Below are 112,049 nucleotides of genomic sequence, written 5' to 3'. Positions count from 1 at the left end.
ACCGACGCCCTCGCCCCGAGCAACCTTGTCGACGCGGTCGATGCGGTCGTGCTCTCCGGGGGCAGCGCCTTCGGCCTGTCCACCGCGGACGGCGTCGTGCAGGCGCTCGCCGACGAGCAGCGGGGCTGGCCCACGGGCGGCCCGGGGCAGATCGTGCCCATCGTGCCGGCCGCGATCCTCTTCGACCTCGGGCGAGCGGGCACGTGGCGCAACCATCCCGGTTCGGCGGACGGGCGGGCAGCCTACCTCGGGGCCACGTCCGGCCCGGTGGACGAAGGGGGTGTCGGCGCCGGCACGGGAGCACGCGCCGGTGGTCTGCACGGCGGCATCGGCACCGCGAGCCTCGTCCTCGACTCCGGGGCGACCATCGGCGCCTTGGTCGCGGTCAACGCCGTGGGGTCCCCCCTTCGTCCGGACGGGCGGTTGCTCGCCGAGGACCTCCTCGTCCCCGGCGAGGTCGACGTCCCCGACCCGGACCCCGCTGCGGTACGACGCCACCGGGCTGCTCGGCAGGCCGAGGCGGCAGCCCTGCGAGCGGGGATGGCGACGACCCTGGCCGTCGTCGCCACCGACGCCACGCTCGACAAGGCGGGCTGCACCGGGCTCGCCCGCGTCAGCCACGACGGCTTCGCCCGGGCCCTGTCCCCGGTGCACACCGCCTTCGACGGGGACACCGTCTTCGCGCTGTCGACGCGGGAGCGGCCGGCGCCCTCTCCCCTCGACCTCATGGCGCTGCAGTCCGCGGCCGCCGACTGCATCAGCCGGGCCATCGTGCGGGCCGTGCTCGCGGCCGGCAGCGTCGACCGCGCAGCCGACGGCGGAGCCTCCCTGCCCGGGTACCGGGACACGATGGGGGCGTGACCACACGGCGGTGGCCACGCCCCGATCGAGGGCCGGCAGCAGGTCAGACGGAGTAGTTCGGCGCCTCGACCATGCCCTGCAGGTGGTGCGGGTGGCTCTCCTTGAGGGAGGCCGAGGTGATCCGCACGAACTTGCCCTTCGTCTGCATCTCGGGGACCGTCCCGGCACCCACGTAGAACATCGACTGCCGCAGTCCACCGACCATCTGGTGCGCGACCTGGGAGAGGGTGCCGCGGTAGGCGACCCGTCCCTCGACCCCCTCGGGCACCAGCTGGTCGTCGCTGGCGACCTCGGCCTGGAAGTAGCGGTCCTTGGAGAAGGACTTCTTGCCGCGCGAGCTCATCGCACCGAGGCTGCCCATGCCGCGGTAGGCCTTGAACTGCTTGCCGTTGACGAAGATCAGCTCGCCGGGGCTCTCCTCGCACCCGGCGAGCAGGGAGCCGACCATCACGCTCTCGGCTCCGGCGACGATCGCCTTGGCGATGTCACCGGAGTGCTGCAGGCCACCGTCGGCGATGACCGGCACGCCGGCCGGACGCGCGGCCAGGGATGCGTCGTGGACGGCGGTGACCTGCGGGGCTCCGACACCGGTGACGATGCGCGTGGTGCAGATCGATCCCGGTCCGACGCCGACCTTGATCGCGTCGACCCCGGTGTCGATGAAGGCCTGGGCGCCCTCGCGGGTGGCGACGTTGCCGCCGATGACCTGCACGTGCTTGGTCGCGGGGTCCTTCTTCAGGCGTGCGCACATCTCGAGGAGGAGCTTGACGTGCCCGTGCGCGGTGTCGGCGACGAGGACGTCCACCCCGGCATCGATGAGCGTGGTGGCCCGCTCCCAGGCGTCACCGAAGTAGCCGATCGCGGCACCGACGAGCAGGCGGCCGTGCGCGTCCTTGCTCGCATCGGGGAACTGCTCGCTCTTGACGAAGTCCTTGACGGTGATCAGACCGGCGAGGCGGCCGCTGTCGTCGACGATCGGCAGACGCTCGCGCTTGTGCTGGCGCAGTAGCAGCGTGGCGTCCTCGTGGGAGATGCCGACCGGGGCGGTGATCAAGGGCATCGGTGTCATGACCTCGTGGACCTTGGTGCTCGCCCACTCGGCCACGGGGGTGAAGCGCAGGTCACGGTTGGTGATGATGCCGATGAGGACCTCGTCATCGTCGACGACCGGTAGACCGGAGACTCGGTACTCCCCGCAGATCGTGTCGAGCTCCTCCAGGGTGGCACCCGGGCCGATGGTGATCGGGTTGGTGATCATGCCGGTCTGGGTCCGCTTGACGAGGTCGACCTGGTAGGCCTGGTCCTCGATCGACAGGTTGCGGTGCAGCACACCGATACCACCCTGCCGGGCCATGGCGATGGCCATCCGGGACTCGGTCACGGTGTCCATCGCGGCGGAGATCAGCGGCGTGCGCAGGCTGATGCCGCGAGTCAGTCGGCTGGTGGTGTCGAGGTCACCCGGGGCCAGCTCGCTGTAGCCGGGCAGCAGCAGCACGTCGTCGTAGGTCAGACCGACCTTCGCGAAGGGGTCGTGGCCCGGGGCCCCGGAATTGTCACGGTCGATCGAGTCACGCACGTCCATCTCCCTATCGTATGGCACCGTGGTTCCGCCTCCTGACGTGACCATTTCCTGACGAATCCCCATGGATCCGGAAGGAAGCCTTACTTTGTCCTCGCCCCCCGCTGGCTGAAATCTCCTTAGGTTTGTCAGCAGAAATCGTCTGGGACGTGCGGTGGACGTGCGTCCTCGCACCAGCACCAAGGGGAACAAAGCCATGGCCATTCACAGGAATCCACGAGGTCCGGTCGCCGACCTGTGGGAGTGGCAGTTCGAGGGCGCGTGCCGCGAGACCGGCAGCGAGTCGTTCTACCACCCGGACGGCGAGCGTGGAGCCGCTCGCCGGCTGCGGGATGCCGCTGCCAAGGAGGTCTGCAGCACCTGCCCCGTCATCGACGCGTGCCGCGAGCACGCCCTGGCCATCCGCGAGCCCTTCGGGGTCTGGGGTGGCATGTCCGAGGAGGAGCGCGCCGCCCTGCTCGCCGATCGGGACGTGCAGCGAGCGGGACTCGCCGGCTGAGCCCACCCCCTACGCTGGTGGTGTGACTTCCGCCGAGCCCGTCCACATCCGCGACGAGTCGATCCGCCTGGGCCAGCTCCTCAAGCTCGCCGGGCTGGTCGAGGACGGCGCGATGGCCCGTGCGGTCATCGCCAACGGCGAGGTGAGCGTCGACGGCCGACCGGAGTTGCGCCGCGGGGCCCAGGTCCGCGCCGGCAGCATCGTCGGCCATGCCGGCCAACAGATCGAGGTCGTCACCGGGGAGCCGGAGGTCGACGTCCCCTGGTGACCTCTCCCTGATGGGAGAGGGGCGCCCTGCGCGGCTGGTCCTCGATACGGGTGCGGACGAAGGGGGATCCCCCCTGCTCCCGCACACGTGGGTGGCTCAGTGGCTGCCGAGCATCCAGTCCAGGGCCTGCTCGACGTGGATCTCGGTGGTGTCGTGCATCGGTACCGGGGAGTCGTCCTCGTCGACGAGCAGGCTGATCTCGGTCCCGGCCAGGACGATGCCCTCGGCGCCGCGGCCGGCCATGCCCTGCAGGACCTGCCGGAAGGTCTTGCGGGAACCGTCCTTGATGATCCCGTGGACGAGCTCCTCGTAGATCACCCGGTCGACCTCGCCACGCTCCTCCTGGCGCGGGAGGATCACCTCGATGCCGCGCTCCTGGAAGGGACTGGTGTAGAAGTCGTGGGCCATCGTCGTCGCCGTGGCGATGAGCCCGACCTTGCGCTGGCGGGCGCCCTGTACCGCGGTGGCCGTGGCCTCGGCGATGTGCAGGAAGGGGAGATCGACGCTCGCGCTGATCTGGTCGGCGACGGCGTGCATGGTGTTGGCGGCGACCAGGATGCCCTCGGCTCCCCCGGCCTGGAGGCTGCGGGCGCCCTCGATGAGGATCTGGGCCATCGCGTCCCAGTCGCCGGCGTTCTCCGCGTCGTCGATCGGCTGGAAGTCGACGCTGTTGATGAGCACCCGGGCACTGTGCAGGCCACCGAGTCGGGCGTCGACCCCCTCGTTGAGACGGCGGTAGTACTCCGCCGTCGCCGACCAGCCCATGCCGCCGAGAACTCCCAGAAGACGCATGACCCAAGAGTAGGTCAGGCGACCTCCCAGCGGGGTGGCCGGTTCCGCATGCCGAACCGGTGCGAGGTCACCTCGGGCTCAGGCATACCCTGCACAGCGTGAAGGTACTGCTGCTCGAGAACATCCATGACGCCGCTCGCGAGGCCCTGACGGACGCCGGCTTCGACGTCGAGACACGCTCCGGCGCGCTCGACGAGCGCGAGCTGATCGCTGCCCTCGAGGGCGTGGACATGCTCGGGATCCGCTCCAAGACCCAGGTGACGCGCGCCGTCCTGCAGGCCCGACCCGAGGTGAAGGTCATCGGTGCGTTCTGCATCGGGACCAACCAGGTCGACCTCGACGCCGCGGCGCAGACCGGCACCGTCGTCTTCAACGCCCCCTTCTCCAACACGCGCAGCGTGGTCGAGCTGGCGATGGCCGAGATCATCTCGATGGCCCGCCACCTGACCGACAAGAACGCCGCGCTCCACGCCGGTGTCTGGGACAAGTCCGCCAAGGGCGCCCACGAGGTGCGCGGTCGAACCCTGGGCATCATCGGCTACGGCAACATCGGCAGCCAGCTGTCGGTCATCGCCGAGGCCTTCGGCATGCACGTCTACTACTACGACCTCGAGGACAAGCTGCCGCTCGGCAACGCCAAGCGCTGCGGCTCGCTCGAGGAGCTGCTCTCCACGTGCGAGACGGTCACGCTCCACGTGGACGGTCGCTCCGGCAACGCGGGCAACTTCGGGGCGGCCGAGTTCGCCCGGATGCGGCCGCGCAGCCTCTTCCTCAACCTCTCGCGTGGTTTCGTCGTCGACGTGGACTCCCTGCGCGACAACATCGTCTCCGGTCATCTCGCCGGGGCCGCGATCGACGTCTTCCCGACGGAGCCGAAGAGGGCGGGCGACCCCTTCGAGTCGGTCCTGCAGGGCCTGCCCAATGTCATCCTCACCCCCCACGTCGGTGGCTCCACCGAGGAGGCGCAGCTGGACATCGGTCGCTACGTCTCCGGCAAGCTGCGCGAGTGGGCCCGCTCCGGTGCCACGACGATGTCGGTCAACGTCCCGGCCGTCGCCGCCCCGCCGGCGGTCGGCGACACGCGGATCCTCCACCTGCACCAGAACGTCCCCGGCGTCCTGGCCCGCGTCAACGCGATCCTCGCCGAGGGCGGCGCCAACATCGACGGCCAGCAGCTGAGCACCAAGGGCGAGTACGGCTATGCCGTCACCGACCTCGCCGGTGCCCTGCCGGCGGACACGGAACAGCGCCTGCGCGATCTCGAGGAGACCGTGGAGGTCCGGGTCATCGTCGCCGACTGATCGACTCAGCCGAACAGCTGGAGGCGGTCGGCCGCGTCGAGGGCGAGCAGCACCCCCACGATGCCCAGCACCCAGCCGATCATCGCGTCGGAGCGGCTGGCGAACCACGCGTTGAGCCGGCCGAGCAACGGCTCGACGGTACGCGCGAGAGTGACCCGCAGGGCCAGCAGGAGCAGCGCCGGCGCGATCATGACCACGACGTACCCGACGAGCGCGGCCAGTTGCGGCGTCAGGGCCAGCCCGGAGTTGATCAGCAGGCCCATCGCCGCGAGGTAGGGCAGCATCGAGGCGGCCTCGATCACGCCGGCGACGAGCGCCAGCACGACGACCGCTCTGGTGGTTGCACCCTCACCGACGACCGTGTCCTTGAGACGTTCCACCCGCGTCCGCCCACGACCTCGGGCTTCCCTGCGCGCCCGTCTGCGGGCCGCGGGCTTCTCGTCGAAGAGGAAGCTCACGGCGAGCAGCCCGGCTCCGAGGACCAGCTGCCCCCACAGCACGACCGGGTTGTTCCCCAGGTGCCCGACGGCTCGGCCCAGGGCATCGAGACCCAGCAGCAGCGCGACCCCGAGGAGCCAGTAGAACAGCGTGATGGTCGCCAGGTACCCCAGCACCGCTCGCACGCGGATGCGCTGCCGGGCGAGCATCCACACCGGGATGCCGAGTGTGCCCGCGCTCGTGCTGTCGATGAGGGCGAGCACGACGAGCCCGCCGAGAGTGAGTTCCATTCTCCTGCCTCGCCGCTCGGACCATGACCAGGACTGACCGTACTGCACCCACGACGAAGGGGCCGCCCACCTCGCGGTGAGCGGCCCCCTTCGAGGCTCGTCGCTGGCGCTCCTCGCGCCTCAGGACATCGCCTTCGGCGGGTCAGGAGATCAGTGGGAGTGACCGTGGCCTGCGGCCTCGGGCTCCTCCTCCTTCTTGTCCACGACGAGGGTCTCGGTGGTCAGGACCATCGAGGCGATCGACGCCGCGTTGACGAGTGCCGAACGGGTCACCTTGACCGGGTCGATGATTCCGGCGGTGACGAGGTCGCCGTACTCACCGGAGGCGGCGTTGAGGCCGTTGCCCGGGGTGAGCTCCTGGACCTTCGCCACGGCGACGTAGCCCTCGAGACCGGCGTTCTCCGCGATCCAGCGCAGCGGCTCGACCGCGGCCCGACGCACGATGTTGACGCCGACGGCCTCGTCGCCCTCGAGGGTGAGACCGTCGAGGACCGACACGGCGTGGACGAGCGCGGAGCCGCCACCGGCGATGATGCCTTCCTCGATCGCGGCACGCGTCGCGGAGATCGCGTCCTCGATGCGGTGCTTCTTCTCCTTCAGCTCCACCTCGGTGTGGGCACCGACCTGGATGACGCAGACGCCACCGACGAGCTTCGCGAGGCGCTCCTGGAGCTTCTCCCGGTCCCAGTCGGAGTCGGTGCGCTCGATCTCGGCCTTGATCTGGTTGACACGGCCGTTGACCTCGTCGGCGCTGCCCTGGCCGTCGATGATCGTCGTGTCGTCCTTGGTGACGACGACGCGGCGGGCCTGGCCGAGGTCCTCGAGACCGACCTGGTCGAGCTTCAGGCCGACCTCCTCGGCGACGACCTGGCCGCCGGTGAGGATGGCCATGTCCTGCAGCATCGCCTTGCGACGGTCGCCGAAGCCGGGAGCCTTGAGCGCCACGACGTTGAAGACGCCCTTGAGCTTGTTGACCACGAGGGTGGACAGCGCCTCGCCGTCGACGTCCTCGGCGATGATCACCAGCGGCTTGCCGGACTGGACGACCTTCTCCAGCACCGGGAGGATCTCCTGGATGTTGGAGATCTTGCCCTGGTTGATCAGCACGTAGGCGTCCTCGAGGACGGCCTCCATGCGCTCCGGGTCGGTGACGAAGTACGGGCTGATGTAGCCCTTGTCGAACTGCATGCCCTCGGTGAACTCGAGAGCGGTCTCGGCGGTCGAGGACTCCTCGACGGTGATGACACCGTCCTTGCCGACCTTGTCGAAGGCGTCGGCGATCGTCGAGCCGATGACGTGGTCCTGCGCCGAGAGGGCGGCGACCTGGGCGATCTCGTCCTTGTCCTCGAGCTCGCTGGCGTTCTCCAGCAGTCGCTCGGACACAGCCTGGACGGCCTGGTCGATGCCGCGCTTGAGGCCGGAGGGAGCCGCTCCCGCCGCGACGTTGCGCAGGCCCTCGCTAACCATCGCCTGGGCGAGGACGGTCGCGGTGGTCGTACCGTCACCGGCGACGTCGTTGGTCTTGGTCGCGACCTCCTTCGCCAGCTGCGCGCCGAGGTCCTCGTAGGAGTCCTCGAGCTCGATCTCGCGGGCGATGGTCACGCCGTCGTTGGTGATGGTGGGGGCGCCCCACGCCTTGTCGATGACGACGTTGCGGCCCTTGGGGCCGAGCGTCACCTTGACGGCGTTGGCGAGCTGGTCGACGCCACGCAGGAGGGCGTCACGGGCGGAGTCGTTGAACTCCAGTTCCTTGGCCATGGGTGTCCTTTGGTCTCAGTGAGAAGGGGGGAAACAGCGACGCCCCGGTGGGACCCGGGAGGGCCCGCACCCGGGGCGTCAGCAGTTGCGACCGGTGCCCGGTCGCGGGGTCTTCAGGATCGTCAGCCGACGATCGCGAGGACGTCGCGCGCGGAGAGGATCAGGTACTCCTCGCCACCGTGCTTGACCTCGGTGCCGCCGTACTTGGAGTAGATGACACGGTCGCCGATGGAGATGTCCATCGGGACGCGCTCGTCGCCGTCGTCGTTGAAGCGGCCGGGGCCGACGGCAACGACCTCGCCCTCCTGCGGCTTCTCCTTGGCGGTGTCCGGGATGACGAGTCCGGACGCGGTGGTCTGCTCGGCCTCGACGGACTGGACGACGATGCGGTCCTCGAGCGGCTTGATGGAAACCGACACGCTGACTCCTTCTGTGAGGGTCGTGGATGATGAGTTCTCGGGTTGTGCCGGGCCGGACGCCGTCGCGGGGGTCGACCAGCCGTGGCTTTGGCACTCGCCACTGGTGAGTGCCAAGTCCAAATCTAGGCGGGCGTTGGCACTCGGTCAACCTGAGTGCCAATTTCGCCCGTCCCGAGGTCTCGATGCGGTCTCCTCCGGCCCGCCTTCCTCGCTGATCGCGCGCAGAGGGGACAATGCCCCGTGTGGATCTGACGACCGTGCGCTGGCTGGCCTCTCCGGAGGGCCTTGCCGCCCTGCACGACCTCCCGGAGTACCGGGAGGCCGACGCCGTGGGGCAGGTCAGCGCGCTACGGGCCCAGGGATGCAGCGCCGAGCAGGCCGCTGCATTGATGACCCAGAAGCGCCTGCGGGCACGGGCGCAGGAGAAGTTCGGCGAGTTCGCCGAAGGCATGCTCTTCACCCCGGACGGACTCGAGCAGGCCAGCCGCCTGGAGGTCGCCGCCACCCACGCCGGTCGATACGCCGCCGCCAGCCTGGCGACCGTCCACGACCTCGGCTGCGGCATCGGCTCCGACGCCATGGCCATGAGCGCCTTGGGCGTCACCGTGCACGCCGTCGACGCCGACCCGCTCACCGCGGCCCTGGCCGACATCAACCTGCGTCCGTGGCCGGACAGTCGCGCCCGCGCCGGCGTGGCGGAGGACTTCGACCCTCCGGTCGACCCCCTGCACGCCCGCGCCGGCGTCTGGCTCGACCCGGCCCGCCGCACGCCCGGAGTCGCCGACCGCTTCGGTCGCACCCGCCGCGTGTTCCGGCTGGACGAGATCTCTCCGTCCTGGGACTTCGTGCTGTCCGTGGCCCGGGACGTGCCCGCGACCGGCGCCAAGCTGAGCCCCTCCCTTCCCCATGACATCCCACCGCTCGGGACCGAGGCGCAGTGGCTCTCGTGGCAGGGCACCGTCCTGGAGTGCACCGTCTGGTGGGGCCCCCTGGTGAAGGAGACCGGTCGCAGTGCCCGCGTCCTGCGCCGGGGCCGACCCCCGGTCGAGGTCGACGAGCGCACCTGCGAGGAGGAGCCGCGCCGGGCGGCCTCGCTGGCCGACATCGGAGCGTGGCTCTACGAGGCCGACCGGGCCGTGGTGCGGGCGGGCCTGATCGGGACAGTCACCGGCGCCGTGTCCGGCGCGGAGCTCGAGCCCGGCCTGGGCTACGTCTCGAGTGACCTCGAGGTCACACTCGGGCACGCCCGCCGGTTCGAGGTGCTGGAGGCCATGCCCTTCTCGGTCAAGGCCCTGCGGGCCTGGTTGCGCGAGCACGGCATCACCGGCCTGACGATCAAGAAGCGCGGCATCCGGCTCGACGAGGACCAGCTGCGGCGTCAGCTGAAGATCGGGCGCGGCGCGGGTGACGGCGCGAGCGCCACCATCGTGCTCACCCGGGTCGCCGGGGCGCAGAGCGTACTCGTCGTCTCCCCCGCCGACTGACGGCCCGACGTCGGCCACGGGTGCCCCCTTGGGCCCGACGTCGGCCACGGGTGCCCCCTTGGGCCCGACGTCGGCTACGGGTGCCCCCTTCACCGTGGGCTCCCCCGCGCGTCGTCGTGGGGCCTGCGGCTGACCGTCCCTGACGACAGCGAGCCCCGGGCCGATGGCCCGGGGCTCGCTGTTGTTGCGATCTACTTCTTGTCGGTCAGCTCCGTGTCGAAAGCGTCCGGGTTCTCCTCGATCCAGGAGTCGATGGCCTCGGCTTCCTTGCCCTCACCGAACTCGTTGACGACCTTGTCCTCGAGGGAGCCGTACTGGGCGTCGTCGAGCTTGATGCCCTCGATCAGCTCGGCGGCCTCGGGGAACTCGTCGGAGAAGCCCTTGGTGCCCAGGAAGTGCAGCGCCTCGCCCTCACCGAGAGCGCCCTTCGGGTCCTTCAAGTCGCGCATGTCGTACTTGCTGTTGGCCCAGAACGGACGCCACAGGGTGACGACGATCTCCTCCTCGGCGTCCGTCGCCTTCTTCAGCGAGGACGTCATGCCCGTGGTCGAGGACGTCACCAGCTTGAAGTCCTTGGCCAGGTCGTAGTCCGGGATGACATTTTCCTTGGAGGCCTCGGTCAGGCCGGCGCCGGGCTCGATGCCGATGATCTTGCCGTCCAGCACGTCGGCGTACTCCGGCAGGTCCTCGATGGACTCGATCTCGCTGTAGTCCGGCACCGCCCAGGTGAGCTTCGCGTTGTCGTAGTAGGCACCGACGTCCTCGATGTCGTCCCCGAACTTCTCCATGTAGGACTCGTGCGTCACCTCCGGCCAGGCCGAGGGGTACATGTCGACGTCGCCCTGGGACAGCGCCGTGTAGAGCGGGCCGGCCTCGGTGAGGGTCTGCATCTCGACGTCATAGCCGGCCTTGGACAGCTGGTCGTCCAGAAGGTACGCGGTGGACAAGCCATCCGACCACGAGGGGATGTAGCCCAGGGTGATGGTGCCCTTGCTCTCGCCATCGCCGCCCCCGTCGCCGGAGTCCGAGCCACTGTCGCCACACGCCGCCAAGCCGAGCCCGAGGGCCGTGACCCCGGCCGCGGCAACGGCCTTCCTGCTGAATCGATACGTCATATCTTTGTCCTCCTTGTCGACACCGCTGAGCGGTGGCTGAATTCCGGAAAGAACCGGATGGCTGTCAGGACCGCTGGAGCCGTTTCCGGATCAGGCGGTACAGGGAACTGGGGTAGTCGCCGGAGTTGCCGAGCGCGACCGACACGCGGTCCAGGAAGATCGCCAGGACCACCACGCCGAGACCGGCCTCGACACCCTGGGGGATGTTCTGGGTCGAGATGGCGGACACGACCTCCTTGCCGAGCCCGTCAGCACCGACCATGCCGGCGATGACGGCCATCGACAGGGCCAACATGATGACCTGGGTGATCCCCGCCATGATCGTCGGGATCGCGAGCGGGATCTGGATCCCTCGCAGGATCTGGCTCTGGGTGGCGCCGAAGGCGGCTCCTGCCTCGACCGTCTCGGAGTCCACCTGGCGGATGCCGAGTTCGGTGAAGCGCACGCCGGGCGGCAGGGAGAAGATCACCGTGGCAAAGACCCCCGGGACGGCGCCGACCCCGAAGAAGATGATCGCCGGGATGAGGTAGACGAAGGCGGGCATCGTCTGCATGAAGTCCAGCAGCGGCCTGATCGCCGTGCTCACTCCGTCACTGCGGGCTGCCGCGATGCCGATCGGGACCGCGATGATGACGGCGACCACCACGGCGATGATGACCAGGGAGAGCGTCAGCATCGCGTTGTGCCACTGGTCCATGGACGCCACCAGCGCGAAGCCCAGAGCCGTGGCGATCGCGAACTGCCACGAACGCACCAGCCAAGCCAAGGCCGTCACAACGATGATCACGACGATCGGCGTCGGTGCCAGCAGTACCGAGTCGAGCGACTCCACGAGCCACCCCGTGGCCATCTTGATCGCATCGAAGAGACCGGCGGCGTTGGTCGTCAGCCAGTCCAGGATCGACTCGGCCCATTCGCCGACGTGGACCCGGGGGAAGTTCGAGTCCGCCATCACCGCACCTCCCCCAGCTCGAGATCATCGGTAGGTTCCTGCTCCGCCTTGGCCTCGATCTCCTCGGTGGTGGCCGACGCGGCGAGCAGGGTCGCGTGCGGCACGGTACCCAGGAGCCGACCCTCGTCGTCGACGACGGCCACGGGAGCACTGGCGACGGCTGCACTGCGGAACATGTCGGCCAAGTACGTGTCGGAGCTCGCCGTGGCCACCTCGCTCCGGGGGACCAGGGGCAGCGCGTCCTGCCTCGCACGCACGGCTGCGGCGACGTCGCCCTCCCAGAGCATCCCGACGAGCCGTCGGTCGCGGTCGACGACGGCAAGCCACGACACCTGCGTCTCGCGCATGAGCTTCTGCGCCGCCATCGGCCCCTGCCCCGAACCGATCACCGCCGGCGGTGTCTCCATGACGCTGTCAGCCGTGATGACCCGGCTGCGGTCGACGTCCTGGACGAACTGGGCCACGTAGTTGTTGGCCGGATCGTTGAGGATCTCCTCGGCCGTACCGATCTGCTCGATCCGTCCGTCGCGCATCATCGCGATCCGGTCGCCGAGGCGCATCGCCTCGTTGAGGTCGTGGGTGATGAAGAGGACCGTCTTGCCGAGCTCACTCTGCAATTCAACGAGCTTGTCCTGCATCTCGCGACGGATCAGGGGATCGAGCGCGCTGAAGGCCTCGTCCATGAGCATGATGTCGGACCCGGAAGCGAGCGCCCGAGCCAGACCGACGCGCTGGCGCATACCACCGGAGAGCTCGTCGGGCATCGAGTCGCCCCAGCCGCCGAGGTCGACCATCTCCAGGGCCTCCTCGGCCCGCTTACGGCGCTCCGCGCGGCCCATGCCCTGCACCTCCAAGGCATACGCGGCATTGTCCCCCACGCTCCGGTGCGGCAGGAGGGCGAAGTGCTGGAAGACCATGCTGACATGCTCGCGGCGGACGCGACGCAGGTCCTCGCCCTTTGCCTGGGTGACGTTGGTGTCCCCGATGAAGACGTCACCACTCGTCGGCTGCAGGAGCCCGTTGACCATGCGGATGAGCGTCGACTTCCCGGAGCCGGACAGGCCCATGACGACGAAGATCTCCCCGTCCTCGACCGTGAAGGACGCGTCGATCACTGCCGCCGTGACGCCCAACTCCCGCAGGTCGGCGCGCGAAGAGCCCTCCTGCAAGGCACGTACGCCTCGCTCCGGGCGTCGACCAAAGACCTTGTACAGGTTGGTGGCGGTGATCGAGCTCACGAGTCTCCTGACTGAAGGCGACACAGGAACGCCCCGCTTAGCGGCTTGGCACGCAACGCGTGTCATGCGCCTCTCGGCGGGGCGACGGTCATTGTCATCCTGCCGCACCAATCGGTGCGGCACACATACCACGGAAGCACTGATCGTGCAGGATCTCCAAATGGGTTCGCCCTTCGTGACCCGAATGCAACACGGGTCAGTGGTCGTGGTCGACCTCCACCGGGAGCCCGGTGCGCACGTCGGTGACCGGCAACGAGCTGTCCGCAGGCAGCGACGGGTCGCTGGGCGTGCGCCCCTTGAGCATCAGCTGCGCCCCGAGACTGGCGACCATCGCGCCGTTGTCCGTGCACAGGTTACGCCGTGGGACGCGAAGGGCGATCCCCGCCTTCTCGCACCGCTGCCGGGCCATCTCCCGCAGTCGGGAGTTGGCGGCGACTCCGCCACCGACCTGCAGGGCGGCGACATCGTGCTCACGGCAGGCGAGCACCGCCTTGCGGGTGAGCACGTCGGTGACCGCCTCCTGGAAGGACGCCGCGACGTCCGCGACCGGGATGTCCCGACCGGCTGCCTGCTCGGCCTCCACCCACCGGGTCACGGCGGTCTTCAGCCCGGAGAAGGAGAAGTCGAAGCGGTGGCGCTCCATGTCCTTGCGGCTGGTCAGACCCCGCGGGAAGTCGATCGTGATCTGCCCGTCGCTCGAGACGCGGTCGATGTGCGGTCCGCCGGGGAAGGGCAGCCCGAGCACGCGGGCGACCTTGTCGAAGGCCTCCCCGGCCGCGTCGTCGATCGTCGACCCGAGGCTGCGGATGTCGTGGGTGACGTCCGGGACGAGCAGGAGGGATGAGTGGCCGCCACTGACGAGCATGGCCATCGTCGGCTCCGGCAGCGGTCCGTGCTCGACGATGTCGACGGCGACGTGGCTGGCGAGGTGGTTGACCCCGTAGAGCGGGACGCCCAGGGCGACCGACAGCGCCTTGGCGGAGGCGACGCCGACCATGAGCGCGCCGGCCAGACCGGGCCCGGCGGTCACCGCGATCCCGTCGAGGTCGGACAGCGCGACCCCTGCCTCCCGGCAGGCCCGCTCGATCGTCGGCACCATGGCCTCGAGGTGGGCGCGCGAGGCGACCTCGGGCACGACCCCGCCGAAGCGCGCGTGCTCGTCGACGCTCGAGGCGATGGCGTCCACGAGCAGATCGGTGCCGCGCACGATGCCCACGCCGGTCTCGTCGCACGAGGTCTCGATGCCCAGCACCAGGGGTTGCTCGGTCGCTGCGCCGCTCATGCCGATGTCCCTTCGTGGGTCAGGTCGAGGGCGAGGACGAGGGCGTCCCGCCCGTCCGGGTAGTAGCCGCGCCGGGTCGCCAGCAGCTCGAAGCCACGGGCTGCGTAGAGCTTGCGGGCGGCCGCATTGTCCTCACGGACCTCGAGCAGGAGACGCTGCGCACCCGCCCGGACGGAGCGGTCGACGAGCTCCTCGAGGAGCCGGCGCCCCAGGCCGGTGCGGCGGGTCCGGGGCAGGACGGCGATGGTCATGACGTCGCTGACCTCGCCGCCATGGTCGAGCCCGGCGTAGCCGATCACTCCCCCTTCGTCCTCGGCGAGGAGGTACTCGCGACGGGGGCGTCCGGCGAGCTCGCTCCACCACGAGGCGAGGCTCCATGCCTCGTCGCCGAAGAGCTCGACCTCCAGGCCCGCGAGTACCTCGAGGTCCTGCCAGCGGATCTCGCGCACGGTGGTCGTCATGGTGGCGCTCACTGCTGTGCCTGCGCTTGCTGCTGGTCGCGACGGCGTCGCTGCTGCTGGCGTGGTGTGGCCGATTTCGGGGCCGCGGGCGCGGCGGCATCGGGACGGCGCAGGTAGAGGGGCTCGACCGGCATGTCCGTGCCGGTGGCGATGCGTCGGACCGCCAGTGTTGCCAGCGCCCCCGCATCGACGTCGAGCAGGTCGACGGTGTGCGGCAACAGCTCCGGGTAGAGAAGCGGCCCGCGCCCGGCGGTGGGCAGCTCGCGGACCGCCTCGGGCACCTCGGCGGGCTTGTCCACTGCGGGGTCGGTGAGGGCTTCTGCACTCCCCCCTGCGCAGCGGTAGCGGGCCCAGTAGACCTCCTTGCGACGGGCGTCCGTGGCCACGAGCAGCTCACCCTTATGGCCACCGGCCGCTGCTGCGGACGCCAGGGCATCGAGCGAACACACCCCGCGCACGGGGACACCGCGGGCGTGGGCGAACGTCTGCGCGGTGACGAGCCCGACGCGCAGGCCGGTGAAGGGTCCCGGGCCGGTACCGACGGCCACGTGGGTGACCTCATCGGGAGCAGTGCCGGCCGCCTCCATGACCTCGATGAGCAGCGGGGCCAGCAGCTCGGTGTGCCGGCGGGGGTCGACCGTGTTGCGGACGTCGAGGACCTGCTCACCGTCGTGCACGGCCACGGTGATGGCCGAGGTGGCCGTGTCCATCGCCAGGACCCTCATCCCCTGCTCCCTTCGCCGGTCGCCAGCAGCGCCTCGATCGCGATGCCGTCCCACCGGGGGCCGACGGCCTGCACCTCCATGGTGCGCTCCTCGGTCGCCGGGTCGGCGACGAGGGTGACCTCCAGGCGGTCCTCGGTCAGGCCCTCCGCCAGGCCGGCACCCCACTCGACGACCGTCACGGCGTCGTCGAGATCCATCTCGAGGTCGAGGTCGTCCAGCTCCGCGATCCCCCCGAGGCGGTAGGCGTCCGCGTGGACCAGCTCGGGGCCACCGACGAGCGAGGGGTGGATCCGGGCGATGACGAAGGTCGGCGAGGTCACCGGCCCACGCACGCCCAGACCGTCTCCCAGGCCGCGGGTGAAGGTGGTCTTGCCGGCGCCGAGACCACCGGTGAGCACGACGAGGTCACCGGCGCGCAGCAGTCCGGCGAGTCGTCGACCGACGTCGACGGTCGCGTCGGCGTCGGGCAGCACCAGCGTCATGCCGACTCCTCCCGGACGGCTCCCTTCGCCCGCTGCGCATCCCGCTCGGCGTCCTGGCCGTGCGGTCGTTCGAGCAGGCCGAAGATCGCGTCGGTGACGGCACCGGGGCGCTCCAACTGGAGTACGTGGCCCACCCCGGGGACGACGATGAGCTCCGCGGCCGGCAGCGCCTCGGCGAGCCGGTCGCTGTGCGCCGGTGGGGTCAGGATGTCGCGGGACCCGGCGACGATGAGCACCGGTGTCTCCACGAGGGCCGGCAACGCCTCGCGGATGTCGAGGGTGTCCAGCTCGGGCAGGAAGGCGCCGATGGTGTCCAGTCGGGTACCGAAGACCATCGTCGCCACCTGCCGCAACAGGTCCTTGGGCATCTGAGAGCCGAAGGCGTACTTCTGCACCGCCCATGACTCGACGCCCCGCCCCGCTGCCCGGGCGCTGCCCCACAGTCCGTCGCGGTTGGAGAGGTTGCCCAGGACGCCGGGTCCGAGTGCGGCGATGATGCGGTCGAATCGCTGACCGAGACCGAGCTGGACGAGGCTGTCCCCGCCGGCGCTCGTCGCGAGGAGCGCAGCGCCGACGACCCGGTCACGGGTCAGCCGCTGGTAGCGCCCGGCGAAGCTCATGATCGTCATGCCGCCCATGGAGTGGCCGACGAGCACGAGGTCGCCCTCCGGGCTCGTCGCGTCGACCACGGCCCGCAGGTCCTTGCCGAGCTGGTCGATGGTGCAGGCGGCGAGGTCGCCGTGCTCGGAGCGGCCGTGGTTGCGCTGGTCGTAGCTGACCACGCGGTACCCGGCGTCGACGAGCTCGCGGCGCTGGTGGGTCCAGGAGCTGAGGTTGAGCACGAAACCGTGGACGAGGACGACGGTCGGACGGCCGCTGCCGGCCCACCCCTGCGGCTCGTCGACCTCCACGTGCAGCACGACGCCGTCGTTGGCAGGCACCGCGAGGACCTTGTCGGCCTCGAAGGGGAAGACGTGCACCTTGTCGGGGGCGGTGACGGCGTGCTCGCGCGAGCGCCGCGCCGCGCTGCGGCCCGCGAGACCGGCCCCCGCGACCGCGACACCTCCGATGAGCGCGGCGGCGAGCCCCACGCCGGTGGCCGCAGCCCGGCCGGCGCTCCTGGTCGTCGGCTCCTTGCCGCTCGGGTTCGTGTCGGTCCGGCCCATCAGCGTGCTCCCAGGTAGCGGCGCGGGACGCGGGCCCCGAGCCGGGTGACGATCTCGTAGTTGATCGTGTCGATCGCGGCGGCCCAGTCCTGGGCCGTCGGCTCCCCGTCGGCCTCACGGCCGATGAGGACGACCTCGTCGCCGGCGACAGCGGTGCTGTCGGGCCCGAGGTCGAGGACGAACTGGTCCATGCACACCCGACCGGCCACCGTGAGCTGCCGGCCGTCGGCGAGCACGGGTCCGACATTGCCCGCGTGACGCGGGATGCCGTCCGCGTAGCCGAGCGGGACGAGGCCCAGACGGGTCTCCCCCTTCGTCGTGTACTGGTGGCCGTAGGAGATGCCCTGCCCGGCGGCCGAGGCCTTGACATTGATCAGGCGGGCAGTCACCCGCATCGCCTCGCGCAGCCCGAAGTGGGTGGGCCCGCCGATGTCGGGCACCGGGGACAGTCCGTAGATCGAGACACCGGGGCGCACCATGTCGAACCGTGCGGACGGGTTGGTCAGCGTGGCCGCGGAGTTGGACAGGTGGCGCAGGCCCGGACGCAGCCCGACCCGCTCGGCATCGGCGAGCACCGCCACGAAGGTCTCCTGCTGGGCCCGCACGGAGGGGTGCCCCGGGACGTCCGCGCAGGCGAAGTGGGAGAAGATCCCCTCGACGTCGACGACCCCCTCGGCCTCGAGCCGGGTCGCGTCGGCGAACATCGCCGCGAGGTCGCCCGCCCAGGCGCCCCCGCGGCCCAGACCGGTGTCGGCCTTGATGTGGATCCGAGCCGTCGAGCCGACCTCGCGGGCTGCCGCGGCGATCTCGGCCAGCGCCCACGGGGCGCCAGCGGAAAGGGTCAGGTCGGCACGGATCGCGGCCGCAAGGTCCGCCCCCGGCGGGAAGAGCCAGGTGAGCACGGGCGCGGTGACGCCCGCGGCCCGGGCGGCCAACGCCTCGGACAGCTGGGCGATCGCGAGGTACGTGGCGCCTCCGGCGAGGGCAGCGTGGGCGACCGGCACGAGCCCGTGACCATAGGCATCGCCCTTGATCACGGCCATGACGTCGGCATCGCCCGCTAGACGGGCGAGCTGGGCGACGTTGTCGCTGATCGCCGTGAGGTCGATGTCCGCCCACGCCGAGAGGCCCCGCGTGGAGGCATCGGTCGGCAGCACCGACGAGGTCGCGACGGAGGGCTGGGCTGGGTGCGGTGTCGAGGTGTCCATGGGCCGTCGGCCAGTCTAGGCCGCACACAAGGGGCAGGATGGCAGGCATGACCTACCGCACCGATGACTACCGGGCCGCGAACACCCGCTACGACGCGATGGGCTACCGCCGTTGTGGCCGATCGGGACTGGCGCTGCCGCCGATCTCCCTGGGCATGTGGCACAACTTCGGCGACGGCGAGTCGCTGGCGACACAACGCGCCGTCCTGCGGCGCGCCTTCGATCTGGGGGTGACGCACTTCGACCTGGCGAACAACTACGGACCTCCCTACGGCAGCGCCGAACGCAACTTCGGGACGATCTTCGCCGAGGACCTCCGTCCCTACCGCGACGAGCTGATCATCTCCACCAAGGCCGGCTGGGACATGTGGCCCGGCCCGTACGGGCAGGGCGGCGGGTCGCGCAAGTACCTCCTCGCCTCGCTCGACCAGTCGCTGCAGCGGATGGGGCTGGACTACGTCGACATCTTCTACAGCCACCGCTTCGACCCGGAGACCCCGCTCGAGGAGACGATGGGCGCCCTCGACGCGGCCGTGCGTGCCGGCAAGGCGCTCTACGTGGGCATCTCCTCCTACGGACCCCAGCGCACCCGTGAGGCCTACGCGATCCTGCGCGAGCTGGGCACGCCGCTGCTCATCCACCAGCCGTCGTACTCGATGATCAACCGTTGGATCGAGGACGACCTGCTCGACACGCTCGAGGATCTCGGGGTCGGTGCGATCGCCTTCTCCCCGCTGGCGCAGGGTCTGCTGACCGGCAAGTACCTCGACGGGGTCCCCGATGACTCCCGAGCCGCCAGGGACGGGACCGGGGTCGCCGACCAGCTGACCGAGGACAACCTGACGCGCATCCGCGGGCTGCACGCGATCGCGCGGGAGCGGGGTCAGTCACTCGCCCAGATGGCGCTCGCCTGGGCGCTGCGCGACCCTCGGATGACCTCCGTGCTCGTCGGCGCCCGCCACGTCGCCCAGTTGGAGAACAGTCTCAGCGCGCTGGACTCGGGCGGATTCACCGACGAGGAGCTGACCCGGATCGACCAGTACGCCGTCGACGGCGGCATCAACTGGTGGGCCGAGTCGGCGCAGGCCTGAGCGCAACGGCGCTAACCTGAACGCATGCGCACCGTCGTCGTCAGCCTGATCGCCGCGGACCGGCCCGGACTGGTCGCCGAGCTCGCCGAGACCGTCGCCGAGCAGGGCGGCAACTGGCTGGAGAGCCAGATGGGTCGGCTGGGCGGCACCTTTGCCGGCGCGGTCCTCGTCGAGCTCGAGGAGGACCGGGTCGAGGACCTGTCCGCGGCCGTGCGCGATCTGCGTGACGTCGACGTCGTGGAGGTGACGGCAGCAACCACCGCGGCACCCGGGGACGGGGACCTCACCCCGACCCGACTGGTCGCCGTCGGCCAGGACCAGCCGGGCATCGTGCGCGAGATCACCGTGGCTCTGGCCGACCGGGGACTGGGCATCCAGGAGTTCCACACCTCCACCGGTGACGCCCCGATGAGCGGCGAACGACTCTTCGAGGCCGTTGCCGTGGTCGGGGTGGCCCCGGACGTCGACCTGACCAACCTGCGCACCGCCCTGGACGAGGTGTCAGCGCAGCTGAGCCTGGACATCCGGCTCGACGACGGTGACGACAACCCTGCCTGGGGCGAGGTGCCGGAGCCGATCTAGTCCGCCTCCCGCAGGAGGGTCGCGATGCCCGACCCGATCGCGTGTGCCACGTCGAGTGCCCGCACCGGCCCACCGGGGTTGGCGTCCTGCGCGGCCTGACCGTGGACGAGCGCACCGAGGGACGCAGCCGTCATCGGGTCGAGGCCGGCAGCGAGAAGCGTCCCCACGAGCCCGGCGAGGGCGTCCCCCGAGCCGGCCGTGGCCAGCCACGCGGGCGCGTCGTCGTGTACGTGGACGGGGCCATCGGCGTCGACGACGTGGGTGACCGCGCCCTTGAGCAGGACGGTCGCGCCGGTGAGGCGGGCGAGCGTCCGGGCGTGCGCGAGTGGGTCGCCCTCGACCTCGGCCCGGGTGAGGTCGGTCGTGCGGCCGCGCAACCGGGTCAGCATCCGGGCGCACTCCCCCGCGTGCGGGGTGAGGAGGGTCGGTGCCTCACGGGGTCCGACGAGGAGGTCGAGACCACCTGCGTCGAGGAGGACCGGCAGGTCGGAGGCGAGGGCTTCCCTGGCCGCGGCCACCTGCTCCGCCGCCCCCTCGCCGGTCGCCTCCGGGTCGAGACCGGAGCCGATGCACCAGGCCTGGACCCTCCCCACGCCCGGAACCGCCTCGGGGACCGCCCGACGCACCAGATCGGTCGGCGCCTGCGGGCCGACGTAGCGGACCATCCCCGCCCCGGCCGTCACCGCTGCAGTGGTCACGAGCACCGCTGCGCCCGTGTACCGCTCGCCTCCAGCGATGATGCCGAGCACGCCGCGGGAGTACTTGTCGTCCTCGACGGTCGGGACCGGCCAGAGCGTCGGCACGTCGTCGGGGGTCAGTCGCACGACGGTCGGGGTGGCATCCGTGAGGTCGAGGCCGATGTCCAGGACGGTGAGGATCCCGCAGGTCGGCTCGGTCGACGGCAGCAGATGGACCCCCTTGGGCGCCCCGAAGGTCACCGTCTCGTCCGCGAACACCGCGTCCGCGACCATCGGCCCGCCCTCGACGGGTTGCCCACTCGGGGTGTCGACGGCGATGACCCAGGTGCGGTCGCGGATGGTGTCCACCCACGCTCGGGCGAAGGGGGGAAGCCCCGGGCGTCCACCGATGCCGGTGATGCCGTCGAGCACCACCTCGGCCCGGGCGATCGCGGTGAGTGCCTCGGCGCCCTCGCCGGTGAGGATGCGGACCCCACGTGAGCGGGCCTGCTCCGCGGCGGCGGTGACGGTCGGCGAGGACTTCGGGTCGACGCACACGGCGGTGGCGTCGAACCCGCGGCGGGCCAGTCGCGCGATCGCGTAGAGGGTGTCGGCGCCGTTGTTGCCGGGCCCGACCAGACCCGTGACCCGACGAAGGCCACGGTCGCGCATGCGGCCGCTCGTCAGCCGGGCAACGCCCTTGGCTGCGCGGCTCATCAGCTCGCCGCTCTCGAGGAGGTCGGGCAGCGCGGCCTCGGCCCGGCGGATCGTCTCGACTGAGTACCCGGTGATCACGTGTGCGACGTTACCGCCACCACGGGACGGATCCGACTGAGCATGACTTTCCCCCGGTTCGCATGAGTTTCATACTCTTGTGAGGGCGGGGTTCATCGGGTGACCCGATAATCGAGTGACTCAGGGGGCACCCTCGGACTCGGCGATGACGATCGCGGTGGCGATGCCGCCGTCGTGGCTGAGGGAGATGTGCAGGCGGGTGACGCCGAGCAGTTCGGCGCGGGCGGCGACGGCCCCGGTGACCACGAGGATCGGCTCACCGTGCTCCCCCTTCGTCACCTCGGCCTCCTGCCACGGCAGGTCACCGGGGGTGCACAGCGCCTTGCCGGTGGCCTCCTTGGCCGCGAACCGCGCTGCGAGTGAGCGCAACGGCAGGTCACGTTCGGCCTCGGTGAAGACGCGCTCGCGCAGCCCCGGTGTGCGGTCGAGCCGGGCGCCGAGGCGCGCCATGTCGACGATGTCGATCCCGAGCCCGACGATCACCGCGCGCTCCTGCCGCTCATTCGACGGTGACGGACTTGGCCAGGTTGCGCGGCTGGTCGACGTCCAGACCCTTGGCCGTGGACAGGTGCAGGGCGAAGACCTGCAGCGGCACGACCGTCAACAGCGGCTGGAGCAGCGGCGAGGTGTGCGGCACCCTGATGACCTCGTCGGCGAAGGGGGTGACCTCCTCGTCGTCCTCCTGGGCGATGACGAGCGTGCGGGCCCCGCGGGCGCGGATCTCCTGGATGTTGGAGACGACCTTCTTGTGCAGCTCGTTGGGGGTGTCCGGGCCGGGCACGACGATGAAGACCGGTTGACCGGGCTCGATGAGCGCGATCGGGCCGTGCTTGAGCTCCCCGGCGGCGAAGCCCTCGGCGTGGATGTAGGCCAGCTCCTTGAGCTTCAGTGCCCCCTCCATCGCGATCGGGAAGCCGACGTGGCGACCGAGGAAGAGCACCGCGCGGGTGTCCGACATGAAACGGGCGATCTCCTGCACGCGGTCCATCGTCGTCAGCAACGAGGCGATCTTGTCCGGGACCGTGTGCAGCTCGGCCATCACGGCCTTGGCGTCATCGGCGAAGGTCTCCCCTCGCAGCTGCGCCAGATAGAGACCCAGGACGTAGCAGGCGGTGATCTGCGCGAGGAAGGCCTTGGTCGAGGCAACCGCGATCTCCGGTCCGGCGTGGGTGTAGAGCACCGCGTCCGACTCACGCGGGATCGTCGCACCGTGGGTGTTGCAGACGGAGACCGTCAGTGCGCCGAGCGAGCGCGCGTGACGCACTGCCATCGCGGTGTCGGCCGTCTCACCGGACTGGCTGATCGAGACCACGAGGGTGCGCTCGTCGACGATCGGGTCGCAGTAGCGGAACTCGTGGGCGAGGGCGACCTCGACGGGGATCCGGGTCCAGTGCTCGATGGCGTACTTGGCCACTGTGCCGGCGTAGGCGGCGGTGCCGCAGGCGACGATCGTGATCCGGTCGACGGCCCGGAGCTTCTCCTCGTCGATGCGCAGCTCGTCGAGCACGAGGCGGCCCTGCGCGTCGGTGCGACCGAGCAGCGTGTCCCCGACCGCCTGCGGCTGGTCGTGGATCTCCTTCTCCATGAAGGTGTCGAAGCCGCCCTTCTCCGCGGCGGCCGCGTCCCAGGTCACCTCGTAGGGGCGGCCCTCTCCCTCGGTGCCGTCGAAGTTGATCACCCGGTACGTGTCCGGGGTGATCGTGACGATCTGGTCCTGCTCGAGCTCGACGGCCTGCTTGGTGTGCCCGATGAAGGCCGCCACGTCGGAGCCGAGGAAGTTCTCCCCGTCACCGAGGCCGACGACCAGGGGGCTGTTGCGACGCGCGGCGACGACGACATCGGGCTGGTCGGCGTGGATCGCCAGGAGGGTGAAGGCACCCTCGAGGCGGCCCACCACGCGGCGCATCGCCTCGGTGAGGTCACCCGTCGCGGCGAACGCAGCAGCCAGCATGTGGGCCGCGACCTCCGTGTCGGTCTCGGAGGTGAACTGCACGCCCTGCGCGAGCAGCTCGCCCTTCAGCGCGTGGAAGTTCTCGACGATGCCGTTGTGGACCACCGCGATCTTGCCGTCGTCCCCGCCCCGGTGCGGGTGGGCGTTCTCGTGGGTCGGACCGCCGTGGGTGGCCCAGCGGGTGTGGCCGATGGCCGTCGAGGACACCGGGAGCGCCTCGGACTCCAGCGCAGCGCGCAGGTTGGCCAGCTTGCCGGCCCGCTTGTCCGTGAAGACCGTGTCCCCGGCGACGAGGGCGACGCCCGCGGAGTCGTACCCGCGGTACTCGAGCCGAGAGAGGCCCTCCATCACGACGTCGAGGGAGCGTGCACTCGCGTCCGGGCCGACGTATCCAACGATTCCACACATGCGGGACAGGTTAACCGTCCGTGTACGGGGCGCAGACCACGTGAGACACAATGGGCGCGTGTCCTCCGCCATCACGGCGACGTTGCCGTCCCCCTTCGTCGAGCTCGACCGCGATGCGTGGGCCCGCTTGCGCGAGAACCATCCGCTCAATCTCGACGAGGGCGATCTGGCCCGCCTGCGGGGACTGAGCGATCCCATCGACCTCGACGAGGTCCAGGAGGTCTACCTCCCGCTCTCCCGGCTGCTGACCTTCTACGTCTCGGCCACGACACGTCTGCACCGGATCACCTCGACCTTCCTCGGGGAACGCCCGCCGAAGGCCCCCTTCGTCATCGGCGTGGCCGGGTCCGTCGCGGTCGGCAAGTCCACGACCGCCCGCATCCTGCGTGAGCTGATGCAGCGGTGGCCGGACACGCCCAAGGTCGACCTCGTGACGACCGACGGCTTCCTCCTGCCGAACGCCGAGCTGGAACGCCGTGGCCTGCTGCAGCGCAAGGGCTTCCCGGAGTCCTACGACCGTCGGGCGCTCCTGCGCTTCATCTCGGCGGTCAAGGCCGGCCAACCGGAGGTCTTCGCGCCGGTCTACTCGCACCTGACCTACGACATCGTCCCGGACGAGCAGATCGTCGTGCGCCAGCCCGACGTGCTCATCGTCGAGGGGCTGAACGTCCTGCAGCCCCCGGGGACACGCCAGGACGGACGCTCCGGTCTGGCCGTCAGCGACTTCTTCGACTTCTCGGTCTACGTCGACGCCAACGTGGGCGACATCCGTCAGTGGTACGTCAACCGCTTCCTGCGCCTACGACAGACTTCCTTCGCCGACCCCCAATCCTACTTCCACCGCTACGCCGACCTCACCGACGAGCAGGCCGAGGCCCGCGCACTGCACATCTTCGAGACGATCAACGAGCCCAACCTCGTGGACAACGTCCTGCCGACGCGGGGTCGGGCGACCCTCGTGCTGACGAAGGGGGCGGACCATCAGGTCCGCAGGATCCGGCTGCGCAAGCTCTGAGCCGGACCCGGGGCTTCGTCGTGCGCGATCAGTACCAGTGCGGGCTCTGGTTGTTCCAGAAGTTCAGGGCGCCGCAGGGGCTGCCGTAGCTGAGCTTGATGTAGTTCAGGCCCCAGTCGATCTGGGTGATCGGGTTGGTCTTCCAGTCGCTGCCGTGGGTGGCCATCTTCTCCGCGGGCAGGGCCTGCGGGATGCCGTAGGCACCGGAGGATGAGTTGGTCGCGTTCCAGTCCCAGTCGCTCTCGCCGATCCACAGCTGCTCGAGGCAGCCCCACTGACCGTCGTCCCAGCCGTACCCTCGCATCAGCTCGATGGCGTAGGGCTTGGGGTCTGCCTGGATCCCGGCGATCTGGGCGGAGGTGAAGTCACGCTCGCTGACGGGTTTGGCGGCCTCCCTCTTCTCCCGCGCAGCCTCCTTCTTCCGTGCCTCCTTCTCGGCCTTCGCCTCCTTGGCCTTCTTCTGCTTCTCGGCCTGACGGCGGGCCTCCTCACGGGACGCGCTTCGGGAGACGTTGGTCGAGCGACGGCTCTCTGCGAGTCGAGCGGTGTCCTGGTCGGTCGTGTCGGCCGACCCTGCCACCCCGCCCTGACCCCCACCGGCGTCGCTCTGCTGGGGAGCGACCAGCGCGGCTGCCGTGATGCCCTCGGCGTCCGCCGGGTCACCGATGGCGAGCGTGGCGCCGACTGAACCCAGCATCGCCACCGCGACCGCGCCACTGATGACGGGTCGGCGGGCGGCGGCTCGGATGGCCGCTGCTGCGGGATTGGGGCGCGATGGCGCCGCATGCCGTGCGCCGTGCCGTGGCGTGTAGCTCTGCGAGCCCACGTCACCAGCTCCTTCCATGACGACAGCCACTCCGCAGGAGTGGCTGTTGAGGCAGGGCCGGCCCGGTGGCGCAACCCCGCTGTTACCGAGTCGAGACCTTAGTTGACCTCCGCCCTACTGCCAACCCCTGGGTCGACACGCACGAAGGGGGCGGCCCACCGTCGGCGGGCGCCCCCTTCGGCATGAGGCGCAGATCACACGTCACTGCCCTCGAGCAGGTCCGTCACCAGGGCCGCGATCGGGCTGCGCTCACTGCGGGTGAGGGTGACGTGGGAGAAGAGCGGGTGCCCCTTGAGCGTCTCGATGACCGCCGCGACCCCGTCGTGGCGGCCGACGCGCAGGTTGTCGCGCTGGGCCACGTCGTGGGTGAGCACGACCTTGGAGTTCTGCCCGATGCGGGACATCACGGTGAGCAGGACATTGCGCTCCAGGCTCTGCGCCTCGTCGACGATGACGAAGGCGTCGTGGAGGCTGCGGCCGCGGATGTGGGTCAGCGGCAGGACCTCCAGCATGTCGCGGTCGATGATCTCCTCCACGACCTCCTTCGACACCAGGGCGCCGAGCGTGTCGTGGACGGCCTGCGCCCACGGCCCCATCTTCTCCTGCTCGCTGCCGGGCAGGTAGCCCAGCTCCTGACCGCCGACGGCGTACAGCGGCCGGAAGACGACCACCTTGCGATGCTGGCGCCGCTCCATGACCGCCTCGAGACCCGCGCACATCGCCAGCGCGCTCTTGCCCGTGCCGGCCCGCCCGCCGAGGCTGACGATGCCGACGTCGGGGTCGAGCAGGAGATCGAGGGCGATCCGCTGCTCGGCGGAGCGGCCGTGCAGGCCGAAGGCGTCCCGGTCGCCGCGCACCAGCCGCACCTGCTTGTCCGCGCCCACGCGACCCAAGGCGTTGCCGCGCTCGGAGATGATCTTCAAGCCCGTGTGGCAGGGCATCTCCGCGGCGGCGAGGTTCTCCACCCGCCCGGTCTCGTAGAGGTGGTCGACCTCCCCACCGCTCAGCTCCAGCTCGGCCATCCCGGTCCAGCCGGAGTCGGCCCGGGTCTGCTCGTGGCGGTACTCCTGCGCGTCCAGCCCCACGGCGGAGGCCTTGACCCGCATCGGCAGGTCCTTGGAGACGATCGTCACCTCGGCGCCCTCGAGGGAGAGGTTCTTGGCCACCGCGAGGATGCGGGTGTCGTTGTCCCCGAGCTGGAACCCCGATGGCAGCGAGCCGGGGTCGGTGTGGTTGAGCTCGACGCGCAGGGTCCCGCCGTCGCCACCGACGTCGACCGGCGCGTCGAGGCGTCCGGCCTTGACCCGCAGGTCGTCGAGGAGGCGCAACGCGGTGCGTGCGAAGTAGCCGAGCTCCGGGTGGTGCCGCTTGCCCTCGAGCTCGGTCACGACGACGACCGGCAGCACCACCTCGTGCTCCTTGAAGCGCAGCACCGCCCGCGGGTCGGAGAGCAGGACCGAGGTGTCGATGACGTAGGTGCGGCGCCCCTCGTCATGGGGCGGAAGGGGCACGGGGTCAGGCGCTCCGTCGGGCTGCGTGCCTGAGGGGGTGACGGTCTGGCTCATCAGGTCGTCCACGTCTTCTCTCCTCGTCGGCGCCGCGCCCGGAAGGCGCGTGCGCGCCTACTCTCGGTGCTGGTGCCGGGAGGGGACCCGAGGCATGGGCAGGGGCCGCGATCGGCTTCTCCTGCGCAGCAGCAGCCCCATGTCGGCCTTCCCGTCAGGGCCGCGGGGTGCGACCCGTCATGCCTCACGCTAGGACCGAACCGCAGCACCCTGCGGATGCGCCACGGCGTGTCCGTCGATGCCGCGAACAGTTCACGTCCCGGCAACCCCATCCGCCGCGCCTGTCACTCAGGCCCCACCGGCCCCTGCGCACGTGCCCGAGCAGGCGCGAAGGGAGAGTCAGCCCCCGAAGCGCCGGTGTCGGTCGGCGTAGGAGCGCAGGGCGCGCAGGAAGTCGACCCGACGGAACTCGGGCCAGTAGGCCTCGCAGAAGTAGTACTCGCTGTGCGCGGACTGCCACAGCAGGAAGCCGGAGAGCCGCTGCTCCCCCGACGTGCGGATGACGAGGTCGGGATCGGGCTGGCCCTTGGTGTAGAGGTGGTCGCCGATGTCCTCGGCCGTCAGCTCCGTGGCGACCTCGGCGAGGGTGGCCCCCTCCTCGGCCCGGGCGCGCAGCAGGGAGCGCACCGCGTCGGAGATCTCCTGCCGGCCCCCGTAGCCGACCGCGACGTTGACGACGAGCCCGTCGACCGCTGCCGTCTCCTCCTCGGCCCGGCGCAGCGCCCCTGCCGTCTGCACGGGAAGCAGCTCCAGTGCCCCGGCCGGGTGCAACTGCCACCGGCCCGCCGAGGCCAGGTCCGCGACGAGACCCTCGATGATCCGCAGCAGGTGGTCGAGCTCGTCGGGGGTGCGGGTCAGGTTGTCCGTCGAGAGCAGCCAGAGCGTGACGACCTCGACGCCGGCGTCCTCGCACCACTCCAGGAAGCCGGCGATGTTGGCCGCGCCGGCCCGGTGCCCGTCGTCGGCATTGCGTCCTCGCGCCTTGGCGAACCGGCGGTTGCCATCGACGATCATCCCCACGTGTCGCGGCACGGCCTCACGGTTGAGCTGCCGGACGAGGCGTCGCTCGTAGGCGCTGTAGAGCGGGTTGCGCACTCGCTGTCCTTCCTTGGCGCGATGTCGACGCAGACAACCTACCGTCGCCGTCGGTGTCCGAGCCCACACGGGACCCCTGTCTCGACCATGGCGAACCTACGCTGGCGTAAGTTACCGTGGACCGATGAAGTCCCCCCGCACCATCGAGTCGCCTCGCAGCGAGATCAAGGAGTTGGCCACCGACGTCGGTGAGCACGCCCACGCCTTCGTCGAAGCGGTCAAACCCCACCTGCGCGGCTGGCTCCACCTGGTCATGGCGCCGCTGGCGCTCATCGGCGGACTCGTCCTCACCTCGACGGCGCCCACCCAGGGTGGTCGGCTCGCGGCCATGGTCTTCACCTTCACCGCCGGGCTGCTCTTCGCGACGTCGGCGATCTACCACCGCGGCCACTGGGGCGCCCGCATGGCGGGGGCGCTGCGCCGGTGGGACCACGCGAACATCTTCCTGATCATCGCCGGCAGCTACACCCCCTTCGCGCTGATGCTCCCTCGTGAGCAGGCGATCACGTTGCTCGCCACCGTCTGGACCGGCGCGATCCTGGGCGTGGTCTTCCGGGTGTTCTGGGTCGACGCGCCCCGTTGGTTGTACGTGCCCGTCTACGTGGCGCTCGGTTTCGTCGCGGTGTTCTACATCAAGCCCCTGCTGACCCACGGCGGATGGACGATCCTCGCCTTCGTGATCGCCGGTGGAGCCCTGTACACCGCCGGCGCGATCGTCTACGGGATCAAGCGGCCCAATCCGTCACCGCGATGGTTCGGATTCCACGAGATCTTCCACGCCCTGACCGTGCTGGCCTTCATCTCACACTTCGTCGCCGCGACGCTCGCCCTCTTCGGACCCATCGCCCAGACCTGAGTCGTGCTCCGGCTCCGGCCGCTCGGTGGACTGCGCGTCCGCCCGCCCCGGATCCGCTTCGTCCCGGCCCTCCTCCTGCTCGCGCTGCTCCTGTGCCCGCTCGGCGAGGTTCATCCGCCGCATCCGCGTGAACATGCTGCGCATCAGCAGCCACAGCGCGACGGCGAGGAAGAAGAACGCGACGAAGGCCAGGAAGCCCGGCCCCACCTCGGTGCTCGGCGCGCTCATGACCACTCTTTCACGGTGGGGGCGACACGGTCGTCGCGCACCAGGTCCAGGTCGGTCCGTCCGGCCAGCGCGTCGGCCTCGGCCAGCGAGCTCGGGATGCCCGCGAAGAGGTCGTCCTCGTCGTCATCGGTCTCGACGTGGCTCATCGCCAGCTCGTACTCCTCGGTCGGCCAGATCTCCGCCTGCAGGGAGTTGGGCACGGCGAAGAAGAACCCGTCCGGGTCGACCTGCGTCGCGTGCGCGCGCAGGGCGTCGTCGCGCAGGTCGAAGTAGTCCGCGGCATGCACCCGCGTGGTCACCTTCCGCTGTGGACGCTTCCCGGCGCGTTCGAGCCAGTCGACGAAGGGGGACTCCTTCCCCTGGGCGAGCAGCGCCTCGTGGAAGGCCTCGAAGCGCGCGCGGGTGAAACCGCCGTTGTAGTAGAGCTTCAGCGGCTGCCAGGGCCGACCGGCATGCGGGAAACGGTCCGGGTCACCGGCCGCCTCGAAGGCCGCGACGGAGACCCGGTGGGTCATCACGTGGTCCGGGTGGGGATAGCCGCCGTTCTCGTCGTACGTGGTGACCACGTGCGGGCGGAAGCGGCGGATCTCGCGCACAAGCGCCTCCGTCGCGACGTCCAACGGCTCCTGGTAGAAGCAGCCACGCGGCAACGGCGGCAGTGGGTCCCCCTCGGGCAGGCCCGAGTCGACGAAGCCCAGCCAGGACTGCTCGACGCCGAGCGCCCGACGAGCCGCCTCCATCTCGTCACGACGCACCTGGGAGATGTCGCGCAGGATGTGCGGGTCGTCCTTGAGCTTGGGGTTGAGGACGTCGCCGCGTTCGCCGCCGGTACACGTGACGACGAGGACCTCCGCGCCCTCGCGGACGTACTTGGCCGTCGTCGCCGCCCCCTTGCTCGACTCGTCGTCGGGGTGGGCGTGCACGGCCATGAGCCTGAGTGCTTCCACAGGTGGTGTCCTCCCGGACAGGTGTCTGCCGCGCGGGCCGGTGTGCCGTCGCGGTCTGGTGTCACGGACAATGGAGGCATTGTCTCACCGAGCACCCGGCGCCCTCCACACGACCGGCGACCGGCCCCCTTCGCCCCGCAGGAGAAGCATGAGCACCGACGCGCAGGAACCCCACCACTGGGATCCCGAGCGCGAGGAGGCCGCGGCGGAGGCCGACCCCGATCGCGGCAGTCGACGGTGGTGGGTGATCGGCACCGCCCTCGTCGCCGTGGCCGTCGCGCTGACGGTGTGGTTCGCCGTCTCGAGCACGCAGGACGCAGTGACCGCGACCGATGTCGGATTCGAGCACACGGGCGAACGTGAGATCACGATGGTCTTCGACCTGACCCGGGAGCCGGGCACGACCGTCTCGTGCACGATCACCGCCATGGACGCCAGCTACGGACGGGTCGGCACGGCCCAGCACGAGGTCCCGGCGAGCCAGGAGCGCACGACCCGCGTCAGGGCAGCCGTGCGCACCACGACGCAGGCCGTCACCGCGACCGTCAAGCAGTGCTCGGCTGTTGATTGATACCTGCATCCGGCGGTTTTGGCGTTAGACTGGTGTCACACGCAACCGTGGGTCTGGGCCGATTGGGTCCAGACCTTTGTGCATCATCGCTCACCTCGATGGTGCGCCACGGTGACCACCCGCAGGATGTGCAACCAGCGTCGCTGCGGCCCAAGGCAAGGAGTATCCCGTGACCCAGACCGCGTCCAACGCGACCTACCTGACCCAGGAGGCCTTCGACCGACTGCAGACCGAGCTGCGCGAGCTCTCCGGTCCCGGTCGTGTGGAGATCGCCAAGCGCATCGAGGCCGCCCGGGAAGAAGGCGACCTCAAGGAGAACGGCGGATACCACGCGGCCAAGGAGGAGCAGGGCAAGATGGAGGCCCGCATCCGCCAGCTGACCCAGATCCTGCAGAACGCGTCGGTGGGCGAGGCGCCGCCGGACGACGGTGTCGTCGAGCCGGGCATGGTCGTGACCGTCGAGCTCTTCGGTGAGGAGGAGACCTTCCTCCTGGGCTCCCGCGAGATCGCTGACGGCGACGACCAGCTCGACGTGTACTCGGAGCAGTCCCCGATGGGAAAGGCCATCAACGGCCAGAAGGTCGGCGGGACCCACTCCTACCTCGCACCCACCGGCAAGACGATCGAGGTCAAGATCCTCAAGGCGAAGCCCTACTCGTCTTCCTGAGCCACCTGACGAAGGGGAGGGACCGCCGCCGAGCCGGTCCCTCCCCTTCGTCGTGCTCGGCTCCCCCGGCCGGGCCCGGGCCTTGCGCCACCTGAGAGAATGGGGACATGTTCGGTCGCCAGCTGCCACCCATGCCCACCGCCGAGACGGCGCTGCCCGGTCGCACCGAGCGGGCCTTCACCGTGCCGGAGCGCCACCTCGTCCTCGACACTCCGCTCGAGGGCCCGTGGCCGGAGGGCACCGAGGTCCTGTACGTCGCGATGGGCTGCTTCTGGGGAGCCGAGCGGATCTTCTGGCAGACCCCGGGAGTCGTCACGACGGCGGTCGGGTACATGGGCGGGTTCACCACCCACCCGACCTATGCGGAGACGTGCAGCGGGCAGACCGGACACACCGAAAGCGTCCTGATCGCCTACGACCCGGAGCGCACCAGTCCGGAGCTGCTGCTCAAGGCCTTCTGGGAGAACCATGACCCCACGACGCCCAACCGGCAGGGCAACGACGTCGGCACCCAGTACCGCTCGGCGATCTACTGGACGAATCAGGCGCAGCGCGAGGCGGTCGAGGCGACGGCGGCGGCCTTCGGGCAGGAGCTGGCGCGGCACGACCTGCCGCCGGTCAGCACCGAGATGCGCCCTGCGAGCGAGGTGGGACAGTTCTGGTACGCCGAGGACTACCAGCAGCAGTACCTCCACCGCAATCCGGGCGGCTACTGCAACCACGGACCCAACGGCCTGACCTGCCAGGTCGGGATCCTGCGTCAGGACGAGTTGCCCGCCCAGCAGGACATCGCCCCGCCGGCATAGCGGTCAGCGGCGCAGCAGGCGCCGCCACCACGACCGGCGCGAAGGGGGTGTGACCGGCTCGGTCGGCGCGGTCACCCCATCCGTGACGTCCTGCTCGACCCCCTGCACACGCAGCTCTCGCCACCGGGCGACCATCTCCTCGACGTCCACGGTCGCAACGACCGGCGGGGAGTGCCTACCGAACACCGGTCGTCGACGCTCGTCGAGCACCCGCGCGTTGAAGTCCCGTAACAGCTCGCGGACGTTGTCCTCGCGGGCCTCGTCCACGAGGGACTCCGGGTAGCCGGCCACCTCACGGCGCAGTTGCATCACCGGCGGGAGCGCGTCGGCGGCATCCAGGCCCTCACGGGCCATCATCTTCTTCACCCACCAGTCGGGGTCGCGGTCCGCCAGGCCACGCAGGGGCTGACCGGCGCCGGGGAGATTGTCGAACTCCCCGCGCTCGGTCGCCTCCCGGATCTGCTTCTCGACCCGGTCCCCGTGTGACGGCACGCTCATGACACTCCAGTGTGGCACTGCCGCGTGAAGTCAGAGAGCCGCGGCCAGCTCGGTTCCTTGGCGGATCGCCCGCTTCGCGTCCAACTCGGCGGCGACGTCGGCGCCACCGATGACGTGCGCGTCGACCCCCTTCGCCCGCAGTGGCTCGACGAGGTCGCGCACGGACTCCTGTCCGGTGCACACGACGACGGTGTCGACCGCGAGGGTCTTCGGCTTGCCGTCGACGGTCAGGTGCAGGCCCTCGTCGTCGATGCGCTCGTACGAGGCGCCGGTGATCTGGTGGACGCCCTTTGCCCGGATCGCCATGCGGTGCACCCAGCCGGTGGTCTTGCCCAGGCCCGCGCCGATCTTGCTCTCCTTGCGCTGGACGAGGTGGACGGTGCGCGGCGAAGCCTGGGGGTGGGGCTCCTTCAGCCCGCCCCGCTGGGCGGACGAGGGGTCCACGCCCCACTCGTCCTGCCACTCCTTGATGTCCAGCGTCGGCGACTCGATCGTCGTCAGCAGCTCGGTGACGTCGACACCGATGCCACCGGCCCCGATGACCGCGACCCGCTCCCCCACCTCGCGGGTGCCCAGGACGGCCTGGGGGTAGGACACGACCATCGGGTGGTCGATCCCCTCGATCTGCGGGATGCGTGGCGTGACACCGGTAGCGACGACGACCTCGTCGAAGCCCTCGAGGTCTCCCACATCCGCCCGGCGGCCCAGGTGGACGGTGACGCCGCGACGCTCGAGCTCACCCTTGAAGTAGCGGATCGTCTCGGCGAACTCCTCCTTGCCGGGGATGCGCATCGCGAGCGCGAACTGCCCGCCGATCTCCTCCCCCGCCTCGAAGAGCTCGACCTCGTGCCCACGCTCGGCGGCGGCGGTCGCCGCGGACAGCCCGGCGGGGCCGCCACCGACGACGGCGACGCGCTTGCGCCGGGCCGTCGGGGAGAGCACCAGCTCGGTCTCGTGGCCGGCGCGCGGGTTGACCAGGCAGGAGGCCACCTTGCGCTGGAAGGTGTGGTCGAGGCATGCCTGGTTGCAGGCGATGCAGGTGTTGATCTCCTCGCCACGACCCTGAAGCGCCTTGGTGCCCCACTGTGGGTCGGCCAGCCATGGACGCGCCATCTGCACCAGGTCGGCCTGCCCCGCGGCGAGCGCCTGCTCGGCCTGGTCGGGCATGTTGATGCGGTTGCTCGTGACGACGGGGACGTCCACGTGCGGGCGCAGCCGCTCGGCGACCTCGGTGAAGGCCATGCGTGGCACCGAGGTGACGATGGTGGGCACGCGCGCCTCGTGCCAGCCGATACCCGTGGAGATGATCGTCGCGCCGGCGGCCTCGATCTCGGTGGCCAGCGCCTGGATCTCCTCCCAGGTCTGGCCGCCCTCGACGAGGTCGAGGATCGACAGGCGGTAGACGAGGATGAAGTCCTCGCCGACCGCGGCCCGCACCGCGCGCACGATCTCGGTGGCGACGCGTCGCCGGTTCGCGGATGTCCCGCCCCACCCGTCGGTGCGCTGATTGGTCCGGGGCGCGAGGAACTGGTTGATGAAGTAGCCCTCGGAGCCCATGACCTCGACGCCGTCGTAGCCGGCCTCTCGGGCCAACTCGGCTGCCCGGGCGAAGGCACGGATCTGGCGACGGACCCCCTTCTCGCTGAGGGCCCGCGCGGTGAAGGGGTTGATCGGTGCCTTCGTCCGGGACGCCGAGACGGACCAGGGGTGGTAGCTGTACCGACCGGCGTGCAGGAGCTGCAGAGCGATCGTCCCGCCCTCACGGTGGACGGCGTCGGTGACCTGCCGGTGGCGTCGCGCCTCGTGGCTGGTGGTCATCTTCGAGGCGAAGGGGTAGAGCGTCCCCTCGACGTTCGGGGCGAAGCCACCGGTGATGATCAGCCCGGCGCCGCCCTTCGCCCGCTCTGCGTAGAAGGCCGCGAGCCGCTCGAAGTCCTTCGCCTTGTCCTCCAGCCCGGTGTGCATCGACCCCATGATCGTGCGGTTGCGCAGGGTGGTGAAGCCCAGGTCGAGCGGGGCGAAGAGGTGTGGGTACTCGGTCATGTCGTCCTCGGGTCCGGCAGCGGGTCTGTCTGCACCGAAGGATGCCAGATGCAGGCTTCTCCTCCGCCTTTCGTTGGCAATGTCACGTGGGGATGACAAGGTTGGCCACGGGACAACCGTGACGACGAGGAGAGCCATGGCAGTGCTGGGCAGGATCGCCGGACGGGCACTCATCGGCGCGGCGGGTACTGCCGTCGCCGGGGCCGCGGCGGCGGGACTCGGCTACGGGCTGATCCAGGCCGAGGCCAAGATCACCCGTCGGGTCGTCGGCAACCCCTTCGACGGCGCCCCCGACGACGACGGGGTCTACGGCGCGGCACCCGGGGAGCCCGTGCGGTTGCTCGTCCTCGGCGACTCCAGCGCCGCTGGGATGGGCGCAGACAGCCGCTACCACACGATCGGCGCGATCCTGTCGACCGGGCTCGCGGCGATCATGGGGCGCCCGGTGGAGTTGACCAACGAGGCGGTCGTCGGGGCGCAGTCCTCGGATCTGAGCGCCCAGCTCTCCCGAGGCCTGGCCCGCATCGACCAGGCTGACGTCGCCGTCGTCCTCATCGGCGCCAACGACGTCACCCACCGCATCGACCGGTCGGTGTCGGTCCAGCACCTGCAGCGGACGGTGCGCTACCTGCGCACCCTCGACATCCCCGTCGTGGTCGGCACCTGCCCGGATCTGGGCACGGTCGAGCCGGTGCCCTTCCCGCTGAACAAGCTGCTGCGCCAGTGGAGCCGGGAGCTCGCTGCCGCCCAGACAGTGGCAGCCGTCGAGGCCGGCGCCCGCACGGTTTCCCTGGCCGACCTGCTCGGGAAAGAGTTCGAGGCGAGCCCGGCGGTGATGTTCAGCCAGGACCGCTTCCACCCCTCGGCCGCCGGCTACGCGCGCGTCGCGTCGGCGCTGCTGCCGACCGTTGCCGCCGAGGTCGACGCCTGGCCGGAGAACGCGCTGGGCGACACCGCGCCCGAGCCGAGCCGTGGTGAGGGCATCGGCGCCCTCGACGACGCCGCCGAGCGAGCCGCCTCCTCCCCCGGCACCGAGGTCGGCCCTGCGGAGGTCAGCGGCAAGCGCGCCGGCCCCCGTGGCCCGTGGGCGATGCTGCGACGACGGGGCGGCCACGAGGTCACCGACCTCTAGGGCCAGGCCCCTCCTCGACCACGGTGACGGGGAAGGCCGGACGGACGGGGCAGTTTCGCTCAGCGAGCCATCAGACCCCGCGAGCGGTACAGGAACGCCGCCATCGCCTCGCGGGTGATCTTGCTCTTCGGGCGGAACGTCCCGTCGGCGTGGCCCGTGGTCAGGCCCTGATCCGCGATCCAGGCGATGTGGTCCTCGAACTGGGTCCCGGCGACGTCACTGAACTCGTAGGGGGCGGTGGCGTCGGGCACCCTCCCCTCGAGGAGGAACCTCGTCATGAAGGCCGCCATCGCCTCCCGGGTGATCCTCTTCGTGGGACCGAACGTGCCGTCGGCAAAGCCCGTGGTGATCCGCTCATCCTGCAGCCAGGCGATCTCCTTGGCGAACTTGCTCGACGAGTCGACATCCGTGAAGTCGGGCGCACTCTTCACGGCGGGCCTGCCCGCCGCCCGGTAGAGGAACGCCGCCATGGCCTCACGCGAGATGTTGTGCTTCGGGCCGAAGGTCCCGTCGGCGTACCCCGTCGTGATCCCCTCGTCCTTGAGCCAGGCGATGGCCCTGGTGAAGTCGGTCGTCGCCGGAGTCACATCCGGGAACGGCGGTGGGTCCAGCTTGAGCTGGCGGTCATGGGCATCCTGCCGGATCCCCGACAGCTGGGCGTAGAGCGCGTCCCCCGGGCAGAGCGTGTTGAAGCCGTCGCGGTGTCCGCTGATCGCGTGGAACGGCTCATCGTGGAGTCTGACCATCGAGGCGGCGTCCACCCCGTTGCGAGCAAGCTTCCACGCGAACACCTCGGCGAGCGAGTCCCGCACCGCGGCGTTCGCCCTGATGTTCTGGTGGTTGCCGATCACGCTCATCCCGAAGGACTGCGAGTTGTACCCGAGGGTGTGGGCGCCGACGACCGGCTTGCCGACCCCGCCGTAGCGTCCCTCGAAGACGCGTCCGAACTTGTCGACGAGGAAGTTGTAGCCGATGTCGTTCCAGCCACGACCCTGCACGTGATACGTGTAGATCGCGCGGATCTGTGCGGCGACCTCGCTGCGGGTGTAGTTGTTCGTGCCGGCCGTGTGGTGGACGAACCCGCCGCGGACGGTCTCGTACTCCGGCTCCTCCCGGCGGAGGGACTCGTCCGCTCCCCACTGGGCACGCGTGATGACCTTCGGCCGGGCCCCGTTGCCGCTCGCGGGGAGCGCCTTCTGCTGGACCTGTGCGTCCTGACCGGCGGGCGCCGGGTCGATGAGGTTGACCTTCATCCCCCGCGGCGCAGTGCCGTCCTCCGCCTCGACGCGCACCTGCACGCCCTCCGACTCGGGGACGATCAACGGGTCCGTGCCTGCCCGGGTCCCGTCACTCGCCTCCCCTGAGCCGGGGTCGGGCGCGTGGTCATCGCCCGAGGGCACGTACTCCCAGTCGGACCACGTCTGCGGCGCGGTCTTCGTGCGCACCCACACCGTGACCGGCTCCTGCTCGCTCTCCCACGTCAGCCCGAGCGCGGAGAAGCCCTTGGTGTCCTGCTTGCCCGTCATGGCGACCAGGTCGTCGTCGTCGGGCTCGACCGGCTCATGACCCTGCCCGGAGCGGGCGGTGCTGAGCCGGGACTTCTGCTGAGTCACCGGGGTGTTGTACTCGACGTCGGCCGTGTCGGCGACGGCCGTGTCATCGATGCCGTCGACCGCCAGTGTCTCCATCGACGTGGTGATCTGCCCGGTGTCGTCACCACTGGCGTCCGGGACGGCCATCGGGCCGACGACCAGGACGGGGGAGATCGTGGCGGCCAGGAGGAGGCGGAGGGTGGAGCTGCGGGTGGACGACATCCGCGCGTGCGCATTGCTCATGAGTGATGTGCCTTTGAACAGGGAGGATTCCCGGTACGGTACATCGCCCATCCGCGGCTCCGTGGGACGGGCCTGCGTCACGGCGTGTACCGCACCGCCTCCCGGTCAGCAGGCGGTGCGCTCCAGCCGAGGCGAAGGGAGGCGAGCCGCTCCGCGAGCCCGGCACCGCCCCCTTCGCTCGCGCAGGCATCGAAGGCCACGACGCGCAGCTGGTCCATGACCACGGCCGGTCCGAGGTCGGGCAACTCCTCCCCCGCCACCTCCGCGAGGAAGGCATGCACCCCCGGGAGCGCGTCCGCCGCCCGGTCCAGCGGCAGCTGACGCCACCTGCGGACCGCGCGGCCGAGCTCGCTCTCGACGTCCTGCGGGAGCACGAGGTGTCAGTCGGAGCGCAGGCGACCCAGCAGACGCAGGATCTCCAGGTACAGCCACACCAGGGTGATGAGCAGGCCAATGGCCAGGGTCCAGGCGAAGGTGGACGGGAGGCCGGCGTTGATCGCCTTGTCGATGTTGTCGAAGTCGAGCGTGAGCATCACGGCAGCCAGGCCGATCGCGAAGAGCGAGATGCCGATGCCCATCCAGCCGGTGCCACCGAAGCCGAACGGCGAGCCACCGAAGAAGAGCATGTAGCCCAGATTGATCAGCGAGAAGACGAAGTAGCCCATGACCATCATCGAGACGATCGAGCGGAACTTGTCGGTCACCTTGATCACGCCGGTCTTGTACAGCAGCAGCATCGACCCGAAGACGCACAGGGTCGCCAGGATCGCCTGCGTGACGATCGACTCGAAGATGCTGCCACCGGTGGCATCGAACATCGCGTGGTAGGTCTGGCTGATCGCGCCGACGAAGACACCCTCGACGACCGCGTAGACCATCGCCAGGGTCGCGCTGACCGGCTTGCGCCGGAAGCCGATGTACAGGCCCAGGCCGAGGGTGCCCACCAGGCCGACCATGAAGAGCACCCCGCCGACGGCGGGAGACATGGCCGAGGCGGTCCACGCGACGGCGGCCACGGCCACGAGCACCGCAAAGAGGGCACCGGTGCGCGTGATCACGTCGTCGATCGTGATGGCGCGGCCGCCACCACCGTCGCCCCCGAGCCCGGGGCCCGCCCCGGGCTCGCCGAAGCCGGGCTGCGGCCGGCCGAGACCCGGTTGGCCGTACTGGCCCGGCTGCTGGGGCGCGTAGCCCTGCTGACCGGCGCCCTGCTGACTGCGCACACCGGACTCGCGGAAGCCCGCGTAGCCGCGCTGCGCGTCATTGCTGACCCGGTTGAGAAGCGGGTTGCTCATGGGTGGGCCCTCCTGGGGACTCTGCGCGACCGGCGGCCGCAGTGTCTGTCGGGAACAGCCTACGGTGCCGCGGCCGCGGCAGCGCAGGGACCGTCCACAGGGTCAGGCGCGCAGGCCGTCGAGGGCCTGCTCGAGGTCGGCGAGCAGGTCGCCGGCGTCCTCGATACCGACGGACAGGCGCACGAGGTCGTCGGGAACCTCGAGCATCGACCCAGCGGTGGAGGCGTGGGTCATCGCACCGGGGTGCTCGATGAGCGACTCGATGCCGCCGAGCGACTCGGCGAGGGTGAAGACCTCCACGCGCGAGCACAGCTGCTTGGCGGCCTCGACGCCTCCGGCCATGCGCACGGAGAGCATCCCGCCGAAGCGACTCATCTGCTTCGTCGCCGCCGCGTACCCGGGGTGCCCGGGCAGGCCCGGGTAGAGGACCGAGCTGATCTCGGGGCGGCTGGAGAGCCGGTCCACGACCGCTTCGGCGTTGTCGCAGTGCCGCTCCATGCGCACCCCGAGCGTCTTGATGCCACGCATCGTCAGGTACGCGTCGAAGGGGCCGGGGACACCGCCTGAGCCGTTCTGCAGGAAGGCGATGTCTGCGTCCAGCTGCTCGTCGTCGGTGACCAGGAGGCCGCCGACGACGTCGCTGTGCCCACCGAGGTACTTCGTGCTCGAGTGCAGCACGACGTCCGCGCCGAGGGCGAGCGGCTGCTGCAGGTAGGGGCTGGCGAAGGTGTTGTCGACGACGAGCTTGGCGCCGGCGACGTGGGCGACGTCGGCAATGGCCGCGATGTCACCGACGTTCAGCAGTGGGTTGGTCGGCGTCTCCAGCCACACCAGCTTGGTGTTGGGCCGGATGGCCGCGCGGATCGCGTCGACATCGACGACGGGCGCCGGCGTGTACTCGATCCCCCAGTGGGTGAAGACCTTGTCGATGAGACGAAAGGTCCCACCGTAGGCGTCGTCCGGGATGACCAGATGGTCACCGGGGCGAAGGGCAGCGCGCAGCATCGCGTCCGTCGCTGCCATCCCGGAGGCGAAGGCCCGACCGTAGGAGCCGCCCTCGATCGAGGCTGCGTTGGCCTCGAGCACCTGCCGGGTCGGGTTTCCCGTGCGGGCGTACTCGAAGCCGCCCCGCATGCCTCCGACGCCGTCCTGGGCGAAGGTGGAGCTGGCATAGATCGGGACGTTGACCGCGCCCGTCAGCGGGTCCGGCTCGTAGCCGGCGTGGATCGCCCGGGTGGAGAACCCCTGGCTCGCGCGCGCATCCGCAGCGCTCTTCTGCTCGCCCATGGTCAGCCCTTCGCTCGGTGGGACAGGTGCCCCAGCAGGTCGTGCCGGGTGATGACGCCGGCCGGGTTGCCGCCCTCGACGACGAGCAGCGCGTCGGAGTGCTCCAGCGCCTGGGTCGCCGCGGAGACCGGCTCGTTGGCGCCGATCTGCGGCAGCGTGGCACCCATGTGCTTGCTCACCGGGTCGGCGAGGGAGGCGTGCCCCTCGAAGACGGCGGTGAGCAGGTCACGCTCGGTGACGGCACCGGCGACCTCGCCGATGACGACGGGCGGCTCTGCGCCGACGACCGGCATCTGGGAGACGCCGTACTCACGCAGGATGTCGATCGCCTCCCGGATCGTCTCGTTGGGGTGCGTGTGGACCAGGGCCGGCAGCTCGCCACCCTTGCCCCGCAGCACGTCACCGACGCTGCTCTCGGTGGCGTCGTCGCCGGGGAGGAAGCCATAGGAGGCCATCCACTCGTCGTCGAAGATCTTGCCGAGGTAGCCGCGGCCACCGTCGGGCAGGAGGACGACGATCTTGGCGTCCGGCTCACGCTCGGCGACCCGCAGGGCCGCCACGACGGCCATTCCGCTCGAACCGCCGACGAGCAGGCCCTCCTCGCGCGCGAGTCGACGCGTCATCGCGAATGACTCGTCGTCGGTGACGGCGATGACCTCGTCCGGCACCGACGGGTCGTAGGCGCCGGGCCACATGTCCTCGCCGACGCCCTCGACGAGGTAGGGCCGTCCGGTTCCGCCGGAGTAGACCGAGCCCTCGGGGTCGGCGCCGATGATGGTGACCCGGCCCTCGGAGATCTCCTTGAGGTAGCGACCGGTACCGGTGATCGTGCCACCGGTACCGATGCCCGCGACGAGGTGGGTGATTTCGCCCTCGGTCTGGGCCCAGATCTCGGGGCCGGTGCTCTCGTAGTGGGCCTGCGGGCCGTCGAGGTTGAAGAACTGGTTCGGCTTCCAGGCCCCGTCGATCTCCTGGGTGAGGCGGTCGCTCACGGAGTAGTAGCTGTCGGGGTGGTCGGGCGCCACCGAGCTCGGGACGATCTGCACCTGCGCACCGTAGGCGCGCAGCACGTCGATCTTGTCCTTGCCGACCTTGTCGGGGCAGACGAAGATGCAGCGGTAGCCACGCTCCTGCGCGACCAACGCCAGACCCACCCCGGTGTTCCCGGAGGTCGGCTCCACGATGGTGCCGCCTGCTCGCAGCTCACCGGAGGCCTCCGCCGCGTCGATCAGCTTGCGAGCGATGCGGTCCTTCACGCTGCCGCCGGGATTGAGGTACTCGATCTTGGCGGCCACGAGGCCGGAGCCTTCGGGGACGACGGACGAGAGCCTGACGAGCGGAGTGTCGCCGATCAGGTCGGTGATGTGGTCTGCGATCTGCATGTCCAGCATCGTGGCACGGATCGCCGGCACGAGGACACCGACCCCGGCCCCGGACGCGCACCGACCCCGATTCGGATCGCTGGTCAGGCAAGGCTAACCTGACTTCAGAGTCAACTTCGTCGTCGACGGCGACGAGGACCCGTCAGAGATCGGAGATCCACATGGCCGCTCCCGCACGCAAGCCCCGCCCCCAGCACGTCCTGACCGTCGACTCGACGCAGCAGCTCGGACCGCACCTCGTGCGGGTCGTCCTCACCGGCGACTCCCTCGCCGACTTCGGTGCCGCTGAGCACACCGACGCCTACGTCAAGCTGATCTTCGTCGACCCGGCGCTCGGACTCGAGCCCCCCTACGATCTCGCCGCCCTGCGCGAGAGCCTGCCCGCCGCCCAGCAGCCGGTCACCCGCACCTACACCGTCCGTGCGATCGACCGTGCTGCCCGCCGCCTGACCCTCGACTTCGTCACCCACGGCGACACCGGCTACGCCGGTCCGTGGGCGATGACCGCGCAGCCGGGCGACTCAGCGGTCGTCCGGGGACCGGGCGGGGCGTACTCCCCCCGACCGGACGTGGACTGGCACCTGATGGCCGGCGACCTCTCGGCGATGCCGGCCATCGCCGCCGCCCTGGAGTCCCTCCCTTCGTCGGCGAAGGGAGTCGTCCTGCTGGAGGTCGAGGCAGGCGCTGACGCACTCGACATCACCGCCCCGGAAGGTGTCGAGGTCTCGTGGCTGGTCAACCCCGACACCGGCGACGCCGACTTCCTCGCCCGCGCCATCGACGCGGCACCATGGCCGACCGACGTCTCCGAGGGCGCGGTGCAGGTCTTCGCGCACGGAGAGCGCGAGTCGATCAAGGCCGTGCGCCGGGTCCTCAAGCAGCGCGAGGTGCCCCGTGGCTCGATCTCGATCTCCGGCTACTGGGCGCGTGGGCGCACCGAGGACGTCTTCCAGGCGGAGAAGAAGACGCCGGTCGGGATGATCGAGGACTGACCTCAGGCGTTCGAACCGCCCTCCTGCTCGAGGAGCTGACGGTGCTTCTCCCGGCGGATTGCCTGCTCCTGCGGATCCGGCACCGGCAACGAGGCGATCAACCGCTGGGTGTAGGGATCCTGCGGATCCTGCAGGACCTGTGTCCCGATGCCCTGCTCGACGAGCTCACCGCGGTAGAGCACGCCGATGCGGTGGGCGAGTATGTCGACGACCGCGAGGTCGTGGCTGATGAAGAGGCAGGCGAATCCGAACCGGTCCTGCAGTTCCTTGAACAGCTCGAGCACCGCCGCCTGCACGGAAACGTCGAGCGCACTGGTCGGTTCGTCGGCGACGAGCAGTCGGGGGTCCAGGGCCAGCGCCCTGGCCAGGCTGGCGCGCTGTCGCTGTCCACCCGACAACTCGTGCGGGTACCGGTCGGCGTGCGCACGGGGCAGCTGGACCGCCTCCAACAGCTCCTCCACCCGCGCGCGCCGCTGCGAGGACTTCTGGTCACTTCGGTGCACCGCGAGGGGCTCGGCGACACACTCCCCCACCGTCAGGTGCGGGTTGAACGAGGCCGCCGGGTCCTGGAAGACGAAGCCGATCTGCTCCCGCAACGGCATGAAGGCCCGTTCACGGAAGTTGAGCATCTCGTGGTCGAGGACGCTCAGCGACCCCCGGGAGATCCGGTTCAGCCCGGCGATGGCACGACCGATGGTCGTCTTGCCGGACCCGGACTCGCCGACCAGTCCGAGCACCTCACCCTGGTGGATCTCGAAGGAGACACCGTCGACAGCACGGAACGCCTTCTGCCCCAGTCGTCCCGGGTACTCGATCACCAGATCCTTGGCCCGCACCACGACCGGCTCGCGCAGCTGCGCAGCCAGCTCGTCCTTGGTCAGGGACGCCGACACGGAGGAGCGGCCCAGGTGCGGGACCGCTGCCAGCAGCTTCTTGGTGTAGTCCTCCCGGGGGTGGGCGAAGAGCTCGGCCGCAGGTGCCTCCTCGACCAGCTCGCCTTGGTACATGACGGCAACACGGTCGGCGAGGTCGGCCACCACACCCATGTTGTGGGTGATCAGGACGATGGAGGAGCCGAATCGGTCCCGCAGATCTCGCAGCAGCTCGAGGATCTCCGCCTGCACGGTGACGTCCAGCGCGGTCGTCGGCTCGTCGGCGATGATCAGGCCGGGGTTGAGGGCCAGGGCCATGGCGATCATGATGCGCTGCTTCTGCCCGCCGGAGAACTGGTGCGGGTAGTAGTCGATGCGGCTCTCGGCGTCGGGGATACCGACGTCCGTCAGGGCCTTGATCGTCCGATCGCGCGCCTCCTGCTTGCTCAGCTTGCGGTCGTGTGCCCGCAGTCCCTCGATGATCTGCCAACCGATCTTGTACACGGGGTTCAGCGCCGTCGACGGCTCCTGGAAGATCATCGCGACATCGGTGCCACGCAGTCGTCGCATCTCGGGCTGGGAGATGCTCAGCACGTCGTGCCGGCCCACGAGGACCGCGCCCTCGCTGCTGGCCGTCTCGGCGAGAAGCCCGAGCACCGTGCGCGCCGTCACCGTCTTGCCCGAGCCCGACTCGCCGACGATCGCCAGCACCTCGCCGGGGGCCACCTCGAGGTTGACGTCCTTGACCGCCTCGACCGGCCCCTGGTCGGTCGCGAAGGTGACCTGCAGGTCCTGGATGCTCAGCACCGACTCATCAGTGCCGGTGCTTGCAGGTGACGTGGCGCTCATGCGGTGACCTTCTCGGAGGGCTCGGACTTCTTGCGGATCTTGGCGCGTCGGCGGCCACGCAGACGCGGGTCGTTCAGATCGTTCATGCTCTCGCCGACGAGGGTCACCCCCAGGACGGTCCAGACGATGGCCAGACCGGGGAAGACACCGGTCCACCAGATTCCACTCGTGGTGTCGGACAGTGCCTTGTTCAGGTCGTATCCCCACTCGGAGGCAGCAGTGGGCTCGATGCCGAAGCCGAGGAAGCCCAGGCCGGCGAGCGTGAGGATCGCCTCCGAGGAGTTCAGCGTGAAGATCAGCGGAAGCGTCCGGGTGGCGTTGCGGTAGATGTGACGGAACATCACCCGCGGAGCCGGGGTCCCGATGACCCTCGCCGCATCGACGAAGGCCTCACCCTTCAAGCGAGTCGTCTCGGCGCGGATCACCCGGAAGTACTGCGGGATGAACACGACCGTGATCGAGCCTGCCGCTGCGAAGATACCTCCCCAACGACTGGACTGGCCCTGGCTGATCGTGATCGCCAGAACGATGGCCAGCAGTAGCGCCGGGAGTGCATAGATCGCGTCGGCGACGACGACGAGCACGCGGTCGACCCAGCCGCCGATGTACCCGGAGATCAGCCCCAGTGCCACCCCGATGAAGAGCGAGAGGATCACCGCGATGATGATCACCTCGACGGCTGTCTGGGCCCCCCAGATGGTCCGGGAGAGCACGTCGTATCCGCCGACGGTCGTACCCCAGGGGTGCTCGGCCGAGGGCGGCTGCTGGGCGCCGAAGGCACGGCCGTCCGCCTTCATCTGGGAGAAGCCGTAGGGCGCGATCAACGGCGCGAAGATGGCGCAGACGAGGGTCACGAAGCTCATGACGAGGCCGGCGATGAGCATGCCCCGCTGCAGGCCGACGCTCTTCTTCAGATGGGACAGGATGGGCAGGCGCCACAGCAGCGGGGGACGCGAGGGCGCGGTGATGGGTGCGCTCACGATCAGTACCTCACTCTCGGGTCGACCAGCGCGGCGACGACGTCGACGATGAAGTTCGTCACGGCGACGATGACGGCGAGCATGACGACGATGCCCTGGACGGCCACGAAGTCACGGGCCTGCAGGTACTCGGCCAGCTTGAAGCCCAGCCCCTTCCAGCCGAAGGTCGTCTCGGTCAGGATCGCCCCGCCCAGCATGAGCGCGATCTGCATGCCCATGACGGTGATGATCGGGACCAACGCCGGGCGGTAGGCGTGCTTGGTGACCAGTCGCCGCTCGCTGACGCCCCGCGAGCGACCGGACTCGATGTAGTCCTGTCCCAGGGTGCCGATCATGTTGGTGCGGACCAGCCGAAGGAAGACGCCGCCGACGAGCAGACCCAACGCGATCGCCGGCAGGACCGCGTGGGTGAGCACGTCGATGACGATGTCGATGTTGCCGAGCCGGAGCGCGTCGATGAGGTAGATGTGGGTGGGGGCGCTCACGCCCTGCAGGATCAACTGGTTGCCGGAGGTGACTCGTCCGGAGACGGGCAGCCAGTCCAGCCACACCGAGAAGACGAGCTTGAGCAGCAGGCCGGCGAAGAAGACCGGGGTGGCGTAGCCCAGGATCGCCAGCACGCGCAGGGTCGCATCCGTGCCGTGGTCCCGACGGTAGGCGGCGAGCATCCCCAGCGGGATGCCGAGGACGAAGGCCACGATCAGTGCGTAGAAGACCAGCTCAAGCGTCGCCGTGCCGTACCGCGCCAGCAGCTCGGTGACCTGGATGTTGTCACTGATCGTCGTGCCGAAGTCACCCTGCAGGATGTTGCCGAGGTACTCGAAATACTGGACGATCAGCGGTCGGTCGTACCCGGCCGCTGAAATGCGCTCCGCCAGCTGCTCCGGAGGGAGCCGTCCTCCGACCGAGGCGGTGACCGGGTCGCCGGTCAGCCGCATCAGGATGAACACGGTCGTGACGAGGATGAAGACCGTCGGGATGATCAGCAGGGCGCGGATCACGATGTACTTGCCGAGACCGATGCCGGACTTCTTGGCCTTGGTCCCGCCGGTCGGTGGCGAGGGTTCACCCCGGGCCTCGGCCTCGTTGGATGCTGACGTCATACCTGCCTGTTTCGGTGTGCTGGAGGGGGACGGCGCTCAAATGCCCCGGGACATGCTGAAGGGAGAAGACGCCTCTTCGGGTGGCGGCCCTGTTGTGCCGCCACCCGGAAGAGGTCGTGTCCTACTTCTCGATGGTGGACATGTGCAGCTTGAAGGACGGGTCGAGGATGATGCCCTTGACGTCCTTGCCCGCCACCGCGACCTGCGCGCCCTGGAGGAAGGGCAGCGTCGGCAGCTTCTCCGCGACCTTGGTCTGCAGCTCACCGAGCAACTCGTTGCGCTTGTCCTCGTCCGGCTCCGAACGCTGCTCCTTGATGAGCTCGTTGATCTCCTCGTCGTTGAAGTGCTGGGCGAGGAAGCTGCCCGGGTTGAGGAAGAACGGCGTGAGGAAGTTGTCCGCGTCCGAGTAGTCGGGGTACCAGCCCAGCTGGTACACGGGGTACTCGTCGTTGGTCCGGTCCTTCCCGTACTGGACCCACTCGGTCGACTGCAGATCCACCTTGAACAGGTCGGTCCCCTCCAGCTGCGACTTGATCATCGCGTACTCCTCACCGGAGGACGAGCCGTAGTGGTCGGTGTTGTACTGAAGGTGGATCGTCACCGGGGTCTCGACCCCGGCGTCCTTCAGGCGCTCGGCGGCGCGCTCTGCGTCCGGGCCACCGTCACCGTCCCCGTACATCTTCTTCAGCGGCTGGGTCTGCCCCTCGAAACCTTCCGGCACGAACGAGTAGACCGGCTCGAAAGTGCCCTTGTAGACCTGCTTGGAGAGTGCCTCGCGGTCGAGCGAGTCGGCCATGGCCTGTCGCACGGCCAGAGCCTTCTCCGGGTCCGCGTCCTTCGTCTTCGCGCCGAACGGCATGGTGTTGAAGTTGTAGACCATGTACCGCAGCTCGCCGCCGGGACCCTTGTGGATCTTCACGTCGTCGTTCTTCGACAGGTCCTCGATGTCCGTGGGGCCGAGTGTGCGGTAGGCCATGTCGATGTTGCCGTTGCCGATGTCCAACTTGAGGTTGTTTGCGTCGGCGTAGTACTTGACGTTGACGGTGTTGGTCTTCGCCGCCGGCAGGATGCCGTCGTAATCGTCGAAGGCCTTGTACGACACGAGGCTGTTCTTGTCGTAGCTGTCGATCTGGTAAGGCCCTGCGAAGGGGTTGCCGTCCACGATGTCGTTGTCCGACATGACCTCGGTCGGCGAGAAGACGTCCTCGTCAACGATGGGCGCCACCACGGATGTGAGCACCCCCGGCCAAGTCTGGTCGTTGCCGCTCTTCAGGTGGAAGACGACGGTCTGGTCGTCGGGTGCGGTCGTCTTGTCCAGGTTGCCCAGCAGCGAGGACGGGCCCTCGGGATCGGCGATCTTGGTCTGTCGATCGAAGGTGAACTTCACGTCGGAGGAGGTCAGCTCGTTACCATTGGCGAAGGTCAACCCCTCCTTGAGCTTGACGGTGAATTCCTTCGGCGAGGTGAACTCGGCAGAGGCGGCGATGTCCGGCTCGGGAACGGCCTCACCGGGTGCAGAGTTCATCAGGAAGGGGTACACCTGCTGCATCACGCCCGAGGAGCCGTTGTCGTAGGCACCCGCGGGGTCCAGGGAGACGACCTTGTCAGTGGTGCCGATCGTCAGGGGACCACCCGAGTCGCCGTCACCACCTGAATCACCGTCGCCACCCGTCGAGGATGTGGTGCAGGCACTGATCGTCATGGCTGAAGCCGTGAGGGTGGCCGCGGCAATACGCCACGTGCGTGTGGACATGGTGAGCCTTTCTGTTCTCTCGCTGACGGTGAGTGCGCCGTTGCGCCCGGTGCCGGAAGGGGAACCCGTCTGTCAGCGGGGCTGACCCTACTCCCGAGGAGAGGCAGATGTGGGGGAAGTCACCAAGAATGTTCAAGGTGTTATCTCGCAGTACCCCCGGCGGGACTCGAGGCCGCCGTATCGGCATCGACCTCCTTGGCACAGGTGATCCGACGTCTGGGGCTGCGGGTGGCGGGCGGAAATTACAGCACGGTCCGCCGAGCCATCGAAGAGGCTGCGCTCGACACCACTCACTTCCGCGGCCAAGCCTGGAACAAGGGACTCGAGATGGGTCCAGCACGATCTCTGGACGACTACTATCCAATCGCTGCCCGACAAGCTCCTACCGCCTGGAGGTCCGGCTGATCCGCGAAGGGGTCTTCGACTGGAGGTGCAACAGGTGCGGCGGGACCGAGTGGCTGGGCCAGCCCGTCCCGCTCGAGCTCGAACACCGGGATGGGAACCCCGGCAACAATCTGCTCGAGAACCTGGAGCTACTCTGTCCCAACTGCCATGCTCATACTCCGACGTATCGCAGTCGCAACCGCAAGCGGGCGTAGGCCAACTGGCGAGCCGGGGAACTTAAAATTCCTGTCGAACGTGTGGGTTCGAATCCCACCGCCCGCACCACGGTCCTCCCAAGATCTCGGCACCGCGGACTGCGCCCGGGATGCAAGAGCCTGAGCGGTTGCGCACAATGGGTCCGACGGGGTGCCAGCAGCCTCGTGCCCCGCCAAGTTGAGTCGGGTCGGTAACCGTGTCGCTCTTGCTCTGCCAGCGCTCGGTCTCGAGACCGGTGGTGGAGGTGATCGATCCGATGGCGAGGAAGCCGGAAGTGTTCGTACGGGAGCTGTCCGATCAGGAGGGGCAGCGGCTGGCGCGGACGACGAGGACGTCGAAGAACGCGGTGCGGTTGCGGCGGGCGACGATCGTGATGGCCTCGGCCCAGGGCCAGTCGGTGCCGGACATCGCGGTGATGTTCGCGACCACCGAGGGGTACGTGCGCCGCGTGATCCACGATTTCAACGAGCGGGGGTTCGCGGCGTTGAACCCAAAAGTGAGCAGCGGGCGGCCGAAGAGGATCGATGAGGCCACCCGCGAGCAGATCTGCCGGATCGCCCGCTGCCACCCACAGGACCTGGGACTTCCCTTCACCTGCTGGAGCCTGACCAAGCTGGTCGAGCACCTGCTCCAGCAGAAAGTCGTGGACGCGATCAGTACCGAGACCGTGCGCCAGATCCTCAAGGACGGCGGGATCAGCTGGCAGGCGAGCAAGACGTGGAAGGGCTCGAAGGACCCGGACTTCACGGACAAGAAAGCTCGGGTACTGGCGCTGTACGACGACCCACCGGCCGACGCGCACGTGGTGTGTGTCGATGAGTTCGGGCCGCTGAACCTCCAGCCCCGGCCCGGCCGGGGCTGTTTCCCCACTCGGCGCCCGTCCCGGCTACGCGCGACCTACCACCGCTACGGCGGGGTACGGCACATGTTCGGCGCGCTGGACCTGGCCACCGGGAAGATGATCTACCGCTTCCGCGACCGCAAACGCTGGCAAGAGTTCCTCGACTTCCTGCGCCAGCTACGTCGTCGCTGCGCCGGGACGTTGTACGTCATCTGCGACAACTTCTCCCCACACAAGAAGACCGAGGTCCTCACCTGGTGCGCGGCCCACGACGTGGAACTGGTCTTCACTCCCTCCAACGCCTCCTGGCTGAACTGGATCGAGTCCGAGTTCGCCGCCCTGCGGTACTTCACCCTCGATGGCAGCGACTACCCCGAACACGCCACCCAAGAGGCCGCCATCGGTGGCTACCTGAGATGGAAGAACAAGCAGGCGCTGCCCAAGACCAACTTCGCCACCGGCCCCACGATCCGACGCCCCGACTACCTACCCATCGCATCTTGATGCGGCACTAGCCAGTCGACTGCTCGTCCTCGGCTTCCGGCTCGTCCGGTGCGACGATCGACAGGGCGATGCCGTCGAGGATGTCCCGCTCGGAGGTCGTGACGACCAGGTCGGGGCCGTTGGCGCCACGAGCCCGCTCGATGAGCTCGTACCAGATGAGCGCCCCGGCGCCGATGACGTCGACGCGACCGGGGTGCATGAAGGGCTGCGCGGCCCGCTCGGCCCGGGTGCTGAGGATGAGGCGCTCACAGGCCTCCATGTACTGCTCGACCGTCAGGTCGGCCAGGTGGATGGCCGACGGGTCGTAGGAGGTCAGACCGAGGGCCTGCGCGGTGACGGTGGTGACCGAGCCGGCCAGTCCGATGACGGTGTTGACACCACCGAGCCCGACCTCGGCCTCCGCGGTATCCAGTGCCTCCGCGATGTCGAAGCGGGCGGCGTCGATGACTTCCTGCGTCGGCGGGTCGGTGCGGTGGTGGCGCTCGGTCAGGCGCACGCTGCCGATGTCCAGGGAGGTGCCGGCGACGACGTCGCGGGTCCCGCGCACGACTTCGGTGGAGCCACCGCCGATATCGACGACGAGGTAGGGCCCCTCGAAGCCCTCGTCGGCCAGGGCACCCGTCGCGCCGATGAAGCCCAGCCGCGCCTCCTCCGCACCGACGATGACCTCGGGCGTCACGTCGAGCTCGCCGAAGGCCGCCCGCACGCCCTGCACGAAGTCCTCGGAGTTGCTCGCGTCGCGCGTTGCCGACGTCGCTACGAAGCGCACGTTGCCCGCAGGAACCTGCTCGTGGCGGCACTGCTCCGCGTACTCGCGGCACATGTCGAGGGTACGGCTCAGTGCCTCGTCATCCAGACGGCCCGTGGTGTCGACCCCCTGCCCGAGGCGGACCACCTCGACCCGACGGGCCACGTCGGTCAGGACATTGCGCCCCGTGTCGTGGTCGGCGATCAGCAGGCGGATCGAGTTGGTCCCACAGTCGATTGCTGCGACTCTCATCAGTCGCTCCCTTCGTCCGTGCTGATGCACGGGCCGGCGCGCCACCACTCGGGCAGCAGGTCAAGTGCCTCGTCTCCGAGGGGGTTGACCCCGGGACCGGCAGCCAAAGAGTGTGCCACGAGAACATGGAGACACTTCACCCGCGTGGGCATGCCACCGGCGGAGGTCCCTTCGATCTCGGGCACATCACCGAGCTCGGCCCGACGTGCCAGGTAGTCCTCGTGGGCGGCGCGGTAGCGCGCGGCCAGGTCCTCGTCCTCGACCAGACGCTGCGACATCTGCGCCATGAGCCCACTGGACTCGAGCGTCGAGACCGCCCCGGTCAACCGCGGGCACGTGGCATAGAAGCTCGTGGGGAAGGGGGTCCCGCCGGGGAGGCGCGGAGCCGTGCGGACGACGGTGGGCCCCCCACACGGGCACCGGTGGGCGATGTCGACAGCACTGCGTGCCGGTCGCCCGAGCTGCTGATGGATGGTGGCCAGATCCTCGGAGGTGACCCGGGACAGGTCGTTACCCTGCTCGTCGGTCGTCACTTGTCGTCCTCCGCCCTGTCGGCCGTGCTCGCCGAGTCGGCCATCTTCTCGTACCAGGGCTGGGTGTTGGACGATTGGACCGTCCCGGTCTCGGGGTCGACGTCCGCGATCGGCGCCTCGGGGTCGACCACGGTGTAGGTCCGCTCGCCCGGGCGCACGAACTTCAGCCGCTTGCGGGCCTGGGCCTCGACGTAGGCGTCCGTCTGCCACAGATCACGCTCACGCTTCAGCTCGTCGAGGTGAGCCTCCTGCGCCGTGACCTGCGAGTGCAGCTCGTCGAGACGTTGCTGCTGGTCGTACCAGGACTTGCCGGTGGGCACGAGCATGAGGGCCAGCAAGGTCATCAACGACCCGAGGACCACCCATCGGCGAGTGGTCATCACGGGCCCGCCGCGGGGCTTGCGGGGAGTGGGCGTGGCTCCGGAGCCACCGATGGGTCCACGGGCGGTGTACCGGCGCGGACGGTTGCGCGCCGGGGGTCGCCTCGTCGCGCTCTGCACGCCGACGCGTGCAGAGCGGCGCCGTGGAGTCCCGGCCATCATCAGCGGGTCAGCCCGTGAAGCGCGGGAAGGCACCCACGCCTGCGTAGATGGCTGCGTCGTCGAGCTCCTCCTCGATGCGCAGCAACTGGTTGTACTTCGCGACGCGCTCAGAGCGGGCGGGGGCACCGGTCTTGATCTGACCGCAGTTGGTGGCGACGGCCAGGTCAGCGATCGTCACGTCCTCGGTCTCGCCGGAGCGGTGGCTCATCATCGAGCGGAATCCGTTGCGGTGGGCCAGGTCGACCGCGTCCATCGTCTCGGTGAGCGAGCCGATCTGGTTGACCTTGACGAGCAGGGCGTTCGCGGAGGACTCGGTGATGCCGCGCTGCAACCGCTCGGGGTTGGTGACGAAGAGGTCGTCCCCGACCAGCTGGACGCGGTCGCCGAGGTGGGCGGTCAGCTCCTGCCACCCGGCCCAGTCGTCCTCGTTGAGCGGATCCTCGATGGACACCAGTGGGTAGGCGTCGACGAGTTCGCCGTAGTAGTCGGCCATCTGCGTCGCCGTGCGCTGCTCTCCCTCGAAGGTGTAGGCGCCGTCCGCGAAGAACTCGCTGGCCGCCACGTCGAGTGCGAGCGCGATTTCCTTGCCGGGCGTGTAGCCGGCCTTCTTGACCGCGTCGATGATCAGGTCGAGAGCCTCTCGGTTGCTGCCGAGGTCCGGCGCGAAGCCACCCTCGTCCCCGAGACCGGTCGACAGGCCCTTGTCCTTCAGGACGGCCTTGAGCGCGTGGTAGACCTCGGTGCCCCAGCGCAGCGCCTCGCGGAACGAGGGGGCGCCGATCGGGGCGATCATGAACTCCTGGATGTCGACATTGGAGTCGGCATGGGAGCCACCGTTGAGGATGTTCATCATCGGCACGGGCAGGACGTGGGCGTTCGGTCCGCCGACGTAGCGGAAGAGCGGCAGGCCGGCGGACTCCGCAGCCGCCTTCGCGACGGCGAGGGAGACGCCGAGGATGGCGTTGGCGCCGATCGAACCCTTGTTGTCAGTGCCGTCGGCGGCGATCATCTCGGCATCGATGAGGCGCTGCTCGCTGGCTTCGAAGCCGATGACACGTGGCATCAGGTCGTCCTCGACGGCCCGCACGGCATCCTCAACGCCCTTGCCCAGGTACCGCTTCGTGTCGCCATCACGACGCTCGACGGCCTCGAAGGCGCCGGTGGACGCGCCGCTGGGGACTGCAGCACGGGCGATGGTGCCGTCGTCGAGGGCCACCTCGACCTCGACCGTCGGGTTGCCGCGGGAGTCGAGGATCTCGCGCGCGCCTACTGCGTCAATGCTGGCCACTACCGGCTCCTTGGTGCGTGATGACTGTTCCCCCGAGGATATCCGCTCACCCGGAGGGCCCGGATGAGCGACCCACCCGCGCGTTCACGTCACACCAGAGCGAACGGGAGCATCGTCCCGGTCGGCCAACGCAGCTGATCCGCGGGTCCATGGTTCCCATCAGTCCTGGTGGTGACGGGCATCGTCACCCGCCACGGGTCCGGACTGCCTTCTCGCGCTTCCATCGGCGAACCCGGCGTCGCACGCCATCCCTGAGGGCAGCCCCCGGCGGTCGTTGCCTCTCGCGGAGCTCATCGATCTGCTGCTGCAGGGACTCGCGCGACGTCGCCGTCTCCTTGGCTCTGGCCGCCAGGTTCTGCTTCAGCCGTCGGCTCTCCTGCGCCAGCGCCCCGATCTGCTGTGTCAGGTCCTCCACTTCCCGTGCTTGCTCCGCGGCGTCGAGGGACAGGCGCTGTCTGGTCCTGTTGAGTGCGTCGTGGACGCCCTTGAAGGCCGAAAAGGACTCCCGATCCGCTCGCGTCCCCCAGTCGTACGTCGGGAGAGTCGGCAGGTCGTCCTTCATCACCCCTCCGGAACGACGGATCCTGTCGGCGATCCCGTCCCACCACGCGGTTTGGTAGCGCACGGCTGCGGTACCGACGTCCGCCAGATGGCCCGTCAGCTCCTCACGGTCCGCGGCCAGGGCCTCGATGATCTTGGGGCCGAAGAGGTCCCACCCCTCGAACGGGACGGCGAACGTGCCCAGTCCGAAGTTCTCCAGGACACCGTGCATACGAGTCATCGTGTAGTGGCTCGTCACGAGGCCGATGGCCGGAGTCCCGACCGCCGGACCGAACACGACCGGGTGGTACCGCGTGGACACCGTGAAGTCCGCTCCGGCCGTCACCGACACGGTCTGGGCGGCGGAGAGCACCGGGAGCTGGTGCACCCGTGGGCTCGTCATGAACCCCGCGATCCGGGCATGGCCCGCGCAGTCCCGGCCCTTCGTCTCGCCGACGCCGAGGTGGCCCATGTGCGGGAGCAGGACGATGTCGACATCACAGGTGGACACGATCTGGTCCAGCGCCGAGGCGATCGTGCGGTAGTAGTCCTTGCCCGTCAGCTCGGTGGTCCCCACGTGGTAGGTGAAGCTGCCCACGACGTAGCGGTCCGGTAGGTCGAGGTCCACCGTCGGCACGCTCGACCCGGCCATGTGTGGGACGAGGACCGCATCGTCGAACGTGAGCACGATCTTCTTGGGGTTCCTGACGAGGTCCTTCATCAAGCGGGCGGACGACTGTTCCCGAACGCCGACCACCGTCGCGTACCTGGCGATCTCCTTCACGACCTCCTTGTCACGCGTCGACAACTTCGGCCCGACGGTCTGGCTGGACAGGAAGAGGGGAACGCCGAAGAACTCTGCCATTCGCTTCAACGCCAGACGCTCGAACAGGTGGTGCTCGCCATTCGAGTTGAGGTTCCCGCCGCCGGCTATGACCACTGCGTCCGCCACGCGCACCGCATCCACTGCCGGTGCCATCGACTTCGGGACGTCGGCCTCCCCGGAGAGTGCGGAATCGAGCTCGGACAGCATCCTCAGCTTCCTGGGCCTGGCCACCTGGCGGAAGCCCAGCCTGCGGATGGTGCGCACCTGGTAGTACTCGGCCGACAGCTCGGGGTCTCCGGCGATCAGAGTTACGTCGGCCCCGTGCCGCTTCAGCTGGGCGATCGCAGCCTCTGTCATGGCCTCGTCCCCCAAGTGGTACTGCCCACCCAGGCTGATATCACCGACAACGACGACCTTCATCATGAACCCCCGCATTCAGGAACTGGTTGGGCTTTGCTCGGGCGAGCCTAGTCAGTGTGGGCCATCGCGAGCCGACCGGTCACGCCGCCGGGCCGTCTGTGCGAGCCGCCTTCTCCTGCGCCTTGATCGCCTGCCACTGCGCCTCGATCTCCTCGAGGGTCTCGGCGGTCGCGTCCCCGAAGACGTGCGGGTTGCGACGCACGAGCTTGTCGACGAGTGCGGCAGCCACGTCGTCGACGTCGAAGGGCTCCTGCGCGTGGTCGGCAGCGACCCGGGCGTGGAAGAGCACCTGGAAGAGCAGGTCACCGAGCTCGTCGGTCAGCTCCTCGCGCACGCTCGGGTCGTCGGGGTCGGCGATGACCGCCCCGATGGCCTCGTGGACCTCCTGCGCTTCCTCCAGGACGAAGGGGGCCAAGCTCGCGTGGTCCTGCGCCGCCACCCAGGCGCACCCTCCGGGCGCGCGCAGCCGGTCCATGACCGCGACGGCGTCGAGGAGGCGGCCCCCCTCGACGTCCCACGACCCCACGAGGACCTCGACCTCGGGCCCGTCGTCGAGCCGGGAGACCTCGGTGGCGATCGCGTCGCTGAGCCCGGGGTCCCCGTCGGGCGAGCCGATCCAGATCGTCTCCTGAGTCCAAGCGGACTCCACGAGCATGCGGGCCCGCTCGGTCGCCCGCTCGTGGCCGATCGGCGTGACCGCGACCCCGTCGTCGGCAAGAGCCAGCGGAAGGTCCTCCTCGACGTCCGCCGCCAGGACGAGGTCGGCGGCGTCGAGGGCGCGCCACGCGTCCCGACTGAGCAGTCCCGCCGGGACCCGCGGACTCGTGGCCAGCAGGATCAGGGACGGCACCGTCAGGGCATCTCCGGGGTCGTTGTCGGGGGCTTCAGCCAGCTGGGGCTCTGGCTGTCCGGGCGGTAGCGCGGGCTGATCGTGACGTCGAGATCCCGGACCTGCTGGGCAACCTCCTGCTGCTGCTTCTGATCCAGCTGCGAGTACACGGCGTTGGCCCGGAAGAAATCCACCGTCGTCTCGGACGGCGCGTGGACGGCCTCGCCGAGCTGCTTCTCGATCGTCGCCCCGGACGGGACGTCGATGCCGTGCTCCTGACCGAAGGCGATCAGCGTCGGCACCTGGATCAGGCTGCCGATCAACTGGTCGGGGCCCACCTCCTGCGGCGGCTGCCCACCTGACTCGGCCTGAGCGGCGACGACCTCCCCCACCTCGCGGCTGCTCTGCTGGGCCTGACCGACGGTGATCTCGTGGCCCTCGACGATCGCGGCGGTCGCGGTCGAGCCACTGTCCTTCTCCTGGCCCTCGTCGGCGCCACAGGCTCCGAGGGTCAGGGCACCGCCGAGAACGAGTGCTGCGATCGAGGCGGAACGTCGTTGTCTGCTGCCGGGCACGGGCTGTCCTTTCATCACGTCCTCAACGGGAGCGCGAGGTGTCGCGGGGCGTGTTCGCCCCAGTGTCCACGATGACATTGTCGAGCATGACCTGATCGACCAGGTCGGTGGCCCACTGCAGCACCTCGGTGTCGCGGAGGGGGCTGCCCCCGATCCGCGCGGTCATCGGCTTCGGGACGAGCACCGTCCGGGTACCTTCCTTGTAGCTCGACTTCGGGTACAGCCTGGCCAGGCGCAGCTGCTGGCTCTCCTTGAGCTCTGCCGGAGCGAAGCGCACGTTCTTGCCCTGCACCACGACGTCGGTCAGGCCGGCGGTGCGCACGACGATGCGCAGCCGCGCGACGGCGACGAGGTTGCGCACCGGCTCCGGCGGCTCGCCGTAGCGGTCGGTGAGTTCCTCCACGATCTCGGTGAGGTCCTCCTCGGTCTCCGCGGAGGCGAGCTTCTTGTAGGCCTCGAGGCGCAACCGCTCCCCCGGCACGTACTCGTGCGGCAGGTGGGCGTCCACGGGCAGCTCGATCTTGACCTCGGCCGGCGCGGCCTCCCCTTCGCCCTTGAAGTCGGCGACGGCCTCACCGACCATCCGCACGTACAGGTCGAAACCGACCCCGGCGATGTGTCCGGACTGCTCACCGCCGAGCAGGTTGCCGGCACCGCGGATCTCGAGGTCCTTCATCGCGACCTGCATGCCGGAGCCGAGGTCGGTGTTGCTCGCGATCGTGGTCAGCCGGTCGTGTGCGGTCTCGGTCAGCGGCTTCTCCGGCGGGTAGAGGAAGTAGGCGTAGGCACGCTCACGGCCACGCCCGACCCGGCCGCGCAGCTGGTGCAGCTGGCTCAGGCCGAACTTGTCCGCCCGGTCGAGGATGAGGGTGTTGGCGTTGGAGATGTCCAGGCCCGTCTCGACGATCGTCGTGCACACCAGCACGTCGAACCTCCGCTCCCAGAAGTCCAGGACGACCTGCTCCAGCCGGTGCTCGCCCATCTTGCCGTGGGCGGTCTCGACCCGGGCGTCGGGGACGAGCTCGCGGATGCGGGCGGCGGTGCGCTCGATCGTGCTGACGTTGTTGTGCACGAAGAACACCTGGCCCTCGCGCATCAGCTCGCGGTGGATGGCCGCGGAGACCTGCTTCTCCTCGTAACCACCGACGAAGGTGAGGACGGGATGGCGCTCCTCCGGCGGCGTGGCGAGGGTGGACATCTCCCGGATGCCGGTGACCGCCATCTCGAGGGTGCGCGGGATCGGCGTCGCGGACATGGCCAGGACGTCGACGTTGGTACGCAGGGCCTTCAGCTGTTCCTTGTGCTCGACACCGAAGCGCTGCTCCTCGTCGATGATGACCATCCCGAGGTCCTTGAACTTCACCTCGTTGCCCAGGATGCGGTGGGTACCGATGACGAGATCGACGGACCCGTCCGCAAGGCCCGCCAGGACCGCCTTGGCCTCCGTGTCGGTCTGGAAGCGGCTGAGTGCCCTGACCGTCACGGGGTAGCCGGCGTACCGCTCGGAGAAGGTGTTGAGGTGCTGTTGGACCAGCAGCGTCGTCGGCACGAGCGCGGCGACCTGCTTGCCGTCCTGGATGGCTTTGAAGGCCGCCCGGACGGCGATCTCGGTCTTGCCGTAGCCGACGTCACCACAGATCAGCCGGTCCATGGGGAAGGACTTCTCCATGTCGGCCTTGACCTCGTCGATGGTGCTCAGCTGGTCCGGCGTCTCGATGTGCGCGAAGGCGTCCTCGAGCTCGCGCTGCCACGGGGTGTCCGGTCCGAAGGGGTGCCCCGGCGTGGCCATCCGGGCGCTGTACAGGCGGATCAGCTCACCCGCGATCTGGCGGACGTGCCGCTTGGCCTTCGACTTCGTCTTCTGCCAGTCACTGCCGCCCATCTTGTTCAACGCCGGCGCGTCGCCGCCGACGTAGCGGGTGACCTGATCGAGCTGGTCGGACGGGACGAAGAGCCGGTCGCCGGGGTGCCCACGGCGGGAGGGCGCGTACTCGATGACGAGGTACTCGCGAGTGGCGCCGCCGATGGTCCGCTGGATCATCTCGACGAAGGACCCGACGCCGTGCTGCTCGTGGACGACGTGGTCCCCCGGGCGCAGCTGGAGCGGGTCGACCTGCTTGCGCCGGCGCGAGGGCATCCGGCGCATGTCGCGCGTGCTGGCGCCGGCGCCGCTCGAGCCCAGGAGGTCGGCCTCGGTGAGGACCGCGAGCCGGTCGTCGGCGGCGACGAAGCCGGTGCCCAGGCTCGCGCGGGTGACGGTGACGACTCCCTGGGAGAGCTCTGTGGGCTCGACCGGGTCGCCCTCGTCGACGACCCGGGTGGGGACGTCGGCGCCGCGCAGCACCTCGGCGACGCGGGTGACGAGTCCGGCGCCGTCGGTGGCAACGAGCACTCGCCAGCCCGCGGTGGTCCACTCGGCGAGCTGGGCGACCGCGGCCTCGGTGTTGCCGCGGAACTTCGGCGGCTCGGCCGCCGGGACCCGCAGCGCGACGTGGTCGTGGGCGACGCGGTCGTCCATCTCCGCCGCGAGCGCGTCCAACTCCTCGTCCACGGCGAAGGGGGTGATGCTCCACCACGGCAGGCCGAGCTCGAGCGTGTGCTCGCTGGCCTGCGCGAGCGTCCAGTGGGAGGCGGTGCCCAGGACGCCCTCGAGGTCGATCGGCACGACGTTGCCGGCGGCGGCGTTGGCCCAACTGGCCTGGAGGAACTCCTCGCTCGTCGAGACGAGGTCGTGGGCACGGGCCCGGACCTTCTCGTGGTCGAGGACGAGGACCAAGGCCTCCTTCGGCAGCACGTCGAGGATCGACTCCATGCCGTCGACGAGTGCGGGTGCCAGGGACTCCATGCCCTCGACGGCGATGCCCTCGGCGACCTTGTGGAGCATGTCGGCGACGCCGGGCAGGTCCTGCGCGAGCGCCGCAGCCCGCTCGCGGACGGAGTCGGTGAGCAGGACCTCGCGGCACGGCGGGGCCCAGAGGACCTCGGTCACGTCGAGGCTGCGCTGGTCGGCGACCTTGAACCAGCGGATCTCGTCGACCGTGTCGCCGAAGAACTCCACCCGAATCGGGTGCTCCTCGGTCGGCGGGAAGACGTCGAGGATCCCGCCGCGCACGGCGAACTCCCCCCGGCGGTCGACGAGGTCGGTGCGCACGTAGGCGGCGTCGGTCAGGGCCTGCGCGATCTCGGTCAGTGGCCGTTCGTCCCCGACGCGCAGGGTCACCGGCTCGAGGTCGCCGAGCCCCTTGGCGATCGGCTGGAGGACCGCGCGCACGGAGGCGATGACGTAGCCGAGCGGACCGTGGCCCGCACCCTGCTCCTGCGGGTGGGACAGGCGGCGCAGCACGGCCAGACGGCGGCCGACGGTGTCGCTGCGCGGGCTGAGGCGCTCGTGCGGCAGGGTCTCCCAGCTGGGGAAGGTCGCGATGAGGTCGGGGTCGACGAGCTCGCCGAGCGCGGTCGACAGGTCGTCGGCCTCACGCGCGGTCGAGGTGATGATCAGCTGCGGCGCGTCACCGGGGACGGCACCACCGATCGTGGCGACCGTGGGCGCCCGCAGCCCCGTCGGCGCGACGATGTCGAGCTGATCGGTGGTGGCGCGGTGTCGGGGGATGTCCGCGAGGCCGGGCAGACCGGCGATCGCGCTCTTCAGCGGGGCGAGGGAGGAAGGCATGCTGGGGTCGATTCTGCCGCATGCAGGTGCCCACCCGTGACGGACCACCCTCCTCGTGCTCTGCTGGGAGCGAGACGGTAGACCTCCGGATCACTCACCTCGGGGCGTGCACGACTTGTTGTGCGTCCGTCAAGCCTTTCTCCACGACGAGTTCCACCGCATCGGCGGCGTCGTCGAGCAGGAACGGCAGTTCCTTGCGCTCGGCGGACGAGAAGTCCTTGAGCACGTATGCAGCCGCGTCCATCCGACCCGGCGGCCGGTCGATCCCGACGCGCACCCGTACGTAGTCCTTCGTGCCGAAGGAGGCGGTGATCGACCGCAGACCGTTGTGGCCCCCTTCGCCCCCACCCTGCTTGAGGCGCACCTGGCCGAAGGGGATGTCCAGCTCGTCGTGGATGACGATCGTGCGCTCCGGAGGGATGGAGAAGAAGGTCGCCAGGCCCTTGGTCGCACCGCCGGAGAGGTTCATGTACGAGTGCGGGATGCCGATGACCGTGCGGGTGCCGGGCATCGGTCCCAGACGCAGGGACTCCGCGCTGGCACCGGCCTTGTGCGCCCGCAGGCGAGCCCCGGCCCGCTGCGCCAACAGCTCGACGACCATGGCTCCCACGTTGTGGCGGTTGCCCGCGTACTTCGGTCCCGGGTTGCCCAGGCCCACCACCAGCCACGTCTCGTCACTCACGGGATCACTCTAGGCAATGACGAAGGGGCGGGACCCCTGGTGTGGGGTCCCGCCCCTTCGAGACGGTTGCTGCGCAACCTCCGCCCACGCAGAACGTGGGACCCAAGGACAGCGCCTTCGTGACGGCTGGGTGGGTCACTCCTTGTCGGAGGACTCCTCGCCACCCTCGGCCGGGGCCTCGACGGCCGGGGCGTCGGTCTCGGGCTCGTCGTGCTCGACGCCGGCCTCCTCCTCGGCCTCGGCGAGCTCGGCCTCGAGCGCCTCCGCGGTGATCTGCTGGGTGATGTTGACGACCAGGGTCTCCGGGTCGGAGACGAGGGTCACGCCTGCGGGCATGGTGACGTCGCTCGCGTGGATGAGGGTGCCCATCTCGGCACCCTCGACCGAGACGACGAGGTTGTCCGGCAGGCTCATCGGGTCGGCCTCGATCTCGAGGGTCTGGGCGTCGACGGTGACGACGGTCTCCGGGGCGGCCTCGCCCTCCAGGTGCACCGGGACCTCGACGACGACCTTCTGGCCCTTCTTGACGATGACGAGGTCGACGTGCTCGATGATCGGCTTGATCGGGTCGCGCTGGATGTCCTTGGCCAGGGCGAGCTGGTCGTCCTCGCCCTCGACGGCGATCGTCAGCAGGGCGTTGGGGTTCTTCAGCGCCTGGAAGGTGTCGTGGAAGGGCAGCGCGAGGTGCGCGGGGGCCTCGCCGAAGCCGTAGAGGACGGCCGGGACCTTGTCTGCGCGACGCAGCTTGCGGGCCGCACCCTTGCCGAACTCGGTGCGCTTGTCGGTGGCGAGACGGATCTCGTCGTGCTTGGGGGCCATGGTGGAACTCCTTGTGGGGGCGAATGCCCGCGCAGGGAGCGGGCGTGTCTCGTGAAGCGATGGCCTCGACGCGGGACGCGGCGCGGACGGATGTCGACGCGCGGGCGGACCCACGGGGCGGCACCGCGTCGATCACGGACTGCTGCGACCGTGCAGCGTCCCTCGCCGAGGCAACCCGTTGATCCTAGTGGACCCGAGCAGAGTCAGCCAAACCCGTCCCGACGCCGGCACGGGACTCCCCGTCGTCGGAGCTCGGCACAGCCTGCACGGCGATGTCGACGTCCTCGGCGGGCAGGGTCCGGGTCGCCCTCTCGGCGTCACCCAGCTTGACCATGACGACGCCGGCGAGGATCGCCACCCCGCCGAGCATCTGGGCGACCCCCATCGCCTCACCGACGAGCACCCACGCGAATCCGACGGCGATGAGCACCTCACTCAGGCCGACGAAGGAGGCCACCGTCGAGCCGAGGATGCGAGTGGCCGCGATACCCGTGGCATAGGCGATGGCACCGGCCACGAGAGCCAGCTCGACGACCGCGACCCACCACGGCAGGGCCCACCCGGCGAGGGTGACGTCCGCCGCGCTGGACGCCCAGGGGAGCAGCCCGACGGCCGTAGCGCCGACGAGGCTCGCCGCACCCACGGCCAGACCGCCCCCGGCCAGGGCGATGGGCGGCAGTGGCTGCGCTCCCTCGTGTGCCGCGACGAGGAAGAAGACGACAAGACCGACTGCAGCAAGCAGGCCCCACAGGACGCCGACGAGGTCGACCTCGGCGCCGGAGGCCACGTCGAGGACGAGCACGAGACCGACGATCGCGGCCCCGACTCCCGCGAGCGTCAGGCGGCTCGGCCGGCGACCGTGATGCGCCCACATCCACCCGACGATGAGCACGGGTGCGAGGTACTCCAGCAGGAGTGCGACCCCGACGGAGAGGTGGTCGACCGCCATGAAGTACGCGAATTGGCAGGCCGCGACGGCCACGAAGCCGTACGCGAGGACCGAGATGAGGTTGCCGCGGAAGAGATACCACCGCCCGCGCATCGAGATGACTGTCGGGACGGCCATCAGGAGCGCGGCCCCGACGATCCGCAGGGTCACGACCGCTCCGGGGCTCCAGCCCTCCGCCATGAGTGACGTACCGAAGGTGCCGGACGAACCGAAGGAGACTGCGGACAGGAGCGCGATGCCCAGCCCCACGACGAAGGGCATCTGCCTCGAGACGGACGGGGTGGATGGCACGGACGGTCCTTGAGTCATGGGTGAAGTAGCCTGTTGCCCATGACGCTAGACCTTCGGTGCATCAGGAGTCAACATGATCTTTGCTCATGACACTGACGTCGCGCTCCGCACCGCGGCCGCTCTGGTCAACACAGCTCTGGAGCCCGACGACACCCTGACGACGACACAGGACGTACGTGCCTTCTACGACGTCTGGGGCTGGACCGGCCGCCATGACGGGGACGATTCCGAGGTGACCCAGGTCCGCTCGCTGCGTCGCCGTCTCCATGCGGTCTGGCTCGCGGCCGATGACGTCAACGCGACGGTGGAGCTGGTCAACGAGCTGCTGCGCACCGGCCGTGCCCTCCCCCAGCTGGTCGAGCACGGCGACTTCGGCTGGCACATCCACGCCACGCACGCGGATGCGACGCTCGCACAACGCATGCAGGTGGAGGCGGCGATGGCCTTCGTCGACATCATCCGCGCCGGCGAGCTGTCCCGCCTGCGGGTCTGCGCTGCCGACGACTGCGAGCGCGTGCTGGTCGACCTCTCCCGCAACCGGTCACGGCGATACTGCGAGGGCGGCTGCGGCAACCGGCTCGCCGCCGCGGCCTATCGCTCCCGGCGCGACGGCTGAGCAGGCTCTTGCAAGGTCCGCAGCCAGCGCGATGGCGCCGGGACTTGGCGCACCGCCCGGACTCCTCAGTCGTGATTGGCGCCTGGTCGTGACGGTCCGGGCGGAGGCCTGAGTCGTCCCGACCCCACCGCGCCGTCCGCTCCCTCGCCCCGCGGGCGCTTCGGGGGGACTCGGGGGCGCAGGTCGCCCAGCGACCGTGAGCCCCCGAGCGATCAGGTGAAGAGGCTGGTGACGGATCCGTCCTCGAAGACCTCACGGATGGCACGGGAGACGAGCGGGGCGATCGAGAGCTCGGTCAGGCCCTCGAACCGCCGCTCCTGCGTCAGCGGGAGGGTGTCTGTGACGATGATCTCCTCGGCCGCGCAGGCCTCCATCCGCTCGACGGCCGGGCCGGAGAAGATCGCGTGGGTAGCGGCGATGATGACACCCGCGGCACCGTCGGCCATGAGCGCGTCGGCTGCCTTGGTGATCGTGCCTGCGGTGTCGATCATGTCGTCGACGAGCACGCACCAGCGACCCTCGACCTCACCGACGACGCGGTTGGCAACGCTCTCGTTGGGGCGGTCGATGTCCCGGGTCTTGTGGATGAAGGCCAACGGCACACCACCCAGCTTGCGCGCCCACTGCTCGGCGACCTTGATGCGACCGGCATCCGGAGAGACGACGGCGAGCTTGCGGTCGCCGTACTTCTCCTGGACGTACCTGGCCAGGATCGGACGGGCCATGAGGTGGTCGACCGGCCCGTCGAAGAAGCCCTGGATCTGGTCGGTGTGCAGGTCGACGGAGATCAACCGATCGGCGCCTGCTGTCTTGAACATGTCCGCCATCAGGCGCGCGGAGATCGGCTCGCGACCCCGGTGCTTCTTGTCCTGGCGGGCATACCCGTAGAAGGGCATGACCGCAGTGACCCGCTTGGCGCTGGCGCGCTTGAGGGCGTCGACCATGAGCAGCTGCTCCATGATCGCCTCGTTGATGGGCGTGGAGTGGCTCTGCAGCACGAAGGCGTCACACCCGCGCACCGACTCCTCGTACCGGACGTAGATCTCGCCGTTGGCGAAGTCGTAGGCGCTGGTGGGCACCAGATCGATGTCGAGCTCCGCGGCGACGGCGTCCGCCAGTGCCGGGTGGGTTCGTCCGGTGAAGACCATGAGGTTCTTCTCCGGGGTCTTGTGGATGCCGGTCACGGGAGGTCCTCGCTGCTGTCGGGGGTGGGTTCGGGCGAAGGGGGCTGGGCTGCGGCCTGTGCAGCGGCCGCGGTGGGGGTGTCGGGCCACTGCTTGGCGACCCACCCGTCGATGTTGCGCTGACGCCCACGGGCCACACCGAGCTGACCGGCGCCGACCGTGTCGGTGATGGCGGAGCCGGCGGCGACGTAGGCACCGTCGGCGATCTCGACCGGTGCGACGAGAACGGAGTTGGACCCGACGAAGGAGTGTCGGCCGACGACCGTGCGGTGCTTGTTGACGCCGTCGTAGTTGGCGAAGATCGTGCCGGCGCCGATGTTGGCGCCCTCCTTGATCTCGACGTCACCCGCGTAGGTCAGGTGGGGAACCTTCGCACCCGCGCGGATCGTCGTGTTCTTCGTCTCGACGAAGCCGCCGATCTTCCCCTTCGCCCCCAGGACGGTGCCGGGGCGCAGGTAGGAGTAGGGGCCGACGGTGGCGCCGGCACCGATGACGGCGAGGTTGCCCTCGGCGCGCTTGACCTCGGCACCGGCCCCGACCTCGCAGTCGGTGAGGGTGACGTCCGGGCCGATGGTGGCCTCGGCGCCGATCGACGTGGCACCCAGCAGCTGGCTGCCGGGTAGGACACGCGTGTCCTGGCCGATGCTCACGTCGACGTCGATCCACGTGGTGGCCGGGTCGACGATGGTCACGCCGGCGCGCATGTGGCGCTCACAGGTGCGGCGGTTGAGCTCTTTGCCCAAGGTGGCCAGCTGGACGCGGTCGTTGACGCCCTCGGTCTGGTCGAGGTCGGTCAGGACGTGGGCGGAGACGGTGCCGCCCGCGGCGCGAGCGAGCTGGAGGACGTCGGTGAGGTACTTCTCACCCTGGGCGTTGTCGCTGGTCAGGTTGGCCAGCTCGCGGCGCAGGACCGCGGCGTCGAAGGCGTAGATCCCCGAGTTGATCTCGGTGATCGCCCGCTCGTCCTGCGTCGCGTCCTTGAACTCGACGATCCGCTCGACGGCGCCGTCTGCGTCGCGCACGATCCGGCCGTAGGCCTTGGCGTCCGCCAGGACCGAGGTGACGACCGTGACGGCGGCAGCGGCCTCGACGTGGGCCCGGGTCAGGTCGCTGATGGTCTCGGCGGACAGCAGCGGCACGTCGCCCATGGTGACGACGACGGTGCCGGTGATGTCAGCGGGCAGGACGGCCAGGCCGCACTCGACCGCGCGGCCGGTGCCCTTGACCTCGTCCTGATCGGCGAGCGTGCACGACTGGCCGTCCCGGGAGGCGAACTCCTCGACGAAGGCGGCGACCCGGTCGCGCTGGTGGCGGATGACGACCACGGTCTCGGCGGCCCCGGCGCCCGAGGCCGCGCGCATCGCATGACCCAGGAGCGGCGCCCCGCCAATGGGATGGAGGACCTTCGGGAGGGTCGACTTCATCCGGGTTCCCTCGCCCGCGGCGAGGATGATGACTGCGTCGGGGCGGACGTCGTTCACGCGATGTTCTCCGGAAGGTCGGGTGGGCGGCTGGACGTCTGGGCCGCTCCGCCACTCTATCCACCTCCGGGCAGGTGGTGCGTCACGGGAGGTCTGCAGGGAGGATGAGGAGGTGATCCTCACCGCAGACAGCCTCATCACGCCGGGTCAGGCCTCTGCCACAGCATGGGTACGCGTCGATGGCGACCGCATCACCGACGTGGGCGAAGGGACCCCTCCCTCCCCTGCCGACCGCCACCTGTCAGGGACGCTCGTCCCCGGATTCGTCGACGTGCACTGTCACGGTGGTGGCGGCGCGTCATTCACCGAGGGGGACCCTGCCCAGGCACAGCAGGTCGCAGCGGCCCACCTTCGGCACGGTACGACGAGCCTCGTTGCCAGCCTGGTGACCGACGGGATCGACGAGCTGGATCGTTCGGTGCGAGCCCTCGGGGAGCTCGTCACGGACGGGCTCCTCTCCGGCATCCACCTCGAGGGTCCGTGGTTGTCCGGTGACTACTGCGGCGCCCACGATCCGACGCTGTTGCGGCCGCCTTCGGCCGAGGACGTCGATCGGCTGCTGACCGCAGGTGACGGCACGGTGCGGATGGTCACGCTCGCGCCCGAGCTCGACGGGGCCATCGCCGCGGCGCGGCGATTCGTCGATGCCGGTGTCGTCGTCGGGCTGGGACACAGCAACGCGACGTGGGAGCAGGCGCGCGAGGCGATCGACGCCGGAGCCACCGTCGCCACGCACCTCTTCAACCAGATCCGCCCCCTGCACCACCGGCACCCCGGACCGATCGCCGCTCTCCTGGAGGACGAACGGGTGTGGGTGGAGCTGATCTCCGACGGCGTGCACGTGCACCCGGCCATGCTGCGGCTGGCGCGGACCGCCGCATCCGGTCGGATCATGCTCGTCACGGATGCGATGGGCGGCGCCGCCGCCGAGGACGGCGACTACCGCCTCGGGCCGATCCACGTGCAAGTCCTCGACGGCGTCGCTCGTACTCCCACGGGAGCGATCGCCGGATCCACACTGACCATGGCGGGAGCAGTGCGGCACAGCGTGGCCAGCGGGTTCGACCTTGCCGATGCCGTGGATGCCGCCACCCGCGCTCCGGCTGCCGCGCTGGGCCTGACCGACGTCGGGGAGGTCCGCCGCGGGGGCCGTGCTGACCTGGTCGTGCTGGATGACGACCTCGAGGTCGCGGACGTGATGCGCTCCGGCGCCTGGGTGGCGCCCACCGGTTGACACGCTCGCTGGTGACCCCGGCGGCTGCGAGCCCTGTCCGCAGCTGCTGCTTCTCGCGGATTTCGTAGAGACCGGCGAGGCGGACATCGAGTCCGCGTGGTCCGTACCTCGTCGCAAACGTTCGGACATTGCCGATTCCACCCATCGCGACGACCTCGATGCCCTCGCTCGGCAGGTCCCGGCCGAGGCGCCGGGCGAGGGCGTTCAGGGCCGCACGGTCACTGTTGCCCTCAACGAGGACGACGGTCTGCGGTGCGCTCACCGCACCATTGGGCGCCGTGACTTGTCGGTGTCAATCAGTCGACAATGCCCGCCTCGCAGAGGAAGCAAGCTGGTGGCCCTTCTCGATAGGATCCGCCCATGGCCCGTCGTCGCGCACGAATCTGCAGGATCGCGGCCCACCCGTGTACCTGACCCACGTCCGCGGCACGCCCCGGACGCCGGAATCTGCGGCGAGTCGGATCAGTGCCTACGTCTACGGCAACATTCTTGTGCTGGCCGCCTTGGTGCCCGTCACTCTTTCACGCACCTACTGGGGAATAGCGATCGTCGCGGGTGTTGCGCTCTCGACCTATATCGCGCACATCTTCGCGCACGCTCTCGTGCAGAACGTACACGCGGGCAGGGAACTGACCCGATCCGAGCGCCTGACCCTGCTGCCGGATGCCATGCCGATCGTCACCTCCGCTGCGCTGCCCTGCGCCATCCTTGCCACCGCGGGTCTCCATTGGACGGATCCTCGCAATGTGCAGCTGCTCGCTGAGGTCGTGATCCTGATCCGCATCGCGCTGATCGTCTTTGTTGTGGAGCGATTTCAGGGCAACAAGCCCTCCGGCGGCACACTGGTGTTCTCCGTCGTCATCGCCTTGTTGGCTGCGGTCATCGTCGTGATCAAGGTGTTCCTCACCCACTGACTGCAGCGACGGGCCACACCCGTCCTCGGATCTGCTCCCCGGGTAGGAGTCGAACCTACGTCGCTAATCCTGATTCAAAGTCAGGCGGGCCCTGCCGACAGACCAACCGGGGAACGCCGCCCATCGGCGGCACGGGACAGGGTAGTCCACGCGTGTGCTGCGCCCATCACGGACAATGGATGCATGACTGATCACGAGGACGTCGAGCGCCCACGGCGAGCGCGCATGACCGGTGCGGCCCGTCGCGAGCAGCTCGTGGCCGTGGGTCGTCGAGCCTTCGCGGCGAAGGGGGTGGACGGCATCTCCGTCGAGGAGGTGGCGGCTGCAGCAGAGGTGTCCAAGCCGGTCGTGTACGAGCACTTCGGCGGCAAGGAGGGCCTCTACGCCGTCGTCGTCGACCGTGAGCTGCGGGCCCTGACCGAGGCAGTCACCGCGACCCTGACCGAGGGCGGCACCGACCGCGAGACGCTGGAGCGGGCCGCGCTCGCCCTCCTGGACTACATCGAGGCCTCCCCCGACGGCTTCCGCATCCTCGTGCGAGATGTCTCCGGCACCGCACCGACCGGCACGTACGCGTCACTGCTGTCGGACGTCGCCGGCCAGGTCTCGCACATCCTGACGGAGGCCTTCGTGCGCCGCTCGATCGAGCCGACCCATGCACCCATGTACGCGCAGATGCTCGTCGGGATGATGTCGCTGACCGGTCAGTGGTGGCTCGAGACGCGCACGCCGGCCAAGGAGGAGGTCGCCGCACACGTGGTCAACCTCGCGTGGAACGGACTCGCCGGCCTCGAGGAACCGCCCCGGCTCCGCAGCCGACCCGACAACGAGTCGAGGTGATCCTGCGGGTCGGAGCGCGCCGGAATACATCAACCCAGGCCGCTCACGACTTGCGGCCCACCGCGAAGACCCGACGGAAGGGCAGCAGCACCCCCGCTGGGGTGCGCGGGTAGGCCTTGTGGACCTTCTCGGCGTAGGTGGCGATGAACTCGTCCCGCTCCTCGCCCTCGTCGAGGACGTCGAGCATCGGCTTCAGGCCCGTACCCGTCACCCAGTCGAGGACCGGGTTGTCGCTCTTGCCGTCCGGATCGAGGACGTGCGTGTAGGTCGTCTCCCACGCGTCGACGGCCAGACCGTGCGCGCTGATGATCTGCAGGTAGGTCGTCGGGTCACCGGCGCCGTACCGGGTACTCGCCGCCTCGAGCTCGCCGCTGCGCGCGTGCGCGACAGCCGTCTCGCGCATGAGCGCGTGCGTCGGGGCGTCGAAGTTGCCCGGCACCTGCATCGCGAACCAGCCACCGGGCGCGAGTACGTCGAGCCACCCCTCGATCAGCGGCAGGTGACGCGGGACCCATTGCAGTGCAGCGTTGGTCACGATGACGTCAGGCGCGGCCCCGGTACTGGTGATGTCCCACTCGGCCAGGTCGGCCTCGATCCACTCGACGCGGCCCTCGGTGTCGAGCTCACGGGCGGACGCGAGCATCTCGGCGCTGTTGTCGACACCCACGACCCGGGCGTCGGGCCAGCGCTGCGCGAGGGAGAGCGTCGTCGGCCCGTGTCCGCAGCCGAGGTCGATGACGAGCCGGGGGTCCTCGGCGCCCACCTGGGCCATCAGGTCCGCAAATGGACGGGTCCGCTCGCTCGAGAACTGCCCGTACCGACTGGGGTCCCACGTCACTGCCATGCCGCCTCCTCGTTGCTGGTGCCCGCGAGCCTAGCCGTCGACACCTCGTCCCCGGCGGCTGAGCGCCCATGTACTTTGATATCAAGATTCACGATGGCGGGTACAGTTTGGGGATGACCAGCCGCCACGACCCCGCCGACGACGTCGACGCCATCGTCCAGGCCTGGCGTCGCGAGCGTCCCGATCTCGACACCGAACCGCTGCACGTCTTCTCACGCGTCTCCCGGCTGGCGCGCCTGCTCGACCTCGACCGGATGAGCGCCTTCGCGCAGCACTCGCTCGAGGGCTGGGAGTTCGACGTCCTCTCCGCGCTGCGTCGCGCCGGCGACCCGTACCAGCTCTCTCCCGGTCGCCTCGTGCAGGAGACACTCGTGACCTCCGGGACGATGACCAACCGCATCGACCGCCTCGCGACGAAGGGCTGGGTCGCTCGCCTGCCCTCCCCGACCGACCGACGCGGGGTCATCGTGCAGCTGACCGATGACGGCCAGGCGCGCGTCGATGCTGCGATGGCCGACCTGCTCATGCGCGAGCGCGAGCTGCTCGCCTCGATGCCGCAGGACGAGCGTCTCGCCCTCACCGGCGCCCTGCGGCGACTGCTCGCCCCCTTCGAGGACTGACTCAGCCGACGAGCTCGGCAGCCTCCAGCCACTCCAGCTCGAGCATCTCCTTCTCCTGGGACAGATCCCCGAGCGTGACGTTGAGGTCGGCCAGCCTCTCGTGGTCGTGCACCGCGTCGGCCATCGCGTGGTGCAGCTTCTCCTCGCGCTCGCTCAGCTTGGTCAACTGCTTCTCCACGCGCGCCATCGTCTTGCGTGCCTCGCGCTGTGCGGCGGGGTCGATCTCCGGCTCCGCCGGCGCGGACGAAGGGGTTGCTGCTTCCCCCTTCGTCGTGGTCGCCACAGGCATCTGCGAGCGCAGCCGGAGGTACTGCTCCACTCCCCCGGGCAGGTCTCGGATGCGCCCGTCTCCCAGGAGGGCCACCTGGCGGTCGGAGAGTCGCTCCAGAAGGTAGCGGTCGTGGCTGACGACGAGCAGGGTGCCGGCCCAGCCGTCGAGGACGTCCTCGAGCTGGGTCAGGGTCTCGATGTCGAGGTCGTTCGTCGGCTCGTCCAGGAGCAGGACGTTGGGCTCGTCCATGAGCAGACGCAGGATCTGCAGCCGGCGTCGCTCACCACCGGAGAGCTCACGGACCCGGGTCTGCTGGCGGCCGCCGGAAAAGCCGAGCCGCTTGGCCAGGTGGGAGGCGCTGACCTCCTTGTTGCCGAGCATCGTCACCTTGCGCACGTCCTCGACGGCCTCGATGACGGTGCGGTCGAGGAAGCGCTCGAGCTCGCCGACCTCCTGGGTGAGGTGGCCGATGCGCACGGTCAGGCCCTGCTTGCGCTTGCCCGAGGTCAGCGGGACCTCCCCGGAGAGGACGCGCAGGAGCGTGGACTTGCCCGCACCGTTGACGCCGACGATCCCGATGCGCTCGCCCGGGCCGAGGTGCCACGTGATCCGGGAGAGCAGCTCGCGTTCCCCGAACTCCAGAGAGGCGTCGAGCAGGTCGATGACGTCCTTGCCCAGGCGCGTCGTGGCGAATCGGACGAGCTCGACCCCGTCGCGTGGCGGCGGCTCGTCCTCGATGAGGGCGTTGGCGGCGTCGATCCGGAACTTCGGCTTGCTCGTCCGCGCGGGAGGACCACGCCGCAGCCAGGCCAGCTCCTTGCGCAGGAGGTTGTTGCGTCGCTCTGCGGTGACGCGGGCGATCCGCTCGCGCTCGGCCTTGGCGAGCACGTAGGCCGCGTAGCCGCCGTCGTACTGCTCGACCCGGCCCTCGACGACCTCCCAGGTGCGCTCGGCGACGGCGTCGAGGAACCAGCGGTCGTGGGTGATGGTCGCCAACGACCGATCCGGGCGCGCCCAGCGGCTCACGAGGTGCTCGGCCAGCCACGCCACGCCCTCGACGTCGAGGTGGTTGGTCGGCTCGTCGAGCAGGAGGACCTCCGGGTCGTCGACGAGGATCTTGGCCAGGGCGAGACGGCGGCGCTCGCCACCGGACATCGGGCCGACGCGGGCGTCGAGCCCACCCAGGGCCGGTGCCCCGAGGCCACCGAGGAGACCGGTGATGACGTCACGGATGCGGGCGTCGCCGGCCCACTCGTGCTCGGCACGCTCCCCCAGCACGACCTGCGCGACCGTGGCCCGCGGGTCGAGCGTGTCGGCCTGGGTGAGCATCCCGACGCGGACGTGCCCACCGAAGGTCACCCGCCCGTCGTCGACCTCGCGCTCCCCGGCGAGGACCGACAGCAGGGTGGACTTGCCGCCACCGTTGCGGCCGACGATGCCGACCCGGTCGCCCTCACCGAGGCCGAGCGAGACGTCGTCAAGGATGTGTGCGGTGCCGAGCGTCAGGCGGGCGCGCTCGACGGAGATCAGGTTGGCCATCAGACTCGTGTCGTCGGGATGATGTGGGCCCCGGCCACCGGGCCGGTCGCGCGCAGGATGTCGCCGGCCACGCCGGAGGCGGTCAACGAGACGGCGAGGTCGATCGCGCCCTCGGTCGACTCGGCGAGGACGGCGACGGTCGGGCCTGACCCGGAGACGATCGCGGCGAGCGCGCCGAAGCCCATCGCGGCCTCGATGACCTCACCGATGTCAGGGCGAAGGGCGATCGCATCAGGTTGCAGGTCGTTGTCCAGCACCGGCGCCAACGCCATCGGGTCACCGGCGCGCAGGGCGCTCATCAGCGTGGCGCTCGGGGTCGGGTCCTCGATGGCCATGCCGGCCATCCGCTCGTCGAAGGCGCGGTATACGGCGGGAGTGGACAACCCCGTGTCGAGCGACGGGACGAAGACCCAGTGGTAGGTCCCCTTCGCCAGCACGGCCGTGATCACCTCGCCGCGGCCCGAGCCGACGGCAGTGCCACCGTGGAGCAGGAAGGGGACGTCGCTGCCGATCTCGGCAGCCACCTCGTCGAGGTCGTCCTTGGACAGCCCGGTCTCCCACAGCGCGTCGCAGGCGAGCAGCGCCGCGGCGGCGTCGGCCGACCCACCGGCCATCCCGCCGGCGACGGGGATCTCCTTGCGGATCGACAGGTGCACGGGATCCTGGCCGCCGGTGCGCTCCGCGAGTGTCCGGGCAGCCTTGAGGGCGAGGTTGCTCTCGTCGGTCGGCACGCGGTCGGCATCGCGCCCGGAGACCGAGCAGCCCCACTCGTTGTGGTACGCCGCGGTGACCTCGTCGTGGATCCCCACGGCCTGGTAGACCGTCGCCAGCGAGTGGTAGCCGTCCTCACCGCGCGGGCCGACGAAGAGCTCGAGGTTGATCTTCGCCGGAACGCGCACGGTCACGGCCATGGGCGACTCGAGCGGAGAGGTCATGCCGTCACCCTAGCCATGAGCTCGGTGGCGATCCGGGCGAACCCGGCGACGTCGACCTGCTCACCGCGGGTGCGCGGGTCGAACCCGGCGGCCAGGAGGGCCTCCTGCGCGACCTCGCCGGAGCCGGCGATGCCGCGCAGTGCAGCCCGCAGCGTCTTGCGTCGCTGGGCGAAGGCGGCGTCGATCACGGCGAAGACCTCCTCGCGGGTGGCGCTGCACTCCGGGGGCGCGTGCCGCACCAGCTCCACGAGGCCGGAGTCGACGTTGGGCACCGGCCAGAAGACGCTGCGCGGGACCTTGCCGGCCAGCCGCACCTGCGCCCACCACTCGGCCTTGACACTCGGCACCCCGTAGACCTTGCTCCCGGGGGCGGCAGCGAGTCGCTCCGCCACCTCGAGCTGGACCATGACCAGCACGCGCTCGATCGAGGGGAAGAGCTCGAGGAAGCGCAGCACGACCGGCACGGAGACGTTGTAGGGCAGGTTGGCCACGAGCGCAGTCGGTGGCGGCCCCGGCAGGTCGCTCACCCGCATCGCGTCCGCGTGGACGACCTCGAGGCGGTCGGCGGCATCCGGCGCGAACTGCGCGACCGTGCCCGGGAGGGCCTCGGCCAGCACCGGGTCGACCTCGAGCGCCGTGACCCGTCCGGCGGTCTCGAGCAGCGCCAGCGTCAGCGACCCCAGCCCGGGACCGATCTCGACGACGTGGTCCTGCTGCGTCACCCGGCCGGCGCGCACGATGCGGCGCACGGTGTTGGCGTCGACGACGAAGTTCTGTCCCCACTTCTTCGTCGGGCGCACCCCGAGCCGGTCGGCCAGCTCACGCACGGCACCCGCCCCGAGCAGGCCACGAGCGCCCCCTTCGCCGGGGGTGGTGAGGTCGGTCATGGGATGGACTCTATGCGTGCCGAAGGCGCCCGGCGTACACATGACACCGGACCCCCGGACCACATCGAGTGGTTCCGGGGGTCCGGTGCTGGCGAAGGGGGCGGCTGACCTCTTACGCGCAGCCCCAGGGCGACGTACCGCGGCTGGCATAGACACGGTTGGCGACGGTGATCTGCTCCGCACGCGAGGCCAGGTCGGCACGCGGGGCGAAGTCGCCACCGCCGGCGCCGAGCCAGGTGCCGCTGTCGAACTGCAAGCCGCCGTAGTAGCCGTTGCCGGTGTTGATCGACCAGTTGCCCGTCGACTCGCACTGGGCGATCCGGTCCCACATCCCGGCGCGGGCCAGATTCAGTCCGGCGCCGGACGAGCTGGAGTTGCTGCTGGAGGAGCTCGACGGCGAACTGCTGGAGGAGCTCGACGGGGAGCTGCTGGAGGATGAGGAGGAGGTGCTGGAGGATGAGGAGGAGGTGCTGGAGGAGCTGCTGCTCGAGGAGGTCGGCTCCGGCTTCGGCGCGGGCTTGGCCTTGGTACCGACGACGACGATCTTCGAGACCGGCTTCGCGGTGACCTTGCTGCCGGTCTCCTTGGTCTTGACCTCATCGCCGTTCTTGTAGGTGACCTTGAGGGTGACGGACTCGCTGCCGTTCTTGCCCTCGCGCTCGACCTTCTCGGTTCCCTCGGTCAGCGAGGAGTCCTTCTTGGTCTCGGTCGTGAAGGGAATCGACTGCTTCTTCGTCGTGGTCTTGCGCTCGATGCGGTCGAGCGTGATCTTCATGTCGTCGCGCAGGCGTGCGTCCGCGCCGGGCTTGATCTTGTCGTTCGAGTCGAACTTGATCTTCGCCTCCTTCAGCGCGTCCTCGACGGTTCCCGCGGTGACGGTCTCGGTCGACTTCTTGCCGGCGACGACGAAGGTGATGTCCTTGGGGGTGTTGACCTTGAGCTCGAGCCCCTGGCGGCCGATCGTCTGGCTGCGCGAGGCGGACAGCTTCGCGTCCTCGCCGCCCCGGATTCCCAGTTCCTTCAGCGCCTGGCCGACGGTCGTGGCCGTGGTCCAGTAGGTGCGCTCCTGGCCGTCCACCGTCAGGGTCAGCTTGCGGCCGTACCGCACGACGATCGTCTGGTCGTTCTCGATGGGGGTGTCCACCGAGGGCGTGACGACATCGTGCTTCTTGATGTCGATGCCCTGCTTGTCCAGGACGTCACCGACGCTGCCGCCGAAGGCGTGCACGGTCGAGGTGTCTCCGTCGACGGACAGGGCCACGGACTTGTCCATGACGACGACGCCGGAAACGCCGATCGCCAGGGCTCCGACGACGCCGGCCTGGGTGAGGCGGCGGATGGCGAGTGAACTCACTGTGCTCCGATTGATAGCTCTTTCCGGGCTCCGGTGTGCTCGCGCAGGATCCCCCCGGGAAATGGCGGGTCCGGTGTCGGCGAGCGCTTCAGGGGAACCGTTCCCGGCCAACGGCGCACCACAATGCCTGAAAAGAAACGCTCAGGTCAATTTTTGGTAACGGAACCCTCGGGAGCTCACGATCGCTGGACGACCTGCGCCCCCGAGAACCCCCGGAAATCAAGGTGCGCCAGGGCGTCCTGTGCCGTTCACCACGGTCCGTACACTCGCGCGGCGTTGTCCGAGACCGCTTCGCACATGGTCGCCACGTCCACTCCCCGGGTCTGCGCCATGCCACGGACGGTGTGCGGCAACAGATACGGCGCATTCGCGTTGCCCCGCTCGGGGGTCGGGGTGAGGTAGGGCGCGTCGGTCTCGGCAAGCACCTGGTCCATCGGGGTGATCGCGAGCGCCTCGCGCAGGTCACGAGCACTCTTGAAGGTCACGGTGCCGGCGAAGGAGAGCAGGTAGCCCCGCTCGATGCACTCACGCGCCATCGCGACGTCACCGCTGAAGCAGTGCAGGACGGTCACCTCGGGGGCACCCTCCTGCGCCAGGATGCGCAGCACGTCGTCGTGGCTGTCCCGGTCGTGGATCTGCAGTGGCCTGCCGGTGCGCTTGGCCAGGTCGATGTGCCAGCGGAAGGACTCCTCCTGCACCGCGTGGCCCTCCGGCCCGGTGCGGAAGTGGTCGAGACCGCTCTCGCCGATCGCGCGGATGCGTGGGTGCACGGACAACCGCTCGATCTCGTCCCAGGCGGCCTGCAGCCGCCCGGCGTCGGCGAGCGCGGGGACCTCGTTGGGGTGCAACGCGATCGCGCCGAGCATGCCCGGGTGTCGATCGACCTGCTCGACGGTGAAGCGGGCGCTGACGAGGTCACAACCGACCTGGACGACCCGGTCGACGCCGACGCTCGCGGCGTCGGCCAGCGCCGCCGCCACGTCCTGGGTCGTGGGCTCGTCCGGACCATCGGGGGCGATCGCGTCCGGCACGTCCCGGCGCCGGACGTCCAAGTGGGTGTGGTTGTCGACCACGGCGATGGGAAGGGGGTCCGGCATGGCCGGCACGACGCCTCGCCCACCCATCAGGCGTCCTGCGACATGGCCGCGCGCTCGGTCTCGACGACGACGTCGGGGTCGAGCTTGGTGAAGACCGGCTTCGGCTTGGCGATGGTCGTCCCGACGGTCACGGGGGTGCTCTCCCAGGCGGGGAAACCGGCGTAGTCACCGGTGATGATCTCGTACCCGGGGCCACCGTCGAGGTCCTCCACGGCGTCGACCCTCGGCATCGGCACGAGCTCACCGGCACCACCGAGCACGGTGTCGACCCGGTTGGCCGCGTGCGGGAGGAAGGGGGCCAGCAGCAGGTTGCAGTCGCTGACGCACTGGAGCAGCGTGTGCAGCACCGTCGCGAGTCGCTCACGCTGGTCATCGCCCTTCAGACGGAAGGGCTCGGTGTCGGTGACGTACTTGTTGACGTCACCGACGACGCGCATCGTCTCGGCCAGGGCCGCCTTCTGGCGGTGCCGACCGAGCAGGCCACCCACCTCGTCGAAGGCATCGCGCACTCGCGCGAGGACGGCCTCGTCGACCTCCTCGAGCTGCCCCGGCTGCGGGATCTCGCCGAAGTTCTTGGCGACCATCGACGCCGTGCGGTTGACGAGGTTGCCCCAGCCTCCGACGAGCTCGGAGTTGTTGCGCTGGACGAAGTCCGGCCAGGTGAAGTCGGCGTCGTGGCTCTCCGGTCCGGCTGCGCAGATGTAGTAGCGCAGCGCATCCGGTCCGTAGTCCCGGAGCACGTGCCGCACGTGGATCACGTGCCCACGGCTGGAGGAGAAGGCCCTGCTCTCCATCGTGAGGAACTCGCTCGAGACCACCTCGGTGGGCAGGTTCAGCTCCCCGTACTCACCGGGGGTTCCCCCCTTCTCCCCCTTGCCGGCGTAGGCGAGCAGCTCCGCCGGCCAGATCTGGGAGTGGAAGGTGATGTTGTCCTTGCCCATGAAGTAGTAGGACAGGGCCTGCGGATCGTTCCACCACTGGCGCCACAGGTCGGGGTCGCCCTGGCGACGGGCCCACTCGATGGATGCCGAGAGGTAGCCGATGACCGCGTCGAACCATACGTAGAAGCGCTTCGTCGGGTACTTCTCCCCGAGCTCGCCGGGCAGCGGGATGCCCCAGTCGATGTCGCGGGTCATCGCCCGCGCACGGATGTCGTCGAGGATGTTCATGCTGAATCGGATGACGTTGGGCCGCCACGTCCCGGTCGCCTCGCGACCCTCGAGGTACTCGCGCAGGGCACCGGCCAGGGAGGGCAGATCGAGGAAGAAGTGCTCGGTCTCGCCGAACTGCGGAGTGGAGCCGTCGATCTTGCTGTGCGGCTCCTTCAGGTCGCTCGGCTCGAGCTGGTTGCCGCAGTTGTCGCACTGGTCGCCACGGGCCTCGTCGTACCCGCAGATCGGGCAGGTGCCCTCGATGTAGCGGTCGGGCAGCGTGCGGCCGGTGCGCGGGTCGATCGCGACCTGCTGCGTCTGCTCGATGAAGTAGCCGTTGGCCCGGCACTGCTCGAACATGTGCTGCGCCACCCGGTAGTGGTTGCGTGCCGTCGTGCGCGTGTAGAGGTCGTAGGAGCAGCCCAGGTCCGCGAGCTCGTGGGAGATCGTCGAGTGGTGCATGTCGACGAGCTCGCGCGCGGTGGTTCCCTGCTTGTCGGCGAGGACGAGGATGGGGGTGCCGTGCTCGTCCGACCCGCTGACCATGAGGACGTCGTGGCCCGCCATGCGCATGTACCGGCTGAAGACGTCCGAGGGCACCCCGAATCCGGCGACGTGACCGAGGTGGCGGGGGCCGTTCGCGTACGGCCAGGCGACGCAGGAGAGAACCTTCATGGTTGCTCATCCTAGGTTCCCGGCACTCGCGGCCTCTCCCCAGCCGCCCCTGGGGCCGACGGTGGCTGGCGAAGGGGGTCGACCACCCCGGTGGGAGCCGATCAGTCCTGCGGGATGAAGGCGGTGATGATGCGGTGACCGATACCGCGCACGAACTCCTCGCGCTCGGCCTCCGGACGCTGGAGAGCCGCGCCCAGCACACCCTCCATCGCGGCGATGATCGCCTGCGCGGAGGTCTGGACATCAGCGACCTCGGCGCGGGTGAGGATCTGGCCGACGATCCCCTCGATGCGCTCGCGAGCCGGCTCCATCGCCGCAGCGATCTCGGGCTCACGGGCCACCTCGTGGGCGAGCTCGGCCTTGGCGATCAACGCGTCGGGCTCACGCAACCAGCCGGCGAAGAGGTCCAGGGCGCTCTCGATGAGCGCCTCGTCGGACTCGCCCGCCTGCTGCCGGCCGGCCAGGACCTCGACGTTGTCGATGAGTCCGGCCGCGATGAACTCCGTCAGGGCGGTCACGAGAGCCATGCGGGTGCGCAGGTAGCCGGAGGTGCTCCCCTGGGGCAGTCCCGCCTCGGCGTCCACGGCGCGATGCGTCAGCCCGCGCATGCCTCTCGCGGCCACGACCCGCGTCGCGGCCTCGAGGATCAGCTGCATCCTCGGCGACAGGACCGAGGTCTCCTTCTCGCTCATTGCGGTCACGGTACCCGCCCACACCCGCTGCGCCGGCCCGGGCGTGGGCGGTCCGACACGACTTGACGCCGGCTTTCTACACGCGTAGATTCATTTGCGTCTTCAACAGATGTAGAAAGGTTGATCATGAGCATCGCCTCCGTCACCACGTTCCTCACCGCCTCGCTGATCCTGGCCGGGATCGCACTGGCCTTCCTCGTCCTGTCCGTCGCGGTCGTCGCCGTGCCGTACTTCGTCACCAACCACCGCACCCGGGTGGCACGTCGAGAGCCCCTCCTCGGGTACTACCGGCGTCAGATCGTCCTGGGCTGACCGGGCCGCAGGCCGACCCCCTTCGCGCCCACGGTCGTGCGACGCAGTCCGGGACCGGGTCCTTAGAGTGGGGACATGCCAGCAGCCACTGCGCCCGTCGGGCCACGGGGACACCTCGCCCCCCGCACTGCGCTGACCGAGTCCGTGCTCGTCCTCGGGGTCTCCCTCGGCGCGTCGGCCATCTGGTCGCTGCTGTCACTCGTTCGCAAGTTCACTGCCCAGGAGTCCCTCTCCAGCCAGGTGACCGCGATGAACCAGTCGGTCACACCCGAGCGGCCATGGCTCGACCTGACCCACCAACTGATCGGTATCGGTCTGGCCCTGGTCCCGGTCGTCCTGGCCCTGCACCTGCTGGCCCGCCAGCACCCCCACCCGTACCGACTCATCGGGCTGGACCGCCGGGCTCCCCTGCGCGACCTCGGCCAGGGCCTGGGCCTCGCCGCCCTGATCGGTATCCCCGGGTTGGGCCTCTACCTCGCCGCCCGCGCCCTGGACCTGAACACCACGGTCGCTGCGGCCGATCTGACCACGGTGTGGTGGACCATCCCCGTCCTCGTCCTCGCTGCCGGCCAGAACGCGGTTCTGGAGGAAGTGATCATGCTCGGCTACCTCTTCACCCGGTGGCGCGAGGCGGGCTGGTCCCCCGTGGCCATCGTCGTCGTCAGCGCCCTCGTCCGCGGCAGCTACCACCTCTACCAAGGACTGGGCGGCTTCGTCGGGAACATCGCGATGGGCCTGCTGCTCGGCGCCGTCTATCTCAGGGTCCGACGTGTGGCCCCCATGATCATCGCCCACTGGGTCATCGACATCGTCGCCTTCGTCGGCTACGCGCTGCTGGTCAGCCGGGTCGGCTGGCTCGGCTGAGCCCTGCGGCCCGGGACTCGGGCCCGGGCACGCTCTCTGCCCCCGAGGTCCGGGTCGGCCTGGCTGCGCCGGGCCCAGAAGGCGAAGGGCCCGCACCGACGAATCGGTGCGGGCCCTTCGTCTGTGACGCTCAGCGGCTGCTGCGGGCCGCGTTGCGCATGTCGGCGTTGAGCTGACCGATGACGTCCAGCGGGATCTCCTTCGGGCAGGCGAAGCTGCACTCACCGATGTTGGTGCAACCTCCGAAGCCTTCGGCGTCGTGCTGGTCGACCATCGAGGTCACGCGCGCAGACCGCTCCGCCTGACCCTGCGGGAGCTCACCGAGGTGGGTGATCTTCGCACCGAGGAAGAGGGCGGCCGAGCCGTTCGGGCATGCAGCCACGCACGCACCGCAACCGATGCACTCGGCTGCCATGAACGCGCGGTCGGCGTTCTGCTTCGGAACCGGAGTCGCGTGGGCGTCCGGGGCGGCACCGGTGTTGACCGAGATGTAGCCGCCGGACTCGATGATCCGGTCGAAGGAACCGCGGTCGACCACCAGGTCCTTGATGATCGGGAAGGCACTGGCGCGCCAGGGCTCGACGGTGATGACCTCGCCATCGGTGAACGTGCGCATGTGCAGCTGGCACGTGGTCGTGTGATCGGGGCCGTGCGCCTCACCGGAGATCATCAGTCCGCACATGCCGCAGATGCCTTCACGGCAGTCGCTGTCGAAGGCGATGGGCTCCTCGCTCTCCGCCACCAGCCGCTCGTTGAGGACGTCGAGCATCTCCAGGAAGGACATGTCCGGGGAGACATCGGTCATCTCGTAGGTCACGAGGCCACCCTTCGCAGCGGGTCCCTCCTGACGCCAAACCTTCAGGGTCAGATTCATTCCACTCACTTGTAGCTCCGCTGCTTGAGTTCGATGGCCTCGAACGTGAGGTCCTCCTTGTGCAGGACAGGTTTGCCGGGAAGGCCAGCCTCGTCGGGCTGGAACTCCCAGGCGGCGACGTAGGCGAAGTCCTCGTCGTCGCGCAGCGCCTCGCCGTCCTCGGTCTGGGACTCGGACCGGAAGTGGCACCCACAGGACTCGCTGCGGTGGAGCGCGTCGATGCACATGAGCTCGCCGAGCTCGAGGAAGTCCGCGACGCGGCCCGCCTTCTCCAGGCTCTGGTTCAGGGTGTCGGCCGAGCCGGGCACCTTGACGTTGCGCCAGAACTCCTCACGCAGGCTGCGAATGAGGTCGATGGCCTTCAACAGGCCCTCCTCGTTGCGCTCCATCCCGCAGTACTCCCACATGATGTGCCCGAGCTCCTTGTGGAAGGAGTCCACGGTCCGCTCACCGTTGATGGACAACAACTTCTCGGTGCGGTCGGCGACGGCCGCCTTGACCTCGGCCACCGCCGGGGAGTTCTCGTCCACCTGCGGGTACGGGCCCTTGGACAGGTAGTCGCGGATGGTGTTGGGCAGGACGAAGTAGCCGTCCGCCAGACCCTGCATCAGGGCCGAGGCACCGAGGCGGTTGGCGCCGTGGTCGGAGAAGTTCGCCTCGCCGGCCACGAAGAGCCCGGGGATGGAGCTCTGCAGGTCGTAGTCGACCCACAGGCCACCCATGACGTAGTGGACGGCGGGGTAGATGCGCATCGGGCCCTTGTACGGGTCCTCGCCGGTGATGCGCATGTACATGTCGAAGAGGTTGCCGTACTTGTTCCGGATGGCGTCCTCACCCAGACGTTCGATCGCCGATGCGAAGTCGAGGTAGACGCCACGGCGGAAGTCACCGACCTTGGGTCCGACGCCACGCCCCTCGTCACAGACGACCTTGGCCTGACGCGAGGCGATGTCGCGGGGCACGAGGTTGCCGAACGCGGGGTACTTGCGCTCCAGGTAGTAGTCGCGGTCCTCCTCGGCGATGTCCTGCGGATCCTTGTCGCAGTCCTCGGCGCGCTTGGGCACCCAGATGCGACCGTCGTTGCGCAGCGACTCCGACATCAGGGTCAGCTTCGACTGGTAGTCGCCGGCAACCGGGATGCACGTCGGGTGGATCTGCGTGTAGCAGGGGTTGGCCATGTAGGCACCCTTGCGGTGCGCGCGCCAGCTGGCCGTGACGTTGGAGCCCATCGCGTTGGTCGAGAGGTAGAAGACGTTGCCGTAGCCGCCGCTGGCCAGCACGACCGCGTCGGCGATGTGCGTCTCCAGCTCACCGGTGACCAGGTCACGCGCGACGATGCCGCGGGCGCGGCCGTCCTCGATGATCAGCTCAAGCATCTCGTGGCGGGTGTACTCGTCGACGGTGCCGGCTGCGATCTGCCGCTCGAGGGCCTGGTAGGCACCGATGAGCAGCTGCTGACCGGTCTGGCCACGGGCGTAGAACGTCCTGGAGACCTGGACGCCACCGAAGGACCGGTTGTCCAGCAGGCCCCCGTACTCACGGGCGAAGGGAACACCCTGGGCGACGCACTGGTCGATGATGTTCGCGCTGACCTCGGCCAGCCGGTACGTGTTGGTCTCGCGCGAGCGGTAGTCGCCGCCCTTCTCCGTGTCGTAGAAGAGGCGGTAGGTCGAGTCCCCGTCCTCCTTGTAGTTCTTCGCGGCGTTGATCCCGCCCTGGGCGGCGATGGAGTGGGCGCGGCGCGGGGAGTCCTGGTAGCAGAAGGACTTCACGTGGTACCCGGCCTCGCCGAGCGTGGCTGCGGCGGCACCTCCGGCCAGGCCGGTGCCGACGACGATCACCGACAACTTTCCCCGGTTGGTCGGCTGGACGAGGCCGGCGTCGAACTGGCGCTGCGTCCACATCTTGTCGATCGGCACCTTGGGCGCCTGGGTGTCGGCGATCGGTTCACCCTCGGTGAAGAACTCGCTGAGCGTGTCGGTCATGTGTGTCAGTGCTCCAGAATCAGGCGATGAGGTTGAAGAGGATCGCGAACGGCGGGATGAGGAAGCCGACGACGATGACGATCCCCACGATCGCGCCGAGCGTCTTGGCCCGCTTGCGCGTGGTCGCGGTCGTCGTCAGACCCATGGTCTGGGCGGCGCTCCAGACGCCGTGGTACAGGTGCATGCCCAGGGCGATCATGGCCAGTGCGTAGATCAGGACCATCCACCACAGCTCGAAGCTCGCCTGGACCATGACGAAGGGGGATGCCTCGATCTTCGCAGCGTCCACCGAGCTGTTGATGGCCGGCTTGACGAGCGTGAAGTGGATCAGGTGCCAGATGACGAAGACCAGGATGGCCAGCCCACCCCAGCGCATCGTGCGGGAGGCGAGGGTGGAGCCGAGGTTCTTCTTCACCGCGTACTTCTGCGGGCGCGCCGAACTGGCCCTGGACCACAACTTCATCCCGGCGTAGACGTGCGCGATGATCGACACGATCAGCACGACCCGCACGATCCACAGCATCCCGCCGTAGGGGAGCATCGGCTCACCGAAGGTGCGCAGGTGGTGGGCGTAGGTGTCGAACGCCTCCTGACCACCCAGTGCCATGAGGTTGCCGTACATGTGCAGGAGCACGTACAGAAGGAAGATGACGCCGGAGCCCGCCATGAGGAATTTCAGCCCGATGGAGGACGACGCCACACCCTTCTTCTTCGCAGGGAGAGTCGTAGTAGCCACGGGCTCAAGGTACCCCCTCGTGACCGGGAACACCTTGGTGCCCCCGCCGTTCGGAATGTGACTTTTACCCGGTTACCGTGACGTAATAGACAACAGACATGTCGCAGAAATCCCGCTCCGACCGGAAGCAGGTCATGAACAACACGCCCGAGACGATCGCCGTCGCCACGACACCCCGAGGTGAAGTCTCCCTGCGCGAGCGCAGCGACGATGACGGCAGCGTGGTCCACGAGCTGGTCGTGGCCGGGGTCTTCGCGATGGACTCGGCGGACACCTCGACCGAGACGGCACTGGCGCAACGCTCCCTGGAGAGGGTGGCAGCACCCACGCGGGTCCTCATCGGGGGCCTGGGTCTGGGCTTCACCGCCTGGCAGACACTCAAGGACCGGCGGGTGCGCGACCTGCACGTCGTCGAGCTCGAGGAGGACCTCGTCCAGTGGGCGCGTCTGGGCCTGACCCCGACGCTCGGTGTGCTCGCCCGCCACCCACGGGTGACCCTGCACGTGCAGGACGCGGTCTCCGCCGTCACCGGCGACGACGAGCCGGCCGGGCCGTGGGACCTCGTCCTGCTGGACGTGGACAACGGGCCGAGCTTCCTGGTGCACGAGGACAACGAGCGCCTCTACTGCGCCGCCACGCTGTCCCGGCTCCTGTCACAGGTGACGAAGGGGGGCGCCCTGACGATCTGGGCCGCCCAGCGCGAGCCGGCCCTGCTCGCCACGCTGGCGGGTCTGGCCCCCACCGAGGAGGTCGTCCTGCCCGTGGAGCGCCAGGGGCGTCCCTTCGAGTACGCGCTCTACATCGCCCGCCCCTGACAACCCGGGACGGAGGACGTGAGCGGGTCGGCCCGCCTCAAGCCGAAGTCCGGCACGGCACCATGCGGCGCACGAGAAGGAAGGGACTTCGGCAAGGGCCGAGTCGCCACGTCGTCCAGCCGCGAAACGATCAGGCGGAGGCCGCCTTCGCGGCTGCGGGCAACGCGTCCAGAATCGTCTCGAGCGCCTCTTCATCGTGCGCCCCGGAGACGAACCACGCCTCGAAGGCACTCGGCGGCAGGTGCACCCCACCCTCGAGCATCGCCTGGAAGAAGCGGCCGTAGGCGGCCGTGTCCTGCTGCTGGGCGTCGTCGAAGGAACGCACCTGCCCCTCGCGGAAGAAGACCGAGAACATCGAGCCGGCCCACTGCACGCGGTGCGCGACCCCCTCGGCGGACAGAGCGGCCGAGGCGGCGTCGGCGATACGTGTGGCCGTCGCCTCCAGCCGCGGGTAGAGCTGCGGGGTGCAGGCGCGCAGCGTCGCGAGCCCGGCAGCCGTCGCGACGGGGTTACCGGACAGGGTCCCGGCCTGGTAGACCGGCCCCTCCGGAGCGAGCCGGGCCATGAGATCGGCGCGCCCACCGAAGGCCGCAGCCGGGAAGCCACCGCCCATGACCTTGCCGAAGGTGAACAGGTCGGGCGCTCCCCCTTCGTAGCCGCCGGGGTGCGCCCCGTCGGGACCGGTCTCGTGGCCGTACCACCCCGAACGGCTGGACCGGAATCCGGTCATGACCTCGTCGCTGATGAGCAGCGCGCCGTGGGCGGCGGTCACCCGGCGCAGCCCCTCGGTGAATCCGGGCCCGGGCGGGACGATGCCCATGTTGCCGGGCGAGGCCTCGGTGATGACCGCGGCGATCTCCTGGCCACGCGCGGCGAAGAGCTCCTCGACGGCGGCGAGGTCGTTGTACGGCAACACGACCGTCTCCCCCGCGGCCGAGGCGGGAACTCCGGCGGAGTCAGGGAGCGCGAAGGTCGCAACGCCCGAGCCGGCCTGTGCGAGAAGGGCGTCCACGTGGCCGTGGTAACAGCCGGCGAACTTCACGATGACCGAGCGGCCGGTCACCCCCCGCGCCAGACGAAGGGCGGACATCGTCGCCTCGGTCCCGGAGGAGACCAGACGAACCTGCTCGAGCGGCTCGACTCGGTCGACGACCTCGGCGGCAAGGGCCACCTCGCCCTCGCTCGGCGTGCCGAAGGAGAAACCACGACGCGCAGCGTCGGTCACCGCGGCGAGCACGTCCGGGTGGGCGTGGCCGAGGATCATCGGCCCCCACGAGCAGATCAGGTCGACGTAACGGTTGCCGTCGACGTCGGTCAGCCAAGGGCCTTCGGCCCGCTCGATGAACCGGGGAACCCCACCGACCCCGCCGAAGGCGCGCACCGGGGAGTTCACTCCCCCGGGCGTCACGGCGCGGGCGCGGTCGAACAGGGCCTCAGATCGGGTCGTCGATTGCGTCATGCCCCCAGTCTCCCAAACAAGAACAGGTGGCTGGTCCGGGGGAACTCGGGGCGCAGGTCGCCCCGCGACCGTGAGCCCCCGAGCGACCTAGTCGTCGAGCCCGATCTCGTGGTGCTCGGGCGCGAGCCGGTCACGCACAGCGGCCATCGCCTCACCCAGCGCGGTGAACTGCTCGGGGGTGAGGATGTCCACGAGGTGCTCGCGCACCGACTCCACGTGCCTGCTGGCGAGCTCGTCGAGGATCCTGCGGCCGTCGTCGGTGAGCACGAGCTCGACGCCACGGCCGTCGTCGGTGGCCCGGCAGCGCTCGACCCAGCCGCGCTTCTCCAGCCGCGCGGCGGTGTGCGTCACCCGAGAGCGTGACTGCACGATGTCGTCGGCAAGGCGGGACATGCGCGTGCGCTGGCCGGGCGACTCGGAGAGCATCGACAGCAGCTCGTACTCGGTCAGCTGCATCTTGTGGGGCGCCAGGTCGTCGCCGAGCGCCTTGTCGAGCAGGCGCGTCCCGCGCAGGAAGGCGCGCCAGTGCTTCTGCTGCTGTGCATCCAGCCACTTGGGGCCGCTCACAGTCGTCCCGCCACCTCGAGTGCGAAGTACGTGAGAATCATCTGCGCTCCCGCCCGCCTGATGTGGATGAGCGACTCGAGCACCGCTGCGTCGCGGTCGATCCAGCCGCGGTCCGCGGTGGCGACGATCTGCGCGTACTCGCCGGAGATCTGGTAGGCCGCGACGGGCACGGTCGAGATCTGTGCCGTGGCGGCGATGATGTCCAGGTGCGGCTGGGCCGGCTTGACCATGATGATGTCAGCGCCCTCGGCGAGATCCAGCTCGACCTCGCGCAGGGCCTCGACGGCGTTGGCCGGGTCCTGCTGGTAGGTCGCCCGGTCGCCGGTGAGAGATGACTGCACGGCCTCGCGGAAGGGGCCGTACAGCGCCGAGGTGTACTTCGCGGCGTAGGCCAGCACGAGCGTGTCGGTGTGGCCGGCGGTGTCCAGGGCCGCGCGCACACGGGCGACCTGGCCGTCCATCATCCCGGAGAGCCCGAGTACGTGGGCCCCTGCGGCCGCCTGCGCGAGCGCCATGTCGGCGTACCGCGCCAGGGTGGCGTCGTTGTCGACGACCGTCCGGCCGGCGGGGTCGGTCGTGAGCACCCCGCAGTGGCCGTGGTCGGTGAACTCGTCGAGGCACAGGTCGGTCATGACGACCAGCTCGTCACCAACCGCGTCGACGACGGCCCGGGTGGCCACGTTGAGGATCCCCTCGGGGTCGTCCGCGCCGGAGCCGCGCGCGTCCTTGGTCTGCGGCACCCCGAAGAGCATGACTCCACCGATGCCGGCGGCGACGCAGGCGCGAGCCTCCTCGACCAGCGAGTCGATGGTGTGCTGCACCGCTCCCGGCATGGAGGAGATCTCCACCGGCGCGTCGATACCCTCACGGACGAAGACGGGCAGGACCAGATCAGCCGGGTGCAGCCGGGTCTCCGCGACGAGACGGCGAAGGGGGCCACTGCCCCGAAGTCGCCGCGGACGCACCTGCGGTCCGGTCGGGACGGACGTCGCGGGAGTCACCCCTTCGCCTTCTTGCGGCGGGTCGTCGCCTTCTTGCGGCGGGCACTCGGACGCTGGGGCTCCTCCCCTGCCTCGATGGCTGCAGCGGCCAGCTTGCGACCGTGGTCGGCCAGCGCCTCGACGAGGCTCGCTCCGGTGGCCTCGGGGGCCATGACGTCGACGCGCAGACCCGCCTCCTCGGCCGTCTTGACCGTGGCCGGCCCGATGCAGGCGATGACAGTGGCCGGGTGCGGCTTTCCGGCGATGCCGACGAGGTTGCGCACCGTGGAGGACGAGGTGAAGACGACCGCGTCGAAGGCCCCCTGCTTGATCGCGTCGCGAGTCGGCGCCGGAGGCGGCGTGGCGCGCACCGTGCGGTACGCGGTGACGTCGTCGACCTGCCAGCCCATCTCCTGCAGACCGGCCACGAGCGTGTCGGTCGCGATGTCGGCTCGAGGCAGGAAAACACGGTCGATCGGGTCGAGAACCTCGTCGTAGGGCGGCCACTCCTCGAGCAGGCCGCGGGCGGACATCTCCCCGGTCGGCACGAGGTCGGGCTCGATCCCCCAGTCGCGCAGCGCATCGGCAGTGACGCCACCGACCGCAGCGATCTTCAGCCCCGAGAACGCGCGGGCGTCGAGACCGAACTCCTCGAACTTCTCCCGGATCGCCTTGACGGCGTTGACCGAGGTGAAGCCGATCCACTGGTAGCGGCCGGTGACGAGGCCGCGCACGGCGCGCTCGACGGCCTGCGGCGTGCGGGGCGGCTCGACGCTGATCGTCGGGACGACCTCGCTCGTGGCGCCGTGGCCGAGCAGCTGCTTGGCGGTCGGGCCGGCCTGGTCCTTCGTCCGCGGGATCAGGACGTTCCAGCCGTAGAGCGGCTTGGTCTCGAACCAGGACAGCGTGCTGCGCATGGCGACGGTCGGACCGACGATCGCCAGGGTCGGGACCTCCAGCCCGACGACGGCGTCGGCGGCCTCGGCCAGGGTGGTCCCGTGGGTGACCTGCGAGGTGGTCGTCCCGCCCTGGGTGAGGGCGACGGCGGTCTCGCCGTCACGGCCGTTGGCCAGCAGGTTGGCGAAGGCCGGGACGAGGTGCTCGGGCAGCCCGAGCAGCACGAGCGTGACGTCGTCATCGACCGAGGCCGACAGGTCCGGGCGCTTGGACCCGGAGACGCTGACGACGTGGAGGGCGCCGGTCGAGCGGTTGGTCAGCGGGACACCGGCGTAGGACGGCACGGCGCTCACGGCGGAGACCCCCGGGACGACGTCGAAGTCGATGTCCGCCTTGACCAGGGCGGACGCCTCCTCGGCGAGGCCGTTGAAGGTCGCTGGATCGCCGTCCATGAGACGTACGACGAGCCCGCCCTTGTGCGCCTTGGCCGTCTTGACGACGAGCTTGGCACGCGAGGCGTGGGTGAGCTGCTGGCCGTGCTCACCGTGGCTGGCATCGACGATCTCGACGCCCTCCCCGGTCATCGAGGCGACGATCTCCTCGTTGGTCAGCTGGTCGGTGATGACGGCGTCGGCCTGCGACAGCAACTCGACGGAGGCGACGGTCATCAGTGATGCGTCACCCGGTCCGGCGCCGACGAAGGCGACTCGGGCCGGTCGGCGTGCTGCGGCGTTGGCGGATGCGGTCGAGCGCTGGGGGGTCACTGGGCATGCTCCGAAGCGGTCGTGGGGTGGGTGGCGGACAAGTCGGCGAGCGCGGGCGCGCCGTCGGCGATGAGGGTCCGGGCGAGGCGGCGACCGAGGTCCTCCGCCTCCCCGAGTGGGCCGGTGATGGACCGGCGCAGCTCCCCGGAGCCGTCCGTCGCGGCGACGACGGCTCGCAGGGAGAGGATCGGGCCGTCGAGGTCGTCGACGACCTCGGCGAGGGCACCGACCGGGGCAGCACAGCCGGCCCCGAGCTCGGCGAGGACACCGCGCTCGGCGGTGACGGCAGCCCGGGTGTCGGCGTCGTCGATGGGACGAAGGGCGGCGAGCACCTGCTCGTCCCCCTCGCGGCACTCAACGCCCAGGGCTCCCTGCCCGGGGGCGGAGAGCATCTGGATCGGCTCGAGCACCTCGGTGACCCGCTCCTGCAGGCCGGACCGGGTCAGGCCGGCGTGCGCCAGGACGATCGCGTCGAGCTGGCCCTCGCCGGGGCCGACCAGGTCGAGTCGGGTGCCGAGGTTGCCGCGGATGTCGCGGAACTCCAGCCCGAGCCCGAGGCAGGCCAGCTGGGCGCGGCGTCGTGGTGAGCCGGTCCCGACGACCGCCCCCTCACCGAGCTCACCGAGGGTGAGTCCGTCACGGGCGCACAGCGCGTCGCGAGGGTCGACCCGGGCCGGTATGGCGGCGACGACCAGACCGGGCTCCGGCGTGGTCGGCAGGTCCTTCAGGGAGTGCACGGCGATGTCGATCTCGCCGGACAGAAGGGCTTCGCGCAGGGCGCTGGCGAAGACGCCGTGCCCGCCCATGCTGGCCAGCGACGCGCGACTGGTGTCGCCCTCGGTGACGATCTCGACGACGTCGACGTCGTGCCCCCGGGCCCGCAACGCGTCTGCGACGTGTCCGGACTGGGTCATGGCGAGCTTCGATCGGCGGGTGCCGAGACGGAGCGTGGTCACAGCGATCCTCCTTCGGCGTGCAGGTCGAACAACTGGCGCAGGGCGTCCTCGTACTCACCCAAGCGCCCGTCGACCGCCAGCTCCTTGGCCCGCACGGTGGGCTGGTGCAGCAACTTGTCGACGATGCGGTGCACGGCTCGGCCGACCTCCTCGCGGTGGGCGGCGGACATGTCCGGGGCGCGCTGGTCCATCCGGTCCAGCTCGCTCTCGACGACCTGCTGTGCGGCGCTGCGCAGGGCGCGCACGGTGGGCGCGGCGATGCTCGCGGCCCGGACGCCGAGGTGGCGGGTCACGGCATCGCCCACGATGGAGCGGGCCTGCTCGACCTCCGGCACGGTCCCGTCGGCACCGAGCATGTCGCCGAGATCGCCCAGGCCGAGCAGGACGATCCCGCTCAGCTCAGCGACCTCGTGGGCGATGTCGTGCGGCAGCGCAAGGTCGATGAAGGCCTGTTTGCGTCCGGACCGCTCGACCTGCGCGTCGGCGGCGTCGGCGAGGGTGACGGCCAGCCCGGTCGACCCGGTGCAGGAGATGACGACATCGGCGGCCGCGAGGGCTCCACCGATCTCGTCGGTGGGCAGAGCACGACCGCCGAGCCGCTCGGCCAGGGCGACGCCGCGCTCGTGGGTGCGGTTGACGACGGTGAGGCGGGCGACGCCGCGGCGCACTGCCGTCGTCGCCGCCAGCGCGCTCATGGACCCGGCGCCGATGACGAGGACGTGGGCGTCGGCGAGCGAGCCGACGTGCTGCTCTGCGCAGTCCAGGCCGGCGGTCACCAGTGAGCGCGAGACCTCGTCCAAACCGGTCTCGGAGTGCACCTGCTTGCCGGTGCGCAGCGCCTGCTGGACGAGGGAGTTCAGGTGGCTGCCCACGTGTCCCTCGCTCTGACCGCGAGCGAGCGCGTCGCGCAGCTGGCCGAGGATCTGCGATTCCCCGACCGCCATCGAGTCCAGACCCGCGGCGACGTTGAATACGTGCGCGACGGCAGCATCGCCGTAGTGCAGGTCGAGGTGCTCCTTGAGGTCCTCGTGGGTGATCGACGTGCTCGACGTCAGCGCGTCGGTGAGGTCGGCGACGGCGCCGTGGAAGGCCGAGACCTCGGCGTAGACCTCGGTGCGGTTGCAGGTGGCGATGACCAGGTGCTCGGAGATGTCCGGGCTGGCCTGCGCCGTGGCGATGATGGCCCCGAGGCTGAGCTCGTCCAGTGCGGCCCGCTCGAGGACGGAGATGGGAGTGCGGCGATGGTTGAAGCCGAAGCTGAGCAAACTCATCGACCAGCTCCCTCCAACAGCTCGTCGGGGTCGATACCGACTCGTTGTTGCTCGTGGAAGGCCAGGATCTGCAGCTCGGTGGACAGATCGACCTTGCGCATGTGCACCCCTTCGGGGACCTGGATGGCGGTGGCGGCGAAATTGAGGATGGAACTGACCCCGGCCGTGACGAGCAGGTCGGCGACCTGCTGGGCGGACTCGGCGGGGGTGGCGATGACGCCGATGCAGGCCTCCCCCGGGGTGACGAGCACGTCAAGTGCGCCCATGGGCTGGATGACGAGGTCATCGAGCATGTGTCCCACCACGGCCGGGTCCCGGTCGAGGAGTGCGACGACCTGGAATCCCTTGGTCGCGAAGCCGCGGTAGGAGGCCAGGGCGCGGCCGAGGTTGCCCATGCCGACGATGACCACCGGCCAGTCGTGGGTCAGACCCAGGGCCCGGGATATCTGGTAGCTCAGGTGGGCGACGTCGTAGCCGACTCCGCGCACCCCGTAGGAGCCGAGGTGACTGAGGTCCTTGCGCAGCTTGGCCGAGCTGACACCAGCACTGTGGGCGAGCTCCTCCGAGGAGACGGAGAGCACGTCGACGGCGGCGAGCTGACCGAGCGCACGCAGGTATCCCGGGAGCCGCGCAACCGTCGCATCAGGGATCTCCCGCTTGGCGGAATGCTCGACGGACACGGTTGCGCACGGCTCCTCTCCACGGTCTCCGGCAGGCGGCGCCGAAGAACCGAACACATCGAGATTACGCTCTTGTGAACAAATGCACAAAGTCGCGGCCCATCGGTCGGGAAGGCCTTGCACCGCGTGGCTCAGCGGCCCAGAGCGGTCCGCAGGCGTCCTTCGTCCACGCGCCAGTAGTCGTGCTGGCGCCCGTCGACGAAGGTCACCGGGATCTCCTCCGTGTACCGGGCGAACGCCGTGTCGGAGTCCAGGAAGACCTCCTCGAAGGAGTCCCCGGTCGCCGCGACAACCCGCTCGATGACCGAGCGGGCCTGGTCACACAGGTGGCAGCCGGGTTTGCCGATCATCACCACGCGAGCGGACGGAAGTGGCACAGCGGCTCCTAGAAGAAGACCGAGCGGCGAGTCACCAGGGCGGAGTACAGCGTCTGCTGAATCGTCTCGCGCACCTGGTCGGTCATCTCGAAGACGAGCATCGGGTCGTCCGCCGCAGCCGTCCCCAAGGAAGCGGTGTCGATGGGCTCACCGAACTCGATGATCCACTTGCTCGGCAGCGGGATCAGGCCCAGCGGACCCAGCAGCGGGAAGAACGGCGTGATCGGCGCGTACGGCGCACCGACGAGGCGCGCCACCGTCTTCATGTTGCCGATCATCGGGTAGACCTCTTCGGCTCCGACGACCGCGCACGGGATGATCGGCACCTCGGAGCGGATCGCTGCGGAGACGAACCCGCCCCGGCCGAAGCGCTGCAGCTTGTACCGCTCCCGGAAGGGCTTGCCGACGCCCTTGAACCCCTCCGGCCAGACGCCGACGAGCTCGCCGCCCCGGAGCAGACGCTCGGCATCGGCGTTGGAGGCCAGGGTCGCGCCGGTCTTGCGGGCGACGTCCCCGACGATGGGCAGCTGGAAGACCAGATCGGCACCGAGCATCCGTAGGGAGCGCTTCCTCGGGTGGGAGTCGTGGATGGCCAGCTGGGTCATGATCGCGTCGATCGCGATCGTGCCCGAGTGGTTCGAGACGAGGAGTGCACCCCCCTCGTCCGGGATGTTCTCGATGCCGCGCACCTCGACGCGGAACCACTTGTCCTTCAGCAGTCGCAGGACCGGGAAGATGGTGTGGACCGCGAAGTCCTCGTCGTACCCGAAATCATCGACGTCGTAGTCACCGCGCACCCGACGCTGCAGGAACTCGATCGTGTCGGCGAAGCGGCGCTCCCAGTCCTCTCCGGCAGCCGCTCCGGCAGCCTGGCCCAGGGTCCGCGAGGTCAGCTGCCCCGCCGACAGCAGCACCGAGAGCAGCTCGGCCAGACCCGGCACGACGGCCTGGCCGGAGTCAGAGGCCCCGCTCGAGCCCTCGGACGCGGCGGTTGATCTGGCCGGCCCCGCCGGCACGGACCGACCGGCAGTCGACGTCGAGCGCCGCGCCGGGGGCTTGCGCCGACCCGTGGGGCGGGGCGTCGAGGCGCGCTGGACCGCGGGTGGGGAGCCGTCGGCTCCCTTGACGACGCGCAGCGTCGGCTTGCGGGTGGTCGCCGTCGACGAGGAGTCGCTGATCAGCGGTGTGCTGCGCCGGCGTGCGCGCTCGCCCCCGGCACGCTCGGCTGCGGCGGCCACGGCACTGGGCTGCTGCGTCGCCTTCTTCGCCGAGGACGTGCTGGTCACCCTTTTACCGGTCGCCTTCTTCGCCGGCGCAGCCTTCTTCGTGGGCGCAGCCTTCTTCGTGGGCGCAGCCTTCTTCGTGGGTGTGGCCTTCGCCCTCGACGCGGGCGTGGCCTTCTTCGTGGCGGTCTTCCTGGTGGACGTGGAGGACGTCGCCTTCTTCGAGGGCGACCGTCGGGTGTTGTCGGCCATCACTTCTCGCTCTCGCTGGTGGGCGTCACCGCGCGAATGGCGGCCTCGGCCGCCTGCACGGCAGTCCACCCGGGCTGGGCGAAGGGCAGTCGGTCCATGATCCGACCCTTCGTCGCCCGGGCAAAGTCCTCGTAGGCAGCGCGGGTGGAGTACCCCGGCTCGAAGCCGAGGGCGTCGCGCATCCGTCCGGTGTCCAGACCGCGACCGAAGGTCAGCATGTCCAGCTGGTCGGAGCCGATGTCCACGAGCCCGAAGCGCTTCGCGAGGTCGGTGATCGTGCCGGTGGCCGTCCGCGGCACGAGCACGAAGGGCCGCCCTGCGATGGTGGCCGCCTGGGAAGCGGTGATGATCCCGTCCCCGGCGACGTTGACCGGACCGAGGCCCGGAGCGTGCACGGCATGGGTCATCGCGGCGACGCAGTCGTCCTCGTGCACGAACTGCAGCCTCGCGTCGTAACCGAAGGGGATCGGGATGACCGGTAGGGAGAAGTGGTCGGTGAAGGCGGTGCGGACCCGCGGGCCGATGACGTTGGCGAAGCGCAGCGTCGTGACCTCGATGTCCGGACGGCGCCGGGAGAGACCACGCACGTAACCCTCCACCTCGACGCTGTCCCGCGCCCAGCCGGAGCGGGGCATCTTCATCGCGGACATGTCCTCGGTGAACATCGCGGGGTCACGAGGGCTGGAGCCGTAGACACCCGCCGTCGACTTCACCACGAGCCTGGTCACCGACTCGGCACGCTGGCACGCGGCGAGCAGCTGCATCGTGCCGATGACGTTGATCTCCTTCTGCGTCGCGCGCCCACCGCCCGCACGGGGGGTCGCGATGACGCCCATGTGCACGACCGTGTCGACGTCGTTGCCGGAGATGATCCTGCTGACCAGGGGGCTGCGGATGTCGGCGCGCATGAACTCGGCACGTCCGATGCCGTGCCGCGGGGGCACGACGTCGACGCCGATGATGCGCTCGACGGTCTCGTCACGGCTGAGGCGTCGGACGAAGGCGCCACCGAGGTGGCGGGAGACACCCACCACGAGCACGGTCCTGGGCACGGAACACCTCCTGTCAGCGACGGCCGGATTGCCGCGTTGTCCGCAGCCTAACGAGCAGGGGAACCCGTGGCGGCGGGAACGGCCCCATCGAGATGGGGATCACCCGGATACCCCCGGGGACGGCGAAGGGGGCCGCACCGGATCCCCGGTGTGGCCCCCTTCGAGGCTCGTCGCTAGAGCTCCTCACGCCTCAGGACAGCGCCCTTCGCGCTGGGTCACTTCTTGTTGCGACGCTGGTGGCGCGTCTTGCGCAGCAGTTTGCGGTGCTTCTTCTTCGCCATGCGCTTGCGTCGCTTCTTGATGACAGAACCCATGCGGTCTTCCTTCGTGTCGTCTTCGGGACCTCGGTGACGGCTCGAGCGATGCCGGCCCTGCGGCAGGCCCCACCGAATGCGAGTCAGGCCGGAAGTCTAACGCCTCACCGACGGTGCTCCTACACACGTGCAGGCGCGGGCGGCGTCAGTCGCCCGGACCATGCACGGGCAGGTGCCTCGTGCGTCCTGGAGGGCGGCTCAGGCCGTCTCGACGAAGGAGGTCTCGAGGTACGTGTGGACCGCGTCCTCGGGCACGCGGAAACTGCGCCCGACGCGGACGGCCGGCAGGTCACCGTTGTGCACCATCCGGTAGACCGTCATCTTCGAGACACGCATGATCGACGCGACCTCAGCCACGGTGAGGAAGCGCACCTCACCCAGAAGATCGTTCGACATGACCACCTCGATCTCTGCAGGGTCGCACCGCCGACCGATATCGGCAGTCCTGAACGAGCCCTTGCAGGTGTCCACCATAGGGGCAGATGTGGCGGCTGTGAAGACGAAGTTGGAGATCGATCACCTAATGTCCATCCGACACGCCGCCTGGCGGGAGAAAATCGGTTTCAGTCGTACCAGACGTCGAGACCGTGCAGGGGGAAGATCGCCTCGCGCGCGGCCATGATCGCCCGATCGACACCGTGGTGGGGGTTGTATCCCATGGCCCACGGCTGCACCCAGATCGGCAGGTCCTTCTCGGACAGGTCCCCCATCGTGGCCGGCCCAGGCTGCCCCGCCACGAGCTCGCAGTGGTCACGCCACTCCTGCGGGATCTCGGTCGCCGCAGGCACGGGGCGGTGGGCAGCGATCGCGGTGAGGTGGGTCCAGGCCCGCGGGACGGCGCTGATGATGTCGTAGCCGCCACCACCCACGGCCACCCACCGACCGTCGGCGACCTCGTGGGCGAGACGGTGGAGGTTGACCGCAGCCTGACGTTGCGCATCGAGGGATATCGACATGTGGGCCAATGGGTCCTCGCGGTAGGTGTCGCACCCGTGCTGGGTCACCAGCACCTGGGGCTCGAAGGCACGCACCACGGGCAGTGCGACCGAGGTGATGGCACGCAACCACGGGCCGTCGACGACACCGGGAGGCAGGGCGACGTTGACCGCAGTGCCCTCCGCGCCGGGGCCTCCCGTGTCCCCGGGCCAACCGGTGCCGGGGAAGAGCGTGCGGCCGGACTCGTGGACCGAGACCGTGAGCACGCGGGGGTCGTCGTAGAACATCGCCTCGACGCCATCGCCGTGGTGCACGTCCACGTCGACGTAGGCGACTCGCTCGGCACCGTTGTCCAGCAACCACTGGATCGCGGCCCCGATGTCGTTGTAGACGCAGAAGCCGGCAGCCCGATCCGGCATGGCGTGGTGCATGCCGCCGGTGAAGTTCACACCGTGCTCGGCCTGACCGGTCCACACCCGACGCGCGACCTCGACCGAGCCGGAGACGATGCGGGCACTCGCCTCGTGGACCCCGGCGAAGGCGGGCACGTCGTCCGTACCGATCCCCCACTGCCCGTCGGCGATCGTCGGGTCGGCCGAGATCGCCTTGACGGCGTCGATGTAGTCGCAGTCGTGGACGGCGCCCAGGACGTCGTCACCGGCGACGCCGACGTCGATGACGTCGACTTGGTCGAACACCCCGAGGGCCCGACACAATCGCGCGGTGAGGTCCAGACGGACCGGCGCCATCGGGTGTCCGACACCGAAGTCGTACTTCGTGAAGTCCTCGCCCCAGATGGCGCACGCCTGTGTGCTCATGCGAGTGACCGTACCCCGGCTAGGGTCGTGTCTGACGAAGACCCGACGACCGGAGGAGTGCTCGTGGCTCGAACCCGCCTGCACAACGAGGACGTGCTCGTGATCGGCCTGGGACGCTTTGGCGGCGCCGTGGCGACCGAGCTGCACCGTCTCGGCAACCGCGTGACCGCACTGGAGCTCGATCCGATGCTCGCCGAGACCTATCTGGGAAGGGTCGGCCGGATCGTCCAGGGCGACGCGACCTCGGTCACGATGATCGAGGAGCTGAAGCCGCACACCTTCTCCGCGAGCGTGCTCGGGGTCGGCTCGTCCATCGAGGCCTCGGTGCTCGCCGCCGTCAACCTCATCGACAACGAGTCACCCAAGGTGTGGGCCAAGGCGGTCTCGCCGGCCCATGCGCGCATCCTCAACCGCATCGGCGTGCACCACGTCCTCTCCCCCGAGATCGAGTCGGGCAAGCGGCTCGCGCACCTCATCGGCAGTCGGCTGATGGACTACATCGAGTTCGACGACGGCTTCGCCATCGTGAAGATGACCCCGCCCCAGGAGGCAGTCGGGTTCACCCTCGAGCAGACCCAGATCCGCCAGAAGTACGGCGTGACCGTCGTGGGTGTGAAGTCCCCCGGCCAGGACTTCACCTACGCCAAGCCGGAGACGAAGGTGCGCAGTGGCGACTTGATCATCGTCAGCGGACCGACCACGCTCATCGAGCGGATGGCTGCCCGGCCCTGACCTCCCGCGGGTGAGGCAGAGCGACCCGGGACGCGAAAATCGAGTCAGGACACAGGTATGACTATGTCCTGACTCGATTTCTGAGTCCGGGGCCGAAGGTGGCCGTGCGTCAGGAGGCGCGGTCCTCGCCGAGGGCGAGCACGAGCGCGATCTCCTCCTCCGGGCCACTCTCGCCGACGACGCGCATCGGGCGACGCTGGTCGGTGGGGCGGAAGCCGAAGCTCGAGGCGAAGGCCACCGCGCGACCGTTGTCCGAGCCGACCCAGTAGAACAGGCGGGCGAAGCCCTGGTCCTCGGCGATCTTGGCGCTCTGGCTGACGAGGCTCGCCGCGACGCCGGCCCCGCGCCACGTCGGGTTGACCCAGAGGCCGAAGAGCTGACCGCCGTCCTCCGACTCGCTCTCGGTCGCGTCACCGATGCTGGCGACACCTACGTACTCCCCGTCGGCCTCGCCGACGAGCCGCACGCTGCGACGCATGCGCGCCCGCCAGAAGTCCTCCGGCTGGTCGGCCTCGTCGGCGTGGTCGGCCACGAAGGCCTCAGGAGCGTCCTGCAACGCTTCCAGCCGAAGGGTGCGGTAGATCTCCCACTCGTCCTCGGTCAGCGCGCGCACAGTGATCTCACTCATGGCAGCACTCTCTCATCCCCGCGGCCGGACGTGGGCCCGGGCCGCAGACTCGTGGTGACAATTCACGGTATCTTCCCCGTCATCGTCGCGGATTCGTCGCTCGGACGCCAGTGCACGAACGCGCACCCGTCCGCGTCCAGGAGCATCGCCGGGCACACTTGCGCGCAGGACCTGCCAGGCATCCGCCGTGAGGAGGCGGACCGACCAACCGCTCACCGGCCGGCGGACCGGTCCGTGCAGGCCTTCACGGCATCGGCCAGGGCATGACGCATCCCGTGTGCCTCGAGCCGGGCGAGGGCGGCCGCCGTCGAGCCTCCCGGGGAGGTGACGTGCGTGCGCAGCACGGCCGGGTCCTCGCCGGTCTCGGCGAGCATCGCACCGGCTCCTCGCACGGCCTGGGTAGCCATGGCCAGGGCCTGCGGGCGGGTCAGTCCCTGGGCGACACCGGCATCGACGAGCCCCTCGACGAAGAGGTAGACGTAGGCGGGCGCCGACCCGGACACCGCCGTGGCGGCGTCCTGCTGCGACTCCGGCAGCACGATCGTGCGACCGGTCGGGGCCAACAGCTCGCGCACCCGGGTGAGCTGCTCGTCGGAGACGTCGTCGGAAGGGCTGAGGACGGTCATGCCCTGACCGACCTTGGCCGGGGTGTTGGGCATCGCCCGGATCGCCGCCGTCCCCGCGGACAGGTGGCCGGCCAGGTCGGCGAGGGAGACGCCGAGGGCCATGGAGACGACGATCGCGTCGGGACGAAGGGAGGGCGAGATCGCCTCGAGCAGGTCCGCCACGCCGTAGGGCTTGACGAGGAGGAGGTGGACGTCGGCACGGGCGGCCGCATCCTCCGGCTCGACGACCTCGACCCCGGGATGCTCGGCGTACTGCTCGCGCAGCCGGTCGGCCTGCTCCGACCGCCGCACCACCGCGAGGACCTGTGCACCACCACCGGCCACGAGCCCGTCGAGGACGGCCCCGCCCATCGAACCGACTCCGTAGATCGCCGTCGTCATCGCACACGCTCCTCGTCCTGGGGTATTGGTGGTCCAGCGTAGTCAGCCGCGCCCGGCGAGCATCGTGGCCAACCGGCGCATGCCGGAGGGGCGACGGGCCAGATCGTGCAGGTACTCCAGCCACTGCGGCCCGTACGGCACGAGCACGCGCACCCGGTGCCCCGCATCGGCCGTGCGCATCTGCAGCTCGGGCTGCGCTCCGAGGAAGAACTGGTACTCCAGGCCCTCGGGACCGCGACCGGACTGGTCGGCCAGGCCGTCTGCGAGGTCGAGGAGCAGCGGCTCGTGCGTGGCCACGACGGTGTGCACGCCCGACCCGAGGAGGTCGGCGAGGCAGCGCACGAAGGCCAGGTCCGCCTCGTGGGGGTCCTGCCAGGCCTCGGAGGCGGGATCGCCCACTCCGCCGCGCACGAGGCGGACGCGCGTGCCAGTGGCCGTCAGTCGCGCGACATCGCCCTCGCTGCGGTGGCGCCGGGCGACAACAGAGGCGGTCAGGCGCGGGTAGCGCTCACGGGTGGACTCCACGAGGTCCAGGGTCGCCTCGGCCGCCGGTGCGGTCCCTGAGCGCAGCGTGATGTCGACGCGGTGCTCGTCACCGGCAGCGCAGACCTCGGCAAGAGCCCGTGCGGCGCGGCCGGTGTCGGTAGCGATGCCCAGCTGCTCGGGCGCCAGGTAGATCTCGGGCCGGTAGTCGCCTCCTGCGGCGACCGGGGCGAGGCGCTCGATGGCAGTGACTGCGTCGGTGATCGTCGCGTCGACCCCTGCGGCGTCCTCCGCGGGCGGCAGGAGGGGGTGGATGGCCGCCAGCCGATTGGTCCGTCGTAGTCGCTGCACCTGAGCCACGGCGTCGTCGGTGCCCTCACCGGCGACGAAGCGTGCCCGCGCGCTCGTGACGGCACGGGAGGCCGCGACGCGGTCACGGCTGTCGGGGGCGAGGAGCGCATCCAGCGTGCGTGCGCGGAGTCGGTCGGCGCTCATCGGGCCCATGGGACTCACGCGGTGGCCTCGGGAGAGTGCAGGCGATAGGCGCCGGGGACGACCTGCCAGGTGCGCTCACGGGCCGGCTCGAGTGTCTCCCCGTCGGCATTGGCAGCGAAGTCGTGGTTCACACCGGTGACAGTCACCGTCTGCGCCCGCAGGGAGACGACGTCGTCGAGGTCGGTGTGGCGGCCCCTGTTGACGGTTGCGGCATAGAGCAGGCGCCGCTTGGCGGAGATCGTCCTGGAGACGACGACCTCCGCCTTGCCGTCGCCTGGGTTCGCGTCGGGAGCGATCCGGGTGCCGCCGCCGACGCTCTGACCGATCGTCACGACGACCTGGAGGATGCGGTGCGAACCGTCGGCGACGACCTCGCCGTCCGCCACGACCTTCAGGTGCCGACCCACCTGGCCGAACCCCGCGGCGAATCCGCCGATGACGTAGCCGATCGGCCCGAGCCGCTCCTTCCAGGGGGCGGCGATTCGACCGGCCTCCTCCCCCACGCCGATGTGGACGGCATTGGCGACGAGCCGGTCCTCGTCGTCGATGAGCACGTCCACGGGACGTGGCGGGCTGTCGATGACGATCCGGGCAGCCTCGGCGGGGTCGGTCGGCAGCTCGACGGTGCGGGCGAAGTCGTTGCCCGTCCCCATCGGCAGCAGCCCGACGGTGGGTGGGTCCTGGCCGAGATGACCCGCACGGCACAGGGCCGTGACGAACGCGTTGAGCGACCCGTCGCCGCCCGCGACGATGATCTCGCGTCCGTCCCGTCCCGCGAGCGCCTCGGTCAGCTCCGTGATGGTACCCGTGGTGACGACGTCGACGTCGCCGTGCTCGCGCAGCACTGCCAGGGCAGCGTCGGTGCGCGCCCGGTCGCTGCTGCCCGCGGAGGAGTTGGCGATGAAGAGGAACCGTCTCACGTCGTCAGCCTACGGCTGCCGTCACGGCGTGCGACGCCGGAGGGTGAGGCTTCCCAGGACGAGCGCGACGGCGATCCAGATCGCGATGACGAGCAGCGGGAGCCCCAGGTCCCCCGCCGGCTCGGCACTGCCCGCGACGGCATTCGCGGCGTCCACGACATAGGACAGGGGCAGCACGTCGGAGACGAGCTCGAGCGTCCGCGGCAGCTGGTCACGGGGCACGAGCAGACCGCACAGCAGGAACTGCGGCAGGACCGTCGCGGGCATCAGCTGCACGGCCTGGAACTCCGTGCTGGCGAAGGCCGAGGCGAAGAGCCCCAGGACCGTCCCGAGCACCCCGCTGCCGACGACGACGAGGACGAGCCAGGCCAGCGCGCCGGCGACCTCGAGCCCGAAGAACCACACCGTGATCGTGGTGACGACGGTGCCCTGGACGACGGCGAGGAGGCCGAAGGCCAGGGCATAGCCCACGACGAGGTCGCCCTTGCCCAGGGGCGTGGTCAGCAACCGCTCGAGGGTGCCGCTCGTGCGCTCGCGCAGGGTGGCGACGCTCGTGACGACGAACATGATGACGAAGGGGAAGATCGTCACCAGGACGGGGCCGACGCGATCGAAGAGCGGGCTGTCGACGTAGATCCACGCGAGCAGGCCCATGAGCACGATCGGCATGACGATCAGCAGCGCGAGGGTGCGGCGGTCCCGACGCACCTGTCGCAGCACTCGGGCGGCGGTGGCAAGGGTCAGACGAGGGTTCATGCCGCCACCTCGTCCACGAGCGCCAGGAAGGCGCCCTCCGCGTCCGCGGCCCCGGTGCGCTCGAGGAGGTGGGCAGGGGTGTCATCGGCGAGTACCGCGCCTTCGCGCAGCAGCACCAGGCGGTCACACCGGCTGGCCTCGTCCATGACGTGGCTGGAGACGAGCAGCGTGACCCCGTCGTCCGCGAGTCGGCGGAAGAGGGCCCACAGGTCGCGTCGCAGCACCGGGTCGAGGCCAACGGTCGGCTCATCGAGGACGAGGAGCTCGGGGTCGCCGACGAGGGCGGCGGCCAGCGATGCCCGACCGCGTTGTCCGCCCGACAGTGCGTCGGTGCGCTCGTCGGCGTGACCGGCCAGATCCACGCGGGAGACCACCGCGTCCGCGGCAGCCTGCGGGTCGGCGACCCCGAGCAGCCGGGCGAAGTGGGTGGCGTTCTCCCTGACGGTCAGGTCGCCGTAGACGCTCGGCGCTTGTGTGACGTACCCGACCCGCTTGCGCAGTCGGCGGTGGCCGGCCGGCAGTCCGAGCACCTGCACGTCGCCGGAGTCGGTCTGCTGCACGCCGACGATCGCGCGCATCACCGTCGACTTGCCGCCGCCGCTGGGTCCGAGCAGCCCGACCACTTGTCCGGTGGGGACCCGCAGGTCCAGGTCTGGGATGACGAGCCGATCACCCCGGGTGACCGTCAGCCCGGTGATCTCGATCGCGCAATTCACCATGCGGTGAATTCTCCTCCTGCGTCGCGCCCCCGCGCAACTGCCTTCGCCCTCCGTGCGCCGAGCGGTCGCGTGAAGGGGTGGGGCGCGTCAGGGAACGAGCAGACGCTGGATGGGCGGGGCCAGCACGGCGACGATCTCCTCCGGGTCGGCCTCGACCATCGGCGGCACCTCGACCACGTAGCGCAGCAGCCCCATCCCCACGAGCTGGGCGCCGACGGCCGCGACCGTCAGCTCCGGGAGGACGTCGTCATCGCCGAAGATGTGCGCCAGGCTCGTCAGGACGCTGCGGGAGACGAAGTCGCGCAGCAGGTGCGCCGCCTCCTCGTGGGAGGCCACGGCGCCGACCATCGCCTGGAACCGGGCGCGACCCTCGGGGCTGTCCCAGACCCGCAGGAAGGTGCGCACGATCCGCTCCCCCGCGCCCTCGGGCGGACCGGCCACGGCCGCCGCGATCTGGCCCTCGATCCCGGCAGGCACGCCGATGACCTCGGCGAAGAGACCGGACTTGCCGTCGAAGTAGTGGTGCACCAGGGCCGGGTCCACCCCGGCCTCGCGGGCGATGCCACGGACCGAGGTGCCGTCGTACCCCTTCGCCGCGAAGCACCCACGGGCCACGTCGAGGATCTCCGTGCGGGTATCCCCGCCCCCGGACCGACGGCCGCGGGTGGTCATGACGATGCGGCGTCGGGGACGTGCACTGCCTGACCGAGGTACTGGCGCGCGAAGTCGAGGGACTCGCGCAGGTCGAGCTCGCGCTCCTTGGGACGTCGGCGGGTCCCGACCTCGAGGACGACGGCTCCCGCGTACCCGCTGCCGGCGACGTGCTCGAGGACCTGCGCGCACGGCTGGGTGCCACGACCCGGGACGAGATGGTCGTCCTTGAGCGTGGTCAGCATCCCGTCCGCGAGGTGGATGTGGGCAAGCCGGTCACCCAGGTCCAGAACCATCTGCATCGCGTCGCTGCGCGCCGTCGCGGTGTGCGACAGGTCGATGGTCACGTGGTCGTAGGGCTGGGGCACCGGGTCCCAGTGCGGCAGGTAGGCCTGCACCGACTGCCCGCGGGCCGCCCACGGGAACATGTTCTCCACCGCGATGACGATGTCCGCGTCGTTCTCGCGCTCGGCGACGCCGTCGGCGAAGGCTCGGGCGTACTCCTTCTGCCAGCGGAACGGTGGGTGCAGCACGACGGTCGGTGCGCCCACCGCATGGGCCAGCTCGATCGAGCGGTCGACCTTGCCCCACGGGTCCGTCCCCATCACGCGCTGGGTCAGCAGCAGCGTCGGCGCGTGGATCGAGACGATGTCCAGACCGTGGTGCTCCGCGAGCGCGTTGAGCGCCGGGGCGTTCTGCGAGACCGGGTCGTTCCAGACCATGACCTCGACGCCGTCGTAGCCGAGATCGGCCGCGTACTCGAAGGCCGCCGCCGTCCCCGCGGGGTACACGGATGCCGTGGACAGGGCCACCGGGATCGGACGCGCTTCAGCCATACCTCGAGCGTAGACCTCGGGAAGGTCGACCGGTCACCCCATCAGGTCGAGATAGCGCAGCAGCACGCCCTCGCGCATCGCCCAGGGGCAGATGCTCAGCTCCTGGACGCCCAGCAGGTCCATCGACGCCTCGGCGATGATCCCGCCGGCGAGGATCTGTCGGGCGCGGGCGGCGGAGACCCCGGCGAGGCCGGCGCGCTGCGCTGCCGTCATCGCAGCGACCCTGGCGATCGTCTCGCGCACGTCGTCCACGTGCAGCGTGCGCAGGACGTAGGGACCCTCCCCGCTGGGGGCCGCTCCGGCGATGCGGGCCAGCGAGCGCACCGTCTTGCTGGTGCCGACGACGCTGTCCGGGGTGGCCGCCTTGGCGTAGGGACGGATCTCCCTGGCCAGGGACGCGCGGACCGTGCGGCGGGCGGCCCTGATGTCCTCGGCGCTCGGCGGGTCCCCCGGCAGGTGGTCCTGGGTCACCCGACCGGCCCCGAGCAGGAGGGACTTGGCGACGTCCGGCTCCTCGTCGTCGCCGAGAGTGAGCTCGAGCGAGCCGCCGCCGATGTCGATGACGAGCAGCCGCCCGGCGGACCACCCGACCCAGCGGCGCGCCGCGAGGAAGGTCAGCCGCGCCTCGTCGGTGCCCTGGAGGACCTGCAGGTCCACGCCGGTCTCGCTGCGCACGCGCTCCAGGACGGCGTCGCCGTTGGGTGCCTCGCGGATGGCGCTGGTGGCGAAGGCGAGGATCTCCTCCACGCCCTGGTCCTCGGCGATCCCGAGGCACTCGTGGACGAAGCGGGCGAGGTCCGCGGCCCCGGACTCGTCGATGGCGCCCTCGGCGTCGACGTGCTCGGCGAGCCGCAGCACCATCTTGTGCTTGGTCGCCGGGATCGGCGCGGCACCGTGATGGGCGTCCACGACGAGCAGGTGGACGGTGTTCGATCCGATGTCGATGACCCCAAGACGCACGGGGGCCACAGTAGACCCGAAGGAGACGGAGCGGTCGCGCGGCTGCGTCCCCACTAGGGTGTCGCCCGTGGAGCAGGACAGCGAACGGCACCCCGGCGAGACCGACCTGGCGACGGCACGGACGTGGGTCGAGTTCGACGACCCGGCGCAGGAGGGGCAGCGCTTCCGCTGCGACCTGACGTGGTTGACCTCGTCGTGGACGTGCATCTTCGGCAACGGCTGCCACGGGATCGACTCCGACCAGCCGGACTTCGGGTGCTGCGTGCTCGGGGCGCACTTCACCGACTTCGACGACGTCAAGCGGGTCAAGGCGATCGCTGACGAGCTCGGCGAGGACGAGTGGCAGCTGCACCCGGGCACGACCCGCCGCTCGGCGTGGACGGAGAAGGAGGACGGCGAGCTGAAGACGAAGGTCGTCGACGGCGCCTGCATCTTCTTCAACCGGCCCGGCTTCCCCGCGGGGGCGGGCTGCGCGCTGCACCAGCACGCGATCCTCACCGGCGTGGAGCCGCACACGACCAAGCCGGACGTGTGCTGGCAGCTGCCGATCCGACGCACCTACCGCGACGTCGAGCTGCCCGACGGGACCAGCTACCTCGAGGTCAGCATCGGCGAGTACGACCGGCGCGGGTGGGGCGCCGGCGGGCACGAGCTCGACTGGTACTGCTCCGGCAGCCCTGACGCCCACACCGCACCCGACCCGGTCTACGTCAGCGAGCGCGCCGGCCTCATCGAGCTCATGGGCGCGGACGGGTACGAGCAACTCGCCGAGCGCTGCGAGGCGCACCTGGCCCTCGTGGCCACGGCGACCGGGACGAAGGGGGCAGCGGGACCCCCTTCGCCCGCCGGCCGGGACCTGCTGCCACTGCTCGTCCACCCCGCGACCCTGGCCGCCCGGGAGAGGTGATGGATCCGGCGGCCCTGCGCGACCTCGTCCGTGGCGAGCTGGCCGCCCGGGTGGGCGAGGGGGTGGTCACCATCGACCCCGACGTGGTCGCCGCGCACTCCAGCGACGAGGCGCTGTTCTGCCCGGACGACGGCGCCGTGGCCCTGGTGCGGGCGCGAACGGTGGCGGACGTGCAGGCGACGATGCGCTTCGCCTCCCGCCACGGCGTCCCGGTCGTCCCCCAAGGAGCGCGCACCGGCCTGTCCGGCGGCGCGAACGCCGTGCCCGGCTGCCTGCTGCTGTCCGTCGCATCGATGACGCAGGTGCTCGGCCTCGACCCCGGCGAGCGCACCGTCACCGTCGAACCGGGGATCATCAACGCCGACCTCAAGGACGTCGTCGCCGAGCACGGTCTGTCCTACCCACCCGACCCGGGCTCGGTCGCGATCTCCTCCATCGGCGGCAACGTCGCCACCAACGCCGGCGGCCTGTGCTGCGTGAAGTACGGCGTCACCCGCGACTACGTGCGGGCGCTGCAGGTGGTCCTGGCCGACGGCTCCCTGACGACGATCGGGGCGACGACGGCGAAGGGGGTGTCCGGGCTCGACCTGCGCTCTCTCTTCGTCGGGTCGGAGGGGACGCTCGGCATCATCGTCGGGATCACCTTGCGTCTGGTGCCGCTCCTGCCGCCACCGCTGACCGCGGTGGCGACCTTCGCCGACGAGCGGGCCGGTGCGGCAACGGTGTCGGCCTTCATGGCCTCCGGTGCGCAGCCGTCGATGCTCGAGTCGCTGGACCGCACGAGCCTGGCCATCCTCAACGCCTACGGCGACTTCGGGCTGGACACGCACGCCGGCGCGATGCTGCTCATGCAGTCGGACGGCGGGGGCAGCCGGGATGCGGCGATGACGGAGATCGGCGCCTTCACCCGGCAGGCCGAGGCACAGGGCGCGCTCGACGTCGCCTTCTCCGATGACGCCGCCGACAACGAGGCCCTCGTCGCTGCCCGACGACTGGCGCAGCCGTCCTTCGAGCACTACGCCCACTCCCACGGCGGTGGGCAGCTGCTCGACGACGTGTGCGTGCCGCGGCAGCAGCTGCCGTCCTTCTACGAGCGGCTCGGCACCATCCGGGACGCGAGCGGCCTGACGATCGCGACCGTGGCGCACGCCGGCGATGGCAACCTGCACCCGTCGGTCTTCTTCTCCACCGCCGACCCGGACGAGGTCGCGCGGGCGCACAGGGCCTTTGACGAGATCATGGCCCTGGGTCTGGAGCTCGGCGGCACGATCACCGGCGAGCACGGCGTCGGTCATCTCAAGCGCGAGTGGCTCGCCCGCGAGCTCGACGAGGGCAACCGAGGCATCCACCGCGCGGTCAAGACCGCACTCGATCCGCTCGGGATCCTCAACCCGGGCAAGATGTTCGCCCACCTGTGAGGTCGTCCGGCGCTGTTGTCACCGTGGCCGCGTAGGTTCTGACCCATGGCGAGCAAGAAGACACCCGTCCACCGGTGCAGCGAGTGCGGCTGGACGAGCGTGAAGTGGGTCGGCCGGTGCGGCGAGTGCCAGGCCTGGGGCACGGTCGAGGAGGTCGGTGGCGCGACGACGCGGACCTTCGCCGCTGCACGCGTGGAGCGCCCGGCCGTACCGATCCGTCAGGTCGACGGCGACCACGCCGCCCACCGCAGCTGCGGTGTCCCCGAGTTCGACCGCGTTCTGGGGGGTGGGCTCGTGCCGGGGTCGGTGGTCCTCGTGGCCGGCGAGCCGGGCATCGGCAAGTCGACACTGCTGCTCGACGTGGCCGCCCGCGTGGGCGAGGGGCGGCGTGTGCTCTACATCAGTGGCGAGGAGTCCGCGGCGCAGGTGCGCGGCCGGGCCGAGCGGATCGGCGCGATCACCGACGGGCTCTACCTCGCTTCCGAGACGGATCTGGCGACGGTGCTGGCCCAGATCGACCAGGTCAAGCCGGATCTCGTCGTCATCGACTCGGTGCAGACCGTGGCCTCGGGCGAGGTGGACGGCGCCGCCGGCAACGTCGGCCAGGTCCGCGAGGTCGCCGGCTCGCTCATCCAGGCGGCCAAGTCGGCCGGCTTCGCGATGCTCCTCGTCGGCCACGTGACCAAGGACGGGTCCATCGCCGGCCCGCGGGTGCTCGAGCACCTCGTCGACGTCGTCGTGCAGTTCGACGGCGACCGTCACTCCCGGCTGCGGCTGGTCCGCGCCGTGAAGAACCGGTATGGCCCCACGGACGAGGTCGGCTGCTTCGACCTGCACGACACCGGCATCGTCGGGTTGAGCGACCCGAGTGGCCTCTTCCTGTCCAGCCGGCACATCACCGTCCCGGGCACCTGCGCGACCGTCACCCTCGAGGGTCGTCGGCCGCTCGTCGTCGAGATCCAGGCCCTGGTCACCCCCTCGCAGATCCCCACACCGCGCCGGGCCAACGTCGGTCTGGACTCCGGTCGCGTGGCGATGATCATCGCCGTGCTCGACAAGCGCGCGGGTGCACCGATCGTCAATGCCGACACCTACGTCTCGACCGTCGGCGGGGTGAAGATCACCGAGCCGTCGAGCGACCTGGCCGTCGCTGTGGCCATCGCCAGCGCCGTCCTCGAGCAACCGGTCGCCCACGACCTGCTCGCGCTCGGCGAGGTGGGGCTCAGCGGCGAGGTGCGCCCGGCCGTCGGGGTGGCCCGCCGACTGACCGAGGCCGCCCGGCTCGGCTTCCGCACCGCGCTGGTGCCCAAGGGCGCGCTGGCCGATGCCGCCGCTCCGTCCGGCATGGAGGTCGTCGAGGTCGTGGACGTCGCCTCCGCGATCGAGCAGGTCCGGGCCCGTCCGCCCTCGAGCCGCCCACGCTCCGTCGCACGACCTAGACTCACCCCGTGACCGAACCCGACGAGGACCTCTTCCGGGCGACCCTTGCCGCGGTCGCGCCCGGTACGCCGCTGCGCGACGGACTCTCCCGCATCATGCGCGGGAACACGGGCGCCCTCATCGTCATGGGCTATGACACGAGGGTCGACGCGCTGTGCACCGGCGGCTTCGACGTCAACATCGAGTTCTCCGCGACGCGACTGCGTGAGCTGGCGAAGATGGACGGCGCGATCATCATCGACGCCAACGTCAGCCGGATCCACAAGGCTGCCGTACAGCTCGTACCCGACCCCATGATCGAGACGACCGAGAGCGGCACCCGCCACCGCACCGCGGAGCGGGTCGCACGGCAGACCGGCAACCCCGTGCTGTCGGTGAGCCAGTCGATGCACATCATCGCCCTCTACGTCGACGGTCGTCGGCACGTGCTGCGCACCGCCTCCGATTTGCTCTCCCAGGCCAACCAGGCGATGCAGACTCTCGAGCGGTACACGACCCGACTGACTGAGGTGACCGGGGCACTGTCCGCCCTGGAGATCGAGGACCTGGTCACCGTCCGCGACGTCGCCATCGTGCTCCAGCGCCTCGAGATGGTCCGGCGAATCCACACCGAGATCGCCGAGTACGTCCTCGAGCTCGGCGTCGACGGGCGACTGCTGAGCCTGCAGCTGGAGGAGCTGACGGCCGGCCTCGACGCCAACATGCGCACGGTGATCCTCGACTACCTCGAGCCCGACGGCGCGGTCGAGACGCACACCGACGTCCTGGACAACCTCTCGCAGCTCGATGCCGCCGAGCTGCTCGACCTCGGCCACGTGGCCAAGTCGCTCGGCTTCCCCATCGTCGGCGAGTCCCTCGACGCGACCGTCGGTCCCCGTGGCCTGCGCATCCTGAGCAAGATCCCGCGACTTCCGGGCGCGATCACCGAGCGGCTGGTCGAGCACTTCGGCTCGTTGCAGCCCCTCCTGGCAGCCGGTCTCGACGACCTCATGGCGGTCGAGGGCGTCGGGGAGCTACGTGCCCGCATGGTCCGGGAGGGCCTCTCACGCCTCGCCGAGTCATCGATCCTCGAGCGCTACGTCTAGATGGGGCGGTTCCTCGCCTCCTACCTCGCCGGCATCGTCGTGGTCGTCGGTGGCTGGTTCGGGTGGACGAGCGCCGACCGCGTCGACGAGGCCGTCAGCGCCTCGGCCGACCTGGTCGTGCCGCGCCCGTCGGGGGACGCACACTCACAGGACCGCGCGGTCTCACCTGCACCCAGCGACCCCGACCGCACGCTCTCGACCGTGGGCACCGAGCCGAGCCCACTCTGCCGGATCCGCACGCCGTCGAGCGCCCCCGGCATGAACCGCGTCATGACGCGCCTCGACGACCAGCCCACCCTCCGGGGCGGTGACCACGGAGGCAGTGTGAAGCTCGCCGATGGTCGCCGGATGCTCTTCTACGGCGACACCATCCGGGACCCGACGACCGTCTCGCCCTTCATGGTCCGCAACTCGGTGCTCGTCCTCGACCACGGTTGCCTTCGGCCGATGGACGGTCAGGACGGGGAAGCCGTCATCCCGGACGATCCGGACGACACCGGGTACTGGCCGATGTCGATGCGTGCCGTCCAGGTCCCCGGCGGTACCCGCGTCCAGGTGATCACCAACCGGGTGCGGGCGGTTGGGCCTCTCGAGGACGGCACCACACCCGACTCGCCGGACGGCTTCCGCACGCTGGGGTCGTCCCTGGCCACCTTCGAGGTCCCGACGGGCCGCACCCCACACTTCGTCGGGCAGACCCAGTTGACGCCCGACACGACCGACCCGCGGGTGCCCACGTGGGGTGCCGCGATGTGGGAGCACGACGGCATGCTCTACGTCTTCGGCACCGCCAGCAACGTCACGAAGACGACCGCCGGGTGGTCCCTCCACGTCGCCCGCACGCGCCCCGACGAGCTGTCCGATACAGGCGCGTGGGAGTACTGGGACGGGAGCCGCTGAGGGCCCGGCGCTGCGAAGGCCACCCCGCCCGCGGCCGCACAGCTGGTCCCCGCGGAGAAGGGGGTCTCGCACGTGCTGTCGGTCTTCGAGCGCGAGGGCGCCTGGTACGCCGTGAGCAAGGAGGGCGACTTCCACGGCACCTCCATGGCGGTGTGGAAGGCGCCCGAGGTGACCGGCCCCTGGACCAAGCATCTGGTCCGGCCGCTGGAGACCTCCGATGGAATCCGGCGATACACGCCCTTGGCACACCCGGACTTCGCCCTGCCGTCGGGCCGGCTGCTCGTCTCGTGGAGTGAGTCGCCCACCGACAGCGGCCTG

The 112,049-nt window shown here is 69.9% G+C and carries 110 protein-coding genes, 2 tRNA genes and 1 pseudogene (2 of these 113 only partly in view); 32 read left to right on the top strand and 81 right to left on the bottom strand.

Translation table 11 applies throughout. The features are described 5' to 3' along the window. Positions 1-861 carry the 3' portion of a P1 family peptidase gene (locus BJY20_RS11855; RefSeq protein ID WP_185991724.1) on the top strand. 165 nt of this gene lie to the left of the window's left edge, so the window shows 861 of its 1,026 coding nt (coding positions 166-1,026); the start codon falls outside the window, past its left edge; the stop codon is at positions 859-861. A 43-nt stretch (positions 862-904) separates the two neighbouring features. Here the strand turns inward: BJY20_RS11855 and guaB are convergent, their stop codons facing one another. Beyond that, a complete protein-coding gene (guaB, locus tag BJY20_RS11850) occupies positions 905-2,443 on the bottom strand; it encodes an IMP dehydrogenase (protein ID WP_185991723.1) in 1,539 nt (512 codons plus the stop codon). A gap of 193 nt (positions 2,444-2,636) precedes the next feature. On the opposite strand from guaB, the gene BJY20_RS11845 reads away from it, so the two are divergent. Both BJY20_RS11845 and BJY20_RS11840 read left to right on the top strand, forming a co-directional pair. Continuing rightward, entirely contained in the window at positions 2,637-2,939 is a 303-nt protein-coding gene (locus tag BJY20_RS11845; RefSeq protein ID WP_185991722.1) for a WhiB family transcriptional regulator, read from the top strand. A 22-nt stretch (positions 2,940-2,961) separates the two neighbouring features. Next, positions 2,962-3,207 carry an RNA-binding S4 domain-containing protein gene (locus BJY20_RS11840; protein ID WP_185991721.1) on the top strand — a complete coding sequence of 82 codons (246 nt, stop codon included), beginning with the start codon at positions 2,962-2,964 and terminating at the stop codon, positions 3,205-3,207. Positions 3,208-3,303: 96 nt separating this feature from the next. Here BJY20_RS11840 and BJY20_RS11835 read toward each other — a convergent pair whose 3' ends face one another. Beyond that, positions 3,304-3,999 carry an aspartate/glutamate racemase family protein gene (locus BJY20_RS11835; RefSeq protein WP_185991720.1) on the bottom strand — a complete coding sequence of 232 codons (696 nt, stop codon included), beginning with the start codon at positions 3,997-3,999 and terminating at the stop codon, positions 3,304-3,306. A 98-nt stretch (positions 4,000-4,097) separates the two neighbouring features. On the opposite strand from BJY20_RS11835, the gene serA reads away from it, so the two are divergent. Next, positions 4,098-5,300: a phosphoglycerate dehydrogenase gene (serA, locus tag BJY20_RS11830; protein ID WP_185991719.1), complete on the top strand. Its 1,203-nt coding sequence runs from the start codon at positions 4,098-4,100 to the stop codon at positions 5,298-5,300. A 5-nt stretch (positions 5,301-5,305) separates the two neighbouring features. Here serA and BJY20_RS11825 read toward each other — a convergent pair whose 3' ends face one another. The 3 genes from BJY20_RS11825 to groES form a co-directional block, all read right to left on the bottom strand. Next, the gene (locus BJY20_RS11825; RefSeq protein WP_185991718.1) at positions 5,306-6,028 is read right to left on the bottom strand and encodes a GAP family protein; all 723 of its coding nucleotides are present in this window, start codon (positions 6,026-6,028) and stop codon (positions 5,306-5,308) included. Between the two features lie 150 nt (positions 6,029-6,178). Continuing rightward, positions 6,179-7,786 (bottom strand): chaperonin GroEL, encoded by a 1,608-nt coding sequence (gene groL / locus BJY20_RS11820; protein ID WP_185991717.1) that lies wholly within the window; start codon positions 7,784-7,786, stop codon positions 6,179-6,181. 122 nt (positions 7,787-7,908) lie between these two features. Beyond that, the gene (gene groES / locus BJY20_RS11815; protein ID WP_185991716.1) at positions 7,909-8,205 is read right to left on the bottom strand and encodes a co-chaperone GroES; all 297 of its coding nucleotides are present in this window, start codon (positions 8,203-8,205) and stop codon (positions 7,909-7,911) included. Positions 8,206-8,447: 242 nt separating this feature from the next. Between groES and BJY20_RS11810 the strand changes: the two genes are divergently transcribed. Next, on the top strand, positions 8,448-9,689 hold the full coding sequence (locus BJY20_RS11810; protein WP_185991715.1) for a THUMP-like domain-containing protein: 1,242 nt from the start codon (positions 8,448-8,450) through the stop codon (positions 9,687-9,689). 191 nt (positions 9,690-9,880) lie between these two features. On the opposite strand, the gene BJY20_RS11805 is transcribed toward BJY20_RS11810, so the two are convergent. The 9 genes from BJY20_RS11805 to alr form a co-directional block, all read right to left on the bottom strand. Continuing rightward, positions 9,881-10,804: a glycine betaine ABC transporter substrate-binding protein gene (locus BJY20_RS11805; RefSeq protein WP_185991714.1), complete on the bottom strand. Its 924-nt coding sequence runs from the start codon at positions 10,802-10,804 to the stop codon at positions 9,881-9,883. Between the two features lie 64 nt (positions 10,805-10,868). Next, positions 10,869-11,756 (bottom strand): ABC transporter permease, encoded by an 888-nt coding sequence (locus tag BJY20_RS11800; RefSeq protein ID WP_185991713.1) that lies wholly within the window; start codon positions 11,754-11,756, stop codon positions 10,869-10,871. Next, positions 11,756-12,994: a quaternary amine ABC transporter ATP-binding protein gene (locus BJY20_RS11795; protein WP_343062870.1), complete on the bottom strand. Its 1,239-nt coding sequence runs from the start codon at positions 12,992-12,994 to the stop codon at positions 11,756-11,758. The genes BJY20_RS11800 and BJY20_RS11795 overlap by 1 nt, the downstream gene beginning before the upstream one ends. Positions 12,995-13,190: 196 nt before the next feature. After that, the gene (gene tsaD, locus BJY20_RS11790; RefSeq protein WP_185991711.1) at positions 13,191-14,276 is read right to left on the bottom strand and encodes a tRNA (adenosine(37)-N6)-threonylcarbamoyltransferase complex transferase subunit TsaD; all 1,086 of its coding nucleotides are present in this window, start codon (positions 14,274-14,276) and stop codon (positions 13,191-13,193) included. Then, positions 14,273-14,737, bottom strand: a complete 465-nt coding sequence (gene rimI, locus BJY20_RS11785; RefSeq protein WP_185991710.1) for a ribosomal protein S18-alanine N-acetyltransferase — start codon at positions 14,735-14,737, stop codon at positions 14,273-14,275. The genes tsaD and rimI overlap by 4 nt, the downstream gene beginning before the upstream one ends. Before the next feature lie 8 nt (positions 14,738-14,745). After that, on the bottom strand, positions 14,746-15,462 hold the full coding sequence (gene tsaB / locus BJY20_RS11780) for a tRNA (adenosine(37)-N6)-threonylcarbamoyltransferase complex dimerization subunit type 1 TsaB (RefSeq protein WP_185991709.1): 717 nt from the start codon (positions 15,460-15,462) through the stop codon (positions 14,746-14,748). Next, positions 15,459-15,944, bottom strand: a complete 486-nt coding sequence (gene tsaE, locus BJY20_RS11775; protein ID WP_185991708.1) for a tRNA (adenosine(37)-N6)-threonylcarbamoyltransferase complex ATPase subunit type 1 TsaE — start codon at positions 15,942-15,944, stop codon at positions 15,459-15,461. Before tsaE ends, tsaB begins: the two co-directional genes overlap by 4 nt. Continuing rightward, on the bottom strand, positions 15,941-17,110 hold the full coding sequence (locus BJY20_RS11770) for an alpha/beta fold hydrolase (RefSeq protein ID WP_185991707.1): 1,170 nt from the start codon (positions 17,108-17,110) through the stop codon (positions 15,941-15,943). Before BJY20_RS11770 ends, tsaE begins: the two co-directional genes overlap by 4 nt. Then, the gene (gene alr, locus BJY20_RS11765; protein ID WP_185991706.1) at positions 17,110-18,318 is read right to left on the bottom strand and encodes an alanine racemase; all 1,209 of its coding nucleotides are present in this window, start codon (positions 18,316-18,318) and stop codon (positions 17,110-17,112) included. The genes BJY20_RS11770 and alr overlap by 1 nt, the downstream gene beginning before the upstream one ends. Before the next feature lie 47 nt (positions 18,319-18,365). Between alr and mgrA the strand changes: the two genes are divergently transcribed. Together mgrA and BJY20_RS11755 are read left to right on the top strand one after the other, a co-directional pair. Then, the gene (gene mgrA, locus BJY20_RS11760) at positions 18,366-19,409 is read left to right on the top strand and encodes an L-glyceraldehyde 3-phosphate reductase (protein ID WP_185991705.1); all 1,044 of its coding nucleotides are present in this window, start codon (positions 18,366-18,368) and stop codon (positions 19,407-19,409) included. Between the two features lie 24 nt (positions 19,410-19,433). After that, the gene (locus tag BJY20_RS11755; RefSeq protein ID WP_185991704.1) at positions 19,434-19,991 is read left to right on the top strand and encodes a glycine cleavage system transcriptional repressor; all 558 of its coding nucleotides are present in this window, start codon (positions 19,434-19,436) and stop codon (positions 19,989-19,991) included. Here the strand turns inward: BJY20_RS11755 and BJY20_RS11750 are convergent. The 3 genes from BJY20_RS11750 to glmS all read right to left on the bottom strand — a co-directional run bounded on the left by BJY20_RS11750 (position 19,988) and on the right by glmS (position 23,822). After that, positions 19,988-21,463 (bottom strand): NAD(P)H-hydrate dehydratase, encoded by a 1,476-nt coding sequence (locus tag BJY20_RS11750; RefSeq protein ID WP_185991703.1) that lies wholly within the window; start codon positions 21,461-21,463, stop codon positions 19,988-19,990. The genes BJY20_RS11755 and BJY20_RS11750 overlap by 4 nt on opposite strands. Before the next feature lie 120 nt (positions 21,464-21,583). Then, positions 21,584-21,946, bottom strand: a complete 363-nt coding sequence (locus tag BJY20_RS11745) for a holo-ACP synthase (protein WP_185991702.1) — start codon at positions 21,944-21,946, stop codon at positions 21,584-21,586. Positions 21,947-21,962: 16 nt separating this feature from the next. Next, on the bottom strand, positions 21,963-23,822 hold the full coding sequence (glmS, locus tag BJY20_RS11740; protein WP_185991701.1) for a glutamine--fructose-6-phosphate transaminase (isomerizing): 1,860 nt from the start codon (positions 23,820-23,822) through the stop codon (positions 21,963-21,965). A 58-nt stretch (positions 23,823-23,880) separates the two neighbouring features. Here glmS and coaA point away from each other — a divergent pair, with 58 nt between their 5' ends. Further along, complete coding sequence (gene coaA, locus BJY20_RS11735) at positions 23,881-24,837, top strand: type I pantothenate kinase (RefSeq protein WP_185991700.1); 957 nt, start codon at positions 23,881-23,883, stop codon at positions 24,835-24,837. Positions 24,838-24,865: 28 nt separating this feature from the next. On the opposite strand, the gene BJY20_RS11730 is transcribed toward coaA, so the two are convergent. The 3 genes from BJY20_RS11730 to BJY20_RS11720 all read right to left on the bottom strand — a co-directional run bounded on the left by BJY20_RS11730 (position 24,866) and on the right by BJY20_RS11720 (position 28,323). Beyond that, positions 24,866-25,663 (bottom strand): aggregation-promoting factor C-terminal-like domain-containing protein, encoded by a 798-nt coding sequence (locus tag BJY20_RS11730; RefSeq protein ID WP_185991699.1) that lies wholly within the window; start codon positions 25,661-25,663, stop codon positions 24,866-24,868. 194 nt (positions 25,664-25,857) lie between these two features. Further along, positions 25,858-27,228: an RNA 5'-3' helicase PhoH2 gene (gene phoH2, locus BJY20_RS11725; RefSeq protein WP_221935642.1), complete on the bottom strand. Its 1,371-nt coding sequence runs from the start codon at positions 27,226-27,228 to the stop codon at positions 25,858-25,860. A 339-nt stretch (positions 27,229-27,567) separates the two neighbouring features. Further along, positions 27,568-28,323 (bottom strand): isoprenyl transferase, encoded by a 756-nt coding sequence (locus BJY20_RS11720; RefSeq protein WP_185991698.1) that lies wholly within the window; start codon positions 28,321-28,323, stop codon positions 27,568-27,570. A gap of 124 nt (positions 28,324-28,447) precedes the next feature. On the opposite strand from BJY20_RS11720, the gene trhA reads away from it, so the two are divergent. Next, positions 28,448-29,179: a PAQR family membrane homeostasis protein TrhA gene (gene trhA / locus BJY20_RS11715; protein WP_185991697.1), complete on the top strand. Its 732-nt coding sequence runs from the start codon at positions 28,448-28,450 to the stop codon at positions 29,177-29,179. Here trhA and BJY20_RS11710 read toward each other — a convergent pair. Continuing rightward, on the bottom strand, positions 29,126-29,407 hold the full coding sequence (locus tag BJY20_RS11710; protein ID WP_185991696.1) for a hypothetical protein: 282 nt from the start codon (positions 29,405-29,407) through the stop codon (positions 29,126-29,128). The genes trhA and BJY20_RS11710 overlap by 54 nt on opposite strands. Beyond that, the gene (mca, locus tag BJY20_RS11705) at positions 29,404-30,336 is read right to left on the bottom strand and encodes a mycothiol conjugate amidase Mca (protein ID WP_185991695.1); all 933 of its coding nucleotides are present in this window, start codon (positions 30,334-30,336) and stop codon (positions 29,404-29,406) included. The genes BJY20_RS11710 and mca overlap by 4 nt, the downstream gene beginning before the upstream one ends. A gap of 166 nt (positions 30,337-30,502) precedes the next feature. Between mca and BJY20_RS11700 the strand changes: the two genes are divergently transcribed. The 3 genes from BJY20_RS11700 (at position 30,503) to msrA (ending at position 32,398) form a co-directional block, all read left to right on the top strand. After that, the gene (locus tag BJY20_RS11700; protein WP_185991694.1) at positions 30,503-30,925 is read left to right on the top strand and encodes a DUF4307 domain-containing protein; all 423 of its coding nucleotides are present in this window, start codon (positions 30,503-30,505) and stop codon (positions 30,923-30,925) included. Positions 30,926-31,094: 169 nt separating this feature from the next. Then, positions 31,095-31,592, top strand: coding sequence for a transcription elongation factor GreA (gene greA, locus BJY20_RS11695; RefSeq protein WP_185991693.1), 498 nt, complete (start codon positions 31,095-31,097; stop codon positions 31,590-31,592). 107 nt (positions 31,593-31,699) lie between these two features. Continuing rightward, the gene (gene msrA, locus BJY20_RS11690) at positions 31,700-32,398 is read left to right on the top strand and encodes a peptide-methionine (S)-S-oxide reductase MsrA (RefSeq protein ID WP_185991692.1); all 699 of its coding nucleotides are present in this window, start codon (positions 31,700-31,702) and stop codon (positions 32,396-32,398) included. Positions 32,399-32,401: 3 nt separating this feature from the next. Here msrA and BJY20_RS11685 read toward each other — a convergent pair whose 3' ends face one another. Continuing rightward, positions 32,402-32,896 carry a DnaJ family domain-containing protein gene (locus BJY20_RS11685; RefSeq protein ID WP_185991691.1) on the bottom strand — a complete coding sequence of 165 codons (495 nt, stop codon included), beginning with the start codon at positions 32,894-32,896 and terminating at the stop codon, positions 32,402-32,404. Between the two features lie 30 nt (positions 32,897-32,926). Further along, a complete protein-coding gene (locus BJY20_RS11680; protein ID WP_185991690.1) occupies positions 32,927-34,939 on the bottom strand; it encodes an NADPH-dependent 2,4-dienoyl-CoA reductase in 2,013 nt (670 codons plus the stop codon). A gap of 136 nt (positions 34,940-35,075) precedes the next feature. Here BJY20_RS11680 and BJY20_RS11675 point away from each other — a divergent pair, with 136 nt between their 5' ends. After that, complete coding sequence (locus BJY20_RS11675) at positions 35,076-36,071, top strand: SGNH/GDSL hydrolase family protein (RefSeq protein WP_185991689.1); 996 nt, start codon at positions 35,076-35,078, stop codon at positions 36,069-36,071. Between the two features lie 59 nt (positions 36,072-36,130). On the opposite strand, the gene BJY20_RS11670 is transcribed toward BJY20_RS11675, so the two are convergent. From BJY20_RS11670 to BJY20_RS11650, 5 genes are all read right to left on the bottom strand, one after another. After that, complete coding sequence (locus BJY20_RS11670; RefSeq protein WP_185991688.1) at positions 36,131-37,906, bottom strand: S-layer homology domain-containing protein; 1,776 nt, start codon at positions 37,904-37,906, stop codon at positions 36,131-36,133. Positions 37,907-37,983: 77 nt separating this feature from the next. After that, positions 37,984-38,280, bottom strand: coding sequence for a hypothetical protein (locus tag BJY20_RS11665; RefSeq protein ID WP_185991687.1), 297 nt, complete (start codon positions 38,278-38,280; stop codon positions 37,984-37,986). A 6-nt stretch (positions 38,281-38,286) separates the two neighbouring features. Beyond that, entirely contained in the window at positions 38,287-39,201 is a 915-nt protein-coding gene (locus BJY20_RS11660) for a Bax inhibitor-1/YccA family protein (RefSeq protein WP_185991686.1), read from the bottom strand. 102 nt (positions 39,202-39,303) lie between these two features. After that, complete coding sequence (locus tag BJY20_RS11655; protein WP_185991685.1) at positions 39,304-40,488, bottom strand: cystathionine gamma-synthase; 1,185 nt, start codon at positions 40,486-40,488, stop codon at positions 39,304-39,306. 2 nt (positions 40,489-40,490) lie between these two features. Then, positions 40,491-41,870, bottom strand: a complete 1,380-nt coding sequence (locus tag BJY20_RS11650) for a cystathionine beta-synthase (RefSeq protein ID WP_185991684.1) — start codon at positions 41,868-41,870, stop codon at positions 40,491-40,493. 161 nt (positions 41,871-42,031) lie between these two features. Between BJY20_RS11650 and BJY20_RS11645 the strand changes: the two genes are divergently transcribed. Beyond that, on the top strand, positions 42,032-42,862 hold the full coding sequence (locus tag BJY20_RS11645; protein ID WP_185991683.1) for a siderophore-interacting protein: 831 nt from the start codon (positions 42,032-42,034) through the stop codon (positions 42,860-42,862). Between the two features lie 2 nt (positions 42,863-42,864). Here the strand turns inward: BJY20_RS11645 and BJY20_RS11640 are convergent, their stop codons facing one another. The 4 genes from BJY20_RS11640 to BJY20_RS11625 all read right to left on the bottom strand — a co-directional run bounded on the left by BJY20_RS11640 (position 42,865) and on the right by BJY20_RS11625 (position 48,419). Continuing rightward, entirely contained in the window at positions 42,865-44,583 is a 1,719-nt protein-coding gene (locus BJY20_RS11640) for an ABC transporter ATP-binding protein (RefSeq protein WP_185991682.1), read from the bottom strand. Next, the gene (locus tag BJY20_RS11635; RefSeq protein ID WP_185992580.1) at positions 44,580-45,566 is read right to left on the bottom strand and encodes an ABC transporter permease subunit; all 987 of its coding nucleotides are present in this window, start codon (positions 45,564-45,566) and stop codon (positions 44,580-44,582) included. Before BJY20_RS11635 ends, BJY20_RS11640 begins: the two co-directional genes overlap by 4 nt. Then, positions 45,566-46,666 carry an ABC transporter permease gene (locus tag BJY20_RS11630; RefSeq protein ID WP_185991681.1) on the bottom strand — a complete coding sequence of 367 codons (1,101 nt, stop codon included), beginning with the start codon at positions 46,664-46,666 and terminating at the stop codon, positions 45,566-45,568. Before BJY20_RS11630 ends, BJY20_RS11635 begins: the two co-directional genes overlap by 1 nt. Before the next feature lie 121 nt (positions 46,667-46,787). Then, a complete protein-coding gene (locus tag BJY20_RS11625) occupies positions 46,788-48,419 on the bottom strand; it encodes an ABC transporter substrate-binding protein (RefSeq protein WP_185991680.1) in 1,632 nt (543 codons plus the stop codon). Positions 48,420-49,008: 589 nt separating this feature from the next. On the opposite strand from BJY20_RS11625, the gene BJY20_RS11620 reads away from it, so the two are divergent. Then, a tRNA-Leu gene (locus BJY20_RS11620) sits at positions 49,009-49,088 on the top strand. Positions 49,089-49,275: 187 nt separating this feature from the next. Beyond that, positions 49,276-50,364, top strand: coding sequence for an IS630 family transposase (locus tag BJY20_RS11615; RefSeq protein ID WP_185991679.1), 1,089 nt, complete (start codon positions 49,276-49,278; stop codon positions 50,362-50,364). Positions 50,365-50,371: 7 nt separating this feature from the next. On the opposite strand, the gene BJY20_RS11610 is transcribed toward BJY20_RS11615, so the two are convergent. The 10 genes from BJY20_RS11610 to BJY20_RS11565 form a co-directional block, all read right to left on the bottom strand. Beyond that, the gene (locus BJY20_RS11610) at positions 50,372-51,364 is read right to left on the bottom strand and encodes a Ppx/GppA phosphatase family protein (protein WP_185991678.1); all 993 of its coding nucleotides are present in this window, start codon (positions 51,362-51,364) and stop codon (positions 50,372-50,374) included. After that, positions 51,364-51,897, bottom strand: a complete 534-nt coding sequence (locus tag BJY20_RS11605) for a DUF501 domain-containing protein (RefSeq protein ID WP_185991677.1) — start codon at positions 51,895-51,897, stop codon at positions 51,364-51,366. The genes BJY20_RS11610 and BJY20_RS11605 overlap by 1 nt, the downstream gene beginning before the upstream one ends. After that, positions 51,894-52,277 (bottom strand): FtsB family cell division protein, encoded by a 384-nt coding sequence (locus tag BJY20_RS11600; protein WP_185991676.1) that lies wholly within the window; start codon positions 52,275-52,277, stop codon positions 51,894-51,896. Before BJY20_RS11600 ends, BJY20_RS11605 begins: the two co-directional genes overlap by 4 nt. Positions 52,278-52,446: 169 nt before the next feature. Next, the gene (gene eno / locus BJY20_RS11595) at positions 52,447-53,727 is read right to left on the bottom strand and encodes a phosphopyruvate hydratase (RefSeq protein ID WP_185991675.1); all 1,281 of its coding nucleotides are present in this window, start codon (positions 53,725-53,727) and stop codon (positions 52,447-52,449) included. Positions 53,728-53,911: 184 nt separating this feature from the next. Next, positions 53,912-55,513 carry a polysaccharide pyruvyl transferase family protein gene (locus BJY20_RS11590; protein ID WP_281366039.1) on the bottom strand — a complete coding sequence of 534 codons (1,602 nt, stop codon included), beginning with the start codon at positions 55,511-55,513 and terminating at the stop codon, positions 53,912-53,914. Positions 55,514-55,592: 79 nt separating this feature from the next. Further along, on the bottom strand, positions 55,593-56,363 hold the full coding sequence (locus tag BJY20_RS11585; RefSeq protein ID WP_185991673.1) for a MazG nucleotide pyrophosphohydrolase domain-containing protein: 771 nt from the start codon (positions 56,361-56,363) through the stop codon (positions 55,593-55,595). 2 nt (positions 56,364-56,365) lie between these two features. Beyond that, a complete protein-coding gene (locus tag BJY20_RS11580; protein WP_185991672.1) occupies positions 56,366-56,917 on the bottom strand; it encodes a hypothetical protein in 552 nt (183 codons plus the stop codon). Between the two features lie 22 nt (positions 56,918-56,939). After that, positions 56,940-60,587, bottom strand: a complete 3,648-nt coding sequence (gene mfd, locus BJY20_RS11575; protein ID WP_185991671.1) for a transcription-repair coupling factor — start codon at positions 60,585-60,587, stop codon at positions 56,940-56,942. Between the two features lie 94 nt (positions 60,588-60,681). After that, entirely contained in the window at positions 60,682-61,269 is a 588-nt protein-coding gene (pth, locus tag BJY20_RS11570) for an aminoacyl-tRNA hydrolase (RefSeq protein WP_185991670.1), read from the bottom strand. Positions 61,270-61,404: 135 nt separating this feature from the next. Then, entirely contained in the window at positions 61,405-62,088 is a 684-nt protein-coding gene (locus tag BJY20_RS11565; protein ID WP_185991669.1) for a 50S ribosomal protein L25/general stress protein Ctc, read from the bottom strand. A gap of 44 nt (positions 62,089-62,132) precedes the next feature. Between BJY20_RS11565 and BJY20_RS11560 the strand changes: the two genes are divergently transcribed. Continuing rightward, on the top strand, positions 62,133-62,270 hold the full coding sequence (locus tag BJY20_RS11560) for a hypothetical protein (RefSeq protein ID WP_185991668.1): 138 nt from the start codon (positions 62,133-62,135) through the stop codon (positions 62,268-62,270). A 2-nt stretch (positions 62,271-62,272) separates the two neighbouring features. Here the strand turns inward: BJY20_RS11560 and BJY20_RS11555 are convergent, their stop codons facing one another. Next, complete coding sequence (locus tag BJY20_RS11555; protein ID WP_343062867.1) at positions 62,273-63,328, bottom strand: EamA family transporter; 1,056 nt, start codon at positions 63,326-63,328, stop codon at positions 62,273-62,275. A gap of 73 nt (positions 63,329-63,401) precedes the next feature. On the opposite strand from BJY20_RS11555, the gene BJY20_RS11550 reads away from it, so the two are divergent. Next, a complete protein-coding gene (locus BJY20_RS11550; RefSeq protein ID WP_185991666.1) occupies positions 63,402-63,944 on the top strand; it encodes a CGNR zinc finger domain-containing protein in 543 nt (180 codons plus the stop codon). 212 nt (positions 63,945-64,156) lie between these two features. Here BJY20_RS11550 and BJY20_RS11545 read toward each other — a convergent pair whose 3' ends face one another. Beyond that, a complete protein-coding gene (locus BJY20_RS11545) occupies positions 64,157-65,128 on the bottom strand; it encodes a ribose-phosphate diphosphokinase (RefSeq protein ID WP_185991665.1) in 972 nt (323 codons plus the stop codon). Further along, positions 65,125-66,609, bottom strand: coding sequence for a bifunctional UDP-N-acetylglucosamine diphosphorylase/glucosamine-1-phosphate N-acetyltransferase GlmU (gene glmU, locus BJY20_RS11540; RefSeq protein WP_185991664.1), 1,485 nt, complete (start codon positions 66,607-66,609; stop codon positions 65,125-65,127). Before glmU ends, BJY20_RS11545 begins: the two co-directional genes overlap by 4 nt. A gap of 112 nt (positions 66,610-66,721) precedes the next feature. Between glmU and nagA the strand changes: the two genes are divergently transcribed. Beyond that, positions 66,722-67,843, top strand: a complete 1,122-nt coding sequence (nagA, locus tag BJY20_RS11535; RefSeq protein WP_343062866.1) for an N-acetylglucosamine-6-phosphate deacetylase — start codon at positions 66,722-66,724, stop codon at positions 67,841-67,843. A gap of 124 nt (positions 67,844-67,967) precedes the next feature. On the opposite strand, the pseudogene BJY20_RS16485 reads toward nagA, so the two are convergent. Then, positions 67,968-68,105, bottom strand: a pseudogene (locus BJY20_RS16485) (TOPRIM nucleotidyl transferase/hydrolase domain-containing protein); the annotation flags it as partial. 142 nt (positions 68,106-68,247) lie between these two features. Between BJY20_RS16485 and BJY20_RS11530 the strand changes: the two are divergent. Next, the gene (locus BJY20_RS11530; protein WP_185991662.1) at positions 68,248-68,757 is read left to right on the top strand and encodes a hypothetical protein; all 510 of its coding nucleotides are present in this window, start codon (positions 68,248-68,250) and stop codon (positions 68,755-68,757) included. Between the two features lie 34 nt (positions 68,758-68,791). Here the strand turns inward: BJY20_RS11530 and BJY20_RS11525 are convergent. Beyond that, a tRNA-Gln gene (locus BJY20_RS11525) sits at positions 68,792-68,870 on the bottom strand. Positions 68,871-68,940: 70 nt separating this feature from the next. Here BJY20_RS11525 and BJY20_RS11520 point away from each other — a divergent pair. Then, complete coding sequence (locus tag BJY20_RS11520; RefSeq protein ID WP_185991661.1) at positions 68,941-69,597, top strand: TetR/AcrR family transcriptional regulator; 657 nt, start codon at positions 68,941-68,943, stop codon at positions 69,595-69,597. A gap of 43 nt (positions 69,598-69,640) precedes the next feature. Here BJY20_RS11520 and BJY20_RS11515 read toward each other — a convergent pair whose 3' ends face one another. Beyond that, on the bottom strand, positions 69,641-70,441 hold the full coding sequence (locus BJY20_RS11515; RefSeq protein WP_185991660.1) for a methyltransferase domain-containing protein: 801 nt from the start codon (positions 70,439-70,441) through the stop codon (positions 69,641-69,643). Between the two features lie 113 nt (positions 70,442-70,554). Here BJY20_RS11515 and BJY20_RS11510 point away from each other — a divergent pair, with 113 nt between their 5' ends. Beyond that, positions 70,555-71,061 carry a MarR family winged helix-turn-helix transcriptional regulator gene (locus BJY20_RS11510; protein ID WP_185991659.1) on the top strand — a complete coding sequence of 169 codons (507 nt, stop codon included), beginning with the start codon at positions 70,555-70,557 and terminating at the stop codon, positions 71,059-71,061. Between the two features lies 1 nt (position 71,062). Here BJY20_RS11510 and BJY20_RS11505 read toward each other — a convergent pair whose 3' ends face one another. The 7 genes from BJY20_RS11505 to BJY20_RS11475 all read right to left on the bottom strand — a co-directional run bounded on the left by BJY20_RS11505 (position 71,063) and on the right by BJY20_RS11475 (position 79,662). Further along, complete coding sequence (locus BJY20_RS11505; RefSeq protein ID WP_185991658.1) at positions 71,063-72,871, bottom strand: ABC-F family ATP-binding cassette domain-containing protein; 1,809 nt, start codon at positions 72,869-72,871, stop codon at positions 71,063-71,065. Beyond that, positions 72,871-73,806: a 4-(cytidine 5'-diphospho)-2-C-methyl-D-erythritol kinase gene (locus BJY20_RS11500; RefSeq protein ID WP_185991657.1), complete on the bottom strand. Its 936-nt coding sequence runs from the start codon at positions 73,804-73,806 to the stop codon at positions 72,871-72,873. The genes BJY20_RS11505 and BJY20_RS11500 overlap by 1 nt, the downstream gene beginning before the upstream one ends. Further along, complete coding sequence (gene rsmA, locus BJY20_RS11495) at positions 73,803-74,693, bottom strand: 16S rRNA (adenine(1518)-N(6)/adenine(1519)-N(6))-dimethyltransferase RsmA (protein ID WP_185991656.1); 891 nt, start codon at positions 74,691-74,693, stop codon at positions 73,803-73,805. The genes BJY20_RS11500 and rsmA overlap by 4 nt, the downstream gene beginning before the upstream one ends. A 112-nt stretch (positions 74,694-74,805) precedes the next feature. Beyond that, the gene (locus BJY20_RS16320; protein WP_343062865.1) at positions 74,806-76,047 is read right to left on the bottom strand and encodes a resuscitation-promoting factor; all 1,242 of its coding nucleotides are present in this window, start codon (positions 76,045-76,047) and stop codon (positions 74,806-74,808) included. 248 nt (positions 76,048-76,295) lie between these two features. Continuing rightward, a complete protein-coding gene (locus BJY20_RS11485) occupies positions 76,296-77,171 on the bottom strand; it encodes a TatD family hydrolase (RefSeq protein ID WP_185991655.1) in 876 nt (291 codons plus the stop codon). Continuing rightward, positions 77,171-78,970 (bottom strand): methionine--tRNA ligase, encoded by a 1,800-nt coding sequence (metG, locus tag BJY20_RS11480; protein WP_185991654.1) that lies wholly within the window; start codon positions 78,968-78,970, stop codon positions 77,171-77,173. The genes BJY20_RS11485 and metG overlap by 1 nt, the downstream gene beginning before the upstream one ends. Positions 78,971-79,071: 101 nt before the next feature. Continuing rightward, on the bottom strand, positions 79,072-79,662 hold the full coding sequence (locus tag BJY20_RS11475; RefSeq protein ID WP_221935313.1) for a TetR/AcrR family transcriptional regulator: 591 nt from the start codon (positions 79,660-79,662) through the stop codon (positions 79,072-79,074). 126 nt (positions 79,663-79,788) lie between these two features. Between BJY20_RS11475 and BJY20_RS11470 the strand changes: the two genes are divergently transcribed. Together BJY20_RS11470 and BJY20_RS11465 are read left to right on the top strand one after the other, a co-directional pair. After that, positions 79,789-79,974, top strand: coding sequence for a hypothetical protein (locus BJY20_RS11470; RefSeq protein ID WP_185991653.1), 186 nt, complete (start codon positions 79,789-79,791; stop codon positions 79,972-79,974). Between the two features lie 75 nt (positions 79,975-80,049). Beyond that, on the top strand, positions 80,050-80,838 hold the full coding sequence (locus BJY20_RS11465; RefSeq protein WP_185991652.1) for a CPBP family intramembrane glutamic endopeptidase: 789 nt from the start codon (positions 80,050-80,052) through the stop codon (positions 80,836-80,838). A 130-nt stretch (positions 80,839-80,968) separates the two neighbouring features. Here BJY20_RS11465 and BJY20_RS11460 read toward each other — a convergent pair whose 3' ends face one another. Genes BJY20_RS11460 through BJY20_RS11450 form a run of 3 tightly spaced genes read right to left on the bottom strand, consistent with a single transcriptional unit; the run spans position 80,969 to position 84,433 of the window. Further along, positions 80,969-81,712, bottom strand: a complete 744-nt coding sequence (locus BJY20_RS11460; RefSeq protein ID WP_185991651.1) for a succinate dehydrogenase/fumarate reductase iron-sulfur subunit — start codon at positions 81,710-81,712, stop codon at positions 80,969-80,971. A gap of 5 nt (positions 81,713-81,717) precedes the next feature. Then, positions 81,718-83,697, bottom strand: coding sequence for a fumarate reductase/succinate dehydrogenase flavoprotein subunit (locus BJY20_RS11455; RefSeq protein ID WP_185991650.1), 1,980 nt, complete (start codon positions 83,695-83,697; stop codon positions 81,718-81,720). Between the two features lie 19 nt (positions 83,698-83,716). Then, complete coding sequence (locus BJY20_RS11450) at positions 83,717-84,433, bottom strand: succinate dehydrogenase/fumarate reductase transmembrane subunit (protein ID WP_185991649.1); 717 nt, start codon at positions 84,431-84,433, stop codon at positions 83,717-83,719. A gap of 98 nt (positions 84,434-84,531) precedes the next feature. On the opposite strand from BJY20_RS11450, the gene BJY20_RS11445 reads away from it, so the two are divergent. Then, complete coding sequence (locus tag BJY20_RS11445) at positions 84,532-85,248, top strand: spermidine synthase family protein (protein ID WP_185991648.1); 717 nt, start codon at positions 84,532-84,534, stop codon at positions 85,246-85,248. Between the two features lie 130 nt (positions 85,249-85,378). Here the strand turns inward: BJY20_RS11445 and hemL are convergent, their stop codons facing one another. From hemL to BJY20_RS11380, 13 genes are all read right to left on the bottom strand, one after another. Then, positions 85,379-86,707 carry a glutamate-1-semialdehyde 2,1-aminomutase gene (hemL, locus tag BJY20_RS11440; RefSeq protein ID WP_185991647.1) on the bottom strand — a complete coding sequence of 443 codons (1,329 nt, stop codon included), beginning with the start codon at positions 86,705-86,707 and terminating at the stop codon, positions 85,379-85,381. 87 nt (positions 86,708-86,794) lie between these two features. After that, positions 86,795-87,274, bottom strand: coding sequence for a MarR family transcriptional regulator (locus tag BJY20_RS11435; RefSeq protein ID WP_185991646.1), 480 nt, complete (start codon positions 87,272-87,274; stop codon positions 86,795-86,797). Further along, a complete protein-coding gene (gene hemB, locus BJY20_RS11430; RefSeq protein ID WP_185991645.1) occupies positions 87,271-88,275 on the bottom strand; it encodes a porphobilinogen synthase in 1,005 nt (334 codons plus the stop codon). The genes BJY20_RS11435 and hemB overlap by 4 nt, the downstream gene beginning before the upstream one ends. Then, complete coding sequence (locus tag BJY20_RS11425; RefSeq protein ID WP_185991644.1) at positions 88,272-89,915, bottom strand: uroporphyrinogen-III synthase; 1,644 nt, start codon at positions 89,913-89,915, stop codon at positions 88,272-88,274. Before BJY20_RS11425 ends, hemB begins: the two co-directional genes overlap by 4 nt. Then, positions 89,912-90,871: a hydroxymethylbilane synthase gene (gene hemC / locus BJY20_RS11420; protein WP_185991643.1), complete on the bottom strand. Its 960-nt coding sequence runs from the start codon at positions 90,869-90,871 to the stop codon at positions 89,912-89,914. The genes BJY20_RS11425 and hemC overlap by 4 nt, the downstream gene beginning before the upstream one ends. Then, positions 90,868-92,142, bottom strand: a complete 1,275-nt coding sequence (locus BJY20_RS11415; RefSeq protein ID WP_185991642.1) for a glutamyl-tRNA reductase — start codon at positions 92,140-92,142, stop codon at positions 90,868-90,870. The genes hemC and BJY20_RS11415 overlap by 4 nt, the downstream gene beginning before the upstream one ends. Further along, on the bottom strand, positions 92,139-92,822 hold the full coding sequence (locus BJY20_RS11410; protein WP_185991641.1) for a redox-sensing transcriptional repressor Rex: 684 nt from the start codon (positions 92,820-92,822) through the stop codon (positions 92,139-92,141). The genes BJY20_RS11415 and BJY20_RS11410 overlap by 4 nt, the downstream gene beginning before the upstream one ends. A gap of 131 nt (positions 92,823-92,953) precedes the next feature. Beyond that, positions 92,954-93,199, bottom strand: a complete 246-nt coding sequence (locus tag BJY20_RS11405; RefSeq protein ID WP_343062864.1) for a glutaredoxin family protein — start codon at positions 93,197-93,199, stop codon at positions 92,954-92,956. An 8-nt stretch (positions 93,200-93,207) separates the two neighbouring features. Then, a complete protein-coding gene (locus tag BJY20_RS11400; RefSeq protein WP_185991640.1) occupies positions 93,208-94,674 on the bottom strand; it encodes a lysophospholipid acyltransferase family protein in 1,467 nt (488 codons plus the stop codon). Next, positions 94,674-95,726 carry an NAD-dependent epimerase/dehydratase family protein gene (locus tag BJY20_RS11395; RefSeq protein WP_185991639.1) on the bottom strand — a complete coding sequence of 351 codons (1,053 nt, stop codon included), beginning with the start codon at positions 95,724-95,726 and terminating at the stop codon, positions 94,674-94,676. Before BJY20_RS11395 ends, BJY20_RS11400 begins: the two co-directional genes overlap by 1 nt. A 215-nt stretch (positions 95,727-95,941) precedes the next feature. Continuing rightward, entirely contained in the window at positions 95,942-96,040 is a 99-nt protein-coding gene (locus tag BJY20_RS11390) for a 30S ribosomal protein bS22 (RefSeq protein WP_003792170.1), read from the bottom strand. A 198-nt stretch (positions 96,041-96,238) separates the two neighbouring features. Then, the gene (locus BJY20_RS11385) at positions 96,239-96,436 is read right to left on the bottom strand and encodes a helix-turn-helix domain-containing protein (protein ID WP_185991638.1); all 198 of its coding nucleotides are present in this window, start codon (positions 96,434-96,436) and stop codon (positions 96,239-96,241) included. Between the two features lie 167 nt (positions 96,437-96,603). Then, positions 96,604-97,794, bottom strand: a complete 1,191-nt coding sequence (locus BJY20_RS11380) for an acetoin utilization protein AcuC (protein ID WP_185991637.1) — start codon at positions 97,792-97,794, stop codon at positions 96,604-96,606. Between the two features lie 63 nt (positions 97,795-97,857). On the opposite strand from BJY20_RS11380, the gene BJY20_RS11375 reads away from it, so the two are divergent. Then, positions 97,858-98,526, top strand: a complete 669-nt coding sequence (locus BJY20_RS11375) for an NAD-binding protein (RefSeq protein ID WP_185991636.1) — start codon at positions 97,858-97,860, stop codon at positions 98,524-98,526. 109 nt (positions 98,527-98,635) lie between these two features. Here the strand turns inward: BJY20_RS11375 and BJY20_RS11370 are convergent, their stop codons facing one another. From BJY20_RS11370 to BJY20_RS11330, 9 genes are all read right to left on the bottom strand, one after another. Continuing rightward, positions 98,636-99,154 carry a GNAT family N-acetyltransferase gene (locus tag BJY20_RS11370; RefSeq protein ID WP_185991635.1) on the bottom strand — a complete coding sequence of 173 codons (519 nt, stop codon included), beginning with the start codon at positions 99,152-99,154 and terminating at the stop codon, positions 98,636-98,638. A 212-nt stretch (positions 99,155-99,366) separates the two neighbouring features. Continuing rightward, positions 99,367-100,161 carry a pyrroline-5-carboxylate reductase gene (gene proC / locus BJY20_RS11365; RefSeq protein WP_185991634.1) on the bottom strand — a complete coding sequence of 265 codons (795 nt, stop codon included), beginning with the start codon at positions 100,159-100,161 and terminating at the stop codon, positions 99,367-99,369. A gap of 42 nt (positions 100,162-100,203) precedes the next feature. After that, on the bottom strand, positions 100,204-101,139 hold the full coding sequence (locus BJY20_RS11360) for a proline dehydrogenase family protein (RefSeq protein ID WP_185991633.1): 936 nt from the start codon (positions 101,137-101,139) through the stop codon (positions 100,204-100,206). Positions 101,140-101,153: 14 nt separating this feature from the next. Next, the gene (locus BJY20_RS11355; RefSeq protein WP_185991632.1) at positions 101,154-102,059 is read right to left on the bottom strand and encodes a diacylglycerol kinase family protein; all 906 of its coding nucleotides are present in this window, start codon (positions 102,057-102,059) and stop codon (positions 101,154-101,156) included. 21 nt (positions 102,060-102,080) lie between these two features. Beyond that, entirely contained in the window at positions 102,081-102,815 is a 735-nt protein-coding gene (locus BJY20_RS11350; RefSeq protein WP_185991631.1) for an ABC transporter permease, read from the bottom strand. Next, positions 102,812-103,534 (bottom strand): ABC transporter ATP-binding protein, encoded by a 723-nt coding sequence (locus BJY20_RS11345; RefSeq protein ID WP_185991630.1) that lies wholly within the window; start codon positions 103,532-103,534, stop codon positions 102,812-102,814. Before BJY20_RS11345 ends, BJY20_RS11350 begins: the two co-directional genes overlap by 4 nt. Before the next feature lie 87 nt (positions 103,535-103,621). Beyond that, positions 103,622-104,206: a TetR/AcrR family transcriptional regulator gene (locus BJY20_RS11340; RefSeq protein WP_185991629.1), complete on the bottom strand. Its 585-nt coding sequence runs from the start codon at positions 104,204-104,206 to the stop codon at positions 103,622-103,624. Continuing rightward, positions 104,203-105,021 (bottom strand): sugar phosphate isomerase/epimerase family protein, encoded by an 819-nt coding sequence (locus tag BJY20_RS11335; RefSeq protein WP_185991628.1) that lies wholly within the window; start codon positions 105,019-105,021, stop codon positions 104,203-104,205. The genes BJY20_RS11340 and BJY20_RS11335 overlap by 4 nt, the downstream gene beginning before the upstream one ends. A gap of 33 nt (positions 105,022-105,054) precedes the next feature. Beyond that, entirely contained in the window at positions 105,055-105,981 is a 927-nt protein-coding gene (locus BJY20_RS11330) for a Ppx/GppA phosphatase family protein (protein ID WP_185991627.1), read from the bottom strand. Positions 105,982-106,048: 67 nt separating this feature from the next. On the opposite strand from BJY20_RS11330, the gene BJY20_RS11325 reads away from it, so the two are divergent. The 6 genes from BJY20_RS11325 to BJY20_RS11300 form a co-directional block, all read left to right on the top strand. After that, positions 106,049-106,888, top strand: a complete 840-nt coding sequence (locus BJY20_RS11325; protein WP_185991626.1) for a DUF3109 family protein — start codon at positions 106,049-106,051, stop codon at positions 106,886-106,888. Then, the gene (locus BJY20_RS11320; protein ID WP_185991625.1) at positions 106,888-108,306 is read left to right on the top strand and encodes an FAD-binding oxidoreductase; all 1,419 of its coding nucleotides are present in this window, start codon (positions 106,888-106,890) and stop codon (positions 108,304-108,306) included. The genes BJY20_RS11325 and BJY20_RS11320 overlap by 1 nt, the downstream gene beginning before the upstream one ends. 45 nt (positions 108,307-108,351) lie before the next feature. Further along, entirely contained in the window at positions 108,352-109,758 is a 1,407-nt protein-coding gene (gene radA / locus BJY20_RS11315) for a DNA repair protein RadA (protein ID WP_185991624.1), read from the top strand. After that, positions 109,755-110,831, top strand: coding sequence for a DNA integrity scanning diadenylate cyclase DisA (gene disA, locus BJY20_RS11310; RefSeq protein ID WP_185991623.1), 1,077 nt, complete (start codon positions 109,755-109,757; stop codon positions 110,829-110,831). The genes radA and disA overlap by 4 nt, the downstream gene beginning before the upstream one ends. Then, positions 110,832-111,731: a hypothetical protein gene (locus BJY20_RS11305; RefSeq protein ID WP_185991622.1), complete on the top strand. Its 900-nt coding sequence runs from the start codon at positions 110,832-110,834 to the stop codon at positions 111,729-111,731. Between the two features lie 72 nt (positions 111,732-111,803). Beyond that, on the top strand, positions 111,804-112,049 hold the 5' portion of the coding sequence (locus BJY20_RS11300; RefSeq protein WP_185991621.1) for a hypothetical protein. Its footprint extends 57 nt past the window's final position; the window shows 246 of its 303 coding nt (coding positions 1-246); it begins with the start codon at positions 111,804-111,806; the stop codon falls past the right edge of the window.

Source organism: Janibacter cremeus, from assembly GCF_013409205.1.
GTDB lineage: Bacteria > Actinomycetota > Actinomycetes > Actinomycetales > Dermatophilaceae > Janibacter > Janibacter cremeus.
Note: the sequence above shows the minus strand (reverse complement) of the source record. Positions and strands in the feature narration are given on the sequence as shown.

What these genes read in the sequence shown, in the direction of transcription:
- proC (WP_185991634.1), bottom strand. Translation starts at nt 100,161, where the DNA reads ATGACGACGGCGATCTACGGAGTCGGTTCGATGGGCGGGGCCGTCCTC.
- BJY20_RS11465 (WP_185991652.1), top strand. Translation starts at nt 80,050, where the DNA reads ATGCCAGCAGCCACTGCGCCCGTCGGGCCACGGGGACACCTCGCCCCC.
- BJY20_RS11340 (WP_185991629.1), bottom strand. Translation starts at nt 104,206, where the DNA reads ATGACCACCCGCGGCCGTCGGTCCGGGGGCGGGGATACCCGCACGGAG.
- BJY20_RS11500 (WP_185991657.1), bottom strand. Translation starts at nt 73,806, where the DNA reads ATGACCTCTCCGCTCGAGTCGCCCATGGCCGTGACCGTGCGCGTTCCG.
- BJY20_RS11445 (WP_185991648.1), top strand. Translation starts at nt 84,532, where the DNA reads ATGTCGCAGAAATCCCGCTCCGACCGGAAGCAGGTCATGAACAACACG.
- BJY20_RS11390 (WP_003792170.1), bottom strand. Translation starts at nt 96,040, where the DNA reads ATGGGTTCTGTCATCAAGAAGCGACGCAAGCGCATGGCGAAGAAGAAG.
- BJY20_RS11470 (WP_185991653.1), top strand. Translation starts at nt 79,789, where the DNA reads ATGAGCATCGCCTCCGTCACCACGTTCCTCACCGCCTCGCTGATCCTG.
- BJY20_RS11475 (WP_221935313.1), bottom strand. Translation starts at nt 79,662, where the DNA reads ATGAGCGAGAAGGAGACCTCGGTCCTGTCGCCGAGGATGCAGCTGATC.
- mfd (WP_185991671.1), bottom strand. Translation starts at nt 60,587, where the DNA reads ATGCCTTCCTCCCTCGCCCCGCTGAAGAGCGCGATCGCCGGTCTGCCC.
- hemL (WP_185991647.1), bottom strand. Translation starts at nt 86,707, where the DNA reads ATGACGCAATCGACGACCCGATCTGAGGCCCTGTTCGACCGCGCCCGC.
- msrA (WP_185991692.1), top strand. Translation starts at nt 31,700, where the DNA reads ATGTTCGGTCGCCAGCTGCCACCCATGCCCACCGCCGAGACGGCGCTG.
- BJY20_RS11400 (WP_185991640.1), bottom strand. Translation starts at nt 94,674, where the DNA reads ATGGCCGACAACACCCGACGGTCGCCCTCGAAGAAGGCGACGTCCTCC.
- BJY20_RS11685 (WP_185991691.1), bottom strand. Translation starts at nt 32,896, where the DNA reads ATGAGCGTGCCGTCACACGGGGACCGGGTCGAGAAGCAGATCCGGGAG.
- BJY20_RS11835 (WP_185991720.1), bottom strand. Translation starts at nt 3,999, where the DNA reads ATGCGTCTTCTGGGAGTTCTCGGCGGCATGGGCTGGTCGGCGACGGCG.
- BJY20_RS11380 (WP_185991637.1), bottom strand. Translation starts at nt 97,794, where the DNA reads ATGAGCACACAGGCGTGCGCCATCTGGGGCGAGGACTTCACGAAGTAC.
- guaB (WP_185991723.1), bottom strand. Translation starts at nt 2,443, where the DNA reads ATGGACGTGCGTGACTCGATCGACCGTGACAATTCCGGGGCCCCGGGC.
- BJY20_RS11770 (WP_185991707.1), bottom strand. Translation starts at nt 17,110, where the DNA reads ATGGGCCGGACCGACACGAACCCGAGCGGCAAGGAGCCGACGACCAGG.
- BJY20_RS11625 (WP_185991680.1), bottom strand. Translation starts at nt 48,419, where the DNA reads ATGTCCACACGCACGTGGCGTATTGCCGCGGCCACCCTCACGGCTTCA.
- BJY20_RS11660 (WP_185991686.1), bottom strand. Translation starts at nt 39,201, where the DNA reads ATGAGCAACCCGCTTCTCAACCGGGTCAGCAATGACGCGCAGCGCGGC.
- BJY20_RS11360 (WP_185991633.1), bottom strand. Translation starts at nt 101,139, where the DNA reads ATGAGCGCCGACCGACTCCGCGCACGCACGCTGGATGCGCTCCTCGCC.
- tsaE (WP_185991708.1), bottom strand. Translation starts at nt 15,944, where the DNA reads ATGACGCTGGTGCTGCCCGACGCCGACGCGACCGTCGACGTCGGTCGA.
- BJY20_RS11320 (WP_185991625.1), top strand. Translation starts at nt 106,888, where the DNA reads ATGGATCCGGCGGCCCTGCGCGACCTCGTCCGTGGCGAGCTGGCCGCC.
- BJY20_RS11415 (WP_185991642.1), bottom strand. Translation starts at nt 92,142, where the DNA reads ATGAGTTTGCTCAGCTTCGGCTTCAACCATCGCCGCACTCCCATCTCC.
- BJY20_RS11550 (WP_185991666.1), top strand. Translation starts at nt 63,402, where the DNA reads ATGATCTTTGCTCATGACACTGACGTCGCGCTCCGCACCGCGGCCGCT.
- BJY20_RS11650 (WP_185991684.1), bottom strand. Translation starts at nt 41,870, where the DNA reads ATGCAGATCGCAGACCACATCACCGACCTGATCGGCGACACTCCGCTC.
- BJY20_RS11755 (WP_185991704.1), top strand. Translation starts at nt 19,434, where the DNA reads ATGCGCACCGTCGTCGTCAGCCTGATCGCCGCGGACCGGCCCGGACTG.
- BJY20_RS11610 (WP_185991678.1), bottom strand. Translation starts at nt 51,364, where the DNA reads ATGAGAGTCGCAGCAATCGACTGTGGGACCAACTCGATCCGCCTGCTG.
- metG (WP_185991654.1), bottom strand. Translation starts at nt 78,970, where the DNA reads ATGAAGGTTCTCTCCTGCGTCGCCTGGCCGTACGCGAACGGCCCCCGC.
- BJY20_RS11675 (WP_185991689.1), top strand. Translation starts at nt 35,076, where the DNA reads ATGGCAGTGCTGGGCAGGATCGCCGGACGGGCACTCATCGGCGCGGCG.
- radA (WP_185991624.1), top strand. Translation starts at nt 108,352, where the DNA reads ATGGCGAGCAAGAAGACACCCGTCCACCGGTGCAGCGAGTGCGGCTGG.
- mgrA (WP_185991705.1), top strand. Translation starts at nt 18,366, where the DNA reads ATGACCTACCGCACCGATGACTACCGGGCCGCGAACACCCGCTACGAC.
- BJY20_RS11520 (WP_185991661.1), top strand. Translation starts at nt 68,941, where the DNA reads ATGACTGATCACGAGGACGTCGAGCGCCCACGGCGAGCGCGCATGACC.
- BJY20_RS11600 (WP_185991676.1), bottom strand. Translation starts at nt 52,277, where the DNA reads ATGACCACTCGCCGATGGGTGGTCCTCGGGTCGTTGATGACCTTGCTG.
- glmS (WP_185991701.1), bottom strand. Translation starts at nt 23,822, where the DNA reads ATGTGTGGAATCGTTGGATACGTCGGCCCGGACGCGAGTGCACGCTCC.
- BJY20_RS11645 (WP_185991683.1), top strand. Translation starts at nt 42,032, where the DNA reads ATGGCCGCTCCCGCACGCAAGCCCCGCCCCCAGCACGTCCTGACCGTC.
- phoH2 (WP_221935642.1), bottom strand. Translation starts at nt 27,228, where the DNA reads ATGAGCCAGACCGTCACCCCCTCAGGCACGCAGCCCGACGGAGCGCCT.
- BJY20_RS11845 (WP_185991722.1), top strand. Translation starts at nt 2,637, where the DNA reads ATGGCCATTCACAGGAATCCACGAGGTCCGGTCGCCGACCTGTGGGAG.
- BJY20_RS11350 (WP_185991631.1), bottom strand. Translation starts at nt 102,815, where the DNA reads ATGAACCCTCGTCTGACCCTTGCCACCGCCGCCCGAGTGCTGCGACAG.
- BJY20_RS11515 (WP_185991660.1), bottom strand. Translation starts at nt 70,441, where the DNA reads ATGGCAGTGACGTGGGACCCCAGTCGGTACGGGCAGTTCTCGAGCGAG.
- BJY20_RS11305 (WP_185991622.1), top strand. Translation starts at nt 110,832, where the DNA reads ATGGGGCGGTTCCTCGCCTCCTACCTCGCCGGCATCGTCGTGGTCGTC.
- BJY20_RS11505 (WP_185991658.1), bottom strand. Translation starts at nt 72,871, where the DNA reads ATGGCCAACCTGATCTCCGTCGAGCGCGCCCGCCTGACGCTCGGCACC.
- BJY20_RS11825 (WP_185991718.1), bottom strand. Translation starts at nt 6,028, where the DNA reads ATGGAACTCACTCTCGGCGGGCTCGTCGTGCTCGCCCTCATCGACAGC.
- BJY20_RS11385 (WP_185991638.1), bottom strand. Translation starts at nt 96,436, where the DNA reads ATGTCGAACGATCTTCTGGGTGAGGTGCGCTTCCTCACCGTGGCTGAG.
- BJY20_RS11345 (WP_185991630.1), bottom strand. Translation starts at nt 103,534, where the DNA reads ATGGTGAATTGCGCGATCGAGATCACCGGGCTGACGGTCACCCGGGGT.
- tsaB (WP_185991709.1), bottom strand. Translation starts at nt 15,462, where the DNA reads ATGAGGGTCCTGGCGATGGACACGGCCACCTCGGCCATCACCGTGGCC.
- BJY20_RS11700 (WP_185991694.1), top strand. Translation starts at nt 30,503, where the DNA reads ATGAGCACCGACGCGCAGGAACCCCACCACTGGGATCCCGAGCGCGAG.
- BJY20_RS11615 (WP_185991679.1), top strand. Translation starts at nt 49,276, where the DNA reads ATGGCGAGGAAGCCGGAAGTGTTCGTACGGGAGCTGTCCGATCAGGAG.
- BJY20_RS11460 (WP_185991651.1), bottom strand. Translation starts at nt 81,712, where the DNA reads ATGAATCTGACCCTGAAGGTTTGGCGTCAGGAGGGACCCGCTGCGAAG.
- BJY20_RS11455 (WP_185991650.1), bottom strand. Translation starts at nt 83,697, where the DNA reads ATGACCGACACGCTCAGCGAGTTCTTCACCGAGGGTGAACCGATCGCC.
- BJY20_RS11485 (WP_185991655.1), bottom strand. Translation starts at nt 77,171, where the DNA reads ATGGGTGGGCGAGGCGTCGTGCCGGCCATGCCGGACCCCCTTCCCATC.
- BJY20_RS11640 (WP_185991682.1), bottom strand. Translation starts at nt 44,583, where the DNA reads ATGAGCGCCACGTCACCTGCAAGCACCGGCACTGATGAGTCGGTGCTG.
- BJY20_RS11335 (WP_185991628.1), bottom strand. Translation starts at nt 105,021, where the DNA reads ATGGCTGAAGCGCGTCCGATCCCGGTGGCCCTGTCCACGGCATCCGTG.
- BJY20_RS11370 (WP_185991635.1), bottom strand. Translation starts at nt 99,154, where the DNA reads ATGAGTGAGATCACTGTGCGCGCGCTGACCGAGGACGAGTGGGAGATC.
- groL (WP_185991717.1), bottom strand. Translation starts at nt 7,786, where the DNA reads ATGGCCAAGGAACTGGAGTTCAACGACTCCGCCCGTGACGCCCTCCTG.
- alr (WP_185991706.1), bottom strand. Translation starts at nt 18,318, where the DNA reads ATGGACACCTCGACACCGCACCCAGCCCAGCCCTCCGTCGCGACCTCG.
- BJY20_RS11800 (WP_185991713.1), bottom strand. Translation starts at nt 11,756, where the DNA reads ATGGCGGACTCGAACTTCCCCCGGGTCCACGTCGGCGAATGGGCCGAG.
- BJY20_RS11655 (WP_185991685.1), bottom strand. Translation starts at nt 40,488, where the DNA reads ATGGGCGAGCAGAAGAGCGCTGCGGATGCGCGCGCGAGCCAGGGGTTC.
- mca (WP_185991695.1), bottom strand. Translation starts at nt 30,336, where the DNA reads ATGGCCGTGCACGCCCACCCCGACGACGAGTCGAGCAAGGGGGCGGCG.
- BJY20_RS11680 (WP_185991690.1), bottom strand. Translation starts at nt 34,939, where the DNA reads ATGACCGAGTACCCACACCTCTTCGCCCCGCTCGACCTGGGCTTCACC.
- BJY20_RS11565 (WP_185991669.1), bottom strand. Translation starts at nt 62,088, where the DNA reads ATGGCCCCCAAGCACGACGAGATCCGTCTCGCCACCGACAAGCGCACC.
- BJY20_RS11805 (WP_185991714.1), bottom strand. Translation starts at nt 10,804, where the DNA reads ATGACGTATCGATTCAGCAGGAAGGCCGTTGCCGCGGCCGGGGTCACG.
- rimI (WP_185991710.1), bottom strand. Translation starts at nt 14,737, where the DNA reads ATGACGACCACCGTGCGCGAGATCCGCTGGCAGGACCTCGAGGTACTC.
- BJY20_RS11590 (WP_281366039.1), bottom strand. Translation starts at nt 55,513, where the DNA reads ATGAAGGTCGTCGTTGTCGGTGATATCAGCCTGGGTGGGCAGTACCAC.
- BJY20_RS11630 (WP_185991681.1), bottom strand. Translation starts at nt 46,666, where the DNA reads ATGACGTCAGCATCCAACGAGGCCGAGGCCCGGGGTGAACCCTCGCCA.
- tsaD (WP_185991711.1), bottom strand. Translation starts at nt 14,276, where the DNA reads ATGAGCGGCGCAGCGACCGAGCAACCCCTGGTGCTGGGCATCGAGACC.
- BJY20_RS11670 (WP_185991688.1), bottom strand. Translation starts at nt 37,906, where the DNA reads ATGAGCAATGCGCACGCGCGGATGTCGTCCACCCGCAGCTCCACCCTC.
- rsmA (WP_185991656.1), bottom strand. Translation starts at nt 74,693, where the DNA reads ATGACCGACCTCACCACCCCCGGCGAAGGGGGCGCTCGTGGCCTGCTC.
- BJY20_RS11510 (WP_185991659.1), top strand. Translation starts at nt 70,555, where the DNA reads ATGACCAGCCGCCACGACCCCGCCGACGACGTCGACGCCATCGTCCAG.
- trhA (WP_185991697.1), top strand. Translation starts at nt 28,448, where the DNA reads ATGAAGTCCCCCCGCACCATCGAGTCGCCTCGCAGCGAGATCAAGGAG.
- BJY20_RS11710 (WP_185991696.1), bottom strand. Translation starts at nt 29,407, where the DNA reads ATGAGCGCGCCGAGCACCGAGGTGGGGCCGGGCTTCCTGGCCTTCGTC.